We start from the raw sequence: 111,726 nt of genomic DNA on the forward strand, positions 1-111,726 counted from the left end.
CGGCCTGGGCCTCGGCGAAGGAGAGATCGATGTTCGGGTAGGTGGCGAGTCGGCCGGAGAAGATCCAGTCCAGGATCGAGCCCGCAGCGTTCACGAAGGTCAGCGTGTTCCCGACGGCCGCCGGCGCGTCGTCCGACGTGGTCGGCATGCTGGAGCTGGATCCGATGTGCACCTGCAGCACGCTCTGCGTCTCGTCGCAGGCCCGGAAGAACGGATCCCAGTGGTCGGTGTAGATGGAGGGCAGGCCGAGCTTGGTCGGGTTCTCCGAGAAGCAGATCTGATTGACGCCACGAGCCCTGACGCGGTGGACCTCGGCGGCCGCCAGCTCCGGATCCCACATCGGTACGATCGCCAGTGGGACGAGCCGACCGCTCGAACCCGCTGTCCACTCGTCGATGATCCAGTCGTTGTAGGCCTCGACCGACAGCTTGGCGAGGTCCTTGTCCTTCGCGTGCAGGAAGCGCTGTCCGCAGAAGCGGACGAACATGTTCGGAAAACACAGCGATGCCTCGATCCCGGCCGAGTCCATGTCCTTCATCCGCGCGACGGGGTCGTAGCAACCCGGCCGCATTCCGTCGAAGGTGATCGGGTAGGCGATCATCTCGTCCCGGCTGAATCCCGCCGCCGAGCCCAGGCGGATGTTCGGGACGATCGTGCCCTCGTACACCCAGGAGTCGATCTCGGGCGCCGACGGGTCGTCAGTGAACGCCTTCGAATAGTCGTACGAGCCGCCGTTGGTCGCGGCAGCCAGTTCGTCCGGGTAGGCGCGGCCGCGAATGACACGCGGCCCCTCTTCGTGATACTTCGCGGGCAGGCGGTCGGTCCAGAGATTCGGCGGTTCCACGACATGATCATCGACAGAGATGATCTTGGGGAACTCGGAGAGAATCTCAACCGGCGGGTTCGTCTGCTTCATCGAAGTACCAATCTGGTGGCAACGGGGCGCGCGCACACTCGACGCGCGATTAGCCGAATCCTAAGACCATCCTTCTAAATACTCAACTGTATGACATCTAGCCTGCGCACCCGCCGCCACGCGGGGACGGGCCACAGGAGTGACCATGTTCGGTCCAGGCCCTTCCGATGGCGCCGGGGCTGGTCTTGCATCGAACCAATCGTCTAACATTTGCCCGTGACGACCAATCAACTCGCAGTCGACTTCCTCGTAATCGGCGCAGGCATGGCCGGACTGACCGCGGCCGCACGAGCGGCCGCCGCCGGATGCTCCGTCGCGCTGGTGGAGCGGGGGCCGGCTACCGGCGGATCCGCGGCGATGTCCGGCGGCGTGCTGTGGCAACCGGCATCCCGCGAGGCTCTGGCCGCCATCGATCCGCTGGGCGATCCAGCGCTCATCGACGTGTTCTTCGCCCGCTTCCCCGAGGTGCTGACGTGGGTGCGCGGTCTTGGGATCGAGGTCGACGAACCCACCCCCGTGCTCATCTACGGCCTCGGCCGACTCATCGACGTCATCGGTTACCTGCGAGCCTGCGAGCGCCAGGTGACCAAGGCAGGTGGCTGGGTCGTCACCGACGCGACGGTGGACCACCTGATCGTCGACGACGGCGCCGTCATCGGAGCGGCGGTCGTGGACCGCGATGGCAGTTACGACGTGCACGCGACAACGACCCTGCTGGCCACCGGTGGATTCCAGGGCGACGCCGAGACCCGAGCACGCTACCTCGGTGCGAACGCCCGCCGGATGCTGGTGCGCTCCAATCCCGTCAGCGACGGCGCCGGACTGCGCCTCGGCCTGGAGGCCGGAGCGGCGACCTCGCGTCACATGGACGGCTTCTACGGACATCTGATGGTCTCGCCGCTCGAGGTGCTGCGCGAGGCGGACTTCGTGCGGCTCTCGCAGTGGTACTGCATGCAGAGCGTCGTCGTGGGCAAGCTGGGCCACCGGATCACCGACGAGTCGAACGGCTACCCGGTCTGTGCCCAGGCCGCGCTCCAAGAGCCTCAGCCCCGGGTTGCGGTCCTGTTCGACGAGCACATTCACACGACGCTCGCGCAGGCCGCGTCAGGAGCACGGGGGCTGGAGGTGATCGATCGGATCGCCGAGGCCGAGCGAGTGGGCGGACGGGTCGCCGTCGCCGACTCCTGGGCCGACCTGTGCGACTCCGTGTCCGGCTGGGGGTTCGACGCGAAGCAGTGCCTGCGCACGATCGATGCGTACAACGAGGCGATGACGACCGAGGACGGTCGCACCGACCCGCCGCGGACAAACTATCGCCGGCCGCTCACCCAGGCTCCGTTCTACGCGGTCGAGGCGCAGCCGGCGATTACCTTCACTATGGGCGGTCTGCGGATCGATGACAGCACGCGCGTCCTGGACACGCGTGGGGTGCCGATCTCGGGTCTGTACGCGGCAGGCGCCGACAGCGGCGGCACGTTCGCGCATGGCTACGGCGGCGGCCTGGCCCTCGGCTCGGTCACCGGTCTCGTTGCCGCCGAACAGGCCGCGGCCCGCGCCGCATCGCCCGCGGTCCTGCGCTAACTTCAGCCCGCCAGTCAAGTTCGATCTTGGGCGTGCTGGCGCGCACCGGTTGTCAAGACCGGTGCTGAGTGGATGCGCTGGTGTCGTGGCGGGTGGGGGCCGCTGTAGTCGGCTGGCTGATCAGTCGCCCTCGCGGGGCAGGCTTTCGTGTTCGCCGTGAGCGGGCCCGAGCGGGCGGGCGGCAAAGCTAGGTTGCGCCGTCGAGCGGCATAGCGCAGCAAGTCACCGTCCGCTCGGGTGCCTGCCTTGACGGTAGCGCTCTTCGTCGAAGGGCTGCTGGGTGCGCAGCATCCGGTAGGTCAGTCGGCAGGCGTGTCGGGCCAGCGCGACGCGGGCCTGGATGGGAGCCATGCCGCGGGCGCGCAGCTCGGCGTCGCGTTCTGCGAACGGTCCGCAGTACTGGGACAGGCCCCAGGCGATGCCCATGAGTGCGTCGCGGTGTTCGGCCAGTCCGGTGCGCGAGATCCGGCCGGTGCGGTTGATCGTCGCCGACTGATAGCGCGCCGGCGCGAGCCCGGTGGCCGGGTAGAGATGCTCGGCGGTCGGGAAGCCTTCGATCGGCAGGGAGAACGCGGCGAAGCCGACGGCGCGGATCACGCCGACGTCGGGCAGGGTGGTCTGTACCTGCCTGGCGGTGGCGGCCAGCAGCGCCTCGATCTCGGTCTCGACGGCGACGATGTCGGCGCGGATGGCCTGCCAGCGGGCGATGCTTCGGCCCAGCCGTTCGGCCCGCACCGCCGCATCCGGCGGCCGTGGCAGGCACTGCTTCCACCGTTCGGCCCAGTAGCGGGCGTTGCTGGCGAGCAGCCGCCCGGGCGCGCGGGCCTGCAGCGAGCGGGCCGAGGGTGCGCGGCCGGCATAGGCGACCGCGCAGGCCAGCACTGCCTGCCCGGAGCTGTCCTCCAACTCGAGGACCCGTCCGTGGCCCTCTGGTGCGGACAGGCCAGGGCACAGGCGTTGAGCTGGTCGTGCATCCGCTGCTGCGCAATCTTGCGGTCGGCGACCACGCCGCGGCGATAGCGCACCGCTGCCCGCATCGCCTCGACCGGGTCCTCGACCACCGGGCAGCCCTGACCCTGACGGGCCAGATAGGTCAGCGCGGCGCAGTCGCGATCGTCGGACTTGAACCGTTGGGAGCCGAGCTGCGCCCGCGCGGTCGCGGTCTCCGACGGCGCGAACACCCGCACCGCGGACGGGACCGCTGCTCCAACGCGCGCACCCACGGACCATGCAGCGCGCCGGTCGCCTCGATCGCGACCACAGCGCCAGCCGGCCCGGACAAGCGGCGGATCGCCGCGGCGACCTCGTCCAACCCCGCACGCAGCGCCGGCACAGACACCGGCTCGGTAAGCAACGCGGCATCGCCAGTGCTGAACCACACCCGATGCGCCACCTTGCCCGGATCGAACGCCACGACCAACGCCGACCCCGGCAACGCCTGCGCAAGCAACTCCGACACCCTGACCTCCTTCACCCGACAACGTCCTCACGAACGCTGTCAGGGACTCAGGTCAGGAGCTATCAGCGCTCCCGGTCGAGCGGAGTCCGTCGCCGATGCTGTGCACCGGTCGGCCTCGAGCCCTCGACCGCTAGAGCGAGGTGCCCAGCCAGGGGTGCTCGGCGATGTCGAAGACCAGGCCCGACGGTCCCACGAACTTGACCTCGAATCCGCCATCGTCGCCACCTTCGAAGTCGAGGCGGCGGCCGCCATGGGACTGGATGTCATCGGCGGCCTGCTCACCGTCGGAGACGAGAACGCCGATGTGGTGCAAGCCCGTGTAGGCCGGACCCTTGCCGATCTGGTCGCTGCTGAAGTCGACGAAGGCGATGTTCACGGTCCCGTCGGTCACCACCACGAAGCGTCCCAGCGGGTGATCAGCCGGGCCGGCCAACCGCTGCCAACCGAACGTGTCCTCGTAGAACTTGGCGTCCTCGGCCGGCGTCCGAGTCGCAATCGCGATGTGTCGAAGCTTGGCCATCAGTCGCTTTCTCCGAAGTAGAGGGTGCGGTACACCCGGCTCGTCACATTTCTGGAAACGCGAACGTCGATCAGCATCGGGCCGTCGGCGGGGTTCCATCGCCCGATGGCCTCGCGGACTCCACCGGAGGACTCGACCCGAACGGCCGTCCAGCCGAAGGCCTTGGCTATCGCCACCAGATCCGGGCCCGGCTGCACCGCAAGATCGGTCTCGAGGCCGTGCGCGCGCATCTTGTGGAACTCGGCTCCGATCGCCTCGTCGTTGATGACGACCACGCACATCCGCAGTCCGGCCGCGCGGGCCGGCTCCAGCTCCTGGATGTGCATGCGGATGCTGGCGTCGCCCTCGATCAGGATGACCGGACGCTCCTTCAGCGCGGCGGCGAAACCGATCCCGACCGGCAGTCCGTTGCCGATGCTGCCGAAACCGTAGGTCGCGGTGAACGGCCACCGGAAACGTTGCAGATGAGCGATCGCGATCGTCCAGAAGTGACCGGTTCCGACCACGAGAGCCGCTTCGGGAAGGACGTCGTCGATCTCAACCATCACCGCCCGCGGGTCACAACGGTTCGGCTCCAGTGCGATCGGCTTGTCGTCGATCGGTGCGCTGACCAGTCGCTGCTCGACGTCGGCGGCCCAGTCACAGCGGACTTCGGCGTCGGCCAAGGCCTCGAGCAGGCTGCCCGTCACCACCCCGACGTCTCCCTGGACGTAGGCGTCCGCGTACTCACCGGTACCCATCGGGTAGGGGTCGCGGCGGTCGACGTGTACGAACTTAGCCTCGGGAAACATGTAGCCGCGCTCGAGCGTGAACGAGTCGAAGCTCGTCCCGAGTCCGATCACGCAGTCGGCCTGCGCGAACATCTCGACCGCCGTGTGATGGGCGTACAGCCCCGCGATCGCCGCGTTGCGCTTCTCGCCGGCGAACCAGTTCTTCGCCAGCAGGGTCGTGGCGAGCAGTGCGCCCGTTCGCTCGGCCAGCCGAAGCACCAGGTCACGGACATCGCTGTCGACCGCGCCCTTGCCGGCCAGGATCACCGGCCTCGACGAGCCGGCGATCAGGCGGGCCGCCTCAGCCAGCCGATCCGGGTCAGGCGCGATGCGCTGAGCCGATCGGGCCGGCCGATCGACCGTCTGCTCGCCCGCCGACTCGTCGTCCCATTCGTCGTCGGAGGTCAGGCTCGGCGGCACGCCCAGCACGATCGGGCGACGTTCGTCGCGCGCCCGCCGGAACGCTCGCCGCGTGATCTCGACCGCGGTCTCGGCCTCGGTGACGCTCTCGTAGCCGCTCTCGCAACTCAGCACCCACTGTCGCTGGTCGAACGACTGCACGTCTCCGCCGACGCCCAGGTCCCCGACGTACACGACCACCGGCACGTGGAGGCGGGCCGCCGCGACCAGAGCCGTACCGAGCTGCGTGACGCCCGGACCCTGCGTCGCGGTGGCGACACCGACGCCGCCGACGGCCTTGGCCCAGCCGTCGGCCATCGTCACGCCCGGTCCTTCGTGCCGCACGTGGTGGAACCGAACGTGCGGGTGGGCAGCGAGGGCCACGCAGAAGTCCACGTTCCCGTCGCCGACCATGCCGAACACCTCATGGGCGCCCTCGTCGACGAATACCGCAGCGATGTCCTCGAAGACAGTCATCGGACCGATCCATCCAGTTGACGCGCGGCGCCGGGCCGGCGTGAGAAGAGGCGTCTGAGCGCCTGCACGATGCGCTGGAACCGGTTCGTTCGCGAACCCGCTTCGGCGGCGGGGCGTCGGCTGCGATCGGGTTCGGCGCCGAATACGTGAGCGACGTTCTCGACGAAGTCGCGGGTCATCCGTTTCACGAGGTGCTGCCCGCCGGTGCGGGCGAACGGGGCGAGTGGGCCCAGAACCTCGACGCTTCCCTCGACCGAGAGCACACAGCGACTCGCGTCGCCCTCGGTAACGATCCGATAGGTGACCGTCGAGCGTGCCTTCGTGCCGCGCCGATCCGCGCCCTTGGCCACCAGCCGGCCCTCGCGGAGTTCGTCCGAGATCTCCAGGCTCAGTTCACCGACGAAGTCGATCGCGGTTGGTCCCAGCTCGACCCGCATCTTGCCGGTGTAGGCGCCGGACTCGAGGTGGTCCCAGAGTTCGGCGCCGCTGATGCAGTCGGCGACCGCGCCGATGTCCTGGAGGAAGGCCCAGATGCGCTCCGGCGGTTCCGCCAGCTCGATCCGCTCGGCCACTCTGATCTGCGAACGCGCCGCCACGTGTCATCGCCCTTCTCGCCCGCCCTGGGCGAACATTAGCATTCTCAGACAGTATGTCAATTAACTGTATGATGTTTTAGACTAGAGGACCTGCCCGCCGTCGATGACGATGGCCTGACCGGTCATGAAGTCCGAGGCGGGTCCGGCGAGCAGCAGGAGCCAGGGGCCGAGCTCCTCGACCGCGCCCATCCGCCGCGCGGGGATCGCCTTCAACACCCGCTGCAGGGCCGGCTCGTCGGCTCGGAGGTCGCTGTTCAGGTCCGTGGCGAAGTACCCGGGAGCCAGCGCGTTGACCTGGACGTTGTGGCGGGCCCACTCGCTCGCCATCGCGCGGGTGAACGCGACGACGGCCGCTTTGGAGGCGCAGTAGGCGGCATGACGCGCGATTCCGGTGAAGGCGAAGTTGGACGCGACGTTCACGACTTTGCCGCTGCGTTGGGCCACGAAGTGACGCCCGACCGCTCGGGTCGCGAGGTAGACGCCGCGGAGATTGGTCGCAATGACACGGTCCCACTCCTCGGGTTCTTGCTCGAGCAGCAGCGATGAGGCGATGATTCCGGAGTTGTTGACCAGGATGTCGACGCGACCGAAGCGCGCGACGGTGGACTCGACGAGATTCTCGACCGCTGACGCATCCGTGACGTCCGTCGGGCACGCGAACGCCTGGCCGCCGCTCGTCTCGATCTCGTCGACAACGACATCGAGCTGGTCGCTGCTGCGCGCGGCGATCACAACGTCCGCTCCCGCGGCCGCGAGTGCCAAGGCGATCGCCCGCCCGATGCCGCGGCCCGCTCCGGTGATGATCGCCGTCCGTCCGCTGAGGTCGGCGAGCGCGTTCGCGAAGGTCATCGTGGTTCTCCTGGTCCGAGGTTCCGGCAGACGGCGTTCGCCGCCGCCCGCAGCGAGAGGGCGTCGCGAAACAGCTCCTCGACCGGGTAGTCACGCAGGTATCCGTAACCCCCGAGAATCTGGATCGCGGACGTCGCTGCATCCGCGGCGCCGTCGAGCGCGCTCGCGAGCACGGCTGCGACGTCACGTTCGGGGCCGGCACACCCCGCGGCACCCGTGAGAGCGGTCGCCGCCACCCGGCGTTGCTCGGCGAGCGCGATCTGCACGGTCGCGATCGCCGACAGCGGGCCACCGAACTGCACCCGCTCGTCCGCGTACCTGCCGGCGTGCCCGGATGCAGCGGTCGCGATTCCGGCGGCCACAGCGGTGATTCCCCGTATCAGCCGGACCCGCACCTCAGCGGCCAGGTCGGGCGATCCCCCGCGGTGTCGCTGGGTGAGCACGGTTCTGGCCGACATGGCGAAGGAACCGTGCAGGCCGCAGATCCGCGCCGGAGAGGAGAACGTGACCTCGGCCGCGCGCACGAACGCCACACCGTCGGCGAACAGGACGAGCAGATCGGCGGCACCCGTCGCGTCGGTCCGCGGCACGACAACCTGGGTCCGTTCGCCCAGCGGCTCGGCGATCGCGGTCCCGAGGGCGGCGTCGACGACGACGATCGGGCGGCCGTGCTCATGCAGGTTACGCAGCTCAGACCCCGCTCCGCATACCGCGGCAACCGCGACCGCGGCCGCGTTCGCATGCGCAGCGGCCAGGGCCAAGGCCGGCCAGGACGCGCCGAGGATCGCGAGCGCACTCGCCGTCGTGGACGCATCGGCTCCGCCGCCGCCGGCGGCTTCCGGTGCCCCAAGTGTCCACACGCCGTGGGCGGCCAGCACCGAGACGGCAGCCGGAGCATCAGGCCGGTCAGCGCGGTCGAGCAGCCGCTCGGCGAGCTTGCCCACCAGGTCCAGGACGGTCTGGTCGGCCGGCGGGTCGAGCGTCGGCAGGTCGGTGACAATCATGTCGACGTCAGTCGGTCGGTCCGGTGCCTTGTGTCCCGCGCAACCAGCAGGCGCTGGATCTCGTTGGTTCCGTCGTAGATCTGGGTGACCTTCGCATCACGCAGGTAGCGCTCGACGCCGAGGTCGGTGCGATCACCGAAGGCGGCGAGCAGACGGACCACCGCGGCCGACACCGCGAAGCCGAGATCGGTGCAGTGCTGTTTCATCACTGCGATCGAGGCCGTCGGCGGCGGACCGTCGCCCGTGGCATCGACGTGCGCGGCCGTGGCGATCAGCAACAGCCTGCCCTGCACGATCCGCCCTCGCAGGTCGGCCAGACGATCGGCGACAGCCTGCGGGAGGATGCGTCCGTACAGCGCGCTCAGCAGAACGAGACCGTGCGCGTACGCGCCGCGGGCGATGCCGACTCCTTGCGCAGCGGCACTGATGCGGGACTTCACGACGGCGTGCGTCAGCAGGTCCCAGGCCGTCCCCGCGCGACCGATCATATGGTCATCAGGGATCCGCACGTCAGTGAGGAATAGCTCGGCCGTCGTCGATCCGTTCATGCCCAACTTGTGCATCGGTTGTCCGCGTGTCAGACCTTCGGCGGCACCCGGCACGACGAACGCCGTTACCGCGGCGCGGCCGCCGCCGGCATCGGCTGTGCGGGCGAACAGCACGATCACGTCCGCCTTGTCCCCGGTCGTGATGAACGTCTTGGAGCCGTTGAGTCGGTACGAACCGTCCGGGTCGGCGAACGCGGTCGTCCGTAGACCAGCGGCGTCGCTGCCGGCGTCCGGCTCGGTGATGGCCATGGAGCCGTACGCGCGCCCGTCCAGGAGTGGTGGGACGTAACGCTGGATCAACTCGTCGCTGCCGCGGAGCGTGATCGGATACGCCGCGTGCGTCTGGGTCATGAAGACCAGGCTGGTGGCGGGGCAGGCGGCTGCGATCTCTTCCATCGCCACCGCGTAAGCGACTGTGGTCGAACCTAGACCGCCGAGCTCTCGGGGGAAGAGCACGCCGATCAGGCCCGCGCGCGCGAGCGCTTGATAGCTCTCCTCGACGAAGACCGAGTCGCGGTCGACACCCGCCGCCCGCGGAGCGACGAGGTGAGCCACCACGTCGCGGAACCGCCCCCGCAGCGAGAGCGCGTCGGCGGGCAGCAGCCCGTCGCATACCGCGTCGTCCAGCTCCGCGTGCACGCGCAGGTAGTCCGTCGGTTCGGTGTCGAACGCCGCTGGCTCGAGCCACCGCGGCGCGGCGGCCACCGCGGTGTGATCACCCGGCTCGACGTCCGGCAAAGGCGCCACAAGAAGCGACGTCATCGTAGGTCCACTGGGCGGTCCACATCGGCGAACACCGCTGATCGCTTGTCGAGGAACGCAGCGACGCCCTCGCGCGCCTCCTCGCTGGCGATCGCGATCGCCGCGTACCCCGCTTCGAGCTCAAGACCGGTGGCCAGCGAGCCCTCCAGTCCGTGCCGCGACGCGAACAAGATGGCGGCGACAGCGGCGGGCCCACGGGTCGCGATCCGCTCGCCGAGCCGGACCGCGACGTCCACGACCTCGCCGACCGGCGCGGGCGGCACGGGCGTGAGCCCGAGTTCGTACGCCCGCGCCGCGGTGATCCACTCCCCCGTAATCATCAGGTGAATGGCGACGGGTACGCCGACTCGCCGGCTCAGACGCTGGGTCCCGCCGTAACCCGGGATCAGCCCGAGCCCGGCTTCCGGGAGCCCCAGCTGCGCCGAGTCGGCCAGAACGGCGAACGAACAGGCCAGCACCAACTCGAACCCACCACCGAGCGCGAGCCCGTTGACCGCGGCGATCACCGGAACCGGGCTCGCCTCGATCAGGCGCATCGTCCGCTGGCCGCTCTGTAGCGTGCGCTGGGCCGCACGGGCATCGATCCCCGCGAGTTCGCCGAGGTCGGCACCGGCACTGAAGGCCTGGGTGCCGGACCCGGTGAGGACGATCGCGCGAACCTCAGGCTCGTTCGCCGCGGCGCGGATCGCCTGTTCCAGTCCCTGCAGCACGGCCTGGTTGAGCGCGTTGCGGACGTCCGGCCGCGCGATGCGGACGAGCGCAACTCGAGCCGACGGCCTAGTGACCTCGACCGGGGCCGCGGTCATGCCGGGTCGACGCGGTCGGTCGCGTGATCGAGGGCCGGCGCGCTGAAGTGGTGCCCCATCACCGTCGTCGCCTCGACCACCTTCACCTCGTGCTGGTTGTAGCCGGTATGCCTGAAGCGCACGATCCCGAACCGTGACTTCGGCTGCTTGTCGATCACCTCGATGACGACCCGGATCGTGTCGCCGACGAACACGGGAGCGAGGTAACTGACGTGGTCCTCCAGATGGGTGGCGACGGCGCGACCGCCGATCCGCCCGATCGGGGCGATGACGAGGCCGGCCGTGAAGATGCCGTGCGCGATCCGTCGGCCGAACGGACCACTGGCCTGAGTGACGTCGTCGACGTGGAAAGGGTGGAAGTCCCCGTACAGCCCCGCGGTGTTGACCAGGTGGGCATCGGTCACCGTGACCGAGCCGGCGTGGAAGGTCTGGCCGGCCTCGAGTTCGTCGTAATAGTTCCCACGCCACAGATCGGTTGGCGGACCGGGCATCACGGACCTCCTGTCGTCGATTCGATCAGCTGTGCAGCAGTAGACGCGCGGGCTCTTCGCAGAGCTGGCCGAGATGATCGATGAAGCGACCGGCTTCCCCGCCGTCGCAGATCCGGTGGTCGAAGACGAGCTTGAGGCGCGCGACGCGGCGCACCGCCAGCTGGCCGTCGACAACCCACGGCCGTTCGCGGATCGCCCCGATACCGAGAATTCCCGACTCCGGGGCGTTGATGATCGGGTCGCCGTCGTCGTTTCCGAACGAGCCGTAGTTGTTGACGGTGAACGTGCCTCCGGTGAGGTCGGCGGGCGTGGCCGCCCGGGTCCGGCACCGCTCGGCCAGCAGCGCGGCCTGCTCGGCCAGGTCGAGCACGCTGAGCCGTTCCGCGTTCTTGATGTTCGCCACCATCAGGCCGGCCTCCGTGTCGACGGCCACGCCGAGGTTGATCGCGTCCAGCAGCCGAATCTCGCCGGCCGCGGGGTCGTACGCGGCGTTGAGGGTGGGGAACCGGCGCAGGGCGGCGACGGTCGCGCGGCAGATCAGCGCGAAGGGCGTTATCCGCACGTCGTATCCCTCGGCGCGCGCCTGCTCGGTGAGCGCGGCGCGAAGGGCAACCAGAGCGGTCAGGTCGGTGTCGCGCGAACAGCTCGCGTCGGGGATCGTTCGACGAGAGTCCTCCATCTTCGCGATGATCCGTTTGCGGATCCCCCGCACCACCTCGACCTCGCCCGGGTACCGGCCGCGGAAGCCGACGCGAGTCGGTCGCGGCGGCGTCGGGGTCGCGGTGGCGGCCACCGCGGAACGGACGATGGCGGCCTCGACGTCCTGACGCAGGATGCGGCCGTCCGGACCCGAACCGGGCGCGAGCGCGTGCAGCTCGACGCCGTTGAGCTTGGCCAGCTTCCGCACCGGCGGCAGCGCCCGGACCGGTGACTGGGCGCGCGGCTCCGCCGGCGGTGGTTCCGGTCCGGCCGTCGGATCAGGCCGTGCACCGCTCGTTGACCCCGAAGACACGCTTACTCGCCGGCGGCGTCGCGGTGACGGCGCCTCCGCCGATCCGTACCCGACCAGCGGCTTGGGTTCGGCGTCCGGCTCGGCGACTGCTTCGGCGGAGCGGACGTGGCTCGGGTCGGGAGCGTCTGCTGGATCGGCCGCGATTCGCAACAACACCGAGCCGACCGGGACGGTTTCGCCGGCCGCGACGCAGATGTCCTCGACCGTTCCTTCGAACGGTGACGGAAGTTCGACGAGCGCCTTCGCGCTCTCCACGGTCGCCACCGTCTGGTTCAACGCAACCGGGTCTCCGACCTTGACCATCCACTCGACGATCTCGCCGTCCTCCAGGCCCTCACCGAGGTCGGGCAGCCGAAACTCCCGGGTCTGCGTCATCTCAGTACTCCATCGCTTGCGTGGCGCGGTCCAGGATGCGTTCGGCGTCGGGCAGCCAGTACTGCTCGATCCGGGCCGGCGGGTACGGGGTGTCGAATCCGGTCGCACGCAGCACCGGAGCCTGCAGCACGTCGAAGGCCGCCTCCGACACCCGGGCCGCGATCTCCGCACCGACGCCGAGCGTGCGCTGAGCCTCGTGGGCGACCACACAGCGTCCGGTCTTTCGGACGCTCGTCAGGATCGTTTCGTCGTCCAACGGACTGAGCGAGCGCAGGTCGACCACCTCGATGCTCAAGCCGTCGGCCGGGCCGGCCGCGGCCGCCTCCATAGCCGTACGGACGAGCGGTCCGTACGCGAGCAGGGTTACGTCGGTTCCCTCGGCGCGGACCACCGCCTTGTCGAGCGGCGCCCCGGTGAACGGGAACTCGACGTCCTCGCGTAGGTAGTAGCGGCGCTTGGGCTCGAGGAAGATCACCGGGTCGTTGCAGCGGATCGACTCCCGCAGCAGCCAGTACGCGTCGCTGGTCGTTCCGGGCGTCACGACGCGCAGCCCCGGTGTGTGGATCCAGTAGCTCTCGGGGCTCTCCCCATGCAGCTCGATGCCACCGATGCCGCCGCCGTAGGGCACACGCACCGTGACGGGCACGGCCACGGTGCCCCGCGTCTTGTTCCGATACTTGGCCAGCTGGGACACGATCTGCTCGAAGGCGGTGTGCGCGAAGCCGTCGAACTGGATCTCCGGGACCGGACGGCGCCCGTAGATGGCGAAGCCGATCGAGGCTCCGATGATCGAGACTTCGGCCAGGGGGGTGTCGAAGCAGCGGTGCGGACCGAACTTCGCCTGGAGTTGGTCGGTCACTCTGAACACGCCACCGAGCGTCCCGACGTCCTCGCCGAGCACTATGACGTCTGGGTCCGCCTCCATCTCGTCACTCAGCGCGCGGTTGAGTGCCTGCACCATCGTCACGGTCGTCACGACGCGTCGCCTCGGGCCGCCGCGATCTCGCCCTGCAGCTGCGCCCGCTGGGCCGCCAGGTGCGCGGGCACGCCTTCGTACACGTGCTCGAACAGCTCCGCCGGGTCGCCGTGGGGCGCATCGTAGATCTCGCTGCGCACCCGGGCACACATGTCCGCCGACTCCTGAGCGACCTCCGCGACGAAGGCGTCATCGAGCAGACCCCGGGCCGAGAGGAACAGTTGATAGCGCTCCAGGGGGTCCTGGGCGGACCAGAAGGCGAGCTCGTCCCCGCCGCGGTAACGCGTTGGGTCGTCGGCGGTCGAGTGCGCCTCCATGCGGTAGGTCAGCGCCTCGATGAGCGTGGGGCCACCACCCGAGCGAGCGCGGTCCACCGCGACTCGGGAAACCGCATACGAGGCGAGCACGTCGTTGCCGTCCACCCGGATACCCGGCATGCCGTACGCGATCCCGCGGTGCGCGATAGTCGGCGCGGCCAGCTGCCGACTGACCGGCACCGAAATCGCCCAGCCGTTGTTCTGGCAGAAGAACACGATCGGAGCCTGGAAGACCGACGCCCAGTTCATCCCTTCGTGGGTCACACCCTCGGACGTGGCCCCGTCGCCGAAGTAGGTCATCACCACGATGTCGTCCTCGGCGAACTGGGCGGCGGTTGCGAGGCCGGCGGCCTGGATGATCTGCGTGCCGATGGACACCGCCTGCGACGCGAACCGCCACTCGCGCGGGTCATGCGCCGACACCCACGTCCCGCGGCTGTGGTGCAGCAGCCGGACCGGGTCGACGTCCCGCACGCGGGCCACCGCGTGCTCGCGGTAGGAGGGAAAGATCCAGTCGTCCCGGCGCAGGGCGTAGGCGCTGCCGACCTGCGCGCCCTCCTGCCCGAGGCACGAGGTGTACACGGCGAGCTGGCCCTGTCGCTGCAGCTTGATCGACTCGTCGTCGAGTCGTCGGCCGAGCACCATGTACCGGTACAGCTGCTGCAGGTCATGATCGTCGAGGTCCAGCGGGTAGCGCTCGTCCTGGGTCAGGGTCCCGTCCGGCGACAGCAGCCGAACGGGCTCCTCGTCGGGGAGCAGGTCGGCCCGCGCGGGAACGTGATAGCGGTGCCGTGTCGCCTGCTCGAGCACCTCCAACGGCTGGTTCATCGCTTGGCGCTCCTAGTGTCGGGGAGTTCAGCCAGCACGGTTCGAGCCCGTTGATGGCATTCGGCCGCGAGCTCGAGATGACGGTCGAGAGAGTCTTCGGCGCCGTCCGGCCCGGCGAGCGCGATGTGGGTGGCACCGACGGCCAGCCAGTCCCCCACCTGAGCATCGACCGCGTGGAGGCCCGACCACGGCACCCGGCCCTCCACGCCGACCTCGCTCCGATCGCGCTGGAACTGATCGCAGGCCGCGTCGAGTCGGCGCAACAGGGCGGGCACGTCCGGCGGAGCTCCCGTGCGCGCGTCGACCCGGCTCGGGATGAATCCGTCCCCCCAGAGCGCGGTTCGGCGCAGCGTTGCCTGCGCATTTCCGCCGAACCACAACGGGATGCGATGACGAGGGCGCGGCGCGATCCCGATCGACCGCCAGTTGTCGGACTGCCCGCGCGCGGTTACGAGCTCGGCAGACCACAAGGCACCGATCAACGGCACCTGCTCGTCCAGTCGGCGCCCTCGGCGCTCGAAGTCGGACCCGAGGCCTTCGAACTCGGCCGGGTTCCAACCCACGCCGAGGCCCGCGCGCACGCGGCCACCGGACAGCTCGGACAGCGTCGCCAACTGCTTGGCCGCGAGCACGGTCTGACGCTGCGGCAGCACGAGCACCCCCGTCGCGAGCTCGATCCGCCGCGTGACCGCGGCGCCATGCGCCAACGTGACGATCAGTTCCATGAACGGATCGGCCACCGTGTATGGAGCGAAGTTCCGGCCCGCGAATCGCTCCCGCGGCGCGCCGGCGACGTGGTCGAAGCCGACCACATAGTCGAAGCCGAGGTTCTCGATCGTCGTGAAGAACTCGCCGGTGCGCATCGGTTCGGCGCACAGCACGCGATGAGGAACGAGCCAGCCCAGCCGGGTACGAATTGAACGACGGGGCCAAACCGTCGTGGTCGGAGCCTGCCGCACGACACTTCTGTTCATCGTGGCGGCCGCCCGTCTGCGAACGCCCCACAGGCACGCAAGGCGGCGAGATCGTCGTCGGAGAGGCCGACCTCCCGCAGGATCTGCTCGCCGTGCTGTCCCGCCTCAGGTACGGGCCCGTCCGCTCGCCGGTGTCCGCCGATCACCCGCCAGGGCGTCTCGATCGAGGCGAGCCGCTGTTCTCCGCCGTCGCCGACGAGGATGCTCCGCCGGGCCTTCACCTGCGGATCGGCAACGACTTCGGACAAGAACTGCACCGCCGCGCTGGGAACGTCAGCCCCCTCGAAGCGTTCGAGCCACTCGGCCGCCACCCGTTGGGCGATGACCGCTTCGATGACCGCTGTCAGTTCACTCCGAGCGTTGCGCCGCAGCTCGTTGGTGCCAAATCGTGGGTCCTGGCCGAGATCGGGGCGCTCGATGGCGGCACAGAAGCGGCGCCAGATAGCGTCGTTGCCGATCGCGATTACGATGGTGCGGTCCGCGGCGCGGAACGGGCGGTAGATCGACAACACCGAGTCGGTGGCGCCGGACGGTCGCGGCTCGGGTTCTCCAGCCAGGTAGCTCGCGATGCGCGGGGCCATGAGGTTCAGTGCGACGTCGAGCAAGGAGACGTCGAGGGCAACGCCGCGCCCGGTGCGCTCCACATCGCGCAGGGCCGCGACGATCGAGAGGGCGCAGACGTACGCGGCCACGATGTCGGTGAGTGCGGTGCTGGGTCGCTGGGGAGCTCCACCGAGCTCACCGGTGACGCTCATGAGCCCGGATCGGGCCTGGGCGATCAAGTCATAGCCGAGCAGGCCCGAGTCGGGACCGTCCACCCCGAACCCGGTCAGCGAGCAGTACACGAGCCGGGGATGGGCCGCGAGTACCTCGTCCGGGGTGAGCCGGAGCCGCGCGAGCTTCGGCGGCGACACGTTCACGAGCATGGCCTGCGCGGTGGCCAATAGCCGGTCCAGAGCGGCGCGGCCCGCATCGGCCCGCACGTCGAGCGTCAGACTCCGCTTGTTGCGATTAGCACTCGCGAACCAGGCCGACACACCGTCGACGAACGGTGGACCCCAGGTGCGGCAGTCGTCGCCGCCACCGGGCCGCTCGATCTTAATCACATCCGCGCCGAGGTCGCCGAGGTGCATGCTCGCGATCGGGCCGGCGTATGACGTCGTCAGATCGATGACGCGAACGCCGTCAAGGGGGAGAAATCGGCGCGTCATCCGGCCGCCGCCCGCTCCGGAGCCACGAGTACCGACGGACGCGAGCATGCCGGCGTGGCAGCCATTAGTTCTCCTCCCCGGCAGCGGTCAGTTCCACGAACGGATCTCAGCGGAACCGGTTGTCCCACGCCTGCAGTTCGTGGTCCAGGCCGAGTAGGCGTTGAGCCGTCCGCACCAGCGGGCCGTCGACCATCTCGCCGCCGACTACCACTACCGTGTGACCTTCGGCCGCGGCGGCGTCGAAGGCGCGCACGATATCGCTCGCCCAGGCCAGGTCCTCGGGCTCCGGACGAAAGGCGCGGTGCACGTGTTCGGGCTGGCGCGGCGAGTAGACCGACGTGCCGTCGAAGCCGAACTGCGCCGCGTACAACGCGGCTTGGTAGGTTGCTTCGGCGTCGTGGACATCGAGGCAGCCCGGGTCTATCGCTCGCAGCCCGTGGGCCCGAGCGCTGGCCACGATTCGTCCCCGTGCATAGGTGAGTTCGACCTGGCGCGGCTGGTCGACGAGCGGCGAGACCTGACTCAGCGAGTTGCGCTTCGTGCGGATGTCGGCGGCGAAGTCAGCCGCTCCGAAGATGAAGGCCTGCATCCGGGGCGCCGCGGCGATGCGGTCGATGTTCTGCAGCCCCTTCGCCGTCTCGATCATGGTCCACAGGCGCACGTCGTCCGCTCCGGGGATCGAGTCCAAGATCGCCGCGGCCCGCTCCACCTCGTCCGCGTCGTCGACCTTGGCCAGCACCAGATAGGTGGGCCTGGACGGCGCGACGGCCCGGATGTCGTGCTCGAAGTCCGGCGTGGACGAGTGGTTGATGCGGGCGCCGCGCTTGCGCGGTCCCCAGGGCAGCTCCGCCATGGCGTCCGCGACCGTCTTGCGCGCGACGTCCTTGCTATCAGGGTGGACGCCGTCCTCGAGGTCGAGGGTGCAGCAGTCGCTCCGAGCCGCGGCGGCCTTGGCGACCAGGCGGGCGTTGCTACCCGGCGTCATCATCATGGAGCGGAAGAAGTCGACCATCACTAACCTCCTAACAGGCTGACGTCAAACTATCAGACAATTGCTACTTGAGGAAATGGCTGGAGTCGGGTCGGCGCCGCTCGGCGAATGCGGCGGCGGTCTCCTTCGCCTCTTCGCTCATGAGATACAAGGTCAGCTGTTGATCGTGGGCCATCCGCGCCTGCCCGGCGACGCCGTTGTGCCGCGCGGAGAAGGCTGCCTTGAGCGCTCCGACGGCGAGCGGGCTCCGCGCGGCGATCTCGTCCGCGATCTCGCGAACGCGCTCCAGCAGTCGGTCCCCGGGCACGACCTCGTTCACCAGGCCCATGCGCTCGGCTTGCTCGGCCGAGTACTTCCGATTGAGCAGCCACATCTCCTTCGCCCGCTTGCGGCCGATGGTGTCTTCGAGATACCAGGTGCCGTAGCCGGCGTCGAAGCTGCCGACCAGAGGGCCGACCTGCCGGAAGACCGCGTGCTCCGCGGCGATCGACAGGTCGCACATGTTGTGCAACACGTGACCGCCACCCACCGCGAACCCGTTGACGGCCGCGATGATCGGTTTGGGAATCGAGTCGATCAACTGGTACACGTCGATGATCGGCAAGACCGTGCCATAACCCACGGATGTCAGGGGGTCATGCTCGCCGCCGATGCAGAAGAACTTGTCGCCGGCCCCGGTGAGGATGACGACTCGAACGTCGTCGTCCTGCCGCAGCCGGCGTAGTGCGTCGGCCAGCTCCAGCGCCGTCTGCCGGCGAAACTTGTTCCCGTTCTCCGGCCGGTTGATCGTGAGGGTCGCGACCGCACCGTCGACCGTGTAGACGATGTCCTGGTACTCCGAATTCGCGCTCATCGCGCACCTCCCGTTCCGACGACGAATCCCCGACCCGACTTCACCCCGAGGCGGCCGGCGGCAACCATCCGCCGCAGCAGGGGCGGGGGCGCAAACTGGGGGTCGAGAGTGCTCTTGTATGCGCTGTAGGTTGCGTGCTGGTGGACGTCGAGGCCGATCAGATCGAGCAGGGCGAGCGGTCCGCGCGGATACCCGAGTCCGAGTTCCAGCGCTTGGTCTATGTCCTCGGCGCTGGCCAGACCATCGTCGTATGCCTGGATCACGTCGTTGAGGTAGGGCATCAGCAGTCGGTTGACCAGGAACCCGGGTCGGTCGGGCGCCTCGATCGCGACCTTGCCGAGTTGCGCCCCGAGGGCGAGCAGCCTGGTGACGACGTCGCCCGAGGTCTGTAGACCGCGGACGACCTCGACCAGGCCCATGACCGGCACCGGATTGAAGAAGTGCAGCCCGGCGACCCGCTCCGGGCCGGGCACGGATGCGGCAATGTCGGTCACCGCCAGCGCGGAGGTGTTGGTGGCCAGCACAGTGCTGCTGCCTACGACCGCGGCCACACGGCTCAGCACGTCGACCTTGGTGTCGAGCACCTCGGCAACCGCCTCGACGACGAGATCGGAGCTGGCGAGGTCGGCAACTTCGGTCGTCGCGCGGATCGTGTCGAGGATTCGGTCGCGCTCGACTGCATCCAGTTTGCCGCGGGCGACCCCTCCGTCGAGCATCGCCGACATCCGTCGGCGGCCGTCGGCCAGTCGCGTCTCGTCGATGTCGAAGACCGTCACCTCGAGTCCCGCTTGGGCCAGCACCTGCGCGATGCCGGCGCCCATGGTGCCGAAACCGAGAACGGCGGCATGGTGGAACTTCGTCATTACCTCACCTTTCATACCTGTCGGCGCTGGCCGCACTGCCTGACACCGCGTTAGCTACCGAAGTGGCCCGTACTGTCATACGTGTAGAAGCCCCTACCGCTCTTGCGACCCAGGTCTCCGGACGCGATCATCCGGTCGACGAGTGGGGGCGGGGCGAAGCGCGGTTCGCGCAACTGCTCGTACAAGCTGATCGACACTGCACGGTGGACGTCCAGGCCGACGATGTCCAACAGGGTGAAAGGCCCCATCGGGTAGCGCAGGCCCTGCGTCACCGCCTTGTCGATGGACTCCACCGTGCCCATGTTCATCTCGAGCAGCCGGATCGCGTTGTTCTCGAACGGGATCAGGAATCGGTTGACGATGAACCCGGGCATGTCCTTCGTGGTGACCGTCGTTTTACCGACCCCCGCGAGGAACTCGTGAGTTCGCCGGCACGCGTCGGCACTCGTGTGCCGTCCTTCCACCACCTCGACAAGTGACATGAGCGGTGCCGGATTGCAGTAGTGGGTGCCCACGACTCGCTCGCGGCGGACCGACCCGGCCGCGATCGCCGTTACTGCCAGCGTCGAGGTGTTGGTGTGAAAGAGCGTATCCGGCTTGCAGATGTCGTCGAGGTCGGCGAAGAGCCGTTGCTTGACCGCCACGTCTTCGTACACGGCCTCGATGACGACATCACAATCGCTCAGTTCCTCCAGAGCCGTCGAGCCCGACAGTCCCCTGCGCGCTTGATCGGCCTGGTCGGCTGACAGCTTGCCCAGCTTCGTGCTTCGGGCCAGGAAGGCGTGGACGCGATCGATGCCGGCCGCGACACGTGCGTCGTCCACGTCATGGAGCACCGTTCGGTGTCCCGCCCGGGCCGCCACGACGGCGATTCCGGATCCCATCGTGCCGGCGCCGATCACGCCGACCGTACCGGGCACGAACATGAGTCTCCTTTGTGGGTACGAGGGTTTCCGAGCTCAGGAAGAAGGGGCCGACCCGGGGGCCGATGCGGTAGTGAACATGATCATGTGGGCGACGAACCGAGGAATGTCCTCGGTGATCCGCGGCCGCCCTTCGCGAGCGAGCCGGACGTGATCGACCAGATCCTGGGTGGTCCTGTAGTACTGCTCGACCACGCCGTCCCACTGGAAGTCGCCGGCGACGGCGGCGACCGTGTTGGTGACATATCGCCCGAAGGTGGGTTCGTAGCTGATCGTCACCTTGGAATGGTGCTCACGCCAGTAGGAGCCGAACTCCTCTGGGCTCATGTCGTCCCGCCGTCGCAGGACTCCGAGCATCTTGTGGGCGTATCGGTCCGTTGTGCGAGAGAGCAGATCGACTTCGGTCACCGCTACGGCTGCCTTAGCACCGGCGGTCCGGCGAAATGCCTCGAGGTCATCCGGGCTCGGCATACCCTTGACGGTGAACGACGTGACGGTCGTCCATGGACGCACCGGTTCCTCTGGCACGATGCCGTCCGCCGGCGAGCAGGCCGCATTGGTCTCGCAGCCGATGAAGTGATCTATGACGGCGCCGTGGGCGCCGGCTGGCAAAGCCAGATCTGCCGGCGCGCTCTCGAAGAACATCATGATCTTCACGAAGCACTTTCCTGTCTGTGGAGAACACTCAACCGCCGCCTGATGAACCACGAATGACTCCCTGACAGCAGCCAGGGTCTCCGGTCGATGAGAAACCGCGTCCCTCAGCGACCGGAGGCGCCTACTTCATCGCGTCAGCTGGCGTCGAGCTTGATGTCGTAAGGCTGTCCAACCGCCGTCGGCTTACCGTCCTTCATGCCGAACAATTGGGCCTGGTCTGCGCCGTAGTGCTTGTCCTTCGAGAACGTATCCGTGCCGAGGACTGAGTCGAGCTGGACCGTGCCTAGTCCCTCGATTGCTCCGGGGAGGTCTTTGCACGGGACTCCGCAGGCGGTGAACGCCTTGATGAGGACCTGACCGATGGTCCAGCCGCGACCGAAGTACGCGGTAGGGGCGTACTGACCCACTCCGTACTTTTGTGCAGCCTTGGTGAACATGTCACCGGGCGCGGGCTCCCGGTAGACGCGGGTCGCGTAGAAGTTCGATGCGTTCACCTTCTTGAAGACCGTCGTGTCAGCCGCAGCGTCACTGGTCACGATCGGCGTCTTGACGCCCGCAGTCACGAGTGCCTGCGCATCGATGATCGTGTTGTCGACCGACGAGTATATGATGACCCCGTCGGGCTTCTTAGCCGCGATATTCGCGGCTTGACTGGCGAATGACGTCATACCCGCGGTGTCGTGCTCGGTGCCGATAACTTGGCCGCCGTTGGCCTCGATCAGCTTCTTCATCGCGGCCAGACCCTCATCCACAGCCGGGTTCTGCAGACCGACGAGTTCGATGCGCTTGCCAGACATGCTCCCGAGCACCTGCTGCAGTCCGCCTACCACCTGCTTTGCAGTGGATCCTGACGGCTGGGCGATCGAGAAAAACCACGAAGCCGGCTTAGGAGTCACATACTTGTCGAGGATCGTGCCGGATACGACCGTCAGACTCGGGTTGCTGTCAAACATCGGCCCTGCCACCGCGAGTTCGGAAGCTGAGGCACCGAAGACGACCGCCGCCGGCTTGGAGGCACTCACCTGCCGCACGGCTGCCTGCGTCCCCTGCGGACTTGTCATGGCATCGATGGTGGTGATGTCGAACTGAGCTCCTTTGACGCCGCCGGACGCGTTCGCGGACTTGAGAGCGGCCGTCAGGCCGGCCGACAGCGGGTTAGCATTCTGAGCCTGCGATCCTGACAGGTCCGCGATCAACGAGATCTTGATCTTTGAGCTATTGGACGGTCCTCCCGAGTCACCTGAGCTGCTGGAGCACGCGGCGCTGAGCAGACCAGTGATGACGACTGGGATGACAGCCCACGCTCTGGTTCGGCGATGACGTGACATGAAGCTCTCCTCGCTGGTTATGAATGGATCCGCGCGCGGCAATGCTAGCGCTTCGCTCCGACATCAGGCAATCAATTATCAGATAATTATTCCTTCGACAGTTCGCAACAGGGCATTGAACATCAGATCGGCCCCCGGCGGACGCCGCGATCAGCAGTAGGCGAGTCAGGCGCCGGAATGTTCATTTCGCGCATCACTTGCCAAGACGACGGCCGGCGGCGACTCGATCAAGGCTCCGTCGGCCGGGCTCTCGCGTCGCCGTCCGCGTCGCCACAGCGGTGAGACCCGCAGTGCGCGGAACCAACCCACAATGCCGTCGGGCGATCGGGTGATGAAGATGATGATGAGCAGCCCGTACACGATCGTGGAGATCTGTGGGCCCTTCAGCGCCGCCGATGATTCGTTCATGAATACACGAGTGATCTTGGGTACTAGATAGGGCAGCCACGTCACCAAACCGGCCCCTATGACGGCGCCGAGGATAGAGTCCAGGCCCCCGATAAGGATCATCGCAACGAACTGGATCGACAGAAGCAGCGTGTAGTTCTCGATCGTTACCGTGCCGTCGTAATGTGCCGCGAGCCCGCCTTGCACCCCTATGAAGAAGCTTGAGATGACGAAGGCCGTGAGCTTATAGGTCGTGACAGGAACACCGACCGTGGCCGCGACCCCCTCGTGCTCGCGGAGCAGCCGCCAGGCGCGACCTGCCTTGCCTCGAGTAAGCAGCCAGACCAGCACGACGATCCCCGAAACAACAGCCCATAACAGCCAGGCCCAATACCGTTCCTTGCCGTCGAAGCCCTTTGACTGGAAGAGCGGAGCGAAGTTGAATCCGGCCGAGCCCGCACCACGCGCCTTGCTCTGGTACTGAGTGGCGAGGTAAACGACGATGAAGAAGCCTGCCAGCGTCGCGAGGGCAAGGCTCAGACCGCGCAGCCGCAAGGCCGGTAGACCGACTATAAGTCCCAGCACTGCCGCAACAACTCCCGCCAGCAGCAGGTCGAACGGGAACGGCACACTCGATCGGAGAAAGAAAACCGCGCTGTACCCACCGGTGGCGAGGAACGCAGCGTTGCCGATTGAAACCAGGCCGGCCGTTCCCATCAACAGGTTGAGCGCGATCGCGCCGATACACGCCAGCAGCGCCGTGTTATAGATAAACAAGTTGTAGGACGACTGCGTCGATGTCATCAGCGCGGTGACAAGTGCGAGCACGCCGATTCCGCCGACCGGCCCTCGTAGGGCTGTAAGCAGCCGCCGCAGCGCCGACTCTCGGACTTGGGCACTAGTCATACGCGCGTCACCTCCGCGGTGCCGAACAGTCCGGTCGGCCGAACGAGCAGTACAGCCAACAGAAGGAGGTAGGTCATAACGTCGGTGAGTTCGCCGCCCCAGTATGTGGCGACGAAGCCCTGCATGATGCCTACGATGATGCCGCCCACAACGGCACCCTCGATGCTGTCTAAACCGCCGAGCAGGATTGCGGGAAAGGCCAGCAGCGCGAGGTTGACCACCGACGGCGACACCACGTTCGTAGCCCCGTAGGACAGTCCGGCGACTCCGGCGAGGACGCCGGCCATGGCCCACGACACGATGTACAGCCGGCGAACATTGATCCCCCCCTGGCTGGCGAGCACAGCGTCTTGACCCGCAGCCCGTACCTGTGTCCCGAAACGCGTGGTGCGCAGCACAGTGGCCACCGCGATTGCGAGGACAAGCGTGAACCCGGCCAGCACCAGCGAAGTCGACGAGACCCGAGTGCCCAGCACTGTTACCGGCCCAGTCGGCAGGAACGGAATGTTGATCGTGTACTGGGTCGAGCCGAATTGGAGCGCCATCGCCCCGTCCAGCACCGCGGCCAGACCAAGCGTCGCGATGACACCCATGAAGTGCGGCAGCCCGGTGAGCTTTTGCAGCACGAGCAGGTAGAAGAGGATCGAGACGGCGGCGACGACAAGCAGGCTGAAGGCGATTGAGATGCCAAGGGGCGCGGCGCGCTCCGTCTGCCACTTGGCAACGATGAACGCGGGCAGAAGCATCAGCTGGCCGTGGGCGAAGTTGAAGGTGGCTGTCGCCCGGAAGGCCAACACCAGTCCGAGGCCGATGAGGGCGTATGTGCCGCCGAGGGAGGCTCCACCGATGATGGAGACGATCACTTGGTCCATAGGGGTCCCACCTTCTTCGCCGGACTGGAACTGACGGCGCCAGCCGATCTGGCGCCCACCACCGCCTGCCGGAACTCCGCCGAGTCGAGTACGTCCTCCGGCGTCCCGCTGGCCACCACACGTCCAGCCTGCAGTCCCAACACATGACTCGCGGTCGCTCGGACGAGCGCCATGTGATGCTCTACCGCGAGCACGGTCGTCCGCCGCGAGCGACGGATCTCGGTGAGCAGGGCTTCCACACCCGAGCGCTCGCTCGCGTCCAGTCCGGAGGAAGGCTCGTCGAGCAGGAGGAGCCGGGGACCGGACACGATCGCACGAGCGATGTCGGCAAGCTTGCGCTTTCCATAGGGAAGCGACCCGGCCTTCAGGTCTCGGCAGTCCGAAAGGCCGACGAAGTCAATCGCCAGTTCGGCTCGCTCGCGAGCCTGACGTTCGCGCTGACGCACTCGGCCGAAGCGCCACAGCTGTTCCACCAACGAGTAGCCGATGCCGAGGTGGAGTCCGCAGATGACGTTCTCCCAGACAGTTGCGCTCTCGATCAGCCGCGGATCCTGGAAGCTGCGGCCGATACCCGCTCGAGCGGCGGCTGCAGGTGTCCAGCCGGCGACCGCCTTGCCGCAGAACTCGATCGTCCCCGTCGTTTGCTGCCGGATCAGGCCACAGACCGCATTTAGCAGCGTCGTCTTTCCTGCCCCATTGGGACCAACGATCGCACTCACCTCAAACTCGCACAGGTCCAGGCTGATCTCCGAGAGCGCATAGATGCCGCCGAACGCGACGGAGAGGTCACGCGTGCTGATCAGGTGGTCAAGGGGTTCCCAGGTGGCGTGGTCGAAAAGCCGCGCGACCGCCGGTTCGCTGAGCGCATCACTCTGCATCGACGTACCCCGCAGCCAGCAGTTCGCTGCCTCGGAACTCCTCGGCCGGCCCGCTCATCCGGGTCCGGCCGGCACTGAGCAGATAGCAATGGTCGGCCACGTCGAGCGCGAAGCCGGTGCTCTCATCGACGAGCAGAACGGAGGTGCCCTGCGCCGCAACTTCCCGGACCGCGTCGAACAGAGGCTCGTGCAGGCTGTGATGCAGACCTAGCGTCATCTCGTCGATGATCAGGAGCCTCGGATCGGTCAGCAGGCCTCTTGCGATTGCCAGCATCTGCTGCTGGCCGCCGCTGAGTCGACCGGCCTGCGATCGCCGACGTTCCCACAGAATCGGAAACATGTCGTAGACCCGTTGGAACGCTGCGGCCCGCTCTGCGCGAGGCGGCAACTGACCAAGCGCCTCGAGGTTCTCGCGAACGGATAGCGATGCGAACACCTTCTTGCGTTCGGGGACGAAGGCCAACCCGATCCGCGCTGTCCGGCTCGGCTCCATGTTGGTGGTGGCCCGCCCCATCAACGAAACCGAACCGTCGATGACCCTCGCACCTTCGCTGCGGAGGAACCCGCTGATCGCGCGAACGGTGGTGGTCTTGCCGGCGCCATTCGGGCCGAACAGCGCTACCACCTGGCCGACCTTGACCTCGACCGAGACATCGAGGATGCCGAGGGCGCCGTTCCGATAACGCACGCGAAGGCTGTTCGCGGACAGGACTACCGGCGCGCCAGGGGCGCTTGGTGGGCTCTCGCCCGTTTTGGTCACGATTGGTGAGGCGGTTGGTGGCCGCATGAACACCCCTTCAGCGTCTGACCGAGCACGGCGGACCGCTCGAGTACGCCAAGACTAAAAACGTTGAAATGCAAATGTCAACAGTCAGTCATTTGCGGATTGACGGACACCTTGTCAGGGTCCCGTGCGGCCCGCCTCCAGAGGGGGCCGAAGAACTCTCTCAGGTCCTCGGCCAGAGCAGCCGGTTGCTCCATCGCGGCGAAGTGCCCGCCTTTCGGATGCTCAGTCCAGCGGACCACGTTGTAAGCGCGTTCGGCCCAGGCGCGGGGAGGGCGCCACAGCTCTTTGGGGAACAGGGCACACGCTGTGGGTACGGACACGTACTGATCTGGAAGTGGACTGCGGCCCGATCGGTGCGATTCGTAGTAGAGGCGGGCCGAGGATGCGACGGTGGCCGTGAACCAATACGTCGCGATGTTGCGCAACACCATGTCGCGAGTGAGCACCGACTCCAGGTCGCCTCCGCAATCGGTCCAGGACCGATACTTCTCCAGCATCCAAGCGGCGAGGCCGGCTGGCGAGTCGGTGAGCCCGAAGGCCAGCGTCTGCGGCTTGGTTCGTTGGATGGCCGAGTAGCCGCGCTCCTCGCGGTCCAGCTCGGCGCGGCGCGCCAATTCGGCGCGGCCCAGGTCGTCGTCGACGACGTCGGGGGGCTGGACCATCACGAGGTTCAGATGGATGCCGACCAGCCGGTCGGGTATGTGTACAGCCAGGTTGGCCGTCGCCATCGAGCCCCAGTCACCGCCCTGCGCGCCGAACCGCTCGTATCCGAGCAGCTGCATGAGCTCGCCCTCCATCCGAGCCACCCGCTGAATGTCCCAGCCGGGTTCGGTCGTAGGGCCGCTCCAGCCATACCCCGGTATGGACGGACACACCACGTGAAACGCGTCCGCTCGACGGCCACCGTGTGCCACCGGGTCGGTGAGTGGCCCGAGCAGGTCCGCGAACTCCCAGATCGAGCCCGGCCAGCCGTGGGTCAGCAGTAGCGGCATCGCCTCCGCGTGCGGCGAGCGCACGTGAAGGAAGTGCACCGTCTGGCCGTCGATCACAGTGCGGTACTGAGGCCAGCCGTTCAGCTCGTTCTCCGCCGCTCGCCAGTCGAACTCGTGCAGCCAGTAGTCGCACAGAGCGCGCACATATGACACGTCTGCACCTTGTGACCATCCGGAACCGGAGAGCTGATCAGGCCACCGTGTGCGGCTCAGACGATCGTGCAGGTCGGTCATCGCATCGGCGGTAACCGAGACGCGGAACGGCCGGATCTCATGGACCCCGACCGCCATCAGCCGTCCGCGCCGACGAGTTCGCCGAGCCGGTTCCAGTCCTCGCGTACCCGAAGCTGTATCTCCTCGCCGTACATCCATGACGGGTCGCGCAACAGCTGGGCGGTCTCCCAGAACTTGAGATAGAGATCCTGGTCTTCGGCCGTCAGTGCCTCGATACGATCCATAACTGCGTTCAGCTCACGCGCCCCGGGTGGGGGCGGAGGGCCCACCACTCCCTCGACGCGATAGTCGGCGCCTGTCGCCATTCGCCAGCAGAACAACGCGTCCTCGGCGATGCGGCTCTGGACACGACCCGCAGTGCCCGGCGTCAGCCCGCTACCAGCCAATTCCGTCCGCAGGTGATGGGCAGCCAGAGCCGCGACCGTCATACCCTGCCCGTAAACCGGATTGAACGCAGCGAATGCGTCACCCACGACCAGTAGGCCGTCAGGCATGGTGGCCTGGTCGTACCGACGGAGCCGGTTGACGGTGTTGCGCCACACACGAGGCGTCCCGATCACCCGGACCTGGGCGACCGCGGCGTCCAGTGGCGCATACTCCAGGCTGGCGATGAACTCGAAGAAGCCCTTCGGATCGGCCGGCGGATGATCGCCGGCCGAACCCATCGCGGTGAGGATCCACCGGCTGTCCCCGTCCTGCACCCACATCGCGGCGCCACGCGTACGCGACGGATGGTCACCGACAGCCCGACCGCGGGGCAACGCGGAGAGCGCGAGATAGCCGGGGTCGAATCCGTCCGGTACCTCGACGAAGCAACTCGAGTAGCCCCAGCGAGCATCCACGGTCACCTCCTCGGGCGAGGAATACCCGGCCGCGACGAGCCAATCGGGCGTCTTCGACTGCCGACCGGTCGCATCGACGATTAGGTCCGCGTCCAGCACCTCGACATCGGACGAACCGGATCGTCGGACCTGCAGGCCGCTCACCCGACCGTCGCGCACGACCAGACCACTGGCCGCTGCATCCGACAGGAACTCCACGCGCGGGTGTCGCCGCGCCCGTTGGCGCACGGTCCACTCGATCAGCTCGCGGCTTAAGAGCAGCAGCGACATCGGCGACTCGAATCGCGGCGCCCAGCCGTACCGCCGCATTGCCAGGCACTCTCGGGTCATGCAGGTCAGCACAGCGCCACGCTCCACCGTCTCAGCGGTGAAACCGGGGTAGATGCTCTCGATGACGTCCCGTCCGCGCGCGAGGAGCGTATGGAAGTGTTGCGCGTGCGGCACCCCGCGCCGCGGCCCGATCGCGTCAGGCATCGGGTCGCGCTCGACGACAATCACCCGGTCCACTGAGTCCGCAAGTACGCCGGCCGCAAGTGCGCCGGCGATGCTTCCGCCGACAACTAGGGCCACGCGTGATCGCTCGAGATCTCCCACCATGTCCGCTCCTAGCGATTCTCGCTGGACTTCAGTTCGGGCGCCGGCGCTGGCTGGGCGCCGCGCACGAGTCGACCGGGAAGGGCACCCGTGTGTCGACCGTTCTCGAACGTGACCTCGCCGGCCACGATGGTGGCGACATAGCCCGTCGCCTCCTGCATCACCCGGCGTCCACCCGCGGGCAGGTCGTACGCGACGTACGGATGTTTGGCGTTCAGGTTCTCGAAATCGATGACGTTGAGGTCGGCGCGATAGCCAGGGGCGATTCGGCCTCGGTCGAGCAGACCGACGGTCCGCGCCGTGTCCATGGTCTGACGCTTGATGAGCCATTCCACCGGCAGTCGTTCACCGCGGACACGGTCGCGACCCCAGTGCGTCAGCAGCGTTGTCGGGAAGCTTGCATCGACGACCGCGCCGCAATGCGCGCCGCCGTCGCCGAGCGCCGGAACCGTGTTCTCGTGCTCGAGCATCTCGCGCACGTCCTCGAGGTCGCCGTAAAAGTAGTTCAGCGTCGGGAAGTACAGCAGCGCCTGACCGTCCATCTCCATCATGTGGTCATACGCAACAGCCAGTGGGTCGACTCCGGCGCGCTGGCCGATCGCGGCCAGACTCTGGTCGGCGACGGGCTCGTAGTCCGGCGGGTCACCCAATCGGTAGATTCGGTCCATCGACGCGATCAGGCGATGCAGGTACGCGTCGTCGCTCTCGGTCTGCTCGGCCAGAATGCGGGACCGGATCTCCGGACGCCGCAGCTCGGCAACCCGTTCAGGCAGTGGAAGGTCGGCCAGGGCGCGGTAGGTCGGATGCCCCACAAATGGATGAAACGTGAGATCCCAACCGAGCATGAGCCCGATGGCCCGCACGGAAACCTGGCCTACGATCGGGCTTCCGCTCTCGCGGCTGATCTCGGCGAACTGTGTTAGCCACGTACGCCAGGCATCAGGCTCGGCATCGCGTTGAAGCATGGTGATCGACATCGGACGACGCGACGTCAGAGAGATCTGACGGATCAACTCCATCTCCGTGGCCTCGGACAAGAAGTCCGACATCACGTCGATGACTCCGGCCTGCACGTCGGCCAATCCCGCCGACAGGCTGATCAACTCCTCCGGTGGTGCGGTCATGCTCGGCGTCGGTAGCCCAGTAGCCGTCTTGTGGGCCGGAGTGCGCCCGGTCGACCAACCGATCGCCCCGGCCCGCACACCATCGACAATGATCCGGCGCATCTCGGCAAGTTCGTCCGCAGTAGCGACAGACTCGTGGTCGGCGCCCCGCTCACCCATCACATAGGTACGGACAGCGTCGTGCGGGATCTGAACGGCGAAGTCGATGGCGTGCGGTGTGTCGATCACATCGAGGTACTCGGCCACCGACTCCCAGCCCCAGGTCATTCCTTCTGACAGCACGCTTCCCGGGATGTCCTCGACGCCCTCCATCAGCCCGATCAGCCAATCGTGCCGATCCGGCGCCACCGGCGCAAACCCGACCCCGCAGTTACCCATCACTACGGTGGTCACGCCGTGAAGAGACGACGGCGCGAGCAGTGAATCCCAGGAGACCTGCCCGTCGTAGTGGGTATGGACATCCACGAAGCCCGGCGTGACCATCAATCCAGTGGCGTCGATCTCGGTGCGCGCCGATCCGGCAACGACACCCACCTCGGCGATGACGCCGTCGAGGACGGCGATATCGGCGGTGGTCGATGGACTGCCCGTCCCGTCGACCACGGTTCCGTTGCGAATCACGACGTCGTACATCTCGCCCCTGCCCCCTGAGTTCCTGTAGCTACGGAGGACCCAATCACGTGGCGCTCTGACAGTCAACTATCTAACAATTGCGGTCTCTTCCAAAATGAGGCAGCTCCATAGCCGGACGATCGCCCCGGCGCGTTAGGCATGTGTTGACCGCAAGCAGTTAAAGTCCTACATTTGCCATTCAGCGTTTCGCCGCTGCCGCCTCGAACATTGGGAGGGCCCTTGAGCTACCGCGATTTTCTCGCCGCCGTTGAAGGCCGCGACCTGTTCGTCTCCCACGACGCCGCGGCCGGTCACGACCTCGACATCGATCCGTACGCGGCGTTTGGCCGGCTCCGCGCCGAGGCCGAGGTCGTTCCGGCCGACCTACACGACGTCTTGGGCATCTCGGCCGACATCATGGTGACGGCCCAGTCCGGCGGGTATCGAGACTTGACGTCACCGGTTTTCTCCGCCGTCAGCTTCGACTCGGTCCGGATCATCCTGAAGGACGCGGAGTCGTTCAACCAGGAGATCACGCGGCGCGCCTACACCGGCACATTCGGCCGGGCTCTGAACACGCTCGACCCGCCGGATCACAGTCGAATGCGGGCGATCGTCGATCAGGTCTTCGGCCGGCGCTCGATGGCCTCGTGGTGTTCTGACATCGTGGCGCCACTGGCCCGCCGAACCGTGCGCCGTGCGCTGGCCGACGCCGCAAGCGACGGCGAAATCGAGTTGGTCGGGCAACTGCTGTTCACATACCCCGCCGAGGTCATCACCACCCTCCTCGGCCTGCCGGAGGACCGGATCGGCGACTTCATGCGCTGCGCCGTGGCCATGGGCTCGTTCTTCGATGCTGATCTCGCCCACGCGGGAGCGCAAGCCATCACCGACTGGGTACGGGAGATCGTCACCGATCGCCGCGCAGCGGGCGGCGCCGAGCACGACCTGATCGGCTTGCTCATCAACGCAGAGGTCGACGGCGCCCGGCTCGAGGACGAGGAGATTCTCAGCTTCGTCCGCCTGCTCTACCCGGCCGGCTACGAGACCACGTTCCGGGCCCTCTCGAACACGCTGGTCGGCCTGCTCACCACCGGCCAGTGGGAACTCGTGGCGCGCGATCGATCCCTGGCCCCGGTTGCGGTCGAGGAGGGTCTGCGCTGGGAACCCTCCGTCCTTGGGCACCCGCGTTGGGCGAGCCGAGACACCACGGTGTGCGGCGTCGACATCCCGGCCGGCAGCGTCGTGCACGCGTTCCATGCGTCCGCGAACCGGGACGAGTCGCGGTGGGAACACGCCGAGCGGTACGACCTGCGGCGCCCACGCCTGGGCAACAGCACCTTCGGCTTCGGCCCGCACACGTGCTTAGGCATGCACCTGGCCCGGTTCGAGATGACGGCGATGCTGGCCGCGCTCGCCGACGCGATACCGCGACTGCGCCTGTCTCCCCGCGCGACTCCCGACGAGTACCGGGTCCGCGGACTCGCTCTCCGATCGCCGCGGAGCATTCCCGTCGTCGTTGCATGACTGCCAACCACCGAGCGCTGCGCTCGCAAGCACCTGACCCCGCGAACTCGCATCTGGAGGTACGAGAGCTCGTCCTACCCGACCGAGTTCACGGGTCGATCTACACGAACCCCACGCTCTTCACCGAGGAGATGCGGACGATCTTCCACCAGGGTTGGGTATTTGTCGGGCACGCCAGCGAGATCCCGACAGCCGGAGACTTCCGAACAACCACGATCGGCCAGCAGCCGGTGATCTTCGTACGCGGAGACGACGACGTCGTCCGCGTACTTCTGAACCGGTGCACCCACCGCGGGACGGCCCTGTGCGTCGAAGAAGCCGGCAACAGTCGGCGCTTCACGTGCGCGTACCACGGCTGGTCCTACCGAACGACCGGCGAACTGCACGCCGTTCCGCAGATCGAGCAGTACGACGGCTTGGATCGGTCGATGTTCGGCCTACGACCGGCAGCGCGCGTCGCCACCTATCGCGAGTTCGTGTTCGCTTCGCTGGGCGACTCCGGCCAACCCTTCGACGATTACCTGACCGTCGGCGCCCGCGCCTACCTCGACCTGGTCACCGATGTCGCGCCTGATCGTCGCCTGCAGGCGTCGGCCGGAGTTCACAAGTATGGCTACGACGGCAATTGGAAGCTCCAAGCCGAGAACAGCGTGGACGCCTATCACGTCCCGTTCGTCCACCGTAGCTTCCTGCAGATCCACCAGCGCCGCTCCGGGCAACGGCTGGACTCATTGACCCGCGGCGCTTCGCCGGTCATCGTCCGAGACCTCGGCGGAGGTCACGTGGGATGGGACTATCGGCCGATCAACGAGCATCGCGCCGACCTCGTTCGCCCGCATACCACTCAGTCGGCCGCCGAGCGGAGCCACGTCGACGCGCTCGTGGCTCGCGACGGTCGCGAGGCGGCCGCTGAGCTCCTACGCGTCGGCGCCGCCCACGCGTTCATCTTTCCGAACCTCGCGTTGATTGCCTCTCAGCTGCGGGTGATCCGGCCGGTGACGGTCGACCGGACCGAGGTGTACCTCTACCCCACCCTGCTCGCCGGCGCGCCCGACGAGGTCAACGAGCACCGGCTGCGAAGCCACGAAGCCTTCTACGGACCTGCCGGCGGAGGTCAGGCTGACGATCTGGAGATCTTCGCCCGTCAGCAACATGGGCTGGACGCCACGGTGGATCCGTGGTGCTTGATCGCCAAGGGAATGGGGCGCGAGTGGCACGACGCGGACGGCCGCCTGAGCGGCTACGCCACGGACGAACTCGCTAGCCGGACCATCCTGGGTCACTGGGCGACGCTGATGGCCGGAGCGCCATGCCCGATCTAACTAAGGCGCGGCAGTTCCTCTACCACGAGGCCGACCTGATGGACCGGCACGCCTACGACGACTGGCTCGCGCTGTGGACGCCGGACGCGAAATACCTGATCCCCTGCAACGAGGACGACTATGACGATCGACTGCACGTATCGATCGTCAACGAAGACCACGCTGGGTTGTGTGATCGAGTTGCTCGGCTGAAGAGCTCGTCGGTCTGGGCGCAGCGTCCCAAATCCCGCCTGAGCCGCATCATCGGCAACGTTCGCTTCCAGCCGACCGGCCCGGACGGCCTGGTGGGCCAAGCGACGTTCAACCTCACAGCGGTACGGCACGGAGCCATTGACGTGATCGCCGGGCGCACGGAGCATCGGCTGCGCGCCACACCCAGTGGGCTTCGCTTGGTAGAAAAGACCGTCTGGCTGGTCACGATCGACGACGTCATGCCCAACCTCACGTTTCTCCTCTGACCCGGTCCGAAGGTGCGTCAGGGTTGCGGCAGGGTCTTTATCGCGCGGCGTTCGTCCATCGCGCGGTAGCCCTCGGCGACCTGGTCGAGGGGCAGGGTGAGATCGAAGACTTGACCCGGATCGATCGTGCGTCGCCGGATGCGCTCGATCAGGTCGGGTAGAAATAGGCGTACGGGAGCCGGGCCGCCGTGCTGGTGGACATGGCTGTAGAACAACTCCTCGCCGGGCGGGTGAAACCATGGGAGACGCCGACGAAGCCGACGTGGCCGCCGCGCCGGGGTCGAGCGAATGGCATGCAGCATCGCCTCCTGGGTGCCGACGGCCTCAGTGACGCTATGGACGCCGAGGCCGTCGGTCACCTCTTTGATCACCCCGACGCCGTCGTCGCCAAGGTCGCCAGCCTCTGTCGCTGCTCGTGGCGGGAGAACACGATGACGCGCGCCGCACCGAACTGCGTGGCGGCGAGCACGGCGAGCAGTCCCACTGCACCGTCACCCACTTTGGCGACGACCCCGCCGCGTTGCACGCCGGGGCCCGACCGCACCGAACCAGCCGGTGCCGAGGACGTCGGACTCGGCCAGCAGGCTGGGCACGATCGCGGCGTCGGGGAACTCGGGGGTGGCGACCACGGTGCCGTCGGCAAGGGAGGACGCGCAGGCACTTCGCCTGCGCCCCGTTCGCGCTGAGGTACTCGCGACGGACGCAGCTGCTCTGGTAACCGACCAGGCAGACCTCACAGCTGTGTGGGCGGCAAAAAGGATCCGATGTCGAACTGGCCCGCGCGAGGGTGGTGACGGCGGAGCCGACCTCTTCGACGATGCCGACGTATGCGTGGCCCATCGGCGTGGGCCAGGTCACCGGGTTGACGCCGCGGTAGTCCCACGGGTCCGACCCACACATGCAGGTGGCCGACACACCCAGCTCGCCGCGGATGATCGGCAGCGTCACGTTGACCACAACCGCGTCCAGGGTGATCACGAAGAAGCCGAGCAGCGCGGCGAACAGGGTCGAGTTCGCGTTCTGGGCACCGCGCAGAGCTGTCGTCGCCAGCGCCTAGAAGCTCGACCTCCCTAACCGCGCCGATGCTCACAGCGTGGAGTGCGTGAACAAGCGCGCCGAGATCCGCAACTTCCTCGCCACCCGCCGCGCCAAACTCACCAGCGAGCAGGTCCGGGCTCCCGACCTCTTTCCGCCGGCGCGTATCCCGGCTGCGCGCGAGGAGGTTGCCGTGCTCGCCGGAGTCAGCACCGACTGGTAGCTCCAGCTGGAAAGGGGCCCACATCGCTGGCGTGTCCGGCGGCGTCCTCGAGGCCGTCGCTCGAGCGCTGCACCTGTCCGACGCCGAGCACGAACACCTGTTCAACCTTGCCCGGGCCGCGAAACCGGTCCGCGCCTACGCTGTCGCGACAGCTAGCGCCGACGCGGACCCATCCGGTCGCGCGTCCTACGTGCTGCCACGTCGCGAACTGTCAAAGAATTGAACGTTCGGCTCCACACATCCGTGTGGTTCGCAGCGTCCGCGTGTCGTTTTCGTGCCACCTGGTCACGGATTTGCTTCACCCGCGGACGGTCATCTCGGGGTCAGACCCCGCGGCGCCAGAGCCGAACGTAAATGAGGGCCCTGCAATTCGGCACCTGTGGGTGGAGCTGAGGGGACTCGAACCCCTGACCCCCACACTGCCAGCGGGGTGGTGGTGGTTCAGCGAGTCCTTGTCTTCCGGCCGTCGAGGATACGATGAGCCATATTTTACCGCCAAGGTGTGGTGTCTTCGATGTCAGCCGATGTCGGCTCGTGCCGCCGCGTGGCGGCGGGTCGCAGGGTCAAACCGGGGTCCGGTCGGAACCACCCTATTGGGTGCATGGACGTGTCGTGCGGCAGCCGCGTAAGCGGGCCGCGTATCGCCTACATCAGCGACGACATCATCGTCGAACAGGCCTTCGTCGCCGCCGGACTCGGCGTGACCACCTCTCCGCGGATGGCGCTGCGCTCACATCATGCGGCGGGGGTATACGCGAGCGACATCCCGCACTTTTGCCGCCACATCTACGTCACGACCTACGGCGAGCCACCCGATCCGCCAGCCACCGCGGCCTTCGTCGCGGCCTTGCAACACGCCGTCACCGACCCGAGCTGGCGGACCGTCGTCGATACCTCAGACTGATCGTCCTCGGTCACGACCATGCTCGGGGTTAAGAGTGTTCGATGGCCGGGGTCAGGTGTGCAGCGCGGGCGCGTAGGAGATGCCGACGATCGCCCCTTCCGGTGATTGCAATCGCGCGACCGTCTGGCCCCACGGCTCTTCGCGAGGCCCATGCAGCAGTTCATGTCCGGCGCGTTCGAGTTCCAGCGCCGCCGGACTGACCGCAGCGGCGCTGTCCACGTCGAACTCGATGCTGACCTGTGGGACGGGTCGCTCTTGCGGCCACTGGTCGGTTCCGAAGCACGCTTGGGCGGCCTGGGAGAGCGGCCAGATCCCGAAAGACTTGCACCCGGCGATCTGCTCGCTGTGGTAGTACCCGTCACCCTCGCCCTGCAACGGCAGTCCCAGCGCGTCGATGTACAGGTTTCGGCTGTTCGTCGGGTCTGGAGCGATCACGGCTACGGTCGCGAGGAACTCAATGTTCATGGCACCTCCTGGTTCGTAGATGTCGTTCGTAGTTGTTCAGCCACCCATAGAAACAGGTCGCGGCCCCGCGCCCGCGGTCTCTGCCCGTTCGTGGAGTGCAAGGTGACACCCGATCGCGATCGCGAGGGCGCCGGGGGCCGGTCTTGTCATGACCGCTGGCCCGCTGCTCGCAGAGTCAAATCGGGGTCGAGGAAGATCCTCGTCCTCGCGCGCGCCGCGGGGCGAACGACGGGAGTCGTCAAAGACTATTGACGCCTTCCGATCGTCAATCTACATTGACGGTGTGAGTGAGGTCGTGTCGGAAGGCAGCCGGATGGTGCAGGCCGCGGCAGACCCGGATCCGGCAACGGGTTTGGCTGCGGTTGCGGCGTTGCGCGGTTTGGTGGAGGTGCTGGAGGAGCTGCAGGTCGACAATGCCCGCACCCGCGGCTGGTCTTGGCGTGACATCGCCCGGGTGCTTGGGGTGAGCAAGCAGGCGATGCATTACAAGCACGCCGGTCGGCTGCGCGGGCGGCGGTGATGGCCAAGATGGCGGAGCGACCCTCGTTGGCCAATCAGCAGATCCTGCGGCTGGCCGAGGCCGAGCGGCATCGCCTGGACCATCCGTATCTCGGCGATGAGCATCTGCTGCTCGGCATGCTCTCGCACGGCGCGAACCCGGCCGCCGCGATGCTGACCGAGCGCGGGCTGGAACTCGACGCGGCGCGCACCGAGATCGCGCGCATCGTCGCCGCGTCCGGACCGATCGCCCAGGACGCCGCCGCTGTGTTGGGTGGGTTCGGCGTGGATGTGGTGCAGATGCGGCGACGGCTGGAGTCGACGTTCGGCTCGTTGGCGGTGCACGAGGCCGCCCGGCAGGTGCGCCGCCGTCCGTGGTGGCGCGGCCGCGCGCAGCACAGCCCGCTGTGCGGGCCGCCGTATCTGATCAAACGAGCACAGCACATCGCCTGCACCACTGCCGGCAAACGCGGTGAGATCGAGATCGGTCCGGAGCACCTGCTCTACGGCGTGCTGCGCGCCGCGCGCGACCCGCTCGGGACCGGGCTGGGCCGGCGCGGTCGCCGCGAGATGGCCCGTCTTGGCCTGCGCGTCGGCGGCCCGCATCCGGTCCGGTTGCTGATGGCCGAGTACGGAATCGACCTCGAGATGTTTGCTGATGACGTGCTGGTCAACCGCACGCCGAGGACCTGAACCGCGAAAGGGAGGATAGCTGCGTGACGACCGCTGCTACCGAGTCGGATGCGGCTGAGCCGCTCGCCTGCTGGTGCTGCGGCTCGGCGTATCGAGAGGCCGAGCTGGTGCGGCTGGGGAACCATCCCGAAGTCGGCGTCTGCCTGCGTTGTGCGCACTTCCTGCATCAGCAGGCCCGCGGCCGTGAGGATGCGCTGCACCCGTCACCCGCCACCCGGGTCCGCGACCAGTTCCGCGCCGGCCGACGGGTCGTGATGCAGCGGGGTTGGCATCAGAAGCCGGTCATCGGCAGGCCGTTGCGCTGGTTGGGGCGTCGCCTGCCGTAGCTCAGCGTCCGGCCGCGCTCGGGTCGTCGGTGCGGTATTGCTGCATCGCGGTGACCTTGCCGCCGGCGACGGTGATGCGGGTCGCGACCGGGAAGGGCTGCGGCCCGTCGTAGTCGATGGGTTTGGTTGAGCTGACGATGAAGGTGTGCTCGTCGACGTGCTCGATGGTCACCGGGTAGGCCGCGTTACCCTCGCGCTGCCGGTGCCGCAGTAGCCGCATCACCTCATCGCGGCCGACGCAGTCCCACTCGCCGGGCTCCACCCAGTTCAGGGTCACGGCCGGGTCGAGCACCACTTCGAGCGCGTCGAGGTCACCTGTGGTCCAGGCGCGCAGCCCACGTTCGATGATCTGGTCGGTCGCGCTGGTCATCGCCACTCCCATGCGCAGGTTTCTGTGCTCATCATCCGCGCCAGGTCACGGGGTCGCCAGGTGCGCTGGGTCGGGAATGAAGCAGGGTGCCGAAGATGCGCTGGCCGCGGTGCTCGGCGCGGGCCCGGTCCAGGATGTCGCCGCGTAGCTGTGGGTGTGCGTCGATCCAGGTCTGGGCGCTGGCTGGGGTGGTGAAGAAGTTGAGGTCGTTGCAGCAGGTTTCGGCCGAAGGCGCGTCGCTGCCGGCGGTCGCGCTGAGGAATACCACCGCGGTGACCGGATCCCAGAGGTAGCGGCCGTCCGCGACCGTGACGGTGACCGGCCGACCGTTGGCCGGGTCGCTGGATGTGATGACCGCGTCGGTGTCGAGCATGGCCGGCATGCCGAGTGCGTCGATGGCGCACATCGCCCAGACCTCGATCCCGCTGGTCAGCCGCACCCGGTGACGTGTCGGCGTGGCTGAGAAGGGGTAGGCGACGGCGATCTGGTTGTCGGCGTCGAGCCGGACGGCGTCCATGTTGTGCAGGTTGACCAGCACCTCGTGTGCGGTCGCGCCGTGAACCGCGGCGATCGACTCGAGTTCCGCTGCGGCCGGGGCACGCCCGGTGCTGGCGAACGCGCGCAGGATTGCGCGATGTACCGCCTGGCCTGCCGGATGGGTCGGCGCGGTGCGCGCGCGCCGCTCCTCGAGGCTGACCGCCGAGTCCCCCGCGTCCGCGGCCGTGGCGCAGCAATCGCGCTGCACGCGGGCGGCCTGGTCGATCCCGGCATCTGCCGACCCGAGTACCGCCGACTCGACGATGGCGCCGCGCAGCTGGGCCACCGACGGCGCGCCGACGAGCTGTCCCGTCTCATCGCGGTAGAGCCGGCACGACAGGCTGGCCGCACGGTCCGGTTCGGCGAACGGATCGCGGCCGTCGACGAGCAGGGTCGGCGAGCCCGTCATCCCGAGTTCTCGGGCGGCCTGCTCGCTGTCCACCACCTGCCGATTCACGTCGACGACGTCGAGGTCGCCGCGGCCGGCGATCACCTCGCCCAACCGGTCCGCCAGCGTCGCGACGTTCGGGCAGTCCGGCACATGGAGAATCGTCAACCTCATCGGCCATCTCCAGCCACCGCGTCGCTGGTCTGCAAGGCCTGCAGCAGCGAGCACTTTCGATCGCGGCGGGGCAGATCACAGGTTGCCACCAGTTCGACGAGCGAGTCGCGCATCCGCTGCAGGTCGGCCAGCCGCCGCTCGATCTCGCCGATCCGCGCTGTGGCCAGCGCCCGTGCGCTCGCACAGGCCCGGGGACCACCCGCGGCCAGTTGCACCAGTTTGGCTGCCTCGTCCAGCGAGAACCCCAGCTCATGCGCGCGTTTGACGAACCGCACCAACTGTTCCGCGGATGCCGGGTAGTTGCGGTAGCCCGAGGTCGAACGCGGCGGGCGGTCCAGCAAGCCGCGCCGCTCGTAGTACCGCAACGTCTGGGTGTTCACCCCGGCCCGCTCGGCAAGTTCGCTGGTGCGCATTCCTCTAGCGTGAACCCTGTACCTGAGTACAGGGCAAACGTCCTACGGCCGTGGCGGTCGCTAGCCGGCGCTGGCCCTGCCGTCTCGGCCCGGGCTGGTCTCCAACGGTCGGGCCCGGCGTGCGCGGCGGAGCGCGCGGACGGTAATCGGGATGCCGATTGCGCTGGGCAGCAGCCACAACGCGACGGTGGGCAGTCGATCCCACAGCGGCAGGTGCGGGCCGTTGTCGACGTAGAAGGCGGTCAGCATCGCGATGTAGGACAGGCCCATCCCGGTGATGTGCGGGGCATCGCCGGGTCGGTGCCGGCGCCGGTGCAGGTAGCCGATGCGGGCCGCGGCGAAGGCGACCAGGCCGATGATTGCCAGGTGGTAGTCCTGTCGTGGCCGCATCGCGGTCAGCGCGAGCGCAGTGAGCACCACGGCGAGAATCGCGCGGTAATACCAGCGGCCGAGCCGGATGTGACGTGGGCTGCCTTTGCTCGTCAGCGCGGCGCTCGCGCCGGTGATGACTGCGGTCAACGCGGCGAGCAGGTGCACGGCCAAGACGGCAAGGAAAGCCGGGGCGGTCGAGCCGACCTCGGTGCCCAGAATCCGTGCCGCGTCGATCATGCACACCTCGCGCCCGACGAGCGGATAGGTAGTGTTGCTACGTATAGACGCTACTCGGGATGGTGTCGATTGAGAACAGCGAGATGTAGCGTTGCTACCTGTGCGGGCCGAGTCGTTGAAGGGGCACCTGGACGCGCTGTTGATGGCGAGCCTGGAGGCCGGGCCGCGGCACGGCTACGCGGTGATCGAAGCATTGCGCGACTCCTCGGGGGGCCAGCTGGATCTGCCGACCGGGACGATCTACCCGGCGTTGCACCGGCTGGAGGCGGCCGGGTTGATCCGCGGCCGCTGGTCGGCGGCGACCGGACGGCGGCGCCGGGTATACGAGCTGACCGCGAAGGGACGCCGCGCGCTGGCCGGTGAGCGCGCGGACTGGCAGCGGTTCTGCGCGGTCGTCAGCGCAACCTTGGAGGGCGGGCCATGTCCAGATCCGGCCTGATCGACGCCTACCTGGCCCAGATGGCGAGCCGGTTGCCGGCGCCGATCATCGCCGAACTGGCCGACGGACTGCACGACACCTACGACGCACACCGTGCCCGCGGGCTGGGTAGCGAACAGGCCGAGCGGGCCGCGGTTACCGAGTTCGGCGATCTCGCCACCGTCGTTGCCGCGTTCGTCGCGGCCAGCACAGCCCGCCGTGCGGCGCGCTTCCTGCTGGTCACCGGCCCGGTCGTCGGCGCAACCTGGGCCGCTGTCCTGCTGGCGCGCCACGGGTGGGACTGGCCGCTCGGGCTGGCCACCCGCATCGGACTCGGCACCGCGGTGCTGACCGCCGTCGCGCTGCTGGCCGCGGCCGCGTTCCAGACGCGTTACCGGGCAGCCGCGCGCAGCACGGCCGCCGCGTGTCTGCTCGTGCTCGCGGTGGACGCCGGCATGCTCGGCTACATCGTCACGACCGGCCAGTTGGCCAGTTGGCCGGTGCCGGTCGCCGCCACACTCAGCGCAGTCCGGGTCGGGTTCACGCTCACCAGGCTGCCGCGCGTGCTGCTGGTGGCATAGCGCCCGACGCTGGGTGCTCGCCGCGGTCGGTCGCTTCGTTTCTTAATGCGTCGATTGCAGCGCGGCTCGTTGGCCGTCGAGTTGATGCTCGCGCACCCAGGCTTGGGCGGCCATCTGCACGGCGTCCCACGGCGAGCCGAGCGGCGGCGTGTAGGACAGGTCGAGTTCGCTCATCAGGCCGACGGTCATGCCGTGGAACAGGGCGGTGGCGTAGGTGTCGACCCGCTTGGCGGTCTCCGTGCCGCGCGCGCCGATGAGTTGCGCGCCGAGCAGCAGTCCGCTGTCGGCGTCGCCGGTGATGCGGATGGTGATCGGCTGCGCGCCCGGGTAATAGGCCTTGTGGTCATCGGGTGTCGCGGTGCTGCTGACCGGATGGAACCCGGCAGCGCTGGCCTCCTGCTCGCGCAGCCCGGTGCGGGCCGCGACCATGTCGAAGACCTTGACGACCTGGGTGCCGAGGCTGCCGGCGAAGCAGCCGGTTCCGCCGAGGGCGTTCTCGCCGGCGACGCGACCCTGCTTGTGGGCCGTGGTGCCCAGCGGTAGGTAAGTGACGCCGAGCTGGCGGTGGTGGGTGATCACGCAGTCGCCGGCGGCCCAGACGTGCGGCAGCCCGGTGGCCATCGACGCGTCGACCACGACGGCGCCGCGCGGCCCGGTGCGGGCGCCGGCGGCGGTGAGCAGCTCGGTGTCCGGGCGGACGCCGACCACCACCAGGACCAGGTCGACGTCCCAGCCGAGGGGTTCGCTCTCGGGGCCAGTCCCCTCGACGTGCAGGCGCGCCGGCCCGTCCTCGGTGCGGCGGATCCGGGTGACGGTGGTGTTGGTGTGGACCTTGACACCGTGCCTGGTCAGTTCGGTGTGCAAGAGGGCGCCGAGCTCGGCGTCGACGGTGGGCAGCACTTGGGGCAGCATCTCGACCTGGGTGACGATGATGCCGCGGGCGGTGAGTCCTTCGGCCATTTCCAGCCCGACGTAGCCGGCGCCGACGATCAGCGCGGTGGCCGGGCGGATGCTGTCCAGGCTGGTGGTGAGGTCGAAGGTGTCGCCCATCGAGTGCAGCAGATGCACCCCGTCCTCGACACCGAGACCGTCGAGTCCATCGATGGGTGGGCGGACGGGGAGCGCGCCGGTGCCGACGACCAGTTCGTCGTAGTCGAGCCAGGACTGGACGCCGTGCTGGTCGCGGACGGTGATCCGCTGCTCGGGCACGTCGATTGCAGTGGCCCGGGTGTCCAGGCGCAGCCGCATGCCGGTGGCTTCGAGCTCGGGGTGGGTGCGGTGCGCGAGGTTGCGCCAGTGGGTGACCTCGCCGGAGATGTAGTACGGGATGCCGCAGATGGAGAAGTTGGGGTAGGCGTCAGCGACCACGACCGTCACGTCGGAGGATGGGTCGAGTTCGCGGGCGCGCAGCGCGGCGGAGATGCCGGCGTCGCTGCCACCGATGGCAACCAGATGCATGCGTCGTCCTTGGTCGGTACGGGAACCTGTTCGGAGCGTGCTCAGGGTCGTTGCGTGGCCTCGGCCGCCTCGGCATGGCCGCTGTGCTGGGTGTGTGCGTGCGGGACGACGACGTCGTCGGCCTCCGCCCCGGCATCGGGGTAGAGGATCAGCACGATCACGATCGCGACGATGAGCCCGACCAGTTGCATCGCGATGAAGCCGGCGACCGAGGCGGGGGCGATGCCGGCGAAGGTGTCGGAGAACATCCGCCCGATCGTGACCGCGGGGTTGGCGAAGCTGGTGGAGCTGGTGAACCAATACGCCGCGCCGATGTAGGCGCCGACCGCGGGCGCGGCCAGCAGGCCGCGGTGTGTGCGGGCTAACGCGAAGATCAGCACGATCAGTCCGGCGGTGGCCACCACCTCGCCGAGCAGGTGGCCGCCGCTGGCCCGATGCTTGGTCGAGACGTGCACGCCGACGCTGAACATCGCATCGGCCAGCAGCGCCCCGCCGACCCCGCCGACACACTGCGCGATCGAGTAGGCGCCGACGTCGCTCAGGGACAGGCCGCTGCCGGTGCGCCGGCCGACGAACCAGTCCGCGAGCGAGACCACCGGGTTGAAGTGCGCGCCGGACACCGGACCGAGCATCAGGATGAGCACGGCGAGACCGAACACAGTGGCGGTGCTGTTCTCCAGCAGCTGCAGGCCCACGTCGTTAGAAAGCTGCTGGGCGGCGATGCCGGAGCCGACGACGACCGCGACCAGCAGGCCGGTGCCGAGGAATTCCGCGAACAGCCGCCGGGCCAGCGGCGCGGCACGCTCGGCTGACGCCGGCGGTGGTTTGGTCACGGCGCCATCTTGACGCACCGTATTTAGTTCAGTCAAGATTGAGGCAATGAACGCTGAAGCAACTGTTCGGGTGAGTGAGCGGGCGGCAGTGCATTCCGCGCTCGGTGACGTGGCGCGGCTGCGCATCGTGGACATACTGAGCGTCGGCGACGCGGCGCCCTCGGAGCTGGCCGAGTTGCTCGGCATGCCCTCCAACCTGCTCGCGCACCACTTGCGGGTGCTGGAGGGGGTCGGGCTGATCGCCCGCTCCCGTTCCGAGGGTGACCGGCGCCGCAGCTACCTGCGTCTGGTGCCCGGTGCGCTGGACGCGCTGAACACCGGTGGTGTGCGGGTGGCGCGGCGGGTGGTGTTCGTGTGCACCGCCAACTCGGCCCGCTCCCAACTCGCCGCCGCACTGTGGCGCCGGGCCAGCGCAGTCCCGGCAACATCGGCCGGCACCCACCCGGCGCGGCGCATCGATGCCGGCGCGGTCGCCGCAGCGCGCCGCCATGCGCTGCCGCTGCGGGTGTTGCGCCCCCGCGCCCTCGCCGATCTCGTGGCTGACGACGACTTCGTGATCACAGTGTGCGACAACGCGCACGAGGAACTCGACCGGCTGCGCGGACTGCACTGGTCGGTGCCTGACCCGGTTCGAGTCGGGACCGACGCGGCCTTCGACGCGGCCTTCGACGAACTCGCCCGCAGGGTCAGCGACCTCGCGCCTCGACTGTCCGCCACCTCCTGACAGGAACGGATCAGACATGACCTCGGACCACCCGCACGCCACGATCACCCTCGACCAGAGCGTCGCGCTCAAGACAGCCGCGACGCGGCTGGCCCGCGATTTCGACGGCGTCTTCAACGCCGAGACGATCGAGCGGTTCCTGCACTCCTCTTACGATCAGTTCGCCGGGCACGCCACCATTGCCAACTTCCTGCCGCTGCTCGCCGAACGCTTCGCCCGGGAGCGCCTGCAAGCACTGGCCCGAGTCGAAGGCTTACATGTGGACGGCAAACCGACCGTGCTGTTCCTGTGCGTGCACAACGCCGGCCGCTCGCAGATGGCGCTCGGCTTCTTCGAGCACTACGCCGGCGAGGCGGCCGTGGCCTGGTCCGGCGGGTCCGAGCCCGGCGAACAGGTCAATCCCGCAGCGATCGCCGCGATGGCCGAACGCGGCATCGACATCGCTCGCGCCTACCCGAAGCCGTGGACCGACGAAATCGTGCGGGCGGCGGACGTGGTGATCACCATGGGCTGCGGCGACGCGTGCCCGATCTTTCCCGGCAAACGCTACGAGGAATGGGTCCTCGACGACCCGGCCGGCAAGGACGTCGCCGCCGTGCGCCCGGTTCGCGACGAGATCGAACGCCGCGTGCTCGACCTGCTCGCCGAACTTCAGGTGCCGGTTCAGCGGCAGCCGCACGACCCCGCCGGGTGATCGCCGCTGCAACAGGTCGACTTCGCCGCCGGCTCGCAGCAACTGTTCTGCTCGGTCGGTTCGCAGCACTGCGTAGCGGGTTTTGTGGCACGCACGATCGCACCGTGCATGCCCGGCGCCGCCTCATGGGTGAAGATCACCTCAGCCTCGGTGAAACCCACCGCCGCAAGCCCGTCGAGGTACTCCTGGCGCGACAGCGCCCCGGCGATGCAACCGACGAAGGAGCCGCGCTCGGCACGATCGGCCGCGCTGAGCTGGTCTTCGGCGACCACGTCAGAGATCCCGATCCGACCGCCCGGCGTCAGCACCCGAAACATCTCGGCCAACGCCGCCGGCTTGTCGGTGGACAAGTTGATCACGCAATTGGAGATCACCACGTCCACCGAGGCGTCCGGCAGCGGGACCTCCTCGATGGTGCCCTTCAGGAACTCGACATTGGCCACACCCGCCTTGGTCGCGTTGCGGCGCGCGAGCTCGAGCATCTCCTCGGTCATATCCACCCCAAAGGCGAACCCGCTCGCGCCGACCCGCCGAGCCGACAGCAGCACGTCGATGCCGCCGCCCGAACCCAGATCGAGCACCCGCTCGCCTTCGCGCAGCTCGGCCACCGCGGTCGGGTTCCCGCAGCCCAGGCTGGCCGCGACCGCCTCCGCCGGCAGCTCGCCCTGCTCCCCCGCGCTGTACAGCCCTGCCCCGAACGCGGCATCCACCTCGGCTCCACCGCTGCAACACGACGCGGTCTCCGCGGCTGAGTCCTCGGCAGTGCTCGACCCGCAACACTGATCCGCATCAACCAACGCCAACGCGTCCCGGCCGGTCGCCGTCACCGCGACCGCCGCCGCGGCATACCGCGCCCGCACCTGCTCCCGTACGTCCTGATCCAGCATCACAACTCTCCCATCGACAACCATCAATGTGTTGAGGTTGCCTGACGTATCGAAGTTTGTCAATGTGTATGGCATGCTGATTGCGTGCCCACCACGACCCTGCCGGTACTGACCGACGATCTTGCCCCGTGCTGCGCACCGGTCACCGGCGGCGTCCTCGACATCGAAGCCGCCGAACGGCTCGCCCACATCTTCAAAGCTCTTGGCGACCCAACCCGGGTGCGGCTGCTCTCGTTGATCGCGGCCACCGAGAGCGGCGAAGCCTGCATCTGCGACCTCACCGAACCCGTCGCGTTATCCCAGCCGACCGTCTCGCACCACATGAAACTGCTCGTCGACGCCGGCCTGATCACTCGCGAACAACGCGGCAAATGGGCCTACTACCGCGTCGCCGACCAAACCTTGCAATCCATCTCGCAAGCGATCGCGCCGCCAACCGACGCGCCAGATTGATCCCCAACTACGCCGAGATCGCTTGAATCCGCACCCCACCTGCGGTGTGGTGTTGCTGTTCAACGATCAGATCTTAATAGCTAGCGGCATCCAGAGTCGTGCATCGAAGTGGTCAACTAAGGGTCAGACCCCCCGAAATTCGGCACGGCAAATACGCAGAGACCCCTAAAAATGGGAGATCCGAAGTGGAGCTGGCGGGACTCGAACCCGCGACCTACACACTGCCAGCGGGGTGGTACCGGTTCAGCTACTCCTTGTGTTCTCGGGCCTCCGCGCTACGATGAGCCCTATTTTATCGCAGATATGTGGGGCCGGCGGTGCCATCTGATGTCGGCTCGTGTCGCCCGATGGTGGCGGGTCGCAGGGTCAAATCAGGGTCCGCCCGAAACCACACCGTTGAAACCGTGGGAGGTGTCATGGGGCAGTCGCGTAAGCGCGTCGGCCGCGACGGCAAGGCCCGTTACACCGCCTACTACGACGACGTCGCCGGTCGGCGCCGCTCGGCCGGCACGTTCGCCTCCCGTCGTGACGCGGATCGGGCCTGGCAGCGGGCCGATGCCAAGACCGCGGAGGGCCGGCACAGCGACGCTGGCCGCGGGCGGCAAGCCTTCGCCCGCTACGTGGAAGACGAATGGTTCCCGAACCATTCGATCGAGCTGACCACCCGGCAGAACTATCGCTACGTGCTCGACAAGCACATCCTGCCGGTGTTCGGCGGCTACAAAATGATCGCCATCCTGCCCGCGGACGTGCGGACCTGGGTCACGCACCTGAAGGACCAGGGAGTCAAGCCGGCCACGATCAAGTACTGCCTGTCGGTGCTGTCGGCGATCTTCACCACCGCGCTCAACGACCAGATCACCAGCCTGCACCCGTGCGCCGGCATCAAAGCCCCGACCGTGCCACCGGCAACGCGGCGGATCATCACCCCCGAGCAGTACGCGCGCATCCACGCCGCCCTGCCCGACGAACAGATGCGGCTGCTGGTCGAGACCGACATCGAGACCGGGCTGCGCTGGGGCGAACTGGTCGAACTCCGAGTCCGCGACCTACGCGTGGCTGAAGGCGCGGTCATCGTGTCTCGGGTCGTGATCGAGATCGCCGCCAAGTTCCACCCCAGCGGCGGCCGATTCCTGGTCAAGGACTACCCGAAGGACAAGGCACCCCGCCGGGTCGGGCTCTCCGCTCACGTCCGGGACCTGCTCGCCGCCCACGTCACCGGCAAGGCGCCTGACGACCTGCTCTTCGCCGCGCCCGCGCGCGATCGGGCAAGCAAGCTCGAACCGGTCGGCGACCAGATGGAGTTCGGGATGACCGAGCCGAACGCGGTCGGCAAATCCTACCGGCACGGCACCCTCACCGCCTACAACATGGTCCCGTGCCGCTGCCAGCATTGCCGGAACGCGTACGCCACCTACCGCGCCGAACGCCGCGCCAACGGTGCCGACAAGTCCCGCGCCGCCAACCCGCCACCTCTCGGCGAGACTGATCCGCACATCTCCCGCTCCTGGTTCCGGCAACAGATCTGGGAACCCGCCCTCGCCGATGCCGGGCTCGGGTTCCACGTGCGCGTGCACGACCTGCGCCACGCCCACGCCTCCTGGCTGCTCGCCGGCGGCGCCGACCTGCAATCCGTCAAAGACCGAATGGGACACGCCCGACTCACCACCACCGAGCAATACCTGCATTCCCTCCCCCACGCCGACGCCGCCGCCATCGCCGCCCTCGACCACATCCGCAAACGAACAACCTGACCGGTGCGACGACACGAGCCGAGCAACCGAAGACGTCAACCTGCGTTCAGCAGCCCCCGGCCGAGATCCGCAATGGCGGACGAGCCGGGAACTGCCGAACACACGACGCCTCCGTGCTTATACCCGCATATACAACCCCGGCTGTATGAACCAAGTGCTATGAACCAAGTGCTATGACTCGGAGCCGGGCCCGACCGATTCGCGCGACCGCGTTCACCTCGATCGGTAGCCGTCGCCCATCCAGGACCGGCCGCGTCGGCCGACGCCGTCACAGAGCATGACGAACCTTGGCAACCGCAACCGCATCCGCGTCGGAACCGATAGCGAGCACTCGTCCGCAGGCCCTCGTCTGCGCATATGAATAGATCTGTGCGCGAGCGGCCGCTGTCACGCATGTCCGGCCTTCACCGGGCTTGCCACCGGGCGCGTCTTACGAGACCGTTCGCGCGTCCAAGCCGGTCGGCTGCCGCCGCCGACCCCGCGTCTATGCCGGTGGACGTTCCGCTTTCGCAGATGACCGCGGGCTTCGGTGGGCGGCGCTACAGGCGGGTTGCCGTCAGATACTGGGCGCTCGCGGCCGCGGCTGACGACTCTGGGTTCGGTCGGCCGTACTTCGCGGCGAGGTCGTCATGGTTGTCGAAGACGACGCTCCAGCCTTGGTCCGCGAGCCGGTAGGCGTTCTCGCGATCAACGCCGCTGACGCCCGCGCTCGGTGTCTCGGACGCGCCGACAAACACCCGCATCCGCTGGTACGTCTCATCGTCGGGACGAGGCGGCGCCATCGCGGCCTTGGCGCGCGTGCTGCCGGGCACCGCGGTCGCGGTAATCGTGTCAAGCACAGCGGTGGCATCAGATGGTGAGAGATAGGCGAGCACTCCCTCCTCGAGCCGCGCAGTTGGCAGGCCCGGATCGAATCCCGCCGCGGTCAGGTCCGCGAACCAAGAGCCGCACAGGTCAGTGGACACGAGGCCGCAAACACCGCCTACAACGGCTTCCCGGTGCTGTCGTCAATCCTCGCCCAACACAGCTTCCTGCCACGCCAAATGCACACCCGAGGCGACAAGCTCGTCTTCAGCAACGGCATCATCCTGCTGTCACTGTTCACGATCGCGCTCATCATCGGCTTCGACGCGCGAACGGACGCGCCCACCCATCTCTACATCGCCGGCGTGTTCACCAGCTTCACGCTGAGCCAAGCCGGGATGGTCAAGCGATGGAACCGGCTGATCCGGACCAGCCGCCGAACCGTCGCAACCAGATGCGGCTCTCGCGAGCCATGAACCTCATCGGGGCGATCGCGACCGGACTGGTCCTCGGGATCGTCATCTACACCAAACTCGTCCAAGGAGCGTGGATCGCGATCAGCGCGATGATCATGATCTTCGCCATGATGAAGGGCATCAGCCGGCACTACCGCACGATCGCCAGCGAGTTGGATCTCGCCGGGTCCAGCAAGCCGGTGCTGCCGCCGCGCAACCACGCGCTGATCCTGGTCTCCAAGCTGCACCTGCCGACCATGCGCGCGATCTCCTACGCGAAGGCGACCCGGCCGGACACGCTGCAGGCGCTGACCATCTAGATCGATGAGGCCGAGACCGCCCAGCTCCTCGACGGCTGGACCCGCCATGACATCGACGTCCCATTGATCATCCTCGAATCCCCCTACCGTGAGGTCACCAGGCCCCTGCTCGAACACCTCGGTCGCATGCGCCGTGACCGCCCGCGTGACGTGGTGATGGTGTTCCTGCCCGAATACGTCGTCGGGCGCTGGTGGGAGCAACTTCTCCACAACCAGAGCGCGCTGCGGCGCAAGGCGCGCCTCCTGTTCGAGCCCGGCGTGATGGTGACCAGCGTGCCGTGGCAGATACGCTCCACCACCCGCGCCGAGCGGCAGTTGGTGGCCGATCCCGCCTCGTCCGACCTCAGCCACGCCTCAACGCCGCATGAGATTCCCTAGGTCAACCTCAAGCGGCCTGGAGCATCACCGCCGATCGGTGGAGGTCGGGGTTGTAGGCGACGCCGTCGTGTCAGCAGCGCCAGACGACGCGGATCCAGGCTCGGGCCAGGATGCGCACGGCGTGCGGGTGGCGTTTGCCGCGGTTGATGGCGTCGGCGTAGATCTTGGCGGCCCAGGGGCTGGCGTGGCGGGAGTCGTCGGCGAAGTCGATGATCGCGTTGCGCAGCTTGTCGCAGGCGTAGTGGAATCCGACGACGTGCATCTTGCCCTGGCTCGGGTGACCGGGGCGACTCCGGCCAGGGCAGCGAGGGATTCCTCGTCGGGAAAGCAAGATCGGACGTCGCCGATCTCGGCCAGCATTGCCGCAGCGCGGACGCCGTGCCCGGCCTTGGGCAGGCTGGTGAAGATGTGGGCGTCGGCGTGCGCGTCGAGACGTTCGATGATCTCGGCTTCGAGTTCGCGTTCCTCGCGGCGCACGGTCTCGATGGCACGCAGCAGTCCCAGCACGCAGACGCCGCGGCCGTCGGCCTCGGTAGCACTGAGGCCCGCTGGCGAACTACCGCACCGTCGACAGCTGCGCCGGCGAACACCTCCTCACCGCCGAGGATCCACTCCCCGCCGACCTGCGCGAACCCCTCGCCCTGATCACCTGACCTGCGCAGGTGCGCACGAATTTGGACCAAGTCGGTCAGACCGGAGCTGAGTCCGCGCGCCGTTCGTCCCGACGCACGCCATGCCGGGCTGAGTGGCGGAGCCCCGCCGCTCCCCTCACGGACCCGCTGGATTCCTCACCGCGGCGCAAGCTCGGACGGCGAATCGCAGCGGCGAGCACACACGTTGTGACGACGGCCAGCGCTCCAGATAAGTCATCAAACGCGAGTGGATCGGCGACGCGGTCTTCGACGCTTGGCAGGCGGCTTCATCCTGGTGTTCATGCCAGGTGGACCGCCCGGGTTGCTACATCCAGTTCCTCGGAGCCTAGGTAAGCCGATCGCACGACCGTGGATGCGGCGACTTCATGTGGGGTGCCCCGGAAGATCTCTTCGCCGAAATCGAGGACGTAGATGTACTCGCAGACGTCCATTACGAGGCGCATATCGTGTTCGACCAGCAAGATTCCGATCCCCCGTTCTTCCACAACTTGCCGCAAGACGTGCCCGAACGCTTCGGTCTCAAACGCGTCCAGGCCGGAGGACGGTTCGTCGAGTAGCAACAGGGTGAAGTCGCCAGCTAGACAACGTGCAAGCTCGATCAGGCGCCGCTTCCCGGTTGATAACGAGGCCACGACCGCGTCCGCGAGCTCGGTCAGTCCGCATAGTGCAATCGCGTCGTCGGCTGCGCTGACCGCAGCGTTGCGATCCCCGCGCATGGGAACCAGCTGGCGCACGATGTTGCTACCCGCGAGCGCGCCCTCGTGCCCAAGGGTGACGTTCTGGCGCACCGTCATGGAATCCCAAAGCTCGATGTGTTGATAGGTGCGCCCAATGCCGCGGCGCGCACGGGCGGCAGGACTTAGACGCGATATGTCGGCGCCGGCGAAAGTAACTCGACCGCCGGTCGGGCGGATCAGCCCGGAGCACACGTTGAAGATTGTTGTCTTGCCCGCACCGTTCGGGCCGATCAACCCGGTGATAGTCCCGGTATGCGCTTCGAGATCGAAGTTGCGTACCGCAGTGAGGCCGCCGAAGCGGACGGTTAGGTCTTGGACCTCCAGTCTTCCCGGCGAGATACGACGACCGCGACGGATGTCACGTTTGGGTGCCGTCACCTGTCTCGCTTTGGGCGCCTCGGGGTTCGCTCCGCCCCACCGGTCGATCTTCGCGCGGACCCCGGCCGGCAAGCCCTGTGGCGGCAGAATAGCCACGCTGATCGCCGAGAGCCCAAACAGAATTTGCAGGTAGTTGCTCATCCCGGTCGGGTGCCAGTAGGAGCTAACGATGGTCAGCGCTATGGCTCCGTTGAGGGCGTACCAGGGCGCGATACCCGACATGATCGCTAACAAGGTGACGTAGGTGGCTGACGTGAACGCATCGAACGACTGGCCGGTCGGAGCGACGATGTACATGCCGTAAAGCGCTCCCGCGATTGCCGCGAAGAAGGCAGATATGCAGAAAACAAGCAAGCGCGTGAGATTGACACTGACTCCGGCGGTTGCGAGAGCCTGTGGCGAGTCGGCCATAGCTCGCAACAATCTTCCCAGCCGGCTTCGGACTAGGGTCACAACGACTAACGCTGTTACGCAGGCGACCGCGAGAACAACGTAGTAGAAGCCGGTATCTGTATCGAGCGCGAGCCATGAGAGGTGCGGCTTCGGCATCGCGAGCCCGAAGCCATCGAGGCCGAACATCCAGCTCGACTGATAGAACACACTCTGCACGAGCAGACCGAAGCCGAGTGTCGCCAGTGCCAAGAAGGTGCCGGATAGGCGGATGGCAGGGATCGCGATGATCGCTCCGATCGGCACAACGACCAGGCCGGCCAGAACGAGTGCGACTAACCAGGGGATCCCGGCTTCATGAGCCAGTTTCGAGAATGCCACTGCCCCGATTGCGGCGAAGGTCGCATGACATAGCGCGACCTGCCCAGAAGTCCTCACCAAGAGGCCGACCGACAGGAAAAGGACGACGTAGCTGAGCATCGCAGTCCAGTCGCCGAGGTGGTAGCCGGCCCACAACGGCACTGTGAAGAGAAGTGTCAGAGTGGCAATCCCCGTTCCTATCTGAAAGCGCGGTGGTAGTGACCAGCGGACGTGCAACTTTCGTTTCATCATGGATCTGACGACGAGCCGGGCTTTCGGCATGACAAGCATCAAAACGAACAAGATGATGAACGGCATGGCCGATGGGATCGCGCTGACGATCTGGTCAGATGTGTGGATGTATTTCGTGGACACGCTCGTGGCCAGCCCGATAAACAGGCCGCCAACGTACGTCAGCGGAAGGCTCGAGAACGATCCCAATGCAGCTGCCGCGAAGGCCTGGATCACCAGGGCCGTCAGCGTTCCGACGTCGACGCTTCCCAAAGTGTCGACGAGCAGCGGGCCGGACAGGGTCGCGAATGTGCAGCCGATGATCCACGCGACCCGCCTCACGCGCGTGGGGCTGGTACCGGACAGGTCGAGGAGTTCTGCGTTGTCGACGACGGCACGGATCGACTTGCCGAGCCGACTGTTGCGGAAGAACACGTACAGCGCGACCGTTGCGATGAGCGCAACGGCGACGATGATGATGCGGTCGACGGTGACGGCGACGCCGAAGATGTTAACGACGTTCACGGGCAAGAACGGTTCGACCGGCAGCGGAAAACTTCCGAACGCGAGCTGGCAGGTATTGGTGATTAGGAGCAGTATGCCGACGGTGGCGACGATCCGCATCGTGAAGTCGGCGCCCTCCAGGGCCTTGGCGATCCGTTCCATGATGAGGCCGAACACGAGACCCGCGCCGACGACTGAGGCGAGGGCTGCGAGTGGCCAGGACACGTGATGCTGCACGTGCAACGCATAGAAGATGTACGCCGATACGGTCGCGATTGCGCCGTGTGCGAGATTGAATATGTTGGAGACTTTGTACGTGAGCACGAGGCCGAGTGCTATGAGCGCGTATACCGAGCCGCTCGTCAGCCCGATGATGAGGTACGGGAGGAGGTCGTGCATCTTGTCTCCGCGGCTCGGAATGTGCGGGTCGGAAGGGTGCGGGGCCGGCCAAGGGGCGATGCACCCTGACCGGCCCCTCGTAGGTTAGCCGTGACGAATTTGGTTCACGGTGTCACGCAGTGCGTTGTGTCTGCACCAACGTTCGACCACTGTCCATCCTTCAGCTGTGAGATGTAGTAGCAGTTGTCGACGTGAAGCTTGTCGCTGGCGCTAAACGTCAGCGGCCCCGTCAGGCCGTCGAGTGTGTTGTTCTTGATTGCGTACAAGCCGGGAAGGAGATCATCACCCGTTGACGTGGGGGTGAGCTTGGCGTTTTCGGCCGCCGTCCTGAACAGCTGAAACGCCACCCACGCGCTCTGGACGTACGCGTTATAGCCGGCATTGGTCAACATGCCCGGATCGTACTGGTTGATCGCAGCGAAGTAGTCCTTCTGAGCCTGGGTGCGCTGTTCGTCGAACGGCCACACGTCATCCACCAGATAGAGCGTTGCGCCCCTCAGATCCGAATCCTTATCCCATGCGGGGTTGGCCAGACCGTTAGTGGTCAGGTAGGCACCGGCGTAGCCCTGCCGCATGCACGTCTTGATGATGTTCAGCGTCACCGTCGGCGAGATTCCGACGGCGGCGATGTCTGCCTTCGAGTTCTTCACCGAGAGGCAAGGGGCCGTGAAGTCAGGCGAGGTCGGCGATACTGTCGTGGTGTAAACGATCTTGACCCCGGTCGCCGCAGCCGCCGAGCTCAGCGCGGCTTCGAACTGCTGCACATTCTGCCCAGCACCTTGCGCAAGCAGATTTGCCACCGTCTTGAATCCGAGGCTCTTGTAGAGCTCGAATTGAGCGCTGATCAGCTCGCTGACGCCCAATGCGGCCGGGAATCCGTACTTCGGAGAGCCCGTCGTATTACCTGTTGCAGCCCCGCCGATGATCGGAACGTGCTTCTGCTCGAGATAGGGCGTCCAGGAGCCGAATGTGCCGGCCTGCGAACCCACGATCGCGACCACATGGTCCTGCTCGACCAACTTCTTGACGGCGCTCAGACCCTGGGCAGGGTTGCCAGCGTCGTCGACCGCGATCACCTTCACCGGGTGTCCGTTGATGCCGCCGTGTGCGTTTGTCCACTTGGCCCATACATCGGTGATCTTCAGGAAAAGCGGATCACCGAACGCGCCGCTTGCCGTCTGCACTGATCCGATTGTGATCGGGGAGCCCGTCGGAGTGTCTCCAGTACCGGTGGACGAGCTGCTTGCCGTCGTTGAACTCGTGGCGGCTCCGCCGGCGGTGCTGCTGCAGGCGGCCAAGGTCAGCGCGAGGCATGCCGTCGCTGGAATGACGATCTTCCATCCTCTTGCCGGCAGACGCTTCTCCGTCGCGCGACGTGAACGGTAAGTACTTCGCATTACCTCTCCTCTGTGATGACTTGGCGAGCGTCCAGGTGGGTATTACGTCACGTCCGCGCTACATGACCCGCCGACGACAGATGCGAGTAGTTGTCTGGGTTTGAATTCGTATTCAAGATAGGCGCACCCGAGATCGACGTCAAGGTCTCGCAGGCAAGCGGCGTTACATGGGCCACGCGGTGTGGCCAAGCTGGCCGCGTTTCGCGACCACGACGAAGCGGTGTGGAGTGACGTCCCACGCCTTCGCCGACTTGAAACCCTCGGGTATGTCGGCGCTTCCGGATGAGGGTGTAGTTCCTGGCACGTCGGTGCCGGGGCGCGGATCGAGATCTTCCGATGATGGGAGTTCTCACACCGCCCACTCGGAAGACCTCGACGTGCCTGACGCCACCTTCTTCGTGCGCCCTGACCTGGGCGCGTTCCGCCGTCTTGACGAGCTCGGGTTGGGGGTCGTCGGGCACTACCCTTCAGCCGGATCGGGCGGTGCTGGCATGTCGGGTCGAGCCCGGCGAGTTCGACCGGTGGTGCCGTCGGTGCGGGGGGGAAGGAGTACCGCGCGACACGGTGACCCGACGGCTGGCGCACGAGCCGTTCGGGTGGCGGCCGACCACGCTGCTGATCACGATCCGCCGCTACCGATGCGCGTCGTGCTCTCCGGTGTGGCGGCAGGACACCGCTCGCGCGGCTGAGCCGCGGGCGCGACTGTCGCGGACGGCGCTGCGGTGGGCGTTGCAGGCGATCGTCGTGCAGCACCTCACGATCGCCCGCGTCGCCGAAGCCCTCGCAGTCACCTGGAACACCCGCCAACAGCGCGGTACTCGACAAGGGCCGCCGAGTGCTGATCAATGACCCGCGCCGCCTCGATGGCGTGGCCGTGATCGGCGTCGACGAGCAGGCCGTGCGGCACACCCGACGGGCGACAAGTACGTCACCGTGGTCCTCGACCTCACCCCGGTGCGTGACGGGGCCGGCCCGGCACGGCTGCTGGACATGGTCGAAGTCCGCTCCGAAGGGCCGAACTGAAGAAGCTCATCACCACGATCAGTGCTCACGTCCCGGCCGAACTCACCGAACTGATCACCCTCGGGTGCGTGTGATCACCTGACTTGGCCCCACTTCGGCCGGGCGGTTTCTAGCGATCGTTGCAACACCGGAGGTTTCCGGGAGCTGCTATGGCGGGTCGTGGTCGGCGTGGTCGCGAGCCAGATGTTGACAAGCGTGAGCGGTTTGCTGAGCTGATCGCGCAGGGGGTGAGTAACCGGCGGGCGTGCCAGCTCGTGGGCATCGCGCGCAAGACGGGGACACGCTGGCGGTTGGGGCGCACAGTCACGCTTCCCGACGGTCGCAAGCGCCACTATTCGCCCGTGGTCAACGCGCCGAGTCGAGAGATCTCGCCACGCTACCTGTACGAGGACGAGCGGGTCCGTATCGCCGACCTGCGCCGGTCCGGGCTGAGCATGCGCGCGATCGCGGCCGAGTTGGGCAGGCCGGCGTCCACGGTCAGCCGCGAGCTGCGTCGTAACCGAGACCTGGACAGTGGGCGGTATCTGCCGTTCGCCGCGCAGCGGATGGCCGAGGCTCGCCGTACCCGGCCGGGCCGCAGCAAGCTGGTCAACGACGCCGAGCTGCGTGCGTTCGTGCAGGATCGGCTGGAGAAGCGGTGGAGTCCGGAGCAGATCGCCCACGCGCTGCGGGAGGAGTTCCCGAACCGGCCGGACCGGCACCTGGTGCCGGAAACGATCTATCAGGCGATCTACCGACCCGGTTGTGGTGGGCTGCGCCGGGACCTGCCGCCGGTGCTGCGCACTCGTCGACGGCGCCGTAAGCCGCATCGGCGCCCTGACCAGCGCCGGCCGACGAAGCTGGTGGATATGACGATGATCGACCAGCGGCCCGCGGAGGCGGCCGACCGGTCCGTTGCTGGGCACTGGGAAGGCGATTTGATCACCGGTGCGCAGAACCGGTCGGCGATCGGCACGCTGGTCGAACGGTGTTCCCGGTTCACGATCTTGCTGCATCTACCCGAACGACACACCGCCGAGGCGGTTCGTGACGCGATCATCGCCGCGTTCGCGCCGCTGCCGCCGCAGCTGCGTCGGTCGTTGACGTGGGATCAGGGCAGTGAGCTGGCGTTGCACGCTGAGATCGCTGCTGCGTTGGGTATGCCGGTGTTCTTCTGCGATCCTCACTCGCCGTGGCAGCGGCCGAGCAACGAGAACACCAACGGCCTGTTGCGTCAGTACTTCCCGAAGGGCAGCGACCTGCGCGTCCACGACGCCGTCCGGCTCGAGGAGGTCGCTGCCGAGCTGAATGACCGTCCCCGTAAGACCCTGGACTGGCACACCCCGGCCCGGCTGTTCATCGCGCCCGCAGGCGGTGTCCTAGCCTGAACCATGTGATCGAGGAGGCCGCCGCCGATGCGGAGGAGGTCCGCCTGTCGGCCGACGACGCCGCAGAGCTGGCCGACCTGCTGCGGATCTGGCACGGCTGGCTTACCGGCGAGGACACCGACCTGCTGGCCGCCTCACTGGAGCGCATGCCCGAGGGCCCGGACAGCGTCCCTGCGCTGCAAGTGATGCTGACCCGCCTGGCGGCGCGGCTCGATCCTCGCCGCGCGGTGGACTTCTGACCCGACGACGACGAGGGCGAACCGGTGCCGGACATGCGACGACGTACCCCAGAGCCACCACCGACGGGCATGCCCATCGTGGAGCACAAACCCGGGCTGGCGAAGGAGATGCTGCGCGAGTTGGCGCCTCTGCTGGCCGAGGAGGGTATCGACGTCGATGACATCGACGCGCCTGACCTGGAAACGTTGCAGGCGGCGATGAACCGTGCGGTCGAACGGCGCAACATGCAACTGTTCAGCCCGGTCGGTGAAGCTCGCGGGTACGCGATCACCACGCTGCGGCTGGCCATCGAAGCGATCGTCGATGACGACACTCGCAGCGCCGCCGCGGTAATCGACTCCGTCCCACCCGAGTCCCCGAACAACGACAGCGCCACTGTGGCCGGCTGCATCGGCGTCGCCCTCGGGCTACTCGACACCTGGCTGTCCGGCCACGACCTCGACGCTCCGACCGGGCTCGCCAGCCACGCTCGGCTGCCGGCCGGGCACTGGACCGGGGAACGTGCAGCCACCGACATCCTCACCCTCGCCGGCAAAGGCAGGGCGTTCCGCTCCCTCGACACACTGATCACCCGCCAAGGCGGGCAGCAGCTCCTCTATGGCTCAGTGCTCGCCCTCACCGCCGCAGCGCAGGCCTGGGCCCGCAACACCGACACGTCGCTGCTCGAACTCATCCACACCATCGTCCGCTGACCAAGCACTACCATCCCGCCATCAAGTCGTCGTGTTGCGACGATGACTGGAACCCGCCCCGTCGTTCTGCATGAATGTTGGCCCCACCTGGGGTGGTGATCATCCCGCCCGGGTGGTGCGGTGTGTCGTCACGAATGTTGGCCCCACCCTCGTTCAGATCGTCCCGTCCGGTTGTCGGCGGGAAGGTCGGTCAGGTGCGGTCGAGGGTGGAACTGTTCGAGCAGATCAGGCGCGATCATCGGCAAGAAGAGCTGTCGATCCGCGAGCTGGCCGAGAAGCATGGTGTGCACCGTCGGACGGTGCGGCAGGCGCTCGCCGCGGCGGTGCCGCCACCTCGCAAGGCCTACCCGCCGCGGCCACGGCCGGCGATCGACCCGTTCGCGACGGTGATCGACGGCTGGCTGCTCGAGGACCAGGACGCGCCGCGCAAGCAGCGTCACACGGCGCGACGGGTCTGGCAGCGGCTGGTCGCCGAACACCAGGCGACGGTGTCGGAGGTGACGGTGTCGCGTTACGTCGCCCGCCGACGGGTCGAGCTCGGCCTGGTGCAGCGGGAGGTGGCGATCCCGCAGACGCACCTTGCCGGCGCGGAGGGCGAGGTCGACTTCGGCGAGTTCTACGCGACGATCGCCGGTGTCTGGATCAAGTGCTGGATGTTCGTGCTGCGCCTGTCGCACTCGGGCCGGGCGTTCCACGTCGCGTTCGGCACCCAGGCCCAGGAAGCGTTTCTGGAGGGGCACGTGCTGGCGTTCGAGCACTTCGGCGGCGTCCCCGGCCGTGTCCGTTACGACAACCTCAAACCCGCCGTCGTCCGCGTCCTCAAAGGACGGGACCGGACGGAGTCCGAGCGGTTCACCGCGCTGCGCAGCCACTACGGATTCGACTCGTTCTTCTGCCGCCCCGGCATCGAAGGAGCCCACGAGAAGGGGGGCGTCGAGGGCGAGATCGGCCGCTTCCGCCGACGCCACCTCGTCCCAGTCCCGAAGGTCGACTCGCTCGCGGCGTTGAACGAGCTGATCGCCGCCGGTGACTTGGTCGATGACGAGCGTGTGATCACCGGCAGGCCGGTCACTATCGAGGCCGCGTTCACCGCCGAAGCACCGCACCTGATGCCGCTGCGCGGTGAGCCGTTCGACCCCGCACGGCAGCTCGAAGCCCGTGTCGACAACCGGGCGCGGGTGTCGGTGCGGCAGTGTTTCTATTCCGTCCCTGCCCGCTACGCCGGCCGGCGGCTCCCGGTCCGACTTGCCGCCCGCACCGTTGAGATCTATGACGGATCGAAGCTGGTCGCCCGGCACGAACGCGCGGTCGGGCGTCACGTCGAAGTTCTCACCTTGGATCACTACCTGGAGGTTCTCAAGACCAAGCCCGGCGGACTCCCCGGAGCGACAGCGCTCGCGCAGGCCAAGGCCAGCCGGGCGTTCACCGCTTCGCATCAGGCCTACTGGGACGCCGCCCGCCGGGCCCGCGGCGACAGTGCTGGCACGAGGGCGTTGGTCGAGATCCTGCTCGCCCACCGCACCATGCCCGCCGCGTCGTTGGTCGCGGCGATGGACCGCGCCGTCACGTCAGGCTGCCTCGACCCGCAGGTGGTGTTGATCGACGCCCGCCGCGACACCACCCAGGTCGCACCGGTCGTCCCGATTGGGGCGCTGGCCCGCTACGACCGACCGGCACCCACCCTCGCCGACTACGACCAGCTACTGACCGGGAGCGGAACATGACCACCACGACCACCTCGAAGGCGTCGACCGTCGACGCAGCAGCACAGGCCTCCATCGGCGCAGCGGCTCGCGAGCTGCACCTGCCGACCGTCCGCACCGAATCCGCACGGCTGGCAGACATCGCCAACCGGGAACGACTGACGCACCTGGCCTACCTGGCCGAGGTCCTTGCAGCCGAAGTTGATGACCGCACCGAACGACGCCGCACCCGACGCATCAACGACGCGAAATTCCCCCGCCTGAAACGACTCGCCGACTTCAACGTCGACGCCGTCCCCACCATCCAGGCCGCCACCCTCGCCCACCTCGCTGCCGGGCACTACATGGACGCCGGCGAACCAGTCGTGCTACTCGGCCACTCCGGCACCGGCAAGTCCCACCTGCTCATCGGCCTCGGCCTCGCCGCCTGCGAACAAGGCCGCCGAGTCCGCTACGTCACCACCGCACAGCTCGTCAACGAACTCGTCGAAGCCGCCGACGAACGCGTCCTCTCACGAGTGGTCTGTCCGCGTACGACCTCATGTCCCTAGCTGGGTACGACCTCATGTCCTGAGCTCTCGGCGCGTCGAGTCCTGTTCGCCGTGAGTGTTGATCACCCTCCGATCTGTCAGCTGCCAGGCAGATCAGACCGGAGGGAGACCACCTCGCATGATCCTCGATGCGGAGCAATGGATGGACCTACGACGTTTCCGCGCCCTGCATGCGGCTGGGGTGACGATCGCGGAGATCGCCCGGGAGACCGGGCATGACTGGAAGACGGTCAAGAAGTACCTGGCCGATGACGCGCCGGTGGTGCCGCCGGCGGCGCCGACGCGGGCGGGCACGCAGCCGCGGGTGATCACCCCGTTCGTGGGGTTGATCGATTCGTGGCTGCGGGCCGATATCACGATCAAGGGCACGGTGGTCCATGAGCGGCTGGTCGCCGATCACGGGTTCACCGGCAGCTACCAGCGGGTCAAGATGCACCTGGCCGAGGCCCGGCCGCGGATCGAGGCCGAACTGGTCGAGGACGATGAGAACCCGCTGGCCGGGTTGCATCGCCGCTTCGAGGTGATCGCCGGCGCGCAGGCGCAGGTCGACTGGGGCGACGAGGGCGCGATCTTGGCGCACGTCGGGATCGGCAAGGTGTACTCGTTCCACTGCACGCTGTCCTACTCGCGCGACCCGTTCTGCTGCTATGTGACCAGCCAGGACATGGCCACGTTCTGGGACTGCCACCGGCGTGCGTTCGCGCACTTCGGTGGGGTGCCGGGCTCGATCGTCTATGACCGCACCAAGACGGTGATCAAGCGGCATGTCGCGCCACGGGCGGCGGTGCCGCTGCACCAGGAAGCGGCCGCGTTCGCCGAGCACTACGGGTTCGTCATCGACGTGCTGGCCGCCTACCGACCAACCGGAAAGGGCCGGGTCGAACGCCAGGTGCTGATCGGGCGTGAGCACGTGCTGGCCGCTCGCAGCTTCGAGTCGATCGCCGAGCTGGACGCGGCGTTCGGCGACTGGCTGCCGATCCGCCGCGCCCAGATCCACCGCACCCACGGTGAGGTGATCGCGGTGCGCGCCGAACGGGACCGGGCCGCGCTGCTGCCCTTGCCGGACCAGCCCTATCTGGTCACCGACCGGCACCTGCGTCGGGTCGGGAAGGACTGCCTGATCAGCTTCGAGGCCAGCCTCTACTCGGTGCCCGCGGTCAAGATCAGGGCCGGGCAGCGGGTCGAAGTCCGCGTCGGCGCCGAGCTGGTCGCGATCCACTCCCTGCCCACCGACACCGGCGTCGGCGAGCTGCTGGCCGTGCATCCCCGCGCGGCCAACCGAGGCAGCTGGGTCGTCGATGAAGCGCACTGGAACGGGCTGCCCGACGGACACACCCGCGCCACCGTCGTTGAGACCACCGCCCCCGAAGGTCAGCACGCCCTGCCCTCGGCACCACGCGGGTTCGGTGAACCGAACCCGCTCGCCGCGCTGCTGAACGCCAACACCACCGCCGCCGTCCCGGTCGCTCGGCGGCCGCTGACCGACTACCAAGCCATCGCCGCTGCCGCGACCACCTTCGACAGGAGCTAGAAATCATGACCACCATCGGCAACCGCACCCGCATCACGCTGACCGCCCAGACCGTGGAAAAGATCGCCGAGCTGCTCGAGCGCTGCGACGAGTTCATCCGCCACGCCGACCCAGCCGTGCGCGCCGAACTGTGCACTCATCTCGGTCCACACGCGAGCGGCTACGACCTCAACCTGTTCATCGACGACCTCGGCTTCACCGCCGCGGAACTGCGCCACCAGCTCGCCACCGCCGCCGAGATCGCGGTCGAACACCAGCACGCCCGATCGACAGGACAGCCGCGATGAGTGAACTGGTCAGTGCCCGCATCCGCGACCACGCCGGCAAGCTCGGCCTCAATCACCTGATCGAAACCGTCGACCAGCTCACCACCCGCGCCGAGACCGAGCAGCTGAGCTACCTCGAGTTCCTCGACCAAGTCCTGGAAGAAGAACTCGGGCTGCGTGAGTCCCGCCGGTTCCGCAACGCCTTGAAGCTGTCCGGGCTGCCGCACCACAAGACCCTCGAACAGTTCGACTTCGCCTTCCAACCCGACCTCGACCCGCGCAAAATCAAAGACCTGGCCACCCTGGAGTTCATCGACCGGCGCAGCAACATCACCCTGCTCGGACCACCCGGCGTCGGCAAGACGATGATCGCCGTCGCGCTCGCCGTCGCCGCCTGCCAAGCCGGCTACTCGATCTACTTCACCAGCCTCGACGACCTGGTCCGCCGGCTCCGAGCCGCCGAGGCCACCGGCCGGTTCAACCGGCAACTGGCTGCCTACCTCCGACCCGCCGTCCTCGTCGTCGACGAGGTCGGCTACCTGCCGCTGGACCGCGCCGAAGCCAACATGGTCTTCCAACTCGTCTCCCGCCGCTACGAACGCGGCTCCATGATCATCACCAGCAACAAGAGCTTCGCCGAATGGGGCTCGGTCCTGGGAGACGACGTCCTCGCCACCGCCATCCTCGACCGGCTCCTGCACCACTGCGACGTCATCAGCATCAACGGCCCCAGCTACCGCCTCAAAGACCGACTCGCCCTGGTCACAGGAGGTGAAGCGATGACATGATCACACCGCGCCGACCTCAGGACGTGAGGTCGTACGCACCTCGCCAGATGAGGTCGTACGCCGACAGTGGTCGGCCGCCACGGACGCCTCGACCTACTCTGCCTCGACGAACTCGGCTACGTCCAGATCGATCCACGCGGCGCGGAGCTGCTATTCCAGATCATCACCGAACGCGAAGAGCGAGCCTCCATCGCGATCGCCACCAACCTGCCCTTCTCCGAGTGGGGCAGCGTGTTCCCCGATCCGAGGCTCGTCGCCGCTATCGTCGACCGCGTCACCTTCAACGCCCACATCCTCGAAACCGGCACCCAGTCCTACCGGCTGCGCACCAGCAAGAACGGCCGGCGCCGCGCGTCGAACCGCTGACCACGGCAGACCGAGGGTCAGGACAGCGCCATCATTTTCTGAATCGCCTGCCGCGAAACCCCAAGTTCCCGGGCGATGTCCGCCTGCGACAGGCCACCGTCGAGAAGCTCCTGCATCAGGTCACGACGCTCAACCGCCAGCGCGCGAGCCAATCTGGTGTGCTCAATGGCTTCGGCCCGCACCTCCTTGATCCGCTGAAACGTCTGGTCACGGCTCGAGTTTCTTGTCATGCAGCAAATCATGACAACCATCGGTTGTCGCTGTCAACCTATGGTTGTCAGTAAGCACGCAGCCGCACCGGTTGGGGCCAGAATTCATGAGGCGGGTTCCAGTCATCGTCGCAACACGACGACTTGATGGCGGGATGGTAGTGCTTGGTCAGCGGACGATGGTGTGGATGAGTTCGAGCAGCGACGTGTCGGTGTTGCGGGCCCAGGCCTGCGCTGCGGCGGTGAGGGCGAGCACTGAGCCATAGAGGAGCTGCTGCCCGCCTTGGCGGGTGATCAGTGTGTCGAGGGAGCGGAACGCCCTGCCTTTGCCGGCGAGGGTGAGGATGTCGGTGGCTGCACGTTCCCCGGTCCAGTGCCCGGCCGGCAGCCGAGCGTGGCTGGCGAGCCCGGTCGGAGCGTCGAGGTCGTGGCCGGACAGCCAGGTGTCGAGTAGCCCGAGGGCGACGCCGATGCAGCCGGCCACAGTGGCGCTGTCGTTGTTCGGGGACTCGGGTGGGACGGAGTCGATTACCGCGGCGGCGCTGCGAGTGTCGTCATCGACGATCGCTTCGATGGCCAGCCGCAGCGTGGTGATCGCGTACCCGCGAGCTTCACCGACCGGGCTGAACAGTTGCATGTTGCGCCGTTCGACCGCACGGTTCATCGCCGCCTGCAACGTTTCCAGGTCAGGCGCGTCGATGTCATCGACGTCGATACCCTCCTCGGCCAGCAGAGGCGCCAACTCGCGCAGCATCTCCTTCGCCAGCCCGGGTTTGTGCTCCACGATGGGCATGCCCGTCGGTGGTGGCTCTGGGGTACGTCGTCGCATGTCCGGCACCGGTTCGCCCTCGTCGTCGTCGGGTCAGAAGTCCACCGCGCGGCGAGGATCGAGCCGCGCCGCCAGGCGGGTCAGCATCACTTGCAGCGCAGGGACGCTGTCCGGGCCCTCGGGCATGCGCTCCAGTGAGGCGGCCAGCAGGTCGGTGTCCTCGCCGGTAAGCCAGCCGTGCCAGATCCGCAGCAGGTCGGCCAGCTCTGCGGCGTCGTCGGCCGACAGGCGGACCTCCTCCGCATCGGCGGCGGCCTCCTCGATCACATGGTTCAGGCTAGGACACCGCCTGCGGGCGCGATGAACAGCCGGGCCGGGGTGTGCCAGTCCAGGGTCTTACGGGGACGGTCATTCAGCTCGGCAGCGACCTCCTCGAGCCGGACGGCGTCGTGGACGCGCAGGTCGCTGCCCTTCGGGAAGTACTGACGCAACAGGCCGTTGGTGTTCTCGTTGCTCGGCCGCTGCCACGGCGAGTGAGGATCGCAGAAGAACACCGGCATACCCAACGCAGCAGCGATCTCAGCGTGCAACGCCAGCTCACTGCCCTGATCCCACGTCAACGACCGACGCAGCTGCGGCGGCAGCGGCGCGAACGCGGCGATGATCGCGTCACGAACCGCCTCGGCGGTGTGTCGTTCGGGTAGATGCAGCAAGATCGTGAACCGGGAACACCGTTCGACCAGCGTGCCGATCGCCGACCGGTTCTGCGCACCGGTGATCAAATCGCCTTCCCAGTGCCCAGCAACGGACCGGTCGGCCGCCTCCGCGGGCCGCTGGTCGATCATCGTCATATCCACCAGCTTCGTCGGCCGGCGCTGGTCAGGGCGCCGATGCGGCTTACGGCGCCGTCGACGAGTGCGCAGCACCGGCGGCAGGTCCCGGCGCAGCCCACCACAACCGGGTCGGTAGATCGCCTGATAGATCGTTTCCGGCACCAGGTGCCGGTCCGGCCGGTTCGGGAACTCCTCCCGCAGCGCGTGGGCGATCTGCTCCGGACTCCACCGCTTCTCCAGCCGATCCTGCACGAACGCACGCAGCTCGGCGTCGTTGACCAGCTTGCTGCGGCCCGGCCGGGTACGGCGAGCCTCGGCCATCCGCTGCGCGGCGAACGGCAGATACCGCCCACTGTCCAGGTCTCGGTTACGACGCAGCTCGCGGCTGACCGTGGACGCCGGCCTGCCCAACTCGGCCGCGATCGCGCGCATGCTCAGCCCGGACCGGCGCAGGTCGGCGATACGGACCCGCTCGTCCTCGTACAGGTAGCGTGGCGAGATCTCTCGACTCGGCGCGTTGACCACGGGCGAATAGTGGCGCTTGCGACCGTCGGGAAGCGTGACTGTGCGCCCCAACCGCCAGCGTGTCCCCGTCTTGCGCGCGATGCCCACGAGCTGGCACGCCCGCCGGTTACTCACCCCCTGCGCGATCAGCTCAGCAAACCGCTCACGCTTGTCAACATCTGGCTCGCGACCACGCCGACCACGACCCGCCATAGCAGCTCCCGGAAACCTCCGGTGTTGCAACGATCGCTAGAAACCGCCTGACGACAGTGGGGCCAGATCGCTTGACGAAACGCACTCGGGCGCACCCTGCACCGACGAGCCGGCGACGTGCTGGCCTACTTCGACTGGCCCGGCACCAGACCCGCCCGACCGAAGCCATCAACGGCCGCCTGAAACACCTGCGCGGATCCGCACTCGGCTTCCGCAACCTCACCCACTACCTAGCAAGATCTCTGCTCGACGTCGGTGGGTTCAGATCGCGATTACACCCTTACTCCGGACGAGCCCCAAAGCGAGCCGGTTCACTTCACGACTTCACGGCCAAGAAGGTGCCTGCACGGCGTAATGAACAGGTCAACGCGCTAGGCTAGCTGCAGCTCTTCGCGCGACAGGCCAACGCTCTCGGTCACGTCGGCGAGGCATGCCATATCGACGTTAGCGAACGCTTTCTCAAACACGCCGCACAGCACGCGATGTGCTTGCTCTTCAGGTAGACCGGCCAGTAAGCGACGCAGGCACTCGGCACGCTTGAGAGGCACTCCGCTAAGCCCCTCACCCGCAGTGGGCCAGGCACCCTCGCCATGCGAAATATCACCACCCCAAAGAACATTGGAGATACCCGGATTCACGAAGTCTTCCGCCACTTGGTAGGAAGAGTGGACCGCATAGCAATGCCGGTTCCAGTATTCGTGTGCGCTGTCCAGCCCGGCAGCCCGGCGACCCGCCGGCGAGGAATTCAGCTCACCCTTTTCGATTCTGTCGAGAATTGGAGTGATCCAGCTGATTCCAAGCTCGGCGAAGGCAAGGTTAAGCCGCGGGAATCTGTCGAAAACGCCTCCGATAATAAACGACCACAATGGTCGGTGCGCGTACCAGCCCACTTCCATTAAGAAGATGGACCTCTCCTCGTACTCGTTGTCACCATTGTAAGTTGGTGCGCCCCGTCCAGGGTGGACGCACACCGTCAACCCTAAGTCGGCGCAACGTTCCCAAAGAATGTCGTACCGCCGGTGGTGGTATAGCGGTAGGTAGTACTCCAGTGGCAAAACGACGCCCGTCCGAAGGCCATCATCGTACGCCCGTTCTATTTCTTCGACGCACCAGTTCGGGTCGTCAAGCGTGCCGAGCAGGGTCAACCCCAAGAGTCGCTTCGGATCGACCGAGCAGAACTCGGCGAGCCAACGGTTGTATGCCCGGGCACCCGCGCGAACAAGCGAGGGTGGATAGCCTTCAGTTCCGATCATGCCTTCCACAGCATGTGCAAGCCCGGCCCCGAAGGGAGGATCGTTTGTGTTTTGATCGTCCGGGAAAAGGACATCACACACGATCCCGGCAAGATTCATTTCGCTGACGCGTAACTTCGGATCCCAGGCAATCGACGATCCCCTCGCCGGATCGAATCCAGCCGTCCCGATGAACTTGTCATTGAAATCGCTAGGCAGGTACGACTCGGCTCGCAGGGGCGACCATCGCCACGCATGCTTCGTTAGGTAGCGATCGAAATCAGCATGTAGACGCTTCTCCAAATAGCCGCGATACTCGGCTGTTGGAAGTCCGGAATGGCCGTCGCCGGACATCACAGGGATCCGGCTAGCAATTGCAGTCATATCGAACTCCATGGTCGGAATTACCGTCGGCCGTGCCAAGCGCCCAACTCGAACGCGCGTCGACCGCCTTCGGGTTGCGACGGCCGCCGTCACGTACCGCTGAAAGCTTGATGAATGCGTATTCAGTCTACCTACCGCCCAGCTGGTGTCAAGGCATCTGCCGGTGCTGTGGTCCGGCCGCCGAAGCCGCCATGCACAGCGCAGCCGACCGCGTCGACCGACCGGCGGCTGCCAGCGGCGGTGTGTCGTCGGCGGCGGGCATAGCCCCTCTTTCGGTACGGGATGATGTTCTGGGCGCAGTTCACCTATCAGCCAAGTGTTGATCTTGACCCATGAGGTCCAGCCTCCTGCAGGTGAACGACGCGATGTAGGTGAGTCGACTGTTCAGCCCAGATCCACCGCGTGAATTGGCGTGATCGTTTCGGTCGAGCTTGTTGATCTTCAGGTGGGTTGATCTGATTGTGGTTGCGGCGGTGCTGCCGGTCTGCCCGGCTTTTCCACTTGATGATCTTGGGGGCTGTTGGGCCGGGGTGTGCCGTTTAGGCGGCTGTGGGCGGCGGGTGCAGCGCGTCGAATAGTTGTTGCCAGTCCTGATGCCAGGGCCAGTTCATGGGTAGGTGCAGCCGGATGCGTCGTGCCGAGCGGGCGATCCGGGCTGGGACGGTGATCAGGTGTCGGCGGATGGTGGCGCCGGTGGCGTGGGCGTGCCAGGGCGAGGCGAGGCATCCGGCGGCGCGGGTGAGGTTGAACGCGATCGCGGCGAGCACCAGCCAGGCAGAGTTGGCGGCGAACGACCCGGAGGGCAGGTGCGCGAGCGCGCCCGATTTCAGGTCGGCGTTGACCTGTTCGATGATCGCGTGGGCGCGGTGGTCGGCTTCAGCGTCGAGCATCGACATCGGCGAGTCGGTGAACACGGCATGGTGGCGGTAGGTGGCGAACAGTTCGCTCTGCCCGGCCGGCACGTGTTTGGGGTTGAGCCGCTTGACACGGCGCACGATCAAGCGGGCCTCGATCCGCTCGGCCTTGCCTCGGGAGCCGAAGGCGGTGAACGGTATTTCGGCGACCTCGGCGTCAGAGACCAGGTGTTGCTCGTCCTCGTCCCAGACCGCGTTGGGATAGTGGATCGGTGTCCACGCTGACTCCTCGATCGTGGCGATCGCGCGGCGGACGGCCGGGTCCATGCGTGCGGTGACCGAGAACCTCGCGCCGGCCCGGATCGCGGCGGCGATCACGGCCTGGTTGTAGTACGCGGAGTCGGCGCGCACGATCAGCAGCGGGCCGGCACCGCAGCGTCGCGCGGTGGCCAGCGCGTCGGACAGCAGCCGCGCCGCGCCGCGGGCGGAGTTCGTCGATCCTTTCCGCAGCCGGGACGCGATGATCACCGGAGCGGCGGCCGGGGTGGACAGCGTGGCCAGCAACGCGTTGAGGCCTTTCACCTTCGAATACCCGTAGCCGGCACCTTGTTTGGCGTAACCGTGCGTCGCGCGGATGGTGTCATCGATGTCCAGGAACGCGAGCTGATCGGCCGCCGGCAGCAACGGTGTCCGCTGCGCCAGCCCGACCAGCACGCTCGCCGCGAGCGAGTCGAGCTGACGCACGTGGCCGAAGGTAAAGCAGCGCAGGAACGTGCCTAGCGTCGAGGGCGCCCGCACCCCGTCGAACAGGCGGTCCATGCCGCCGTGGCGCAGCAGATCCATGTCATCGATGCTGTCCGCGCCGGCGACCATGCCCGCGACCAGCGCCGGCACCTTCAGGTGCGCGTTCGGCGACGGCACGCTCAGCCGCTGCCCGACCAGATCCGCCAGACCGCACGAGTCGGCCAGTCGCAGCACCGGCTCCAGCCCGCCGCACGACACCAGATTCGGATCATCGAAGCGTGCTGACACCGCCGCCGCAGCATGAGAAGCTTGCATTTCGCGGATGCCCTTCTGTTCAAGATCGATGTGACCTTCGCAAGCCACATTCTCCTTGCACAGCAGGGCATTCGTCCGTTACGACAGGCCCCGGCCCACTACCTCATCGGTGGATCCGGGTTCAGTACGAAACGCGGGCCCTACACGTCTTGGGTCCAGTCGGCAATCGTGCGCACAAGTTGCCTGGAGCAAGAAGGCTAAGCAGTCACGATGCAGGCGGCGCCTTGAAGGGAGAGCTCTTCGATTGACACTTCCCGCATCTTGAACTTCTGAACCTTGCCGGTCACGGTCATAGGAAACTCCTGCGTGATCCGGAGGTAGCGCGGGATCTTGTAGTGGGAGAGCTTGCCGTGGCAGAACTGGCGCAGATCTTCCTCACCGAACGTCGCGCCGTCGCGGAGTCGTACCCAGGCGCAGAGCTCTTCGCCGTATTTCGCGTCGGGGACACCGATGACTTGTGCATCCAGGATGTCCGGATGCGTGTATAGAAACTCTTCGATCTCCCGTGGATAGACGTTTTCGCCGCCGCGAATCACCATGTCCTTCGAGCGGCCAACGATCGAGATGTAACCGTCCATATCCATCATAGCGAGATCACCGGTATGTATGAAGCCTTCCGAATCTACAGCTTCGCTGGTCATCTCCGGATCGTCCCAATATCCGAGCATCAGCCCGTAGCCAGCAGTGCACAACTCGCCCGTCTCGCCCCGTTCTACGATTTCGCCGCTCGATCGGTCGACAATTTTTATGGTCACGTGCGGATGAACTCGGCCGACCGTCGCCGTCCGGTGTTCCAACGTGTCGTCGGCCTTCGTCTGCGTGGAAACCGGTGAGGTTTCGGTCATACCGTAGGCGATAGTGACTTCTGGCATGAACTCCGAGACGTTTTTCATGACCTCAACCGGGCAGGGAGAGCCAGCCATAATGCCGGTTCGAAGCGAGGAGAGGTCGTAGGAGTCCAAATCCTCCAGTGCCAGTTCAGCGATGAACATCGTCGGCACGCCATAAAGGGACGTGCAGCGTTCCGAAGCGACCGCGGAGAGCGTTGCCGCGGGATCGAACGCAGGTGCTGGAATGACGACGCTCGCACCGTGGGTTAGCGCAGCGAGGTTGCCCATCACCATTCCGAAGCAGTGGTAGAACGGGACCGGGACGCAGATGCGGTCGTCCGGCGTGTAGTTGCATGCCTCCCCCACTAGGAATCCGTTCCCCAGGATATTCCGGTGAGAAAGGGTCGCACCCTTTGGAAATCCGGTCGTCCCAGATGTGTACTGAATATTGATAGGATCGGTCGGGGAGAGTTCGACATCCGGGATCTGCTCTCCGCCTGCTCCCGTCCGCAGCGCGTCCCACTCTGCGGTCCCAAAGAATACCGATGGCAAGTTCGGGGCTGCTTCGATGGCCATCGCGACGTAATCGCTCGTCTTGAACTTGGATGCAGCGATGAGCAGAGATACCCCTGCCTGCTTCATCACGTAGGCGAGTTCGTTAGTTCTGTACGCCGGATTGACGGTTACCAGGATCGCACCAAGGCGGGCGGTTGCATATTGAACGATCACCCACTCAGCGCAATTGGGCGCCCAAATACCGACTCTGTCGCCGCGGCTTACCCCACGAGCAATCAGGCCGCGCGCGACGCCGTCTACTTCGGCTGACAACTCCGAATACGTCAGGCGCACGCCCTGCTCGACTGAGACAAGAGCGTCGTTCGATGGCCACGCAGACACGGCAGCATCGAGGGCACGGCCGATCGTCCACCCAGGCAGCAGCGGCTCCTCGGGGCCGGCATCAAGTGCAAGGGACATGTTGATTCCTCTCGATTGCGTCTGCCGCGGGGAATGGTGCAACTGGTCGTGGCCGGTTCGGGCGGGTCGCGTGGCAGTCACTTCGGCGGGTTGGTGCGCGGCGCCTGTCTTTTCGGCACGGGAGGAGATCGCCTGCCATCGAGCCGCAGGTGAAGGAGTCCGGACGATCGCGCTCTAGCTGGGTCGCTCACCATCCAGCACGACCGATCCCGCTGGTCGGTGGCGGCGGGCGCTGCGGGTCGGCTCACGGGCTTTCGTGCCCCCACTGTCGATCAACGAAGCTACGAATCTGGCCCGCTCGCTCGCGGTCCTCTGGAGCGGTACCGAGGAAGCCTCCGTGGCCTTGCGCTTCGAAGACGTGCAGGTCCGCAGGGATGCCAGCCGCGCGAAGTGCGCGGTGCAGACGGACGGTGTCGGACAGCAGACGATCACGTGTGCCAGATATCAGCAAGGTCGACGGGAAGCCCTGCGTGAAGTCTGCGAACAGCGGTGATAGGTATGGATTGCACAGATCATGGCCGCCGGCATACACCGCGACGGCGGTTAGGGCATCTCCGACCAACACCGTGTCGATACCTTCGTTCGTCCGCCAGGTGTCACCAGCCCCGGTCAGGTCAGTGCTCGGAGTGGATAAAACGGCGCCTGCCGGTAACGCCAACCCTTCATCCCGCGCGCGTAGGGCCAGCGCGGCAGCAAGATTGGCACCGGCAGAGACCCCGCCGATGATGATGTCCTGTGGCGAGCGGACCTCTAGAATTGCTCGATAGACCTTGAGACAGTCGGTCAGCGGGGCCGGGTACGGGTGATCGGGTGGCATGCGGTAGTCGACTGCCCAAACTTGGGCGCCAACCGTCATAGCTGTTCCCACCGCAACAGCGCGACAGATATCCCCGCCAGCCATCATCCAGGCGCCACCGTGGATGTCCATGTACACGCGCCGGTCATCGGCGTTCAAGCCCCGAGGGGTAACCACGTACACGGTCACGCCGTCGATGTCGACGTCTTCAATCTGTACATCGGCCGTGCGACTCTGACCGGCTCCGGTCGGATCGCCGGCGCCTGCAGCGACCAGCGTTCTCAGTTGCTCGTCCACTGCGGCTATCCTCGACCGCCATCCCTCGATGTCATTCGTCGGTGGCCAGTCAGGGATCGGGCCGGGGATGCCGCGAGCGAGCATTGCCTGGGCTTCAGGGCTAATCGATGCCGGAACCGGGATGTCGCGCGCGGGCACCTGAAGCGTTCCGCACTTCTCGTCATCTGGCGTCATAGCAGTCCCTTACGTGGGCGCGCTCTACCGCGAGGTACGCGTGACGAGCTTGCTCCTGGGAGCGTCTGGCACGGCAGGAGAGCAAAACGACGCCGCGCCTCATCAAGCGCGGGCGGCTGTCGCAAGAGTTCCTTGGAGCTTCTGCGACCCGGCACGGCACTCGACGAAAGACGATCGTGTGGTCATTGCAATCGTATTCAAGGCTACGTTCCGGGACGCAGACCGTCAAGAGTGCGCTGAGTCTGGTCCACAGCGCACTCGGCCTGAGTTCCCAGCTCGGGGCTCGTCCTCCTTGGCTGAGGCGGACCGTGGTTATCCCGCCTTCACGCCGGGCGTCGACCTCGGGCGTGTGTGGATCGAGGCTGCGACGTACTCGGCGAGGGGGCGGCGCGCCGGCAAACTAACCGTACTGGAGGCAGTGCTGCACCGCGGGCTCACCGCCGCCCGAAGACGATCATGGGGCGTAAGGGTGCCGACGTTCTCGAACGCACTTCCCCGATGGGGGTCGCTCGCAGTCAGCCAGCGCCGAGTCGTTGCACGATGAACTGCGCGATCGCGAAACTGGCCGTGGCAGCAGGCGAGGGCGCATTGCGCACCGATAGCACGCGACCGTGCCGTTCGATAACGAAATCGTCGACGAGCGCGCCGCTGTCAGATACGGCCTGAGCCCGCACGCCGGCGCCTGGACGGACTAGATCGCGCGTCCGTAGCTCAGGGATGTATGAGCGAGCGCGCCGGGCGAACAGCGACTTGAGGAGCGAGCCAGCGAGTTCGTAGATGCCGGTGCGCCAGTGGCTGCGGGCCATACGCCAGGTCCCGGACCAGCCTGCAAGTTCGGCTACGTCCGCGAGGCGGACATCGCGGCGCCGATAGCCTTCCCGGGCCAGCGCCAGAACCGCGTTGGGGCCGACCGATACGCCAGCGCCGCCGATCAGCTTGGTGAAATGCGTTCCGAGGAAGGGGTAGCGCGGGTCGGGCACCGGATAAATGAGTCCGTTGACCAGCACAGCGCGATCCCTGCGCAGGTGGTAATACTCGCCGCGGAAGGGGACGATCTGCGGGCCGCGGCTGCCACCAGCCATCCGTGAGACGCGATCGGTCTGCAGTCCCGCGCATATGACCAACCGGCGGGCCATGACCGGGCCGCCGGTCGTGCCGACTTCGACGCGATCCCCGCGATCCCCGATTGCCTGCACCTGACAGCCGAGGCGTATCTCGCCGCCGAGCCGCAAAACATCCTGGGCAATCGCGCGGGTGATCGCGCCGAAGTCGACGATCGCCGTTGAGGGCGAGAGCAACGCCGCGTAGGCACGGCAGTGCGGCTCCCTCGCCCGGACCGCGGCCGGGCCGATGATCCGGACGCCCGGCACGCCGGCATCGGTAGCGCGCTCGAACAGCCTCTCCAGAGCCGGCATCTCGTGCAGGTCACGCGCGACGACGAGCTTGCCGCACTCGTCGTAGGCCAGTCCGTGTTCGGCGCAGAATTCGCGAAGCAGGCCGACGCCGCGGCGGCAGAGTTGCGACTTAGCCGAGCCGGGCTTGTAATACAGCCCCGCATGGACCACGCCGCTGTTGTGTCCGGTCTGGTGCGCGCCGACCGTCGACTCCTTGTCCAGTACTACCACCGAGTAGCCCGGCCGGGTGAGCAACAACTCGCGCGCAACCGCGAGGCCGACGATGCCGGCGCCGATGATGCAGTAGTCGGCGACCGGCGAGAAGACGCGCATTTGATCAGCCGAATCGTACGGCCGCGGTCTTCACCCGGGTATAGAACTGCAACCCTTGCACGCCCTGCTCCTTGAACGCGGAACCGGAGTCCCGGAACCCGCCGAATGGGTGGTGGACGTCCCAGCCCGAGGTCGGCAGGTTCACCGCGATCTGGCCGGTGTCGACCTCAGCGATCGCCCGCTCCGCCGTCGCCAGTGAGGTCGTGAACACGGACGCGGAGAGCCCGTACGCGGAGGCATTCGCCAGCGCGATCGCCTCGTCCACCGACTCGGCGCGCCACGCGGCCAGCACCGGGCCGAACACCTCTTCCTGCCACAGCGCCGTCCCCGGCCCGACGCCGGCCAGCAGCGTGGGCGCGAAGAAGCAACCGTGGGCGAGGTTGGGCTTGTCGGGCACCGAGCCGCCGGCAAGCAGTTCCGCACCGGCGTCGATGGCGCAGTGGACCTGCCCCTGCACGGACGCCCGGTGGTCGAGGGTGACGAGCGGGCCCATTGCGGTGGCTGGATCGAGCGACGGGCCGACGGCAATCTTGGTAACGCGCCGCGCTAACTCGTCGATCAGCCGGTCATGTACGCCCGCGCAGGCGATGAGACGGCTCGTCGCGGTGCATCGCTGGCCGGCCTGTCCGAAGGCAGCGCCGAGGATCGCCTCGACCGCGAGGTCGATGTCCGCGTCGTCGGCGACGATCGCCGCGTTCTTCCCGCCCATTTCGGTTTGCAGCCGGACGTTCCTGGGCGCCAGCCGGCTTCGCAGCGCGTTGCCCACCGCATTGGACCCGGTGAACGTCACCCCGGCCAGTCGGCGATCGTCGAGAACCGTCTCGTCGAGAATGCTCGGAGTGCAGACGAGCACGCCGAGTGCGTCGTCCGGCAGCCCCGCGTCACGTAACACGTCCTCGAGGATCAGCGCGGCCAACGGGGTATCGCGGGCTGGCTTGAGCAGGACCTGGTTTGCCGCCGCCAGCGCTGGGGCAAGCTTGCGCGCTGGGGTCAGGAGGGGGTCGTTCCATGGGCAGATCGCCAGGACGAGACCGATCGGTTCCGTGAGCACGCGGGCGTGAGAGTTAGGCCGCGCGTCGGCAAGCAGTGTCCCTTGCGCCGAGCGCGCAAGCGCGCCATAGAATTCGAAGAAGTCAGCACTCTTCTCCACCTCGACCCGGGCCTCGCGCAGCACCTTGCCGTTCTCGGAGGCGATGATTTCCGCGAACTGCTCCTTGCGCTCGCGCAGGATCGCGGCGGCGCGCAGTAGCACGGCTCCGCGCTCGATGGCCGGAGTCCGCCGCCACCGCGAGGATTCCGCGACGATGTCGACCAGCTCTCGCGCCTGCGCGGCCGACAGTGGCGCGTAGCGCGCCAGCACTCGCCGCTGATCGGACGGGTCGAGATCGTCCATCTCGTCCGGAGCGGCACCGGCTTCCGCACGGGTTCCGATGCGATGGGTGATGGTCTTCAATTCGAAAGCTCCGCAGCTCGCGCGGCAGCCTCGAGGTCGCCGCGAAACCACGCGGCGTACAGCGCCTGGACGGCAGACGAGGCCATCGGGACGGGGTTGGTCGGGCGGGGGTACACGGTGGTGCATTCGTGTGCCATGGCAGCCGACTCGGCTTCCGAGATACCTGCGGCGAGCGGTGTCGACGGAATGCCGAAGGACGCCGCGAGCTCGGCGATCGCGGCGGCCGCCCCGGCGAAGTGGCCGGGCGAGGCGCCTGAAATGACCGCACCGAGGAAGAGCAGATCGGGCGAGGCGGCCGCTGCGTTGAACGCGACGCAGAAGGGCAACGCCATCGCGCAGGTGACTCCGTGCGCGAGTTTGGAGCGATTCGCCACGGTGTAGGCCATGGAGTGGCCGACCACGACGCCCGCATTCAGCGCAATCCCCGCGAGGAACGCCCCGTACAGCGTCGCCCGGCGGGCCTCGAGGTTCCCCGAGTCGCGGTAGGCGACCGGTAGCCAGTGCATGAGCAGTGTCGCCGCGCGCAGCCCCATGCTTGCGGTCAGTGGGGTGCTGCTCGTAGACAGTGACGACTCGACGGCGTGCGCCAGCGCATCCATGCCAGTGGCGGCCGTGATGTGCGGCGGCAAGTCGGCGATGACGGCGGCATCCAGGACGACGCCGAGTGGCACGAGCGACGGATGGCTCAACACGTGCTTGCGCACGCCATCGCTGAGTACGGCGACACGGGTCGCCTCAGCCCCAGTGCCAGCGGTCGTCGGGACGAGCACGAGCGGCTTCGCCGGCTTCAGCCGCTCGGTAGCACTCAGGTGGTCGGCGATGTCGCCGCGGTTGGCGAGCAGCAGCGCAACGACCTTCGCGAGATCGAGGACACTGCCGCCGCCGAAGCCGACGACGACATCAGCCCCACTTCCCCGCGCTGCCTCGACCACCTCGACCGCATCGCTGAGTGTCGGCTCCCCCGCAGGCTCTGCGAACACCTCGACGCGCCAACCCGAGCTTTGAAGGCTGCCGAGCAAACCGTCGGCCAGTCCGCGGTCGATGAGGAAGCGGTCGCTCACCACGAACGCCGTCCGCCCCGCAACACCCCATCGGCGGAGGAGTTCGCTTAGGTCGGAGACCGAGCCGTCGCCGTGCGCGACGTGCGCCGGGAGGTGCATCTCCCGGCGCTCACCGACGTGCATTCTGAGGCCGCAAGACGAGGGGCTCGATTCGACGAGCGGCGGCGGGCCGACGACGGACGATAGTTCGTGTACCACTGTTCTTGGTCATCCACCTAGTCGAAGGAGCAGCACGGCGCCGAAATGAAATCGTATTCACGCTAGCGGTGGCCGCTTCGAAACGTCAAGCTGATCGGGTTGTCACCACACATGAGAAGACAACAGAACCGAACGGATCAGCGCACTGCGATGGAGGGCATCAGAGTGTGACTGTCCATCGAGGTGATCACTTCGAAGTGGTCGCGCACGACGTCGACGATGAGCTCGGGGTCACTGAACCCCGTGCCCAAGGCGAAGGTCAGCCGGCTCGCCTCGCCCGCCATCGCGTTGAAGAACTCGCCGTTGCTAGGGCATGCCGGATGGCACAGCCACGCGACCACCGCCGACACGACCGACGTCGAGCGCTCGGCGAGCCGCGCGGCGTCGGCCAGGTCGACGCCGAGCCGTTCGGCCATGTGCGGCGCAAGCGCATGCGTGCGCACGGCTTGATCGAGATCATCGCCACCGTCGCCGGCCATGCCGGTCAACGCCGTCGGGAGCACTGCGTTCACCGCCACCCCTTCGGCCGCCCCCTCGAATGCGAGCTGCCGGGTCATCGCCAGCAGAGCGCCCTTCGAGGCGCCGTAGTGGACAAGATCGTGGGCGCCACCCATCACGGCGGCCTTCGACGCGACCATGACCACGCGCCCCGTGCCGCTGCTCCGCAAGTAGGGCCACGCGTACTTCGTGGCGAAGAACGGACCGTAGGTGTTGACGCGCATCGTTTGGTCGAAGAGATCGTAGGTGGTGTCCGCGAACGCGCAGTGCACTGCGATGCCTGCATTGTTGATCAACGCGTCGACCTGGCCGAACCGCTCGACGGCCGCCGTGACGAGGCCCTCTGAACCGCTGTCGGTCGAGATGTCGTGACCGTCGGCAACCGCGATTCCGCCGGTCGCCTCGATTTCCGTGACGACCGCCCCAGCGTTTCGGATGTCGTTGACGACCACTCGCGCACCCAGCGCGGCCAGCAGCTTCGCGTGCGAACGCCCCATACCGGCCCCTGCGCCCGTTACTATGACGACCCGGCCGTCGAATCGCACGCCAGCGTCCGCGGCACTCTCCTGCGACATCAGTCGAGCCGCGAAGAGGCCGCGCGATCCAGCTGTGACGCGGCCGAGACTGTCACCGTCGCCGGCAGCACCTCCAGCACGGGCAGCGCGGCGAGCGTCCCGATGATCCGGGCCGAGAACGGGCACTGATCCCACGTCGGTGCGTCCCAGACGACACTTCCCGTACCTGTAGACATGGACGTGACCCGTGATCGGGACACCTGTTTCACGGGATAGTCGACGTCGACCACGCCGCGCGGCCCCGGGATGAACTTCCAGCCGAAGGTAATGGAGTCACTTCCGCTGCTCGGCTCCCGCTGAAGCACCGGCTGGAGGCCAGAGGCGGTGACGCGGAGCAGCCGCGTGCCGTACTCGTAACACTCGAACGCGGCGCCACCGGGAACGTACTCATGGTCCGGCATCTCGCCGACCATCTTCGAGATCCCGAGGTACTCGCGACCGGAAATCACGGGGTGCGGGTCCGACTCCCAGACGACGAGGCCGTAAGGAGCCTTGATGACCTGCTCGCCGTCACGGCCGAGGACATCGATCGAGATACGGACGCTGCGATAGCCCCGGCCTGCCAACCAGTCGACGTCGGTGTGCGTGCGGCCGATCACCGTGACCTTCGCGGGCTCGGCCAGCGTGAAGTGATACGGGACGAGCGGCTCGAGCGCCGCGGGGTCCGTCAGGAAGGCGTGGGCGATCATTCGCGTCTCGCCATAGGTCGCCTGCGCCCCGATATCCGAGGGGCCGAAGACGACGGGCATGTCATAGCGCCGCCCAGGTTCGGGTTTGAACATTTCTCTCGTCTCCTTTACTAGCAAGGACCGGGCGCGCGGTTATCGGGCCGGGCTCTGCGCGAGGAACTCGCCGGCCGGCATCTCGCGGCGATAGCGGACATTGAGGCGGCGCTCAGCGAATAGCCACTGCTCCGCCTCCCGCACGTACCGGTCGCTGTAGGTGATCACTTGCAAGCAGTCGTGGTCGCTTCCGGCGCGGCGCAGAATCTCGACTACCTGCCACTCCCCGTGAACACCGCCGGCCTCCGCTAGACGGCCGCGCGTAACCAGCTGGAGAATCGACTCGTACATCGGAAGCAGCTGGCGCCACAGCGCGACGATCGAGTCTCGGCCGGTCACCGCCTTGGTGCGCAGGTGCCACGTGGAATCCTTCGCCCAGGTGCTGCCCCACTGCTCGGCATTTCCTGCGGTGACCGCCGCGGCATAGCGCACTACCAATTCGCCGATGCGAAGCTCGTCCTGAGCCGAGAGCGCCATGGAATCTGAGAGACCCGAAGGCAGCTCATGCAGGAGCGAACTGGTAGGCGGCGAACATCAGGGTGGGCGCGATCACAGTCCAGTCCCTCGGTCGGGTGATCATCGGCTTGCGCAGCGTCCGCAGCGTGCTCGCGCCGATGCGCCGGGCGCGGCCTTGGACCCATCCATGTCGACGAGTCGCACATTGACGTCCCAGTGAGCGGCCCTCGCGACGTTGGCTCGCAGCTTCTCGGCGACGACTTCTCCGCGACACGTCGTCAATCTTGGTCAGCTCGTTGAACAGTCCGACCGAGCCGCGGCTCTGGGCCCGGCCGAACTCGTCGCCCTCCTCACGGTGCTGCCGGACGCGAAAGTCGCGGTGATCCTTCTTCGACGCGACCGGGGCGTCTGCGGCGACGGCGATCAGCGGCTCATCTAGGTCAAGGGTCACCGGAGGGACCCCGGGGTCGGCCATGCAAAAATCTCCTCTTGAAATCGTATTCATACCCTAGCCATGAGCTCCTGGCTGCGTCAAGCACCTACCTTGCCCGGGCGCCACCCGGGACGTATCCTGAATACGAATACATGCCGAGCTGGTCGGTCCGTGCACCGGAACGACCACAACGCTCGCCACCCGCACGAATGTCGGAGTCCATGACCACTTGGCAGGTCTACGCCGGTACCTTCACGAAGCACTTCGTGCAAGAGGTCGAGCGGCTGCGCGCGGACAGCAACGTCTGGTGGGCGAATAAGGGAGCCGATGTCGGCGCCCCTAGGCCGTCCCCGTTCATCGACGGGAAGCGCTACCCGGCCGGCGGCGAGTTGGCCGACGGCCTCGAGGTCTTCGAGTTCGACGACCAAACCGGCGCGCTGGCGTTCCAGCAGGCGTACACCTCTGACATCGCGAACCCGCAATACGTTGCCCTGCACCCGAAACTGCCTCTGCTCTACGCCTCCCAGATGGCCCGGCCGAGCCGGCTCTCGGCGTTCGACATCACCGACGGCGCCCTCGATTGGCGGTTCGCGGTCGACACCGGCGCCGATCTCGCGATCGCCGTAAGCGTGCATCCGAGCGGGCGGCTCGCGTACGTCGCGCATTACTCGGACGGCACACTCACCGCATTGCACCTCGACGACGACGGCAGGGTCACGCACGCTGAGCCGGTCGTGCGCGGGCAGGTGGCCACCGGCTCCAAGCGTTTCTCGCGGCATCATGAGTCGCATTTCACCGTCAGCGGCAACGCGCTACTGGTCACGGACATCGGGCTGGAGGAGCTGACGGTCTATCGCACGGCAGCTGACGGCGTGTTCACCGACGACCCGCCGGCCCACATCGCATTCCCCGAGCGCAGCGCGCCGCGCCATATGGCGTGCCATCCGTCTGGCCGGTACGTGTACGTCGTCGGCGAGGCCGACTCCCGGCTGTACGTCGTCGCCGCCGATGACGGCGTCCCGACGCACCTGCTCGGGTCCTACCTCACCAGACCCGAGTCGTATGCGGGTGACAACAAGACCTCCGACATCAAGCTGCACCCCAACGGCCGCTTCCTCTACGTCGGCAACCGCGGCAGCGACTGCGTGACCACCTGCCTGCTCGACGACGGCGGCGGGGTGCAGATCGCCGGCTTCCATCCCGCGCTGGGCAAGGGGCCGAGCGCGCTCGCGGTCGACCCCAGCGGACGGTTCCTGCTGGTCGGCAACACCTACTCTGGGAACCTCGCCATGCTTAGCATCGGCGTCGACGGCGAGCTCGATACAGCGGCGGCACCGATTTCGGCCCGCGCACCGCGGTGTCTGGTCTTCGGCGAGCGGTCCGAGTAGGGCATGGACGGTCCCACCGTCGTGCTGGTGCACGGCTCGTTCCACGGCGGCTGGTGCTTCGCTCCCCTCGTGGCCGCCCTCGCGACGCGCGGGGTGGCCGCTGTCGCCGTCGACCTACCCAGCCACGCTAGTTCGGTGCTCCCGCGCCCCGGATTGCACGCCGACGCAGCCGCGGTGCAACAAGTGCTCGACGCCTGCGCCGGGCAGGTCGTCCTGGTCGGTCACTCATACGGAGGGTCGGTGATTACCGAGGCTGGCGTTCACCCGGCTGTCGTGCACCTGGTCTACCTTTGCGCGCTCATGCCGGACGGCCACGAATCGGCCAGTGACGTGCTCGCTCCCGAGGCCGAGCTCGCCGACGAGGGCGGCCCGCGGCCCCGGCCCCGCATCACCGACGGAGCGACGTACGACAAGAACGGCCTGATGTCGATCGCTCCGGAAGTCGCCGCGCGCGCGTTCTACGGCGACTGCTCACCGGAGACGGTCTCCTGGGCGCTGCCGCGGCTGCGGCCGCAGCCGCTTGGTTGGGTCGAGGATCGCCCACACGCCGTCGCCTGGCGCGTCCGGCCCTCGACGTACGTGGTCGGCGCCGATGACCTGACGATCCACCCCGACTTGCAGCGGGGATGGGCGAAGCGATGCACGCGGTCGGTGGAGCTGTCCACCGGACACTCGCCGTTCCTGTCCGCCATCGACCGGGTGAGCGACCTGCTGGTGGAGATCGGCCGGGACGCCGTCGCGCCGGTCTGATCAGCCGTCTGCTCGTATCCGCGTGCCCGGTTGCTCGTCCCCCTCCCTCTTGAGTGGGCGTATTCCGCTGAGTGGGTGGCCTTAACTGCCTACTCAACCCGCCACTGCCCACTCAACGAGCTGGTGCGCAGGAACTCGGCGCCGGTCACGTGATCGTGAATCCGCCATCCACCACGATCGTCTGCCCGGTGACGTAGCCACCGGCGTCGCTGGCCAGGAAGATCAAGGCCGCCGCCAGTTCCCGCGGGTCCCCGGTGCGCCCGACCAGCACGCGGCCGAGCTGCCCCGCGAGGTATCCCTCCGCGTACTGGTCGGTCATCTCGCTCGCGAAGAACCCCGGCGCGAGGGTGTTGACCCGGATGCCCTTGCGGCCGGTCCATTGCTGGGCGAGATCGCGGGTCAGTCCCGCCAGCGCGGCCTTGCTCGCGGAGTACGCGGCTTGTGGCAGGCCGGCTGTGGTGATGCCGAGGACGCTGCCGATGTTGACGATGCTGCTGCCCGGCCGCATGACCCGGCCGCACGCCTGAGCCATCCAGTAGCAGCCGTTCAAGTTCACGTCGATCACGGCGCGGAACTCCTGCGGAGTCTCGCGGGTGGCTGGTCGGGAGCTGGCGACGCCGGCGTTGTTGACCAGGACGTCCACCGTGCCGAACTCGGCGAGGGCCGCATCGACCACCTTCTTACTGTCCTCCGGCGCGGCCACGTCGGCCTGCACGGTGAGGGCGCGGCGACCGAGCCGCTCGACGGCATCTGCGGTCTCCCGTAGGCGGTCGGCACGACGCGCCGCGAGCACCACGTCGGCCCCCGCCTCGGCGAGGGCGACGGCGAATGCGACCCCGAGCCCCGAGGACGCCCCGGTGACGACGGCCGTGCGACCGGCCAACCCGAACAGCTCCACCACGGACCCCGGCATCATCGCGCCGCCGGGCGGTTGATGGTCTGCAGCTCGACGAACGCCTCGACGCCGTAACGGCCGTGCTCCCGGCCGAGCCCGGACTCCTTGAAGCCGCCAAAGGGGACCGCCTCACCGGAGGCACCGTTCACCTTCACCGTTCCGGTGCGGATCCGGCGCGCGAGTCGGCACGCCCGGCCGACGTCGGCCGACCAGATCCCGCCGGACAGGCCGTACGGGGAGTCGTTTGCGATTCGTACCGCCTCGCCCTCGTCGTCGTAGGCGAGCACCGCGAGAACCGGCCCGAAGATCTCGTCCTGAGCGATCCGCATCCGGCTGGTGACGTCGGCGAAGACAGTCGGGCGCACGTAGTACCCGCGAGCGAGCCCGGGTGGTGCGTTCGGGCCTCCGGCGACAAGCCGGGCGCCCTCGGCGAGTCCTTGCTCGATGTACCTGCGGACGCGATCACGCTGCCCGGCGGAGACCAGCGGACCGAGGTCGACGTCGTCGTTCGGATCACCGACGGTGTAGGCCTCGGCCAGCGCGCGGGCACGCTCGACCACCTCGGCGTACCGGCTGCGCGGTGCGAGCAGCCGGGTGAGCGCCGTGCACACCTGGCCGCTGTTGAGGAAGCAGGACCGCACGACCGCAGTCACCGCGCCGTCGAGGTCGGCATCGTCCAACAGGATCGCCGCCGACTTGCCGCCGAGTTCGAGCCCGACGCGGGCTACGCGGGCTGCGGCCACCGCCGCGATCTGCTTGCCGATCGACGTCGATCCGGTGAAGGACACCATGTCGACGTATGGGTGTCGCACGAGGGCATCGCCGACGCTCCCACCGATGCCGTTGACGACGTTCAGTACGCCGGCCGGCAGGCCGATCTCCTCCGCCGCATCGGCGAAGGCGAGGGCGCTCGTCGGCGTCAGCTCGCTCGGCTTCAGGACGACGGGGCACCCGGCCAGCAGCGCAGCCGCCACCTTGTCGACCGCCTGGTTCAGCGGGAAGTTCCACGGCGTGATCGCGCCGACGACGCCGACGGGCGCGCGCACGACGGTGCTGTTGCCGACCTGCTCCTCCCAGGCGATGGTCTCGGCGAGCTGAGCGTAGAGCTCGAACTTCGACAGCGGGTACGTGACGTGCGTGCGCAGGGCCAGCGCGGCGGGCGCGCCGAGCTCATCGGTGATCGCCCGGGCGAGATCCGCGCTGCGGTGGCGCATCGCCTCGCCGAGCCGCGCCATGTAGTTGCCACGCTCAAGTGGCGGAACGTCGCTCCACCCGTCGAAGGCCGACCGCGCCGCACTGACCGCGAGTTCGATGTCCTGCACGGAGCCCGCCGTCAGCTCGGCGACGACCTCCTCGGTCGCCGGGTTCACGACCGGAAGCGTCACACCCGCGCTCGACTCGAGCCAGCGACCGCCGACGTAGTTCCGGGTAACGCGTGGGACCGTCATGCGTCGCCGGTTCCCGTCAGGGCCGGGACGATCTTGGAGTGCTGGTGACCCCCGCCGAGACGATGCGGGTTGGCCGCGTAAACGAAGCCCATCATCTCGGGTGCAACGGCGCGCATACGCCCTCAGCCTCCAAGGAGTGTCGACGTGACTGGGTCCGGACGCCGCGGCCCTGATGGTCCGCGTGGCCACCTTTGAACTAGCGCCCACTTCTTACTTGTGCACAGTGTGTGCGGTAATACGAAGGACGCGCAAGTGCTAATCTTTCGTTCGTGGTTCTCGACCCTGTGGTAACCGACGCCGTGCAGCTGCCTCGCCGCCGCCTATCGCGCGCCGAGCAGAACGACGCGAAACGCAGGCTGCTGCTCGCCTCGGCGCTCGAGGTCTTGACCGAACAGGGCTACCAGGCGATGACTCTGGAAGAGGTTGCCGAACGGGCCGGTTTCACGCGGCGGCCGATCTACACCCTGTTCGGCTCGAAGGAGCAGCTGGCCCTCGCCTTATTCCAGACCCAGACCGATCGCTTCACGCAGGACATGCTTCAGGTGCAGCCGGGACGCACGCTCAAGAGCACGCTCAAGCGTCTGGCCGAGATGCACAGTGAGCTAGCCGCCAGCGACGCCTTCCGGCCGATGTTCGAGCTGCAGACCGCGCTCAACGGCGTAGCCCTGCGTGACGAGGCGATCCATCGAGCTTTCACCGAGTTCCTCGGCAGCCAGCACGAGCGCTTCGTTGCTTGGCTAGCGCACGTCTGCGAGGTCACTGGGCAGCGTTTTCGGGCGCCGCTCGACCGCGTCGCCAGCTTGATGGAGGCAGGTATCGCCGGGCTCACCACCATGGGTTTTCTCGACCCGAGCTATCAGCGCGCCGAACTGCGCTACCACCTGCTCCTCGCGTTCGTCGACTGACCCCCACGCACGCAGTCACGTCGCTCCGGCCCGATTGTGCACGCGCTGATATTGCGCACAACATGTGCGCTAGCGCGATCTGCGCGTAAGTGTTACGGTCTGCCCGAGCGTCGTCACGCCGACAGCAATGGGAGATGACTGCGGATGTATAAGCGACTCGATGCCGTCGGATTGACCGACTACGTGGTCGATTTGCAGGCCGGAAACACGCTGAAGTGTTCGACCTGCACGACCCGGGTCCTCATCATGCAACTGCCGGTCGCCGCCCTAATCCCCGAGTGCTGCGGCGAACGAATGCTTACCTCCACGCCGAATCCGTGCAGCGCGCCCCAGCTGTTCCTGGTGCGGGACGCCGTCGGCTCGTTCGCCGGCTCCTGGTACATCGACGTCGAGTCCGGGCTTGTCCTGCGCTGCACTCACGGCGGCCGCGGCGCGATCGTCTACGCCGGCCGAACCCTCACCCGGATGGCCACCCGCCCGGGTGCGGTCGCGAGGGCCTAGCGCGGATGCCGCGGTTCAGCCTTGCCCCCCTCAGGCGCCGCCGCCTGCACCGGTCGGCCGAGCCCCAGCGACCCGCGCCCCCGCCGGGCGGTGCTACCTATGCGTGCTCGATGTCCGAGCTGCGGCGGCGCGGGCGGGTCGTCGTCGAACTGTCGGAGCCGCGCGTCGAGGTCCTCGTTGTGCACAGCGCCGGCTGGGTGTTCGCGGTCCAGAACCGGTGCCCGCACCGGGGCATTAGCCTGGCCGGCGGCGAGCTACGCGGTCGGAGCATCACCTGCAGCGCGCACCAATGGCGCTTCGACTTGGGCAGCGGGCACTGCCTCAGCGCCGTGCGCACCCGGCCGCAAGCGCTCATCACGGTCGACACCTGGGTCCAGGACGACCGGGTGTGGCTGACGGTTCCCGCCCAGCAGCTGGACTCGCTGCGGAAGGGTGGCTGACCAATGATCGAAAGCTCCGAACCCGTCCTCGTCGACGTCTCCGACCGCACTGCGACCGTCACCCTCAACCGCGGGGCTTCCCGCAACGCCCTGAGCGCGCAGCTGAGATCAACCCTTGCCCAAAGGATCCGGGAGCTCGACGAGGATCCGGGCATCGACGTGCTGATCCTCACCGGGGTCGACCCGGCCTTCTGCGCCGGCCTGGACCTGAAGGAACTGGCCAGCGGCGCGCACGACATCGCTGACTCGGTCGGCAAGCCGGACCGGAGCCAAGTACCGCTCCCGCCGACGCGCAAGCCGCTGATCGGCGCGATCAATGGCGCGGCGGTGACCGGTGGACTCGAGTTGGCGCTGCTATGCGATTTCCTCGTCGCCTCTGAGCGGGCGAGATTCGCAGACACGCACATGCGGATCGGCGTCCACCCGGGGTGGGGGCTGACGGTGTTGCTGCCGCAGGCGGTAGGTCTGCGTCGGGCCAAGGAACTCAGCACGACGGGTCGGTACCTCGACGCCGCGACGGCGCGCGACTGGGGGCTGGTCAATCACGTCGTGGAACATGACGAGTTGCTGCCGTACTGCCGCCAACTCGCGACAGCCATCGTCTCGAATGACGCGGCCGGTGTGCGGGCGATCTTGCAGACGTACGACGCCGGCGCCGAAATCACCGTCGCCGAGGCCTGGGTCGTCGAAGCGTACGCCGCCCGGCACTGGCTCACGCAGGGCGGCGGCCGGGCCGACGAGATCGCCACCCGCCGGGCCGCCGTCCAGGCCTGGGGCCGCGCGCAGGCCGGCGACTGACCACCACGACACCACTCTGAGGAAGTCCATGCTGCTGGAGAACTCGTTCACCGTGCCGGTCCCCGTCGCCGAGGCCTGGAAGGTGCTACTCGACGTCAACCGAATCGCCGCCTGCATGCCGGGCGCGACCCTCGACAGCGCCGACGCGGACGGCTTCGAGGGCCGGGTGAAGTTGCGCGCTGGTCCGGTCTCGCTCACCTATCGCGGGTCGGGGCGCTTTATCCAGCGGGACGTCACCGGGTGGCGCGTCGTCGTCGAGGTGAGCGGCCGCGAGCAGCGCGGCAGCGGGAGCGCCGAGGCGACGATGACCGCCATCCTGACCGGCTGCGGAGCCGAGACGGCGGTCTCGGTGCAGACCGAGCTCAACCTGACCGGACGCCCCGCCCAGTTCGGCCGCGGCCTGCTCGCGGACGTGAGCTCAAACATCGTCGACCAGTTCGCCGCGAACCTCGCCGAAGAAGTGCGGCGGGACGACTCGGAGCAGCCGCGTACGGCTGCGACGGAGTCCGAAATCAAGCCGACCGTGCGCTCTGACGCCACCCCGGCCCGATCCGACACTATCGACATCCTCCGAGTCGCGCGTGGCCCCCTGGCGATACGGATCGGGTCAGCCCTGGGGCTTCTCGCGGCGCTCGTCGTGGCGTGGCGTCACCGGCGGTGACGCGTGCGTCGCTCAGAGCTTGACCTCCATCGAATAGCTCAGCTCGCCGACGAAGCGGCGGTTGGGACCGAGCGGCAAGATGGCCGCGGTCTCCCGCTCGACCGCACGGTCCTCGAACTCGATGACCATGCGGTAGGAGGCGAATATGTACGAGGTGGTCGTGAGCCGCGTCAACCGCTCGAACTCGACGGTGCGGCCGGCACCACCTGCCGCCCAGGCCGCGCGCAGTTCGGCCTTGTTTCGTGCCACCATGCGCGAGCGGCGCGTCCCGTTGACCTCGACGATGCGAATTGCACTGCAGGTGTCGTCCTCGACCAACTCCAGCCGGGCGTCCAGATCGCCCGACTGCCACGACGCGTCGAACTGGTCCAGCTGCCGGCTCAACGCGATCCGCACGTCCTTGGTGAGCCTGTCGGCGGCCCACGCGGGTTCGGTCCAGGTGACCTCGCCGATGATGCCGTCCGTCCAGGCGGGAAAGAGCACGGCGACGTGGTTGCGCTCGACCCGACCCGTCTCGTGCATGGTCATCTCGCCGCGCGTGTCCGTCACCTTGTACCAGCGGGAGTACACGTCGTTCTCCCCGTAGGATGTGATAAGCGACCACGCGTTGACCCGCTCGACGTAAAACTGCTCGACCTCGTCGAGGTCGTATGCCAGCTGGAGTTCGTACTGCCCGGCGGCGGGCGAGGTCATGATCGCGAAGTGCTGGTCCCACGCGCTGATCGTCGACTTGATTACCGCGACGTCGTTGCTCCGCTCGGAAACGCCGTGCTCGCGCGCCGTGCGCCGGCCGGTCATGCGGTCGTGCGGGAGGGCGGACTGGACAGAGCGCCTGGCGGAGATCGACATGCGAAGCAACTCCTCTGTTTGGCGATTGCTAGACAGCGTAAAGTCCGTATGCGGAGGAAACAAGATTCTTGATGAGCCGACTTCAAATCCTGCTTTACCGAACCGCCTGGGTATCGTCGCGTGCCCGCGAACTGCCGTAACGAAGGGTTGATCCGTGGTCGGAACATATATCGGCGAACGCGTACCGCGTGTCGAAGATCGCCGCCTGCTCACCGGCCGGGGCCAGTTCGTCGACGATCTCCGGCTTCCCGACATGCTGCACGCGTGCTTCGTCCGCAGCCCGCACGCTCACGCCCGCATCATCGAGACGGACGTCTCAGCGGCGCTCGCCGTGCCCGGCGTCGAACGCGTCCTCCTCGGACGCGAGATGGCCGAGCTCCTGACCCGCCTCACGAGCTTCCACGAGCTGCCCGGGTTGCGCCGGATCGAGTTCGACGCCATGGCGGCGGAAAAGGTGCGCTTCGTCGGCGACATCGTCGCGCTCGTCGTGGCCGACTCGCGGTACACGGCGGAGGACGGCTGCGACCTCGTCGACGTGGAGTACGAGGTGCTGCCGCCGGTGACCTGCATCGCCGAGGGTTTGCGCGACGGCGCAGCACTGGTGTTCGAGGAGGCGGGCACCAACGAGCTGTTCCAGGACGCCGCGACGTACGGTGACACTGCGGGCGTGTTCGACCGCGCCCATAACGTCACACGGGCGACCTTCCGCCAGCATCGCCAGGCACCGTGCCCGATGGAGACGCGCGGCGGGGTCGCGAGCTACGACCCCTTGAGCGGGGAGCTGACCTATCACGCGAGCACGCAGAGCGGGCACAGCCTGCGCCAGGCGATCGCTCGCTTCCTCCGCCACCCCCTCCAGCTGACGCGCGTCGTCGCGCGTGACAACGGCGGCTCGTTTGGCGAGAAGTTCACCGTCACCCGCGAGGATCTCTGCGTCTGCGCCGCGAGCAAGGTGCTCGGTCGGCCGGTGAAGTGGGTGGAGGACCGGCGAGAGAACCTTATGGCCGGCGGCCATGCCCGCGAGGACGTCATGTTGGCCGAGCTCGCCTTCGATGCCGACGGCACGATCCTGGGCCTCAGGGCGGACCTCACCGTCGACGCCGGTGCCTATCCGGCGGTCCGGCTGTACATGCCCGCTGAGCTGTGCTCGTCGGTGCGGGAGGACATGCCGAGCGCGTACCGTTTGCCGTCCTTTGATCTCACCTGCCGGACCGTTGCCACGAACAAGGCCACCTACGTCGCTTACCGAGGCCCGTGGGAGGTCGAGACCTGGGTCCGCGAGCGGCTGATCGACGAGGCGGCGCACGAGCTCGGGCTCGACCCGGTCGAGTTTCGGCGCCGGAACCTCGTCCGGCGTGACGAGCAGCCGTACACGACCGTGACCGGCGCCGTCCTCGACGAGGTCACCGCCGTCGAGACGCTGGAGACCGTCGTCCGCGCCCTGGACTACGACGAGCTGCGGGCGCGGCAGCTGGCCGCCCGCGCCGAGGGCAGGTACGTCGGCATCGGCGTCGCCGCGCACATCGAGCACAACGGTCGTGAGGGCATCACCGAGCGAACGACGGTGAAGGTGGAGCTCGACGGCACCGTCACGGTGCAGACCGCCCAGCTGCAGACCGGGCAGGGGCACGAGACCACGCTCGCTCAGCTCATTGCCGACGAAATGTCGGTGCCTCTCTCGCACGTCCGGCTCGTCTACGGTGACACGAGCCGCGTCCCGTTCAAGGTGATCGGCACCGGCGGCAGCATGGCGTCCACGATGGCGACCGGTTCGGTGCTCGCCGCCACGCGCCAGGTGATGGAGCAGATCCGGCGGGTCGGCGCGCACCTGCTCGAGTGCGACCCGGGCGATGTCGAAATCCGCAACGCGTTGGTCGGCGTACGCGGCATCCCGTCCTCGGCCATCCCGCTGGGCGACCTTGCCGCCACGACCTACTTGCGTCCGCTGCGAATCCCCGTGGGCATGGATCCGGCGCTGGAGGCGACGGCGACGTTTTCATGGCCGGGGCATCAATGGACGGTCGCCACGCACGGTTGCGTCGTGGAGGTCGACCCGCGTACCGGCCGGGTGCGCATCGACCGGTACGTTGCCGCCGTTGACTGCGGTACCGTCATCAACCCCGGGATCGTCGAGGGGCAGATCCGCGGCGGCATCGCCAACGGCGTCGCCGGTGTCCTGTACGAGCACTGCGTGTATGACGAGAGCGGCCAGTTCCTGACCACGACATTCATGGACTACCTTGTCCCGACCGCCGCTGAGGTGCCGACGGTCGAGATCCACCTCATGCCCGGGCCGGAGGGCGAGGTGCGGCCCCGCGGCGTCGGCGAGACCGGCGCCATTCTCGCGCCCGCCGCGGTGACCAATGCCATCGCCGACGCGCTGCGGCCGCTCGGCGTGTCGATCCACGAGCAGCACCTGCCGCCGTCGGTGATCGTCGGGCTCATCGAGCACGCCGCCGACTCGATGGTGCCGGCATGAGTGCGTGGCCGTTCGGGGTCGACGTCCACCACCACCTCATGGTGCCGTCGTATCCGGCCGCGGCCCGGGAGCAGGGTGCGGGCGATCCGGAGTGGGCTGCCGCGCACTACATCCTCACCTCGCAGGCGCTCGATTCCCCTGTCGTCACCCTCGCCGGCCGCAGCGCGTTGATGCTCGAGGCCGGGATCGGCACCGCGCTGCTGTCGGTTCCGGCCGTGTACTTCCCGACCCGCTCCATCGCGGTCGCCGCTGCCTGTGAGAGCAACCGCGAGCTGCTCACGGCGGCGAGCACCGAGCCCGAGCGGTTCCGGGTGATGGCCTCGCTGCCGGTGCCGTTTGCGGACGCCTGCCTGGCCGAGCTCGACAAACTCGCCGGCCATGACCTCGTCGCCGCGGTGATCATGCCGCCAGGCTCGTCGAGCTGGCGGCTGGACGACCCGTCGTTTCGGCGGGTGTGGGCCGCGCTGGCCGAGGCTCGGCTGCCGGTGCTGCTGCACCCCTCGCAGGAGCCGTGGCGCCCGCCCCTCGACCGCTGGCGGCTTGGCCCCGGCATCGGCGTCCCGGTCGAGACCTCGATCGCCGCGCTCGAACTCATTCTCAGCGGCACGCTCGACGAGGTGCCGCAACTGGAGCTGATCGTCCCGCAGCTCGGTGGCGTGCTGCCGTACCTGACGCAGCGGCTCGTCGACCGCGGGCATGGAGACGCCGAGCACGACGTGGCGCACTACCTGCGGCACCGCCTGTTTTACGACAACAACTCCTACCACGCGCCGGCGCTGCGCTGCGCGGTCGAGACGGTCGGCGCCGGACGGATCCTGCTCGGATCGGACTACCCGTTCCGCGGCACTCTGACCGACTGCATTGCCGACATCACCGAGTCCAACCTCGATCCAGGCGACAAGCACGCCATCCTCTGTTCAACGGCCGGCACGCTCTTTTCCTGCGCGGGCGGTAGTCAGTCGTCGGCCGGCGCGCTGTCCAGCAACGCCTCGAGCAGCCGAACGAGCGAGGTCTGATCGTTCTTGCCTAAGCCGGCGATGAGCCGGCGGTTCATCTGCACCACCTTCGGCCCGAGGTCGCTCACCACCTGCCGCCCCGACCGGCTCAAGTGCAAGACGTTGCGCCGCTGGTCGCTCGGGTCGCGGAAGGTCAGGACCAGACCACGCTGGACGAGCCGGTAGACGACGTCGCCGACCGTGGACTTGTCGATCCCGACCTCCTCCCCGGCCGTCTTCTGGTCGATGCCCGGCTCGGCGAGGATTGCGTTGAGGATGCCGTACTGCGGCGACGTGATCTCGACCGATACGTCGTTGAGCCACATACGCTTGTGCAGCTGCTGCGCGAGGCGGATAAGGTGACCAGGCAGATCCTGCACGTCGACGGCGACGAGTTCGCCGCCGGAACGGCGCCGTTTCGCAATCATGGGTGTACGGAGCATAGCGCAGCGAGCCGGACGCCCGCCGTCACTCGAAAAACTGCGGCTGCGACCAGTGCTGCGGCACGTACGCGGCCCGGTAGTGGATCGCCGGCGCGTCCCCCATCTCGGCAGCGATCGCCCGCTGCGCCTCGACCGGGTCGCTTCGCGTGTAGTGCAGATACACAAAGCACTCCGACTCGGTCTCCGCAGCCGAGCTGAGGGTCAGGGCCGACACGATGGACCCGCCGGCGAACAGCCGCGGCAGGACTTCGCGGTCGTACGCGTTGCGCCACTCGCCGCCGTCGCCCGGTGCGCGACCGACGGTGAGCACGAGGCCGACGTGCGGCACGAGCGGGACGGCGTCCTCAGAGAGTCCGAGCGCGGGGTCGGAGTAGCCGCGGACGGGTCGTGCGTACTCGCGCCAGGTGATGCGGAAGTCCCGCCCCATCGGCTGCAGCCGCCCGAGCGCCCGCAGCTTGCCGGCCAAGCCGAACATGTCCGCGCGCAGCTGGGCTGGGGCGACGCTGCTCCAGTAGGTCAGCAGGTACTGCCCGCCGTCGGTGACCGGGCTGTCGGCCCCGAACTCGCGCGTCTCGAGCGAGCCCGGCGCCGCGATCCACCGGCCGGAATGGAACACGTGCGGAATCTGCCCGACGTTCTCCGGCCGGTGGTCGAAGTCATGCCACTCCAGGAAGGACCGGTGCCGGCCTGGCGGGCAGGAGATCAACCCGACGAACACCCCGCCGGCCTTCACCGGCCTTCGCCGATCCGACCGTCCCAGTCATCGAAGACGTCACCGACGACGCACTCCAGCATCTCGGCCGCCTCCATCTGGCCGTACAGCAGGCCGCTCATCGCCGTTATCAGGGTGTCCTCCTTGGAAGCGCCGAGGTAGCGGGCGAGCAGGACGTTCTCACGCAGCAGCTCGGTATTGACCGCATACGTGCTGACCTTGATCGCGGCCAGCGGCAGCAGCTGGGCCGGCAGGGTCGAGACGAGGTTCTCGTAGCGGTTGCGCCAGGCCTTGAGCGCGTCGGGACGGTGCCGGCCGAGGAAGCGGACGTAGCCGGGCACCTGGCCCAGCGCGGCGCGGTACCAGTCCTCGAGCCGTTCGAGCTCGCCCGGGAGCAGACGAGGCTCGGAGAAGTCCAGCCCAGACGCGAGCAGCGCGCGTCCCTGCTGCCACCCTCCACGGTCGGCCGAATCGGACGGCTCCTGCCACTGGTAGTCGCGGAGCGCGGTGGCGATGACCTCACCGCCCTGCGCGCCGGCGTGGTACAGGCTGATCGCTAGGCCCTCGAAAACCTCATCCTTCGTCGAGTGGCCGGACGTCTGCTGGATGTGCACGATGTAGCGGATGCCCTCGAGGTACCCGGTCCGGGCGTACCACGCGATGTTCGCGAAGTTGGTCGCCGTCAACGGAAGCCAACGGTCGAACGGCACCGCCGTCTGCGCGGCGAACAAGCGGTACCGCTTGACCGCCGACGGGTTGTTCGCCAGGAAGAAGTCGAACCCCGCATGCGGGCGGCCCTGCAGGCGGATGTAGTGCTCCTGGAAGGCAGCGATCTCATCGGCGGTCACGTGGTCGAGATCGGACAGGTCGAGCCCGCGCGCCTGCGGCGGGGGCAGCGCATCGCGAGTCACGCGACGATTATGGCACGCAAATGCTCCGTATACGGAGTAGGGTCGGCGTCAACGCAAGCTCCCAGTCCGGGCGGAGGCATTCTTCGTGTCAGAGCACGAGTCAGTGACGCGATCCGGGCGTGGCCCACTTCATGGCGTCCGGGTGGTCGACCTCTCCGACACCTTCATGGCTCCGTACGCCAGCCTGCTGCTGGCGCAGATGGGTGCGGACGTCGTCAAGGTCGAGTTGCCGGCTGGCGACATCACCCGGCAGATCGGTGACTTCACGGGCCGGGCCGCCGGTCCGATTTTCCTGAATACCAACCGTGGGAAGCAGAGCGTCGTCCTCGACGTGCGGGCTTCCGAAGACTACGAGCGCTTCGTCGAGCTGATCCGAGGTTGTGATGTCTTCCTGCACAACCGCCGCCCCTCGGCAGCCGCGCGCCTGCGCATCGACTACGCGACGCTGCGTGCGGTCAACCCCGCGCTGTTGCACTGCTCTGCGGTGGGTTTCGGTAGCGCCGGGCCGTACGCCGACCGGGCGGCGTACGACGACGTGATCCAGGCGGCCTGCGGCATGGCTGCCGTGCAGACCGGATCCGGTGAGCCGGCGTACGTCCGCACGCCGGTGGCCGACAAGGTCACGGGACTGCTGGTGTTCGGGGCCATTTCCGCCGCGTTGTACGAGCGAGGGCAGTCGGGTCAAGGACAAGCGCTCGAGGTGCCGATGTTCGAGACGATGATCTCGTTCCTGGCCCTCGAGCAGCAGTTCGGCTTCGTGTTTGACCCGCCGCTTGGCACTACCGGGTACTCGCGCACTGATTCGCCGTATCGGCGCCCCTACCGCACGGCGGACGGCCTCATCGGCGTCGTCGTGTACACCGACGCTCAGTGGCGATCGTTCTTCGAACTGGTGGGGCGAGACGATCTGGCGACCGACGCCCGGTTCGCCACGATGGGCGGGCGCACCGAGCACGTCGACGAGCTGTACCGGTTCCTCGAGGACGAACTGCGCGCCCGGTCGACCGCGCAGTGGCTGGAAGCGCTGGCTGACCGCGGTATTCCCGCGAGTCGGGTGAACACGATCGCCGAAGTCTTCAGCGACGAGCACGTGGTGGCGACCGGGCTGTTCGTTACCGATATCCACCCCGAGGCCGGCCGCCTTCGTACCGCGCGCGTGCCGGTCACGTTCTCGCGCACGCAGCCAGACCCGGTGCGGCCGGCCCCGACGCTGGGTGAGCACGACCGGCTCGTCCGTGCGGGCGCGTCAACTCCCCAGCGCGGGGCGCACCTCGCGGGCGAAGGTCTCGATGCCGTCGAGCAGCGCGGGGAGGTCTTCCCCTCGCGGGATGAACACGACTTGGCGCACCCCGGCATCCCGTAGCTCCGCTACCCGGCGCAGCATCCGGTCGCCGTTGGTCGGCATGCCGGTGGCCAGGCTGATTCCCACTGCGGCGGCGTCGCTGCCGGCCCGCTCGCAGGCGCGCGCGATACCGGATCGAGCAGAGGCGATGCGCTCGCGCTGGTAGCCGATGCCGTGCCAACCGACAGCCTGGCTGTTCGCGATGCGCGCCCACACCCGCGGCCCCTGGCCGCCGATCCAGATCTCAGGTCCGCCCCGTTGGGCCGGACGCGGCTCGGCTACGACCTGGGCGAACTCGACGTGTGGGCCGGGCGCGGATGCCGCCCCATCGGTCCATAGCGTCCGCAACGCTAGTAGCTGTGCGTCGAGGACGGCGCCGCGCGCGTCGAAGTCGGCCCCTAGCGCGGCGAACTCCTCGCGCCACCAGCCGGTCGATACGGCGAGCACTACGCGGCCGCAGGAGAGCACGTCCAGGGTGGCGACGGCCTTCGCGGTCAGCAGCGTCTCGCGCATAGGCAGGACGAGCACGCTCGTCCCGAGGCCGATCCTTTCGGTGGCGCCGGCCACCACGGCCAGCATCGTGAGTACCTCGAGGTACCCGTCTTCAGCTCTGAAGGGCGGCTCGCCGCTGGCGCTGTAGGGGTAGCTCGCCGATGACTCGGCGGGGAAGACGATGTGGTCGCTGGCCCAGACGGAGTCGAAGCCTGCCGCCTCGGCCTCCCGTGCCAGGCGGAGGAGTGGCTCGCGGGTCGCGTATCCCCCCCACTGGGGCAGCTGGAACCCGACCCTGATCGGCGAGCTGGCCACGCGATTCATCCTCCTCGGCCCGGCTACGGCTATTCCGCAGTGTACGGATGATTCCAGAGGTCGACCACTGTTGCAATTGCTATGCGGGCGAGAATGCCTTACGCAAGAGCTATGAGCGCATTACTCCGTAGAGCTACTATCTATCTGTGATAGCCACTGGTTCGACTGGTCGGGCGGAACGTTTCGACGTTGCGATCGTCGGGTACGGGCCGGTCGGAGCGGTCCTCGCAGGCCTGCTCGGCCGGCGCGGTCACAAGGTGTTGGTCCTCGACCGGGAACCCGGCGTGTACCCGCTGCCGCGCGCAGCCCACATCGACCACACCGGCCTGCGCGTGCTTCAGGAGCTGGGCTGTCTCGAGCGCCTGCTGCCCCCGATGCTCCCGAACCCGGGCACCGACTGCGTCACGGCCGACCGCAACCTGCTATTCCGCCTGCCGAGTGACCGCCCGACGCCGTACTCCCTGCCGGCTAGCATGTACTTCTACCAGCCTGTGTTCGACGCCGAGCTGCGGCGCCGGGTTGCCGAGTTGGGGACCGTCTCCGTCCGGCTCGGTCACGAGGTGCGGCACCTCGAGGACGTCGGGGACGTCGTCCGCCTGCAGGTGGCCGGGCCGGATGGCGCCGGCACCACAGTCGAGGCGGACTGGGTCGTCGGCTGCGACGGTGCGTCCAGCACTGTCCGCGAGAGCATCGGCGTCGAACGGGAAGGCTTCGGGTTTGCCGAGCAGTGGCTCATTTTCGACCTCAAGCTCTCAACGCCACCGCCATCTTTGCCCTCACTCGCCGTCCAGGTCTGCGACCCCGCCCGGCCGCGCACCGAACTGCCGATGCCCGATAACCGGTTCCGCTTCGAGTTCATGCTCATGCCTGGTGAGGATGCGGCCGAGATGATCCGACCGGACGTGGCCGAGGAACGGTTGCTCGGCCCGTTGCTGCCGCCCGGGTCCGCGACCATCGAGCGAACGGCGACCTACACGTTCCTCGGCGCGGTCGCCTCGTCGTGGCGGCGCGACCGCGTGCTGCTGGCCGGCGACGCCGCCCACCTCATGCCGCCGTTCCTGGGCCAGGGCATGTGCTCGGGCATCCGGGATACGGCCAACCTCGCCTGGAAGCTCGATCGGGTGCTTGCGGCTGGCGCGCCGCACGAGCTGCTGGACACGTACGGGCTCGAACGGCGCCCGCACGTCTCGCACGTCATCGGCACCGCGATCGAGTTCGGCCGGGTCATCTGCAAAACGGATCCCACGGAGGCCGCCCGCCGGGACCGCCAACTACTGGCCGACCCCCGACCATTCGACGAACGGTTCACCTTCCGGCTGCCGCCGTTGACCTCGGGTCCGCTCGTCCTGGAGGGTGGCGGTCGACTCTTTCCACAGCCAGTCGCCGGCCTAGACGATTGGATCGGGCAGCGGTTCCTGGTGTTCGGCGCGGACGAGGCCGTACTGGGCGAAGCGGGCCGGTGGTGGCGCGCGCAGCCGGACGTGCTCGTCAGCGTGCTGGCCGACATTCCCGATCCATCCGGGCGGATCGAGGCGTGGCTGGCGCGCACGGGCCGCCGAGTCGCGATCGTGCGCCCGGATCGCTACGTGCTCGCGGTGACCGATGATATCGACGCGGCGACCGACCAGGTGGCGCCGCTGCTCGGCCGGGGCAGCGCCGCGTGACCGGGGAGCTCCGCGACGTCGTCACAACCGCCGAGCGCGAACTCGAGTACATCGCTGGCGGGCTGTGGGATGACTCGCTGCTCGCCGATCGGGTCGCTGCCCACGCGGCCGCCACGCCGAACGCGCCGGCAGTGCGCGACGACTACGGCGTCGTCGCGAATTATGCGCAGCTTGATCGGGACGCGTCGCGAGTGGCGACGCTGCTCGCTGAGCTCGGCGTCCGGCCCGGCGATGTCGTCGCGCTGCAGCTACCCAATTGGTACGCGAGCGCGGCCATCGCCGTCGGGGCCACGCGCGCCGGCGCGGTCGTCAACCCGATGTTGCCGAGCTACCGCGAGCGGGAGCTGCGGCACATGCTGCGCATCGCGCAGACCAGCGTGATATTCACCCCGGGCCGATACCGGTCGTTTGACAACGACCGGTTGGCGGAGTCGCTCCGCGCCGAACTGCCGCTCTTGCGCCACCACCTCGTTGTGACACCTGATTTGGACGCGCTGCCCGGGCTGGCTGACGCGCGCGACCGGCAGGCCGCGTCGCCGCGGCCGGCCTCCGCAGTCGCGGAGCTCATATTCACCTCGGGCACCGAGGCCGAGCCCAAAGCCGTCATGCACACCGAACGCACCCTCAACTGCAACCTACGGGCGACGTGGTCGGCGTTGGGCATGACGCCGGCCGACTCGGTGTGGATGCCGGCACCGATCGGTCACTCCACCGGCTTCAACCACGGCCTTCGACTCGCGCTGTATTTCGGTCTGCCGTTGCTGCTTCAGGACGTGTGGGACGCCGGTCGGGCCGCCGCACTGGTCGAGCGCCACCGACCCACGCACACTTTGCTGTCCTCGACCTTCCTTCGCGATCTGGTGGCCGCCGCCGGCAACGGCGCCGGCGACGTAACGAGCCTGCGGCTATTCGGCTGCGGTGGTGCGATAGTGCCTCCGGAGCTGGTTGACGCGGCGGCCGGCGTCGGCATCCAGTGCCTGCGGCTGTACGGCGCGACGGAGTTCCTGGTGGCGACATGGGTGCGCCCGGGCTCGTCCGACGCGCACCGGACCTTCACCGACGGGCTGCCGCTCCCCGGGGTCGACGTTGAGGTGCGCGACGCGGCAGGCCGGGCCGTGGTCGGCGAGACCGGTGATATCTACGTCCGCTCGGCGAGTAATGCGGTGGGACTGTTCCGCGATCCCGAACGCACCGGCGCGACGTTCGTCGACGGGTGGATCCGCTCCGGCGATCTGGGAGTGCTCGACACCGATGGCGGGCTGTCGCTGACCGGTCGACGCAAGGAGATCATCATCCGGGGCGGGCTGAACATCACCCCCCGCGAGATCGAGGAGGTCGTGCAGGTGCTGCCGGCTGTGCGAACGGTCGTGGTCGCCGGCGTCACCGACGAGCGGCTAGGGGAGATCACCTGCGCGTTCGTGGTGCTCGAGCCCGGCAGCAGCCTCGCCTTCGACGAGCTCGCCGAGCACCTGCAGTCCCAGGGCCTGGCGCGGTTCAAGTGGCCGCAGCGGCTGGAGATCGTGGCCGAGATGCCGACCACGGCCACCGGCAAGATCCGCAAGCACGTCCTCATCGAGCAGTTGCGAACCGGCACGCCGTCGACTCAGGCGGCGCCAGCCTCAACGAACCCGAGCAGCGTCTGACCGTCGACTTCATAGCAACGCGCCCACACCCGGGCCCCCGAGGACAGGCTTCCGGCGAGCAGCCGGCCGAACAGCCGCGGCCCCTCGTCCAGGTTCACCGCGAGGACGGTGTACGGCTCGTCGCCGACAAAGGCCGGGGCGAGACTGCGCCGCACCGTCGTCCAGGAGTAGACCGACCCCGCGCCGGACGCGGGCACGACTCGGGCGCCGGGCGACCCGCAGTACGGGCAGCACGGCAGCGGCGGGCAGCGATCTCGCCCGCACACGTCGCACTGCTGGAGCAGCAGGACGCCCTCGGCGAGGGCACCCCACCACGCCGCGCTGTCAGCGTCCATGACCGGGGCGATCAGCCCCCGCGGCTGGTCAGTCATCGGAACTCAGGACCAGGGCCGAGCCGTCCATCCAGGCGCCGGACGTGACCACGCAGTTGCGCGCGGCCGGAACCTGGTTCACCGCGCGGCCCTGCACCTGCAGCACCCCCTCGGCGACCGTATTCATGCCGTGCAGGTATCCCTCACAGAGCAGCCCGCCGTGCGTGTTGACCGGCACCCGCCCCGCACGGACGAAGTCCGCGCCGCCGCCGCGACCGGCGAGCCCGAGACCCTCTACGCTCATCAGCACCACGCTGGTGAAGCAGTCATAGATCTCGGCGACGTCGACGTCGGCCGGTCCGATGCCGGCGCGCTTCCACAGGTCATCGGCCAACCGGCCGGTGTAGTTGCGCGACCAGTCGTCACAGTACAGCGGATCCCCGATGTCGAGACCGGGACGAGGCACCGCCGAATACGCGCCGCTGCGGATCACAGCGGGCCGCCGGGGCAGGTCACGCGCACGATCCAGCGAGGTGACGACGACAGCACAGGCACCGTCGACCTCCGTTGTGCAGTCCGCCACGCGGAACGGGTCAGCGAGCAGCGGCGAGGCGAGGTACTTGTCAAGTGTCAACGGCTCGCGCACCACGGCCCGCGGGTTCGTCGCCGCGAACTCTCGCTGGGCGACGGCAACCGCGCCGAGGTCCTGTTCGGACGCACCCGTCTCGACCAGGTAGCGGCGCGCCCACATCGCGATGTACTGCGGGTACGCGGTCAGGCCCATGGGATAGCGGTACTGTCCACCGATGCCCGCGGCCACGGTCGACCCCACCCGCACCGCGCTGCGGCCGTTCAACGCACGGAAGCACACCACCGTCGAAGCAAGACCGCTCGCCACTGCCATCGCCGCGTTCAGCACCACGTAGCAGGGCGCCTGCCCGCCGAGGGACATGTCCAACAGGTACCGGGGCGCCGGCAGCCCCAGCGCAGTGGCCACAGCCTGGGCCGGCACCGAGTCGTCGAAGAGGCTGTAGCTGACGATGCCGTCGACGTCCGCGAGCGTCAGACCGGCGTCTTCGACCGCCGAGCGAGACGCCTCTGTTGCCTGAGAGAGCACGCTGCGGCCGGAGTCGCGCGAGAACGCCGTGTACCCGACGCCGCTGATCGCCGTACGCCCGGCGAACGTCACGACTGCCCTCGGGCACCGTCGCGCAGCTTCGCCGCCGCAAGGTGCACGCCGTCCAGGATGCTGCCGTAACCGGTACAGCGACAGAGGTTCCCGCTCATCCCCGCACGGATCTCCGCCTGACTCGGATCGGGGTTGTCCCGAAGGAATTCCAACGCAGTCATGAGGAAGCCGGGCGTGCAGAAGCCGCATTGGAAGGCGTTGCACTCGCTCATCGCCTCTTGTAGCGGATGGAAGCTGCCGTCCTCGGCGGCGATGCCCTCGATTGTCTGCACTTCGCGCTCCGACGCCTGCACGGCGAAGACGAGGCACGAGCGCACGGCGGCGCCGTCGAGCAGCACCGTGCACGCGCCGCAGACCCCGTGCTCGCACCCGAGGTGGGTGCCGGTGAGGCGGCAGTCGTCCCGCAAGAAGTCGGCGAGCGTCTTGCGCGCCTCGACGGTCGCCCGGCGCCGGACGCCGTTGACGACCAGCTCCACCTCGACCCGGTCACCCATCGAGCTGGACCCGCCGATGCGCGTCGGCCAGCGCGCGTTCGGTCAGGGAGGCGGCCAGCTGCCGCCGGAACCTGACCGATCCGTGGATGTCGGAGTGCGGCTCGATCGACTCCGCGACCTGCGCGCCGGCGCGCACGAACAGCGTTTCGCCCGCTCGCTCGCCGGCCAGCATGGCCTCTGCCTCGGGTGGCCGCAGCGGCGTCGGACCGGCGCCGGCGATCGCGATCCGACCCTCGTCGACGGTGCCGTTCGGCGCGAGCCGCAGCATGGTCAGCACCGCGATGATCGCGAAGTCACCGCTGCGACGGCTGAATTCCTGAAAGCCCCACCCGGCGCCGCTCGGCCAAGCGGGGATCCGCACGTCGAGTAGCAGTTCGTCCGCCTCAAGGTCTGTCATGAGCGGCCCGACGAAGAAGTCCCGCGCATCGACGACTCGCTCGCGACCGTCGGCGCGCCGGGTTCGCAGCTGCGCATCGAGCGCGAGGGCGCACAGCGGCAGCTCGGACGCCGGATCGCCGTGCACCAGGCTGCCCCCGACCGTGCCCCGGTTACGAATCGGGAAGTGCCCGATGTGCGAGATGGCCTCCGGCAGCACGGGGCAGACCGCCGCGATCGCGGCCGAGCGTTCGACCGTGCGCTGCAGTGTCGCGGCCCCGATCGTCACTACGCCACTGTCGGTGACCGCGATCCGCGACAGTTCGGCGACGCCCGCGATGTCGACCAGGTGGGTCGGCCAGGAGAGCCGCACCGCCATCAAGGGGACGAGGCTCTGGCCGCCGGCGAGGAACTTCGCATCGTCGCCCAGCTCGCTGATCGTCGCCAAGGCGTCGTCGATGCTTTCAGCCCGGACGTATTCGAAGGGCGGAGGCTTCATGCGGTACCCAGATACTGCGCCGCGATGTCGTCGCGTCCGAGCGAGTCCGACGAGCCTGAGTACGCGACGGCGCCCTTGTTGAGGACGTAGGCCAGCGGACAGATCTCCAGCACGCGCTGCACGTACTGCTCGACGATGAGCATCGAGATGCCGGCGGCCGCCAGCTCGGTCAGGGCCTCGAAGAGCCGGTCGATCAGGCGCGGGGCCAGGCCCATGGAGATCTCGTCCACGAGGATGACCTTCGGGCGGGCGAGGACGGCACGCGCGAGGGCGAGCATCTGCTGCTCGCCGCCGGAGAGCGTGCCCGCGACCTGCTTCATCCGCGAGCCGAGCACCGGGAACATCTCTAGCACGCGACCGAGCTCGGCGTCGGCCATCCACGGCGGAACCTGCAGCTCCAGGTTCTCCCCGACCGTCAGCGACGGGAAGATGCCGCGCCCTTCGGGTATCAGGCACAGACCCTTCTGGGCTCGGCGGTGCGGGCGCAGGCGCGTGACGTCCTGACCCGCGAGGCGCAGCAGGCCGGCCGACGGGCGCAGCAGCCCCGAGATGACCCGCAGCAGAGTCGTCTTTCCGGCGCCGTTGGGGCCGAGCAGCGCGACCAGCGTCGCCGGTGGAACGGTGATGTCGACCGCGTGCAGCACGGGCGACGTGCCGTAGCCCGCGGTGAGACCCGAGACGGTCAGCAGCGCGTCCTCGGGCTGGTCGGTCGGCATCGGCGCCCCCGACACGGCTACCCCGGCCGTCATTGCGGTACCGGGGCGGACAGTTCGGCGTCCGCCTGTTCGGCGTACCGCCAGGCCCGCGGCGGGGCGGTATGCGGGTCGGCGCGGATGGCGTTCACGTCGAACCAGAACGGCAGCAGGTAGTGGACCAGGAAGTTACGCGCCAGCTTCGTGCCGTGTCGCTCGAGGGGCACGTCGCGCAGCCGGAGCCGGGAATCTTGTTTCTGGAACTCGAGGCAAGCGGCGTAGAGGGCGTCCACTTCTTCGATGCTGTCGCAGTGGATGCCCATGTGTGGGATGAAGAAGTCCGGCCCGTCAAGCACGCTGACGTCCTTGGGCGGCTGCATGGCGTCGTCCGACTCGGCCAGCAGGATGAATTGCCCGTCGTCGGGACGCAGCATGTGGCAGCTGTGGTCGTACACCGCCTGGAGGCTGGACGACCAACCGAAGACTCCACACCAGAATGCGTCAATGTCGGCGAGCGTCTCGCTCGTGAGGGATCCCGTCGGAAACGTCAGCTCGAGGTGATCCCATCGCTGCGACATCTCGCTCCTTCCGCACCCCGCTGAATGCTCGTCCCAGCCTGGAACGAACGCTCGCGATCCGACCTCTTACCCAAGCCGCGCGGGCCCCTTTGCAATCGTATTCAAATCTAGCGATGCGATCCTGCTCCGTCAATGATCCGCACACCATGTGCGACAAATTGGAGTCTCGTGCGTCGCTTCAGTGCTGCACGTCGTACGCCGCGGTGCCGGCGAGTCGGGACCGGGCCTCACGCTCGCGCACCGCGCCGACGAGGCGCAGCAGCTCACCCGGCCGTTCCTGCGGTACGCGCAGCAGGCCGTCCTCATTGCCGTGCAGCAGGTCTCCTGGTCGTACCCGCAGCCCGGCGACCTCGACCTCGATGTCCACCGCCGTGATCGTCCAGGTGCCGTGGGCAACGACGGTGCCGAGCGCGAAGGCCCACATGCCCAGTGGCCGGAGCCCGGCCAGGTCGCGGATGCCCGAACCGCTCACCACGCCCACGGCTTCGTGGCGGGCCAACCGGCTGCCGACGACGTCTCCGATATGACACCCGCGCGCCGGGTCCGGTCCGCTCTCCTGGCACACGACTACGCACGGCTTGGGCGAGCGTTCCACGGCAGCGATGAGATCCGGGTACAACCTCGTGTCGCCCTGGCGCCCCGGCGTGGTCGAATCGATCACCACGGTTACCGCGAAACCGACCATCGGCACCGGCTGCGGGATCAGGCAGCGCAGCCGCAGGTCGGCGTAGCCCTTCGTCGCGTCCCTCAGTTCCAGCTGTTCGACCGCGTTCGCCAGGGTCGCGCTGTCGACGCGCCGCAGCGCCTCGACCAGCTCGTCGGGGGTCACCTCGCCGCGTCGGGCACGGCCATCCGACCGGAGCGCAGCAGGCGACCGCCGCGCGCCTCCGTGGCCTCGCCGTCGCGGGTGAACACCTGGCCGTTGACGATCGTCGCGTCGTAGCCGGTCGCCCGCTGCTCGAGCCGCGACGCGCCGCCCGGAAGGTCGTGCACGACGTCCGGGACGAGGGGCGCCACCGTGTCGGGGTCGAAGATCGTGATGTCAGCTGCGTACCCGGGGGCGACCCTGCCGCGGTCGGGCAGCCGCCACATGAGGGCGGGCTGCAGGGTGATCATCCGGACGGCTTCCTCGACGGTGAACGCCTGCCGCTCGCGCACCCAGTAGGCGAGCAGGTGCGTCTGGATCGAGGCGTCCGCGACCTGGTTCAGGTGCGCGCCGGAGTCGGAGAACGTCATCGCGGTGTTCGGGTTCCGGAACAGCGGGACGAGCTCGTCCTCTTCGAGCGCCTCGAAGCCGAGGATCTGCGGGAAGAAGATGTGGAAGTCGTGTTCGAGCGCGATGTCGATCATCGCTTCGGCAGGGTCTACCCCGCGGCGCTTGGCCTCCTCGGCCACGGTTGGGTTTGGCAGGTACGGCGAGTACATGACGTGGATGCGGTCGTAGTTGGGCTTGAACGGATCGGCCGCGGTGGACGTGCGGTACTCGCCCTCGCGGGCCGCCCGGACGAGCCGCTCCCGGACGTCGGGATCGGTGAGCAGTGCCCGCTGCTCGCTCAGCGGACGGCTCCGAACCTGTTGCCACTCCGGCAGCTTGTCGAAGGAGACCCGGGTCTCGAATGACTGCATGATCCCGACACCGCGGCTGTGCGTGAGGCCCCACATGCGGCCGCCGCGCGCAACGGCGTCGTCGATGATGCGCACCGTCTCGTCCAAGCGGGCCGCCGGCAGCACGACGGGGACCCCGCTGGCCAGCGCGAGGTCGCGGAGACGCCGGGTGTGATCCTGGTTCGAGAGGCCGGGGTCGCCCGGCTGCCCGCTGGTCTGGAACACGCCCCGGCCCTTGCGGCCCATGAACGAGACGAGCTCGACGACCTCCTGCCAGTTGGCGAGCCGCGAGGCGACCGGCCGGTCCTGCGACGTCGTGTGGGACGGGTTGCGCGTCGTCGTGAAGCCGACGGCGCCGGCGTCGAGGGCGGCGGCGAGCTCCTGCCGCATGACCTCGAGGTCGTGTTCATTGGCCGCTTGCTCGAACGCGCGCTCACCCATGGCCCAGATGCGTAAAGCGGAGTGGCCGATCGAGCCGGCGTAGTTGATCCCCTTCGGCAGCGAGTCGACGGCGTCGAGGTACTCGGCGAAGCTCGACCAGTCGAATGGGATGCCCTCGTTCATCGCCGACGCCGGGATGTCCTCGGCGCGTTCGATGTGGCTGGTCACGAGTTCGCGGTCGGCGCCGCGGATCGGCGCGAGCGTGTATCCGCAGTTGCCCATGACGACGGTGGTAATGCCCTGGTAACAGGACGACGAGCCCAGCTGATCCCAGAAGACCTGCGCGTCCATGTGGGTGTGACCGTCGACGAAGCCGGGCGCGACTACGTGCCCGGCCGCGTCGACCTCCTCCCGACCGCCGCCGTCGACCTCCCCGACCGCGACGATGCGGTCGCCGATGACGGCGACGTCGCCGCGGTAGCCCGGGACACCCGAACCGTCGACGACGAGGCCGTTGCGGACAACGAGATCGAATTCCATGACGTTCCTCTCGGCTGCTGCGGCGGCACGGCCCCGGCCGCGACGCTGGTCTCAGGACGGGTAGACGCTCAGCGCGTACGCAGTGTCGAACAGTTCCCATACCTCGGCGATCAAACCGCCTTCGAACCGCAGGTGGTACGAGTAGAGGTTGTCGTAGGTCTCGCCGTTCTTCAGGGGCGAACGGATGCGCGTGAGCAGGACGACATCGTCGCCGCCCGCCGCCACCCGGACCACCTCGGGCGGCTCAGGCTTGACGAAGATCATGCGCCGGGCGTGCTCGTGCTGCGCGATGTACTCGTCGCGCGGATACACGTACGGGTCGGGCTTGTCGGCAGGCGCGCCGGGCGCGTTTCTTTCGCGAGCCATTCGCGCCGCGGTGCGCGCGAGGTGGTACTTGAGGTGTGGCGCCATGGTGCGGCGAAGACCACCGCTGTCGAAGCCGGTCATCGCCGCGATCCACTCCATCGCAACGTCCACGTTGCCGGGGCTGCCAGTCGTCGCTTCGGGTTCCTGGGAACTCGTCAAGGAACTTCCTTCCGGCATCTTGCAATCGTATTCATTCACGGTAGTGCGGGACAGTGCGAGCGTCAAGGTCAGGACGCGAGCCACCCGCCGTCGACGACGATCGCCTGGCCCGTGACGTAACGCGCTGCCTCAGACGCGAGGAACACGACTGCACCGGCGAGATCGGCGCCGGTGCCCGTGCGACCCATGGGGATGCGCGACTCGATCCAGCCGTGCCGCTCCGGATCGGCGAACATGGCCTCGGTCAGCTCCGTACGGAAGTAACCCGGTTGCACCGCGTTGACCGTCACGCCAAGCGAGGCCCACTCCACAGCCAGCGAACGGACGACGCCGAGCACCGCCGACTTGGAGGCCGCGTAGGCGCTCGTGTTGGCCACGCCGATGCTGCTGGTGAGCGAGGCAACGAAGACGTGCCGAGCGACCAACCGCTCGGGCCGCGCCGTCCGCATCAGTGCGGTGCTGAGGAAGAAGCCGGCGCTGACGTTGACCGCCATCAGCGACTGCCACTCGTCCCAGCCGACCTCGAGCGCGGGCTTGCGCGCCTGGATTCCGGCGGCGTGCACGACGACGTCGACGCCCCCGCAGCGTTCGCGCACGGAAGCCGCCAGGCGGTCAGACGCGCCGGGCGCCGCGAGATCCGCGGGGAGCACGTGCGCTCGTGCACCGAGGGCCGCGATCTCGTCGGCCGTGTGCTGCAGCTGCGGCGCGGAGCGCGCGGCTACGGCCACCTCGGCGCCGGCCTGTCCTAGTGCGAGCGCGATGCTGCGACCGAGCCCGCGCCCGCCTCCGGTCACCAGGGCGACGCGACCGGAGAGGTCGAACGATGGCAAGGCCACCTCATCGATAATCGTCATCGTCTCCAGCTCGGACCCGCTTGTGCGCTATGGTTTGGCTACGATTTCATTTTCGGGCGCGGCCCACCATAGCCGAGGTGCTGGCGGGCCAAAAGGACGAAGGTCGGTGCAGAAGATTGCCGAAGCGCCAAGCTCGAGACGGCGGACCGGATCGTCCGCGCCGTGACGCGAAGAAGGCCGACGCCGTCCCCGAGCCGCGCATGGCCTTCGGCGATCGACGCCTGACCAGTCGCGACGTCGCGGCGCTCGCCGGCGTGTCGCAGGCGACCGTGTCGCGCGTCCTCTCCGGCAGTGACCTCGTCAAGGAGAGCACCCGGCAAGCCGTCCTCCGCGCACTCGAGACGACCGGTTATGTGGTGAACGTGAGCGCTCGCACGATGCGCAGCGGCCGAACCGGGGTCATCGGTGTGGTCGTCACGCACATGACCAACCCGTTCTATCCTGAGCTGCTCGAGGCGCTGAGCAACGCGATCCACGCGAGCAACCATCGCATGATCCTCTGGGACGGTCGGCAGGACGGCGAGGCCGACGCCGCATCGGCCATCCGCGAGCGCGCGGTCGACAGTGTCATCTTCACGACGGCCACGCCGGCGTCCCGCCCCCTGCGCGAAGCGCTCGAGCAGGAGCTTCCAGTCGTCCTCGTCAACCGCTCGTTGCGCGGCGTCCGTTGCGACAGCGTGACGACCGATAATCTCGCCGGATCCCGCGCCGTGGCGCGCTACTTCATCGATGGCGGCCGCAACTATGTTGCCGCGATCGGCGGCCTGCGTGGCACCAGCACCGCCGACGAGCGGCTCCAGGGCTTCAAGAGCGGGCTGGCCGGCACCGGCAAGGGCGGCGCAACGCTCGTCGCGACGACCTCGGTCGACTGGAGCTACGAGGAGGGCGTACGCGCGTTCAACGAGATCCTCGAATCAAGGACCGTGCCGGACGCGATCTTCTGCGCCAACGACGTCCTCGCCTTCGGCGCGATGGACGCCGCTCGCGCGCGGGGCTTCGGCATCCCGGACGACATCTGGTTCGCCGGCTACGACGACATCGCCATCGCCGGCTGGGGCGCCTACGACCTCACTACGATCCGGCAGCCGCTGCGCCCGATGGCCGAGCAGGCGGTCAACATGGCACTGCACCGGCTCGCCGAACCCGGCCGGGCGCCGCAGCGCAGCCGGCTGACCTCGGAGCTGGTCGTCCGCGGCTCCACGGCGAACTACGCGAGTTCGGCGGTCTCGGCGGCGTCGTGAGGCGGGCCTCGATGCGCCGACTTAATACTTCGCTCGGATCTGCCCGCAGCCGTGGTCGGCCCCGCCTGAAGGTGCGGCAGGTCGACGTGCAGCGGCACCAACGGCGAAGGACAGGTCGCCCCGGTCCGCAGGATCGAGCGAGACGCCGGCCTCAGGCTTGGGCAGCGCTGCGCGTGTACGCCTCGAAGCGCTCCTTGATCGCGCGCGGGACGAGTTCGACGAGCAGTCCCGCCGGCGAGCGCAGGTAGCTCCCCGTCGGCCCCCCTACCTCGCGGCCGACCTCGAACTCGAGCTTCCAGTCGCTGTCTTGGAGCGCCTGCTTCGTAGACGGCACGTCGTCGCACCAGTAACCGAAGTGATGCGGGTTGACCAGGTCGGTCGCCGTGGGCATCGGCCCGACCGGGAAGTGCCCCAGTTCGACGTAGACCGGACCTTCCTTCGAGTAGACGGTGACCGCCTCCGCGGTGAAGGCCTGGCCGTCGGGAACCCAAGCGCTGTACGTACCGCGCATGACCGGCAGCCAGTTCAACCCGAGGTGCTCGCTGAGCAGGGCCATCGCGGCTTCGACGTCGGTCGCGTGCAAGAAGACGTGGTAGAGGTCGGTGTGGTTGAGCAGCGCGTCGCGCGGGACGGCGTTGCCTCCGGTCATCGTCGCTCCTAGGTAGGCCGACGGCAGTTCCATTGACGCCGGGCCGCCACCCATCGTACCGTTGGTGAATACGATTTCAACGGGTTGCAGGGAAGGCGATCGGACGTGCCCTTCGAAGCGGCTCCCCACTACCAGCTCGATGACGTGGACGGTGTTGCCGCGTGGGTGACGGAAGTCCCCATCGCGGTCGTGGAGCTCCGCCGGCCGCCGAACAACTTCTTCGACCTGGCGCTAATCCAGCGTCTAACCGCACTGTACGAGTCCTTCGGTGACGACGGCTCGACCCGGGCCATCGTGCTGTGCGCCGCGGGCAAGCACTTCTGTGCCGGCTCGGACTTCGGGAGCACCGCCGTCACCGCCCGCGCCCGGGCCGAGCTCTACGAAGCGGCGCTCGGCCTGTTCGCCACGCCGCTTCCGGTCGTCGCCGCGGTGCACGGTGCGGCCATCGGGGGTGGCCTTGGCCTTGCCTGTTCGGCGGACTTCCGCGTGACGAGCCGGGCGGCCCGGTTCTCGGCCAACTTCGCGCAGCTCGGTTTCCATCATGGGTTCGCGCTGTCGATGACTCTGCCCGCGCTGGTGGGGCAGCAGCACGCCCGCGAGCTGCTTTACACCGGCCGCCGGATCGATGGCGCGGATGCGGTGCGTATCGGGCTGGCCGACCGGCTCGCGGCGCCCGAGGACGTGCGTCGTTCGGCGTTTGCGCTGGCTGCCGAGATCGCCGCCTCCGCGCCACTGGCGGTACGGGCGATCAGGCGCACGCTGCGCACACCGTTCCTGATTACCGTCGAGCAGGCCCTCGACCATGAGGCCGTGGAGCAGGCGCGGCTGGAGTACACAGACGACTTCGCCGAGGGTGTGCGGGCCTCGCTCGAGCGGCGCCCGCCCCGCTTTTCCGGCTCCTGACCGCCGCTCACGCTCGAGTTGATCACGTGGGCGGCATGTAGGTGGGGCCGCAGGTTCTGGGTGATTGTGATCACGCTCGCAGCGGGGCCCATTGCAGGTCCTGCAACCGCGTGACTCCTTCTGCCCGCTGTTCCCCGAGGTGCAGGATCAGGTTGACGGCCCGGAGCCGGTCCGGACCGCCGGCAGCCTGAGGATCTCGCGCACTTCGGGACCTGCGCGGCGAACGACACGATGGTCGCGCGATTGGCGTTGCCCACGACGCAGCTGGACGACGGCCTCGAGCTCGCACACCCTCCAGGTCCCGGTCGATCTGCACGGTATTACCCGCGGAAGCCCGTCCGGAATATCCGCGAAGCACCCTCTTGCGGGCGTCTTCGCGCAGCAGTCGCAGATGCTCCGGCCATCGTTCAGCGCGGCGCGGCCCAACGTCGTGCCAACCACCACGCGGACTTCACCTCGCCCGCCGATCCGCCCGCGAGGTGTGCGATTGTGCGCGTCACCCTCGCGCCCGCTGCCGAACCTTGCCGCCACTCCCGTTATGCGGCAAGCTACAGGCGTATCGCACTCAATGTGCAAACGCACGCATCGTGCAGATTCGCCGGGCCCCCGGTACGAGGAGGTGATTGGGCGATGACCGAACGTCTGTTGCTGGTCGAGACGACTGGTTCGGACGAGGTGCCCGCGCGGATCACACGGTTGCTCGCCCAGCGGCGGGTGCGCCTGGCCAGCGCGTATGTGACCCGCCGGACCGACGACGACGGCTGGGCTGTGCAACTCGTGGTCGACGTGACCGGCGACGACGAGGTGAGTCTGCTCGTCAAGCGTCTCAACCGGCTGATCGACGTCGTCCGCGTGATCGCGGCTGGCACCGCTGCCGTGCACCAGCGGCGGTCGGTCTTCGTCACGCTGCAACCCGATCCCGACGACGCATCGGCCGTCGACGAGCTCGTCGGGCT

116 protein-coding genes and 4 pseudogenes (2 of these 120 cut by a window edge) are annotated in these 111,726 nt (G+C 67.7%); 46 read left to right on the forward strand and 74 right to left on the reverse strand.

What is annotated here, in order from left to right; all coding sequences use genetic code 11:
• Window positions 1-916: the 5' portion of an amidohydrolase family protein gene (locus tag M6B22_RS06275; RefSeq protein WP_269444919.1), read on the reverse strand. 335 nt of this gene lie to the left of the window's left edge; the window shows 916 of its 1,251 coding nt (coding positions 1-916); its start codon is at window positions 914-916; its stop codon lies beyond the left edge, outside the window.
• 216 nt (window positions 917-1,132) lie between these two features.
• Here M6B22_RS06275 and M6B22_RS06280 point away from each other — a divergent pair, with 216 nt between their 5' ends.
• Entirely contained in the window at window positions 1,133-2,497 is a 1,365-nt protein-coding gene (locus tag M6B22_RS06280) for an FAD-dependent oxidoreductase (RefSeq protein ID WP_269444920.1), read from the forward strand.
• Window positions 2,498-2,719: 222 nt separating this feature from the next.
• Here M6B22_RS06280 and M6B22_RS06285 read toward each other — a convergent pair whose 3' ends face one another.
• From M6B22_RS06285 to M6B22_RS06415, 27 genes are all read right to left on the reverse strand, one after another.
• A complete protein-coding gene (locus M6B22_RS06285) occupies window positions 2,720-3,403 on the reverse strand; it encodes a transposase (RefSeq protein ID WP_269444921.1) in 684 nt (227 codons plus the stop codon).
• Window positions 3,404-4,086: 683 nt separating this feature from the next.
• A complete protein-coding gene (locus tag M6B22_RS06290) occupies window positions 4,087-4,476 on the reverse strand; it encodes a VOC family protein (protein WP_269444922.1) in 390 nt (129 codons plus the stop codon).
• Entirely contained in the window at window positions 4,476-6,122 is a 1,647-nt protein-coding gene (locus M6B22_RS06295) for a thiamine pyrophosphate-binding protein (RefSeq protein ID WP_269444923.1), read from the reverse strand. The genes M6B22_RS06290 and M6B22_RS06295 overlap by 1 nt, the downstream gene beginning before the upstream one ends.
• Complete coding sequence (locus tag M6B22_RS06300) at window positions 6,119-6,718, reverse strand: SRPBCC domain-containing protein (protein ID WP_269444924.1); 600 nt, start codon at window positions 6,716-6,718, stop codon at window positions 6,119-6,121. Before M6B22_RS06300 ends, M6B22_RS06295 begins: the two co-directional genes overlap by 4 nt.
• Before the next feature lie 81 nt (window positions 6,719-6,799).
• Window positions 6,800-7,567, reverse strand: coding sequence for an SDR family NAD(P)-dependent oxidoreductase (locus M6B22_RS06305; protein ID WP_269444925.1), 768 nt, complete (start codon window positions 7,565-7,567; stop codon window positions 6,800-6,802).
• A complete protein-coding gene (locus M6B22_RS06310; RefSeq protein WP_269444926.1) occupies window positions 7,564-8,571 on the reverse strand; it encodes an acyl-CoA dehydrogenase family protein in 1,008 nt (335 codons plus the stop codon). The genes M6B22_RS06305 and M6B22_RS06310 overlap by 4 nt, the downstream gene beginning before the upstream one ends.
• Window positions 8,568-9,881 carry an acyl-CoA dehydrogenase family protein gene (locus M6B22_RS06315; RefSeq protein ID WP_269444927.1) on the reverse strand — a complete coding sequence of 438 codons (1,314 nt, stop codon included), beginning with the start codon at window positions 9,879-9,881 and terminating at the stop codon, window positions 8,568-8,570. Before M6B22_RS06315 ends, M6B22_RS06310 begins: the two co-directional genes overlap by 4 nt.
• Window positions 9,878-10,687, reverse strand: a complete 810-nt coding sequence (locus M6B22_RS06320; RefSeq protein ID WP_269444928.1) for an enoyl-CoA hydratase/isomerase family protein — start codon at window positions 10,685-10,687, stop codon at window positions 9,878-9,880. The genes M6B22_RS06315 and M6B22_RS06320 overlap by 4 nt, the downstream gene beginning before the upstream one ends.
• Window positions 10,684-11,178, reverse strand: a complete 495-nt coding sequence (locus M6B22_RS06325; protein WP_269444929.1) for a MaoC family dehydratase — start codon at window positions 11,176-11,178, stop codon at window positions 10,684-10,686. Before M6B22_RS06325 ends, M6B22_RS06320 begins: the two co-directional genes overlap by 4 nt.
• A gap of 25 nt (window positions 11,179-11,203) precedes the next feature.
• Window positions 11,204-12,565, reverse strand: coding sequence for a dihydrolipoamide acetyltransferase family protein (locus tag M6B22_RS06330; protein ID WP_269444930.1), 1,362 nt, complete (start codon window positions 12,563-12,565; stop codon window positions 11,204-11,206).
• A gap of 1 nt (window position 12,566) precedes the next feature.
• A complete protein-coding gene (locus M6B22_RS06335) occupies window positions 12,567-13,526 on the reverse strand; it encodes an alpha-ketoacid dehydrogenase subunit beta (RefSeq protein ID WP_407935655.1) in 960 nt (319 codons plus the stop codon).
• An 11-nt stretch (window positions 13,527-13,537) separates the two neighbouring features.
• Window positions 13,538-14,686, reverse strand: coding sequence for a pyruvate dehydrogenase (acetyl-transferring) E1 component subunit alpha (gene pdhA, locus M6B22_RS06340; RefSeq protein WP_269444932.1), 1,149 nt, complete (start codon window positions 14,684-14,686; stop codon window positions 13,538-13,540).
• Complete coding sequence (locus tag M6B22_RS06345; RefSeq protein ID WP_269444933.1) at window positions 14,683-15,549, reverse strand: TIGR03619 family F420-dependent LLM class oxidoreductase; 867 nt, start codon at window positions 15,547-15,549, stop codon at window positions 14,683-14,685. Before M6B22_RS06345 ends, pdhA begins: the two co-directional genes overlap by 4 nt.
• 107 nt (window positions 15,550-15,656) lie before the next feature.
• Window positions 15,657-16,919, reverse strand: a complete 1,263-nt coding sequence (locus M6B22_RS06350; protein ID WP_269444934.1) for a CaiB/BaiF CoA transferase family protein — start codon at window positions 16,917-16,919, stop codon at window positions 15,657-15,659.
• A gap of 58 nt (window positions 16,920-16,977) precedes the next feature.
• Window positions 16,978-17,883 carry an HpcH/HpaI aldolase/citrate lyase family protein gene (locus M6B22_RS06355; protein ID WP_269444935.1) on the reverse strand — a complete coding sequence of 302 codons (906 nt, stop codon included), beginning with the start codon at window positions 17,881-17,883 and terminating at the stop codon, window positions 16,978-16,980.
• A gap of 43 nt (window positions 17,884-17,926) precedes the next feature.
• Window positions 17,927-18,715 carry an enoyl-CoA hydratase-related protein gene (locus M6B22_RS06360; RefSeq protein WP_269444936.1) on the reverse strand — a complete coding sequence of 263 codons (789 nt, stop codon included), beginning with the start codon at window positions 18,713-18,715 and terminating at the stop codon, window positions 17,927-17,929.
• Entirely contained in the window at window positions 18,712-19,578 is an 867-nt protein-coding gene (locus M6B22_RS06365) for a 3-hydroxyacyl-CoA dehydrogenase family protein (RefSeq protein WP_269444937.1), read from the reverse strand. Before M6B22_RS06365 ends, M6B22_RS06360 begins: the two co-directional genes overlap by 4 nt.
• A gap of 50 nt (window positions 19,579-19,628) precedes the next feature.
• Window positions 19,629-20,504: a 3-hydroxyacyl-CoA dehydrogenase family protein gene (locus M6B22_RS06370; RefSeq protein ID WP_269444938.1), complete on the reverse strand. Its 876-nt coding sequence runs from the start codon at window positions 20,502-20,504 to the stop codon at window positions 19,629-19,631.
• Window positions 20,505-20,537: 33 nt separating this feature from the next.
• On the reverse strand, window positions 20,538-21,149 hold the full coding sequence (locus M6B22_RS06375) for an EthD domain-containing protein (RefSeq protein ID WP_269445816.1): 612 nt from the start codon (window positions 21,147-21,149) through the stop codon (window positions 20,538-20,540).
• Between the two features lie 143 nt (window positions 21,150-21,292).
• The gene (locus tag M6B22_RS06380; RefSeq protein ID WP_331459793.1) at window positions 21,293-22,354 is read right to left on the reverse strand and encodes an ABC transporter substrate-binding protein; all 1,062 of its coding nucleotides are present in this window, start codon (window positions 22,352-22,354) and stop codon (window positions 21,293-21,295) included.
• A gap of 297 nt (window positions 22,355-22,651) precedes the next feature.
• Window positions 22,652-23,701, reverse strand: a complete 1,050-nt coding sequence (locus M6B22_RS06385) for a branched-chain amino acid ABC transporter permease (protein ID WP_269444940.1) — start codon at window positions 23,699-23,701, stop codon at window positions 22,652-22,654.
• A gap of 74 nt (window positions 23,702-23,775) precedes the next feature.
• Entirely contained in the window at window positions 23,776-24,651 is an 876-nt protein-coding gene (locus M6B22_RS06390) for a branched-chain amino acid ABC transporter permease (RefSeq protein WP_269444941.1), read from the reverse strand.
• Window positions 24,639-25,529, reverse strand: a complete 891-nt coding sequence (locus M6B22_RS06395) for an ABC transporter ATP-binding protein (protein ID WP_269444942.1) — start codon at window positions 25,527-25,529, stop codon at window positions 24,639-24,641. The genes M6B22_RS06390 and M6B22_RS06395 overlap by 13 nt, the downstream gene beginning before the upstream one ends.
• Window positions 25,519-26,316, reverse strand: a complete 798-nt coding sequence (locus tag M6B22_RS06400) for an ABC transporter ATP-binding protein (RefSeq protein ID WP_269445817.1) — start codon at window positions 26,314-26,316, stop codon at window positions 25,519-25,521. The genes M6B22_RS06395 and M6B22_RS06400 overlap by 11 nt, the downstream gene beginning before the upstream one ends.
• Before the next feature lie 77 nt (window positions 26,317-26,393).
• The gene (locus M6B22_RS06405) at window positions 26,394-27,599 is read right to left on the reverse strand and encodes an epoxide hydrolase family protein (protein WP_269444943.1); all 1,206 of its coding nucleotides are present in this window, start codon (window positions 27,597-27,599) and stop codon (window positions 26,394-26,396) included.
• Entirely contained in the window at window positions 27,599-28,981 is a 1,383-nt protein-coding gene (locus M6B22_RS06410) for an NAD(P)/FAD-dependent oxidoreductase (protein ID WP_269444944.1), read from the reverse strand. The genes M6B22_RS06405 and M6B22_RS06410 overlap by 1 nt, the downstream gene beginning before the upstream one ends.
• A gap of 8 nt (window positions 28,982-28,989) precedes the next feature.
• Window positions 28,990-30,735, reverse strand: a complete 1,746-nt coding sequence (locus M6B22_RS06415) for an N-acyl-D-amino-acid deacylase family protein (RefSeq protein ID WP_269444945.1) — start codon at window positions 30,733-30,735, stop codon at window positions 28,990-28,992.
• Window positions 30,736-30,954: 219 nt separating this feature from the next.
• Here M6B22_RS06415 and M6B22_RS06420 point away from each other — a divergent pair, with 219 nt between their 5' ends.
• The 3 genes from M6B22_RS06420 to M6B22_RS06430 are packed head-to-tail and all read left to right on the forward strand — an operon-like array spanning window position 30,955 to window position 34,021.
• A complete protein-coding gene (locus tag M6B22_RS06420; RefSeq protein WP_269444946.1) occupies window positions 30,955-32,241 on the forward strand; it encodes a cytochrome P450 in 1,287 nt (428 codons plus the stop codon).
• Window positions 32,238-33,563 carry an aromatic ring-hydroxylating oxygenase subunit alpha gene (locus M6B22_RS06425; RefSeq protein WP_269444947.1) on the forward strand — a complete coding sequence of 442 codons (1,326 nt, stop codon included), beginning with the start codon at window positions 32,238-32,240 and terminating at the stop codon, window positions 33,561-33,563. The genes M6B22_RS06420 and M6B22_RS06425 overlap by 4 nt, the downstream gene beginning before the upstream one ends.
• On the forward strand, window positions 33,551-34,021 hold the full coding sequence (locus M6B22_RS06430; protein WP_269444948.1) for an aromatic-ring-hydroxylating dioxygenase subunit beta: 471 nt from the start codon (window positions 33,551-33,553) through the stop codon (window positions 34,019-34,021). The genes M6B22_RS06425 and M6B22_RS06430 overlap by 13 nt, the downstream gene beginning before the upstream one ends.
• Before the next feature lie 17 nt (window positions 34,022-34,038).
• On the opposite strand, the pseudogene M6B22_RS22100 reads toward M6B22_RS06430, so the two are convergent.
• Window positions 34,039-34,996 (reverse strand): annotated as a pseudogene (locus tag M6B22_RS22100) (zinc-binding dehydrogenase).
• On the opposite strand from M6B22_RS22100, the gene M6B22_RS06445 reads away from it, so the two are divergent.
• The 3 genes from M6B22_RS06445 to M6B22_RS06455 all read left to right on the forward strand — a co-directional run bounded on the left by M6B22_RS06445 (window position 34,920) and on the right by M6B22_RS06455 (window position 36,183).
• Window positions 34,920-35,078: a hypothetical protein gene (locus tag M6B22_RS06445; protein ID WP_269444951.1), complete on the forward strand. Its 159-nt coding sequence runs from the start codon at window positions 34,920-34,922 to the stop codon at window positions 35,076-35,078. The pseudogene M6B22_RS22100 and the gene M6B22_RS06445 sit on opposite strands and share 77 nt — an antisense overlap.
• 45 nt (window positions 35,079-35,123) lie before the next feature.
• Window positions 35,124-35,279, forward strand: coding sequence for a hypothetical protein (locus M6B22_RS06450; RefSeq protein WP_269444952.1), 156 nt, complete (start codon window positions 35,124-35,126; stop codon window positions 35,277-35,279).
• A gap of 601 nt (window positions 35,280-35,880) precedes the next feature.
• On the forward strand, window positions 35,881-36,183 hold the full coding sequence (locus tag M6B22_RS06455; protein WP_269444953.1) for a type 2 periplasmic-binding domain-containing protein: 303 nt from the start codon (window positions 35,881-35,883) through the stop codon (window positions 36,181-36,183).
• A 51-nt stretch (window positions 36,184-36,234) separates the two neighbouring features.
• On the opposite strand, the gene M6B22_RS06460 is transcribed toward M6B22_RS06455, so the two are convergent.
• Complete coding sequence (locus tag M6B22_RS06460; protein WP_269444954.1) at window positions 36,235-36,648, reverse strand: VOC family protein; 414 nt, start codon at window positions 36,646-36,648, stop codon at window positions 36,235-36,237.
• Between the two features lie 283 nt (window positions 36,649-36,931).
• Between M6B22_RS06460 and M6B22_RS06465 the strand changes: the two genes are divergently transcribed.
• From M6B22_RS06465 to M6B22_RS06475, 3 genes are read left to right on the forward strand one after another with little or no spacing between them, the layout of a single operon-like run.
• Window positions 36,932-37,168 carry a helix-turn-helix domain-containing protein gene (locus tag M6B22_RS06465; RefSeq protein ID WP_269444955.1) on the forward strand — a complete coding sequence of 79 codons (237 nt, stop codon included), beginning with the start codon at window positions 36,932-36,934 and terminating at the stop codon, window positions 37,166-37,168.
• Entirely contained in the window at window positions 37,168-37,839 is a 672-nt protein-coding gene (locus tag M6B22_RS06470) for a Clp protease N-terminal domain-containing protein (protein ID WP_269444956.1), read from the forward strand. Before M6B22_RS06465 ends, M6B22_RS06470 begins: the two co-directional genes overlap by 1 nt.
• Before the next feature lie 23 nt (window positions 37,840-37,862).
• Entirely contained in the window at window positions 37,863-38,165 is a 303-nt protein-coding gene (locus M6B22_RS06475) for a hypothetical protein (RefSeq protein WP_269444957.1), read from the forward strand.
• A 1-nt stretch (window position 38,166) separates the two neighbouring features.
• On the opposite strand, the gene M6B22_RS06480 is transcribed toward M6B22_RS06475, so the two are convergent.
• The 4 genes from M6B22_RS06480 to M6B22_RS06495 are packed head-to-tail and all read right to left on the reverse strand — an operon-like array spanning window position 38,167 to window position 40,656.
• A complete protein-coding gene (locus M6B22_RS06480) occupies window positions 38,167-38,535 on the reverse strand; it encodes a nuclear transport factor 2 family protein (RefSeq protein ID WP_269444958.1) in 369 nt (122 codons plus the stop codon).
• Window positions 38,536-38,566: 31 nt separating this feature from the next.
• The gene (locus tag M6B22_RS22105) at window positions 38,567-39,634 is read right to left on the reverse strand and encodes an alkylmercury lyase family protein (RefSeq protein WP_407935591.1); all 1,068 of its coding nucleotides are present in this window, start codon (window positions 39,632-39,634) and stop codon (window positions 38,567-38,569) included.
• Window positions 39,631-40,047: a MerR family transcriptional regulator gene (locus tag M6B22_RS06490; RefSeq protein ID WP_269444959.1), complete on the reverse strand. Its 417-nt coding sequence runs from the start codon at window positions 40,045-40,047 to the stop codon at window positions 39,631-39,633. The genes M6B22_RS22105 and M6B22_RS06490 overlap by 4 nt, the downstream gene beginning before the upstream one ends.
• Before the next feature lie 60 nt (window positions 40,048-40,107).
• The gene (locus M6B22_RS06495) at window positions 40,108-40,656 is read right to left on the reverse strand and encodes a DUF2306 domain-containing protein (RefSeq protein WP_269444960.1); all 549 of its coding nucleotides are present in this window, start codon (window positions 40,654-40,656) and stop codon (window positions 40,108-40,110) included.
• A 100-nt stretch (window positions 40,657-40,756) separates the two neighbouring features.
• Here M6B22_RS06495 and M6B22_RS06500 point away from each other — a divergent pair, with 100 nt between their 5' ends.
• Window positions 40,757-41,095 (forward strand): PadR family transcriptional regulator, encoded by a 339-nt coding sequence (locus tag M6B22_RS06500; protein WP_269444961.1) that lies wholly within the window; start codon window positions 40,757-40,759, stop codon window positions 41,093-41,095.
• Window positions 41,077-41,655 carry a permease prefix domain 1-containing protein gene (locus tag M6B22_RS06505; protein WP_269444962.1) on the forward strand — a complete coding sequence of 193 codons (579 nt, stop codon included), beginning with the start codon at window positions 41,077-41,079 and terminating at the stop codon, window positions 41,653-41,655. The genes M6B22_RS06500 and M6B22_RS06505 overlap by 19 nt, the downstream gene beginning before the upstream one ends.
• Window positions 41,656-41,697: 42 nt before the next feature.
• Here M6B22_RS06505 and M6B22_RS06510 read toward each other — a convergent pair whose 3' ends face one another.
• Both M6B22_RS06510 and M6B22_RS06515 read right to left on the reverse strand, forming a co-directional pair.
• A complete protein-coding gene (locus M6B22_RS06510) occupies window positions 41,698-43,113 on the reverse strand; it encodes an FAD-dependent oxidoreductase (protein ID WP_269444963.1) in 1,416 nt (471 codons plus the stop codon).
• Window positions 43,114-43,154: 41 nt separating this feature from the next.
• The gene (locus M6B22_RS06515; RefSeq protein ID WP_269444964.1) at window positions 43,155-43,946 is read right to left on the reverse strand and encodes an aquaporin; all 792 of its coding nucleotides are present in this window, start codon (window positions 43,944-43,946) and stop codon (window positions 43,155-43,157) included.
• Between the two features lie 46 nt (window positions 43,947-43,992).
• Between M6B22_RS06515 and M6B22_RS06520 the strand changes: the two genes are divergently transcribed.
• Both M6B22_RS06520 and M6B22_RS06525 read left to right on the forward strand, forming a co-directional pair.
• Entirely contained in the window at window positions 43,993-44,670 is a 678-nt protein-coding gene (locus M6B22_RS06520; protein WP_269444965.1) for an arsenate reductase/protein-tyrosine-phosphatase family protein, read from the forward strand.
• Window positions 44,671-44,686: 16 nt separating this feature from the next.
• A complete protein-coding gene (locus M6B22_RS06525; RefSeq protein WP_269444966.1) occupies window positions 44,687-45,364 on the forward strand; it encodes an arsenate reductase ArsC in 678 nt (225 codons plus the stop codon).
• Here M6B22_RS06525 and arsM read toward each other — a convergent pair.
• On the reverse strand, window positions 45,334-46,251 hold the full coding sequence (arsM, locus tag M6B22_RS06530; RefSeq protein WP_407935592.1) for an arsenite methyltransferase: 918 nt from the start codon (window positions 46,249-46,251) through the stop codon (window positions 45,334-45,336). The genes M6B22_RS06525 and arsM overlap by 31 nt on opposite strands.
• 84 nt (window positions 46,252-46,335) lie before the next feature.
• Here arsM and M6B22_RS22110 point away from each other — a divergent pair, with 84 nt between their 5' ends.
• On the forward strand, window positions 46,336-46,704 hold the full coding sequence (locus M6B22_RS22110; protein ID WP_269444968.1) for an ArsR/SmtB family transcription factor: 369 nt from the start codon (window positions 46,336-46,338) through the stop codon (window positions 46,702-46,704).
• A gap of 416 nt (window positions 46,705-47,120) precedes the next feature.
• Window positions 47,121-48,458 carry a tyrosine-type recombinase/integrase gene (locus M6B22_RS06540; protein WP_269444969.1) on the forward strand — a complete coding sequence of 446 codons (1,338 nt, stop codon included), beginning with the start codon at window positions 47,121-47,123 and terminating at the stop codon, window positions 48,456-48,458.
• A 539-nt stretch (window positions 48,459-48,997) separates the two neighbouring features.
• Here the strand turns inward: M6B22_RS06540 and M6B22_RS06545 are convergent.
• Window positions 48,998-49,423, reverse strand: coding sequence for a class I SAM-dependent methyltransferase (locus tag M6B22_RS06545; protein WP_269444970.1), 426 nt, complete (start codon window positions 49,421-49,423; stop codon window positions 48,998-49,000).
• Window positions 49,424-49,456: 33 nt separating this feature from the next.
• Between M6B22_RS06545 and M6B22_RS06550 the strand changes: the two genes are divergently transcribed.
• From M6B22_RS06550 to M6B22_RS06560, 3 genes are all read left to right on the forward strand, one after another.
• Complete coding sequence (locus M6B22_RS06550) at window positions 49,457-49,738, forward strand: hypothetical protein (RefSeq protein WP_269444971.1); 282 nt, start codon at window positions 49,457-49,459, stop codon at window positions 49,736-49,738.
• A complete protein-coding gene (locus M6B22_RS06555; RefSeq protein ID WP_269444972.1) occupies window positions 49,735-50,037 on the forward strand; it encodes a hypothetical protein in 303 nt (100 codons plus the stop codon). The genes M6B22_RS06550 and M6B22_RS06555 overlap by 4 nt, the downstream gene beginning before the upstream one ends.
• 63 nt (window positions 50,038-50,100) lie before the next feature.
• A complete protein-coding gene (locus tag M6B22_RS06560) occupies window positions 50,101-50,415 on the forward strand; it encodes a hypothetical protein (RefSeq protein WP_269444973.1) in 315 nt (104 codons plus the stop codon).
• 70 nt (window positions 50,416-50,485) lie between these two features.
• On the opposite strand, the gene M6B22_RS06565 is transcribed toward M6B22_RS06560, so the two are convergent.
• From M6B22_RS06565 to M6B22_RS06575, 3 genes are all read right to left on the reverse strand, one after another.
• Complete coding sequence (locus tag M6B22_RS06565) at window positions 50,486-50,677, reverse strand: hypothetical protein (protein WP_269444974.1); 192 nt, start codon at window positions 50,675-50,677, stop codon at window positions 50,486-50,488.
• Window positions 50,678-51,346: 669 nt separating this feature from the next.
• Window positions 51,347-54,067 (reverse strand): ABC transporter permease subunit, encoded by a 2,721-nt coding sequence (locus M6B22_RS06570; RefSeq protein WP_269444975.1) that lies wholly within the window; start codon window positions 54,065-54,067, stop codon window positions 51,347-51,349.
• Window positions 54,068-54,171: 104 nt separating this feature from the next.
• A complete protein-coding gene (locus M6B22_RS06575) occupies window positions 54,172-55,251 on the reverse strand; it encodes an ABC transporter substrate-binding protein (RefSeq protein WP_331459795.1) in 1,080 nt (359 codons plus the stop codon).
• A 46-nt stretch (window positions 55,252-55,297) separates the two neighbouring features.
• On the opposite strand from M6B22_RS06575, the gene M6B22_RS06580 reads away from it, so the two are divergent.
• From M6B22_RS06580 to M6B22_RS06630, 11 genes and pseudogenes are all read left to right on the forward strand, one after another.
• Window positions 55,298-55,453 carry a hypothetical protein gene (locus M6B22_RS06580; protein WP_269445857.1) on the forward strand — a complete coding sequence of 52 codons (156 nt, stop codon included), beginning with the start codon at window positions 55,298-55,300 and terminating at the stop codon, window positions 55,451-55,453.
• 388 nt (window positions 55,454-55,841) lie between these two features.
• Window positions 55,842-56,475 (forward strand): annotated as a pseudogene (locus M6B22_RS06585) (ISL3 family transposase); the annotation flags it as partial.
• Between the two features lie 161 nt (window positions 56,476-56,636).
• The gene (locus M6B22_RS06590) at window positions 56,637-57,854 is read left to right on the forward strand and encodes an IS30 family transposase (protein WP_407935588.1); all 1,218 of its coding nucleotides are present in this window, start codon (window positions 56,637-56,639) and stop codon (window positions 57,852-57,854) included.
• A gap of 5 nt (window positions 57,855-57,859) precedes the next feature.
• A complete protein-coding gene (locus M6B22_RS06595; RefSeq protein WP_269444191.1) occupies window positions 57,860-58,093 on the forward strand; it encodes a hypothetical protein in 234 nt (77 codons plus the stop codon).
• A 69-nt stretch (window positions 58,094-58,162) separates the two neighbouring features.
• Window positions 58,163-58,786, forward strand: coding sequence for a hypothetical protein (locus M6B22_RS06600; RefSeq protein ID WP_269444192.1), 624 nt, complete (start codon window positions 58,163-58,165; stop codon window positions 58,784-58,786).
• A gap of 194 nt (window positions 58,787-58,980) precedes the next feature.
• On the forward strand, window positions 58,981-60,510 hold the full coding sequence (istA, locus tag M6B22_RS06605; protein WP_269444976.1) for an IS21 family transposase: 1,530 nt from the start codon (window positions 58,981-58,983) through the stop codon (window positions 60,508-60,510).
• On the forward strand, window positions 60,507-61,040 hold the full coding sequence (locus M6B22_RS06610) for an ATP-binding protein (RefSeq protein WP_269444977.1): 534 nt from the start codon (window positions 60,507-60,509) through the stop codon (window positions 61,038-61,040). Before istA (M6B22_RS06605) ends, M6B22_RS06610 begins: the two co-directional genes overlap by 4 nt.
• Before the next feature lie 118 nt (window positions 61,041-61,158).
• A complete protein-coding gene (istA, locus tag M6B22_RS06615) occupies window positions 61,159-62,571 on the forward strand; it encodes an IS21 family transposase (RefSeq protein WP_269444978.1) in 1,413 nt (470 codons plus the stop codon).
• Window positions 62,572-62,576: 5 nt separating this feature from the next.
• The gene (locus M6B22_RS06620) at window positions 62,577-62,858 is read left to right on the forward strand and encodes a hypothetical protein (RefSeq protein ID WP_269444979.1); all 282 of its coding nucleotides are present in this window, start codon (window positions 62,577-62,579) and stop codon (window positions 62,856-62,858) included.
• Window positions 62,855-63,625: an IS21-like element helper ATPase IstB gene (gene istB / locus M6B22_RS06625; RefSeq protein ID WP_269444980.1), complete on the forward strand. Its 771-nt coding sequence runs from the start codon at window positions 62,855-62,857 to the stop codon at window positions 63,623-63,625. Before M6B22_RS06620 ends, istB begins: the two co-directional genes overlap by 4 nt.
• A 66-nt stretch (window positions 63,626-63,691) precedes the next feature.
• A pseudogene (locus M6B22_RS06630) lies at window positions 63,692-63,991 on the forward strand (ATP-binding protein); the annotation flags it as partial.
• 17 nt (window positions 63,992-64,008) lie between these two features.
• Here M6B22_RS06630 and M6B22_RS06635 read toward each other — a convergent pair.
• The 4 genes from M6B22_RS06635 to M6B22_RS06650 all read right to left on the reverse strand — a co-directional run bounded on the left by M6B22_RS06635 (window position 64,009) and on the right by M6B22_RS06650 (window position 66,519).
• Window positions 64,009-64,221 carry a helix-turn-helix domain-containing protein gene (locus tag M6B22_RS06635; protein ID WP_269444982.1) on the reverse strand — a complete coding sequence of 71 codons (213 nt, stop codon included), beginning with the start codon at window positions 64,219-64,221 and terminating at the stop codon, window positions 64,009-64,011.
• A 148-nt stretch (window positions 64,222-64,369) separates the two neighbouring features.
• Window positions 64,370-64,993: a hypothetical protein gene (locus M6B22_RS06640; RefSeq protein WP_269444192.1), complete on the reverse strand. Its 624-nt coding sequence runs from the start codon at window positions 64,991-64,993 to the stop codon at window positions 64,370-64,372.
• A 69-nt stretch (window positions 64,994-65,062) separates the two neighbouring features.
• Window positions 65,063-65,296 (reverse strand): hypothetical protein, encoded by a 234-nt coding sequence (locus M6B22_RS06645; protein WP_269444191.1) that lies wholly within the window; start codon window positions 65,294-65,296, stop codon window positions 65,063-65,065.
• Between the two features lie 5 nt (window positions 65,297-65,301).
• Window positions 65,302-66,519, reverse strand: a complete 1,218-nt coding sequence (locus M6B22_RS06650; RefSeq protein WP_407935588.1) for an IS30 family transposase — start codon at window positions 66,517-66,519, stop codon at window positions 65,302-65,304.
• Between the two features lie 84 nt (window positions 66,520-66,603).
• Between M6B22_RS06650 and M6B22_RS06655 the strand changes: the two are divergent.
• Window positions 66,604-66,803, forward strand: a pseudogene (locus tag M6B22_RS06655) (transposase); the annotation flags it as partial.
• Between the two features lie 87 nt (window positions 66,804-66,890).
• On the opposite strand, the gene M6B22_RS06660 reads toward M6B22_RS06655, so the two are convergent.
• The 11 genes from M6B22_RS06660 to M6B22_RS06710 all read right to left on the reverse strand — a co-directional run bounded on the left by M6B22_RS06660 (window position 66,891) and on the right by M6B22_RS06710 (window position 80,345).
• A complete protein-coding gene (locus M6B22_RS06660) occupies window positions 66,891-68,147 on the reverse strand; it encodes an amidohydrolase family protein (RefSeq protein WP_269444983.1) in 1,257 nt (418 codons plus the stop codon).
• Window positions 68,148-68,674: 527 nt separating this feature from the next.
• Complete coding sequence (locus M6B22_RS06665; RefSeq protein WP_269444984.1) at window positions 68,675-70,048, reverse strand: IS1380 family transposase; 1,374 nt, start codon at window positions 70,046-70,048, stop codon at window positions 68,675-68,677.
• A gap of 197 nt (window positions 70,049-70,245) precedes the next feature.
• Window positions 70,246-71,853 carry an AMP-binding protein gene (locus M6B22_RS06670; protein WP_269444985.1) on the reverse strand — a complete coding sequence of 536 codons (1,608 nt, stop codon included), beginning with the start codon at window positions 71,851-71,853 and terminating at the stop codon, window positions 70,246-70,248.
• A 244-nt stretch (window positions 71,854-72,097) separates the two neighbouring features.
• Window positions 72,098-72,946: an alpha/beta hydrolase fold domain-containing protein gene (locus tag M6B22_RS06675; protein WP_269444986.1), complete on the reverse strand. Its 849-nt coding sequence runs from the start codon at window positions 72,944-72,946 to the stop codon at window positions 72,098-72,100.
• 689 nt (window positions 72,947-73,635) lie between these two features.
• Window positions 73,636-74,847 (reverse strand): L-2-hydroxyglutarate oxidase, encoded by a 1,212-nt coding sequence (gene lhgO, locus M6B22_RS06680; RefSeq protein WP_269444987.1) that lies wholly within the window; start codon window positions 74,845-74,847, stop codon window positions 73,636-73,638.
• Between the two features lie 4 nt (window positions 74,848-74,851).
• Window positions 74,852-76,300 (reverse strand): aldehyde dehydrogenase family protein, encoded by a 1,449-nt coding sequence (locus M6B22_RS06685; protein WP_269444988.1) that lies wholly within the window; start codon window positions 76,298-76,300, stop codon window positions 74,852-74,854.
• Entirely contained in the window at window positions 76,297-77,484 is a 1,188-nt protein-coding gene (locus tag M6B22_RS06690) for an iron-containing alcohol dehydrogenase family protein (RefSeq protein WP_331459796.1), read from the reverse strand. Before M6B22_RS06690 ends, M6B22_RS06685 begins: the two co-directional genes overlap by 4 nt.
• 212 nt (window positions 77,485-77,696) lie before the next feature.
• Entirely contained in the window at window positions 77,697-78,602 is a 906-nt protein-coding gene (locus M6B22_RS06695; protein ID WP_269444989.1) for an SDR family NAD(P)-dependent oxidoreductase, read from the reverse strand.
• 29 nt (window positions 78,603-78,631) lie between these two features.
• Window positions 78,632-79,414 (reverse strand): acetoacetate decarboxylase family protein, encoded by a 783-nt coding sequence (locus M6B22_RS06700; protein WP_269444990.1) that lies wholly within the window; start codon window positions 79,412-79,414, stop codon window positions 78,632-78,634.
• 39 nt (window positions 79,415-79,453) lie between these two features.
• A complete protein-coding gene (locus M6B22_RS06705; protein ID WP_269444991.1) occupies window positions 79,454-79,891 on the reverse strand; it encodes a nuclear transport factor 2 family protein in 438 nt (145 codons plus the stop codon).
• A gap of 25 nt (window positions 79,892-79,916) precedes the next feature.
• Window positions 79,917-80,345 carry a hypothetical protein gene (locus tag M6B22_RS06710; protein WP_269444992.1) on the reverse strand — a complete coding sequence of 143 codons (429 nt, stop codon included), beginning with the start codon at window positions 80,343-80,345 and terminating at the stop codon, window positions 79,917-79,919.
• Between the two features lie 179 nt (window positions 80,346-80,524).
• Here M6B22_RS06710 and M6B22_RS06715 point away from each other — a divergent pair, with 179 nt between their 5' ends.
• Window positions 80,525-81,691: a lactonase family protein gene (locus tag M6B22_RS06715; protein ID WP_269444993.1), complete on the forward strand. Its 1,167-nt coding sequence runs from the start codon at window positions 80,525-80,527 to the stop codon at window positions 81,689-81,691.
• Window positions 81,692-81,694: 3 nt separating this feature from the next.
• Complete coding sequence (locus M6B22_RS06720) at window positions 81,695-82,441, forward strand: alpha/beta fold hydrolase (RefSeq protein ID WP_269444994.1); 747 nt, start codon at window positions 81,695-81,697, stop codon at window positions 82,439-82,441.
• A gap of 145 nt (window positions 82,442-82,586) precedes the next feature.
• Here M6B22_RS06720 and M6B22_RS06725 read toward each other — a convergent pair whose 3' ends face one another.
• Entirely contained in the window at window positions 82,587-83,354 is a 768-nt protein-coding gene (locus M6B22_RS06725; RefSeq protein ID WP_407935593.1) for an SDR family NAD(P)-dependent oxidoreductase, read from the reverse strand.
• Entirely contained in the window at window positions 83,354-84,784 is a 1,431-nt protein-coding gene (locus M6B22_RS06730; protein ID WP_269444996.1) for an aldehyde dehydrogenase family protein, read from the reverse strand. The genes M6B22_RS06725 and M6B22_RS06730 overlap by 1 nt, the downstream gene beginning before the upstream one ends.
• A gap of 269 nt (window positions 84,785-85,053) precedes the next feature.
• On the opposite strand from M6B22_RS06730, the gene M6B22_RS06735 reads away from it, so the two are divergent.
• The 5 genes from M6B22_RS06735 to M6B22_RS06755 all read left to right on the forward strand — a co-directional run bounded on the left by M6B22_RS06735 (window position 85,054) and on the right by M6B22_RS06755 (window position 88,089).
• Window positions 85,054-85,689, forward strand: coding sequence for a TetR/AcrR family transcriptional regulator (locus M6B22_RS06735; protein WP_269444997.1), 636 nt, complete (start codon window positions 85,054-85,056; stop codon window positions 85,687-85,689).
• 144 nt (window positions 85,690-85,833) lie between these two features.
• On the forward strand, window positions 85,834-86,190 hold the full coding sequence (locus M6B22_RS06740) for a hypothetical protein (RefSeq protein WP_269444998.1): 357 nt from the start codon (window positions 85,834-85,836) through the stop codon (window positions 86,188-86,190).
• 110 nt (window positions 86,191-86,300) lie between these two features.
• Entirely contained in the window at window positions 86,301-86,630 is a 330-nt protein-coding gene (locus M6B22_RS06745; RefSeq protein WP_269444999.1) for a Rieske (2Fe-2S) protein, read from the forward strand.
• Window positions 86,631-86,633: 3 nt separating this feature from the next.
• Window positions 86,634-87,428 (forward strand): enoyl-CoA hydratase, encoded by a 795-nt coding sequence (locus M6B22_RS06750; protein ID WP_269445000.1) that lies wholly within the window; start codon window positions 86,634-86,636, stop codon window positions 87,426-87,428.
• Between the two features lie 28 nt (window positions 87,429-87,456).
• The gene (locus M6B22_RS06755; protein ID WP_269445001.1) at window positions 87,457-88,089 is read left to right on the forward strand and encodes an SRPBCC family protein; all 633 of its coding nucleotides are present in this window, start codon (window positions 87,457-87,459) and stop codon (window positions 88,087-88,089) included.
• Window positions 88,090-88,101: 12 nt separating this feature from the next.
• Here M6B22_RS06755 and M6B22_RS06760 read toward each other — a convergent pair whose 3' ends face one another.
• A complete protein-coding gene (locus tag M6B22_RS06760) occupies window positions 88,102-88,938 on the reverse strand; it encodes a hypothetical protein (RefSeq protein ID WP_269445002.1) in 837 nt (278 codons plus the stop codon).
• 154 nt (window positions 88,939-89,092) lie between these two features.
• Between M6B22_RS06760 and M6B22_RS06765 the strand changes: the two genes are divergently transcribed.
• A complete protein-coding gene (locus tag M6B22_RS06765; protein WP_269445003.1) occupies window positions 89,093-91,417 on the forward strand; it encodes a xanthine dehydrogenase family protein molybdopterin-binding subunit in 2,325 nt (774 codons plus the stop codon).
• The gene (locus M6B22_RS06770) at window positions 91,414-92,433 is read left to right on the forward strand and encodes an amidohydrolase family protein (protein ID WP_269445004.1); all 1,020 of its coding nucleotides are present in this window, start codon (window positions 91,414-91,416) and stop codon (window positions 92,431-92,433) included. Before M6B22_RS06765 ends, M6B22_RS06770 begins: the two co-directional genes overlap by 4 nt.
• On the opposite strand, the gene M6B22_RS06775 is transcribed toward M6B22_RS06770, so the two are convergent.
• The 3 genes from M6B22_RS06775 to M6B22_RS06785 are packed head-to-tail and all read right to left on the reverse strand — an operon-like array spanning window position 92,373 to window position 94,478.
• On the reverse strand, window positions 92,373-92,840 hold the full coding sequence (locus M6B22_RS06775) for a MarR family winged helix-turn-helix transcriptional regulator (protein WP_269445005.1): 468 nt from the start codon (window positions 92,838-92,840) through the stop codon (window positions 92,373-92,375). The genes M6B22_RS06770 and M6B22_RS06775 overlap by 61 nt on opposite strands.
• A gap of 40 nt (window positions 92,841-92,880) precedes the next feature.
• Entirely contained in the window at window positions 92,881-93,588 is a 708-nt protein-coding gene (locus tag M6B22_RS06780) for a hypothetical protein (RefSeq protein ID WP_269445006.1), read from the reverse strand.
• Window positions 93,585-94,478: a hypothetical protein gene (locus M6B22_RS06785; protein WP_269445007.1), complete on the reverse strand. Its 894-nt coding sequence runs from the start codon at window positions 94,476-94,478 to the stop codon at window positions 93,585-93,587. The genes M6B22_RS06780 and M6B22_RS06785 overlap by 4 nt, the downstream gene beginning before the upstream one ends.
• A gap of 142 nt (window positions 94,479-94,620) precedes the next feature.
• On the opposite strand from M6B22_RS06785, the gene M6B22_RS06790 reads away from it, so the two are divergent.
• Entirely contained in the window at window positions 94,621-95,841 is a 1,221-nt protein-coding gene (locus M6B22_RS06790; protein ID WP_331459798.1) for a CaiB/BaiF CoA transferase family protein, read from the forward strand.
• Here the strand turns inward: M6B22_RS06790 and M6B22_RS06795 are convergent.
• On the reverse strand, window positions 95,725-96,627 hold the full coding sequence (locus M6B22_RS06795; RefSeq protein WP_269445009.1) for a TIGR03619 family F420-dependent LLM class oxidoreductase: 903 nt from the start codon (window positions 96,625-96,627) through the stop codon (window positions 95,725-95,727). The two genes, M6B22_RS06790 and M6B22_RS06795, sit on opposite strands and share 117 nt — an antisense overlap.
• A gap of 146 nt (window positions 96,628-96,773) precedes the next feature.
• On the opposite strand from M6B22_RS06795, the gene mhpA reads away from it, so the two are divergent.
• Both mhpA and M6B22_RS06805 read left to right on the forward strand, forming a co-directional pair.
• Window positions 96,774-98,291, forward strand: a complete 1,518-nt coding sequence (mhpA, locus tag M6B22_RS06800; protein ID WP_269445010.1) for a bifunctional 3-(3-hydroxy-phenyl)propionate/3-hydroxycinnamic acid hydroxylase MhpA — start codon at window positions 96,774-96,776, stop codon at window positions 98,289-98,291.
• Window positions 98,288-99,934, forward strand: coding sequence for an AMP-binding protein (locus M6B22_RS06805; RefSeq protein WP_269445011.1), 1,647 nt, complete (start codon window positions 98,288-98,290; stop codon window positions 99,932-99,934). Before mhpA ends, M6B22_RS06805 begins: the two co-directional genes overlap by 4 nt.
• Here M6B22_RS06805 and M6B22_RS06810 read toward each other — a convergent pair.
• The 10 genes from M6B22_RS06810 to M6B22_RS06855 all read right to left on the reverse strand — a co-directional run bounded on the left by M6B22_RS06810 (window position 99,895) and on the right by M6B22_RS06855 (window position 107,977).
• Window positions 99,895-100,305 carry a Zn-ribbon domain-containing OB-fold protein gene (locus M6B22_RS06810; RefSeq protein ID WP_269445012.1) on the reverse strand — a complete coding sequence of 137 codons (411 nt, stop codon included), beginning with the start codon at window positions 100,303-100,305 and terminating at the stop codon, window positions 99,895-99,897. The genes M6B22_RS06805 and M6B22_RS06810 overlap by 40 nt on opposite strands.
• Window positions 100,298-101,434, reverse strand: a complete 1,137-nt coding sequence (locus tag M6B22_RS06815; RefSeq protein ID WP_269445013.1) for a thiolase C-terminal domain-containing protein — start codon at window positions 101,432-101,434, stop codon at window positions 100,298-100,300. The genes M6B22_RS06810 and M6B22_RS06815 overlap by 8 nt, the downstream gene beginning before the upstream one ends.
• Window positions 101,431-101,928, reverse strand: coding sequence for a (2Fe-2S)-binding protein (locus tag M6B22_RS06820; protein ID WP_269445014.1), 498 nt, complete (start codon window positions 101,926-101,928; stop codon window positions 101,431-101,433). Before M6B22_RS06820 ends, M6B22_RS06815 begins: the two co-directional genes overlap by 4 nt.
• Entirely contained in the window at window positions 101,921-102,802 is an 882-nt protein-coding gene (locus M6B22_RS06825; RefSeq protein WP_269445015.1) for an FAD binding domain-containing protein, read from the reverse strand. The genes M6B22_RS06820 and M6B22_RS06825 overlap by 8 nt, the downstream gene beginning before the upstream one ends.
• Entirely contained in the window at window positions 102,799-103,518 is a 720-nt protein-coding gene (locus M6B22_RS06830) for an ABC transporter ATP-binding protein (protein ID WP_269445016.1), read from the reverse strand. Before M6B22_RS06830 ends, M6B22_RS06825 begins: the two co-directional genes overlap by 4 nt.
• Before the next feature lie 29 nt (window positions 103,519-103,547).
• On the reverse strand, window positions 103,548-103,949 hold the full coding sequence (locus M6B22_RS06835) for a hypothetical protein (RefSeq protein WP_269445017.1): 402 nt from the start codon (window positions 103,947-103,949) through the stop codon (window positions 103,548-103,550).
• 301 nt (window positions 103,950-104,250) lie between these two features.
• Window positions 104,251-104,901, reverse strand: coding sequence for an RraA family protein (locus tag M6B22_RS06840; protein WP_269445018.1), 651 nt, complete (start codon window positions 104,899-104,901; stop codon window positions 104,251-104,253).
• On the reverse strand, window positions 104,898-106,598 hold the full coding sequence (locus M6B22_RS06845; protein ID WP_269445019.1) for an N-acyl-D-amino-acid deacylase family protein: 1,701 nt from the start codon (window positions 106,596-106,598) through the stop codon (window positions 104,898-104,900). Before M6B22_RS06845 ends, M6B22_RS06840 begins: the two co-directional genes overlap by 4 nt.
• A gap of 51 nt (window positions 106,599-106,649) precedes the next feature.
• Window positions 106,650-107,189 carry a nuclear transport factor 2 family protein gene (locus M6B22_RS06850; RefSeq protein ID WP_269445020.1) on the reverse strand — a complete coding sequence of 180 codons (540 nt, stop codon included), beginning with the start codon at window positions 107,187-107,189 and terminating at the stop codon, window positions 106,650-106,652.
• 2 nt (window positions 107,190-107,191) lie between these two features.
• Window positions 107,192-107,977, reverse strand: a complete 786-nt coding sequence (locus tag M6B22_RS06855) for an SDR family NAD(P)-dependent oxidoreductase (RefSeq protein ID WP_269445021.1) — start codon at window positions 107,975-107,977, stop codon at window positions 107,192-107,194.
• 77 nt (window positions 107,978-108,054) lie between these two features.
• Between M6B22_RS06855 and M6B22_RS06860 the strand changes: the two genes are divergently transcribed.
• Window positions 108,055-109,218 carry a LacI family DNA-binding transcriptional regulator gene (locus M6B22_RS06860; RefSeq protein WP_269445022.1) on the forward strand — a complete coding sequence of 388 codons (1,164 nt, stop codon included), beginning with the start codon at window positions 108,055-108,057 and terminating at the stop codon, window positions 109,216-109,218.
• A 151-nt stretch (window positions 109,219-109,369) separates the two neighbouring features.
• On the opposite strand, the gene M6B22_RS06865 is transcribed toward M6B22_RS06860, so the two are convergent.
• Window positions 109,370-109,867, reverse strand: coding sequence for a VOC family protein (locus tag M6B22_RS06865; protein ID WP_269445023.1), 498 nt, complete (start codon window positions 109,865-109,867; stop codon window positions 109,370-109,372).
• A gap of 105 nt (window positions 109,868-109,972) precedes the next feature.
• Here M6B22_RS06865 and M6B22_RS06870 point away from each other — a divergent pair, with 105 nt between their 5' ends.
• Together M6B22_RS06870 and M6B22_RS06875 are read left to right on the forward strand one after the other, a co-directional pair.
• The gene (locus M6B22_RS06870) at window positions 109,973-110,770 is read left to right on the forward strand and encodes an enoyl-CoA hydratase/isomerase family protein (RefSeq protein WP_269445024.1); all 798 of its coding nucleotides are present in this window, start codon (window positions 109,973-109,975) and stop codon (window positions 110,768-110,770) included.
• 489 nt (window positions 110,771-111,259) lie between these two features.
• Window positions 111,260-111,726: the 5' portion of an ACT domain-containing protein gene (locus M6B22_RS06875; protein WP_269445025.1), read on the forward strand. 229 nt of this gene lie beyond the right edge of the window; only the first 467 of its 696 coding nucleotides appear in the window; it begins with the start codon at window positions 111,260-111,262; the stop codon falls past the right edge of the window.

The sequence above is a fragment of the Jatrophihabitans cynanchi genome (assembly GCF_027247405.1).
Taxonomy (GTDB): domain Bacteria; phylum Actinomycetota; class Actinomycetes; order Mycobacteriales; family Jatrophihabitantaceae; genus Jatrophihabitans_B; species Jatrophihabitans_B cynanchi.

Coding starts and splice junctions, on each gene's coding strand:
- M6B22_RS06290 (WP_269444922.1), bottom strand. CDS start 4,476: ATGGCCAAGCTTCGACACATCGCGATTGCGACTCGGACGCCGGCCGAG.
- M6B22_RS06295 (WP_269444923.1), bottom strand. CDS start 6,122: ATGACTGTCTTCGAGGACATCGCTGCGGTATTCGTCGACGAGGGCGCC.
- M6B22_RS06305 (WP_269444925.1), bottom strand. CDS start 7,567: ATGACCTTCGCGAACGCGCTCGCCGACCTCAGCGGACGGACGGCGATC.
- M6B22_RS06310 (WP_269444926.1), bottom strand. CDS start 8,571: ATGATTGTCACCGACCTGCCGACGCTCGACCCGCCGGCCGACCAGACC.
- M6B22_RS06315 (WP_269444927.1), bottom strand. CDS start 9,881: ATGACGTCGCTTCTTGTGGCGCCTTTGCCGGACGTCGAGCCGGGTGAT.
- M6B22_RS06320 (WP_269444928.1), bottom strand. CDS start 10,687: ATGACCGCGGCCCCGGTCGAGGTCACTAGGCCGTCGGCTCGAGTTGCG.
- M6B22_RS06325 (WP_269444929.1), bottom strand. CDS start 11,178: ATGCCCGGTCCGCCAACCGATCTGTGGCGTGGGAACTATTACGACGAA.
- M6B22_RS06330 (WP_269444930.1), bottom strand. CDS start 12,565: ATGACGCAGACCCGGGAGTTTCGGCTGCCCGACCTCGGTGAGGGCCTG.
- M6B22_RS06335 (WP_407935655.1), bottom strand. CDS start 13,526: ATGGTGCAGGCACTCAACCGCGCGCTGAGTGACGAGATGGAGGCGGAC.
- pdhA (WP_269444932.1), bottom strand. CDS start 14,686: ATGAACCAGCCGTTGGAGGTGCTCGAGCAGGCGACACGGCACCGCTAT.
- M6B22_RS06345 (WP_269444933.1), bottom strand. CDS start 15,549: ATGCGCACCGGCGAGTTCTTCACGACGATCGAGAACCTCGGCTTCGAC.
- M6B22_RS06350 (WP_269444934.1), bottom strand. CDS start 16,919: ATGCTCGCGTCCGTCGGTACTCGTGGCTCCGGAGCGGGCGGCGGCCGG.
- M6B22_RS06355 (WP_269444935.1), bottom strand. CDS start 17,883: ATGGTCGACTTCTTCCGCTCCATGATGATGACGCCGGGTAGCAACGCC.
- M6B22_RS06360 (WP_269444936.1), bottom strand. CDS start 18,715: ATGAGCGCGAATTCGGAGTACCAGGACATCGTCTACACGGTCGACGGT.
- M6B22_RS06365 (WP_269444937.1), bottom strand. CDS start 19,578: ATGACGAAGTTCCACCATGCCGCCGTTCTCGGTTTCGGCACCATGGGC.
- M6B22_RS06370 (WP_269444938.1), bottom strand. CDS start 20,504: ATGTTCGTGCCCGGTACGGTCGGCGTGATCGGCGCCGGCACGATGGGA.
- M6B22_RS06375 (WP_269445816.1), bottom strand. CDS start 21,149: ATGATGTTCTTCGAGAGCGCGCCGGCAGATCTGGCTTTGCCAGCCGGC.
- M6B22_RS06390 (WP_269444941.1), bottom strand. CDS start 24,651: ATGGACCAAGTGATCGTCTCCATCATCGGTGGAGCCTCCCTCGGCGGC.
- M6B22_RS06395 (WP_269444942.1), bottom strand. CDS start 25,529: ATGCAGAGTGATGCGCTCAGCGAACCGGCGGTCGCGCGGCTTTTCGAC.
- M6B22_RS06400 (WP_269445817.1), bottom strand. CDS start 26,316: ATGCGGCCACCAACCGCCTCACCAATCGTGACCAAAACGGGCGAGAGC.
- M6B22_RS06405 (WP_269444943.1), bottom strand. CDS start 27,599: ATGGCGGTCGGGGTCCATGAGATCCGGCCGTTCCGCGTCTCGGTTACC.
- M6B22_RS06410 (WP_269444944.1), bottom strand. CDS start 28,981: ATGGTGGGAGATCTCGAGCGATCACGCGTGGCCCTAGTTGTCGGCGGA.
- M6B22_RS06415 (WP_269444945.1), bottom strand. CDS start 30,735: ATGTACGACGTCGTGATTCGCAACGGAACCGTGGTCGACGGGACGGGC.
- M6B22_RS06425 (WP_269444947.1), top strand. CDS start 32,238: ATGACTGCCAACCACCGAGCGCTGCGCTCGCAAGCACCTGACCCCGCG.
- M6B22_RS06430 (WP_269444948.1), top strand. CDS start 33,551: ATGCCCGATCTAACTAAGGCGCGGCAGTTCCTCTACCACGAGGCCGAC.
- M6B22_RS06445 (WP_269444951.1), top strand. CDS start 34,920: ATGCAGGTGGCCGACACACCCAGCTCGCCGCGGATGATCGGCAGCGTC.
- M6B22_RS06455 (WP_269444953.1), top strand. CDS start 35,881: ATGGACGTGTCGTGCGGCAGCCGCGTAAGCGGGCCGCGTATCGCCTAC.
- M6B22_RS06460 (WP_269444954.1), bottom strand. CDS start 36,648: ATGAACATTGAGTTCCTCGCGACCGTAGCCGTGATCGCTCCAGACCCG.
- M6B22_RS06470 (WP_269444956.1), top strand. CDS start 37,168: ATGGCCAAGATGGCGGAGCGACCCTCGTTGGCCAATCAGCAGATCCTG.
- M6B22_RS06480 (WP_269444958.1), bottom strand. CDS start 38,535: ATGACCAGCGCGACCGACCAGATCATCGAACGTGGGCTGCGCGCCTGG.
- M6B22_RS22105 (WP_407935591.1), bottom strand. CDS start 39,634: ATGAGGTTGACGATTCTCCATGTGCCGGACTGCCCGAACGTCGCGACG.
- M6B22_RS06490 (WP_269444959.1), bottom strand. CDS start 40,047: ATGCGCACCAGCGAACTTGCCGAGCGGGCCGGGGTGAACACCCAGACG.
- M6B22_RS06495 (WP_269444960.1), bottom strand. CDS start 40,656: ATGATCGACGCGGCACGGATTCTGGGCACCGAGGTCGGCTCGACCGCC.
- M6B22_RS06505 (WP_269444962.1), top strand. CDS start 41,077: ATGTCCAGATCCGGCCTGATCGACGCCTACCTGGCCCAGATGGCGAGC.
- M6B22_RS06510 (WP_269444963.1), bottom strand. CDS start 43,113: ATGCATCTGGTTGCCATCGGTGGCAGCGACGCCGGCATCTCCGCCGCG.
- M6B22_RS06520 (WP_269444965.1), top strand. CDS start 43,993: ATGAACGCTGAAGCAACTGTTCGGGTGAGTGAGCGGGCGGCAGTGCAT.
- M6B22_RS06525 (WP_269444966.1), top strand. CDS start 44,687: ATGACCTCGGACCACCCGCACGCCACGATCACCCTCGACCAGAGCGTC.
- arsM (WP_407935592.1), bottom strand. CDS start 46,251: ATGCTGGATCAGGACGTACGGGAGCAGGTGCGGGCGCGGTATGCCGCG.
- M6B22_RS06540 (WP_269444969.1), top strand. CDS start 47,121: ATGGGGCAGTCGCGTAAGCGCGTCGGCCGCGACGGCAAGGCCCGTTAC.
- M6B22_RS06555 (WP_269444972.1), top strand. CDS start 49,735: ATGAACCTCATCGGGGCGATCGCGACCGGACTGGTCCTCGGGATCGTC.
- M6B22_RS06565 (WP_269444974.1), bottom strand. CDS start 50,677: ATGCACGTCGTCGGATTCCACTACGCCTGCGACAAGCTGCGCAACGCG.
- M6B22_RS06570 (WP_269444975.1), bottom strand. CDS start 54,067: ATGCACGACCTCCTCCCGTACCTCATCATCGGGCTGACGAGCGGCTCG.
- M6B22_RS06590 (WP_407935588.1), top strand. CDS start 56,637: ATGGCGGGTCGTGGTCGGCGTGGTCGCGAGCCAGATGTTGACAAGCGT.
- M6B22_RS06600 (WP_269444192.1), top strand. CDS start 58,163: ATGCCCATCGTGGAGCACAAACCCGGGCTGGCGAAGGAGATGCTGCGC.
- M6B22_RS06610 (WP_269444977.1), top strand. CDS start 60,507: ATGACCACCACGACCACCTCGAAGGCGTCGACCGTCGACGCAGCAGCA.
- istA (WP_269444978.1), top strand. CDS start 61,159: ATGATCCTCGATGCGGAGCAATGGATGGACCTACGACGTTTCCGCGCC.
- M6B22_RS06620 (WP_269444979.1), top strand. CDS start 62,577: ATGACCACCATCGGCAACCGCACCCGCATCACGCTGACCGCCCAGACC.
- istB (WP_269444980.1), top strand. CDS start 62,855: ATGAGTGAACTGGTCAGTGCCCGCATCCGCGACCACGCCGGCAAGCTC.
- M6B22_RS06635 (WP_269444982.1), bottom strand. CDS start 64,221: ATGACAAGAAACTCGAGCCGTGACCAGACGTTTCAGCGGATCAAGGAG.
- M6B22_RS06640 (WP_269444192.1), bottom strand. CDS start 64,993: ATGCCCATCGTGGAGCACAAACCCGGGCTGGCGAAGGAGATGCTGCGC.
- M6B22_RS06650 (WP_407935588.1), bottom strand. CDS start 66,519: ATGGCGGGTCGTGGTCGGCGTGGTCGCGAGCCAGATGTTGACAAGCGT.
- M6B22_RS06660 (WP_269444983.1), bottom strand. CDS start 68,147: ATGGAGTTCGATATGACTGCAATTGCTAGCCGGATCCCTGTGATGTCC.
- M6B22_RS06665 (WP_269444984.1), bottom strand. CDS start 70,048: ATGCAAGCTTCTCATGCTGCGGCGGCGGTGTCAGCACGCTTCGATGAT.
- M6B22_RS06670 (WP_269444985.1), bottom strand. CDS start 71,853: ATGTCCCTTGCACTTGATGCCGGCCCCGAGGAGCCGCTGCTGCCTGGG.
- lhgO (WP_269444987.1), bottom strand. CDS start 74,847: ATGCGCGTCTTCTCGCCGGTCGCCGACTACTGCATCATCGGCGCCGGC.
- M6B22_RS06690 (WP_331459796.1), bottom strand. CDS start 77,484: ATGCACGTCGGTGAGCGCCGGGAGATGCACCTCCCGGCGCACGTCGCG.
- M6B22_RS06700 (WP_269444990.1), bottom strand. CDS start 79,414: ATGTTCAAACCCGAACCTGGGCGGCGCTATGACATGCCCGTCGTCTTC.
- M6B22_RS06705 (WP_269444991.1), bottom strand. CDS start 79,891: ATGGCGCTCTCGGCTCAGGACGAGCTTCGCATCGGCGAATTGGTAGTG.
- M6B22_RS06710 (WP_269444992.1), bottom strand. CDS start 80,345: ATGGCCGACCCCGGGGTCCCTCCGGTGACCCTTGACCTAGATGAGCCG.
- M6B22_RS06715 (WP_269444993.1), top strand. CDS start 80,525: ATGACCACTTGGCAGGTCTACGCCGGTACCTTCACGAAGCACTTCGTG.
- M6B22_RS06720 (WP_269444994.1), top strand. CDS start 81,695: ATGGACGGTCCCACCGTCGTGCTGGTGCACGGCTCGTTCCACGGCGGC.
- M6B22_RS06725 (WP_407935593.1), bottom strand. CDS start 83,354: ATGCCGGGGTCCGTGGTGGAGCTGTTCGGGTTGGCCGGTCGCACGGCC.
- M6B22_RS06730 (WP_269444996.1), bottom strand. CDS start 84,784: ATGACGGTCCCACGCGTTACCCGGAACTACGTCGGCGGTCGCTGGCTC.
- M6B22_RS06740 (WP_269444998.1), top strand. CDS start 85,834: ATGTATAAGCGACTCGATGCCGTCGGATTGACCGACTACGTGGTCGAT.
- M6B22_RS06745 (WP_269444999.1), top strand. CDS start 86,301: ATGTCCGAGCTGCGGCGGCGCGGGCGGGTCGTCGTCGAACTGTCGGAG.
- M6B22_RS06750 (WP_269445000.1), top strand. CDS start 86,634: ATGATCGAAAGCTCCGAACCCGTCCTCGTCGACGTCTCCGACCGCACT.
- M6B22_RS06755 (WP_269445001.1), top strand. CDS start 87,457: ATGCTGCTGGAGAACTCGTTCACCGTGCCGGTCCCCGTCGCCGAGGCC.
- M6B22_RS06760 (WP_269445002.1), bottom strand. CDS start 88,938: ATGTCGATCTCCGCCAGGCGCTCTGTCCAGTCCGCCCTCCCGCACGAC.
- M6B22_RS06770 (WP_269445004.1), top strand. CDS start 91,414: ATGAGTGCGTGGCCGTTCGGGGTCGACGTCCACCACCACCTCATGGTG.
- M6B22_RS06775 (WP_269445005.1), bottom strand. CDS start 92,840: ATGATTGCGAAACGGCGCCGTTCCGGCGGCGAACTCGTCGCCGTCGAC.
- M6B22_RS06810 (WP_269445012.1), bottom strand. CDS start 100,305: ATGACTGACCAGCCGCGGGGGCTGATCGCCCCGGTCATGGACGCTGAC.
- M6B22_RS06820 (WP_269445014.1), bottom strand. CDS start 101,928: ATGGGTGACCGGGTCGAGGTGGAGCTGGTCGTCAACGGCGTCCGGCGC.
- M6B22_RS06825 (WP_269445015.1), bottom strand. CDS start 102,802: ATGAAGCCTCCGCCCTTCGAATACGTCCGGGCTGAAAGCATCGACGAC.
- M6B22_RS06830 (WP_269445016.1), bottom strand. CDS start 103,518: ATGCCGACCGACCAGCCCGAGGACGCGCTGCTGACCGTCTCGGGTCTC.
- M6B22_RS06845 (WP_269445019.1), bottom strand. CDS start 106,598: ATGGAATTCGATCTCGTTGTCCGCAACGGCCTCGTCGTCGACGGTTCG.
- M6B22_RS06855 (WP_269445021.1), bottom strand. CDS start 107,977: ATGACGATTATCGATGAGGTGGCCTTGCCATCGTTCGACCTCTCCGGT.
- M6B22_RS06865 (WP_269445023.1), bottom strand. CDS start 109,867: ATGACCGGAGGCAACGCCGTCCCGCGCGACGCGCTGCTCAACCACACC.